Raw genomic sequence first — 114,764 nt, forward strand, 5'->3', positions numbered from 1 at the left:
TTCAGAGGCACAACGGCAGTTTCTTGAACTTTTCAGCGACACCGCCCCCCCGGCGCAAGACCGGGATGCAGCACCTTTGGGCCCGCTGGCCGCTGCACAAAAGCTGATCGCCCAAAGCGAGGCCGAACGCGCAGCCTTTGAAAAGCTGATGCAAGATATGAAGTAAGCCGCGCCTCCGCGCGCATAAAAAAGGGCCCGCTTGCGGGCCCTTTTTTCGTGTCTGTTGCGCTTTTCAGCCTGCGGCTTGAAGCGCCTGCGCCAAGCGGGTGAAGCTGCCCTGCACCGCATCGAGCGCGTCTTGGGCAATGAACCCATCCAGCGCGGGCCAAACCCGGATCGCAGAATCAATCAGCGGGTCGCTACCAGAGGTATAAAGCCCCGCCTGAATCATCATCTCGGCCCGGTCATAAGCCCCCAAGAGCTTGCGCGCCTTGGCGATCAACGCGTTTTCGGGCGGGGTCGCCGCATCGGGCAAAGACCGCGAAACCGAACGCAACAGGTCAATCGCCGGGAAGCGCCCCCGCTCGGCAATCGCCCGATCTAGCACCACGTGCCCATCAAGCGTCCCGCGCAAAATATCGGCCACAGGTTCCTCCATATCCGAGCCCGCGACCAGCACCGAAAAGACCGCCGTAATATCGCCCGTGCCCTCTAGGCCCGGGCCGGAGCGTTCCGCCAAAGACATGATCTGATGCGAGGTCGAGGGCGGATAGCCACGCAGGCTGGCGGGTTCGCCGCCCGCCAGTGCCACTTCGCGATGCGCCTCAGCAAAACGGGTGACGCTATCGGCCAGAAACAGCACATGCTTGCCTTGGTCACGGAAATGTTCGGCCACCGACATCGCCGCCCAACCACAGCGGCGGCGCACCAGCGGAGATTGGTCAGAGGTGGCAGCCACAATCACCGCGCGCGCCATGCCCTCGGGCCCCAGCGTCTTTTCAACGAATTCGCGCAGCTCGCGCCCGCGTTCGCCAATCAGCGCGATCACAACAACATCGGCTTCCACACCCTTGGCAAATTTCGCCAGCAGTGAGGATTTGCCAACGCCGGACCCGGCAAACAGGCCAATCCGTTGCCCACGCACCAGCGGCAAAAGCGTGTTGAAAACATCAAGCCCGGTTTCAACCCGACCGCCCAAGCGCCCACGCGCGGCAGCGGCAGGCGGCGTGGCGCGGACATTGCGGTCAACAGGGCCGCGCAAGAGCGGGCGGCCATCGAGCGGGCGGCCAAACGGGTCCACGATCCGACCCACCCAAGAATTATCAGGCGCAATACCGGCCTGACCGAGTAGTTCAACCCGGTCGCCAATCGCTACACCTTCCACGGCACCATCGGCCAAAAGCGTCACAGAGGTGCGCCGCAGCGAGATAACCTCGGCATCGAATCGCGCACCACCACGGGAATGGATCTGTGCGCGATCCCCTAGGGTCGCGCGCATCGTCAGGCCGCTGACTTCAATCGTGCCCTTGCCCACTTCGAAAACCCGGCCGACCGGATGCACCGCACCGACCTCGGCGATCTCCGCCTGCAACATCTCCAAGCCACCCAACGCCATTCTGGCCTCCATGGTTACCGAGCCGTATCGAGCTCGTCTTCTCGAAACTGTTTTTAAACGATTCTCCCTTAATCGTTGGTTGATAGCTCGGAGGAGAAACCCCGATGTTCGGTAAACTAGAAATGTTTCAGATGGCGCAAGGCATGGCCCGGCAGGCCGCGCTGCGCGAAAGTGCCATCGCCACAAATATCGCCAATGCCGATACGCCCGGCTACCAGGCGCGCGATGTTTCTGACTTTTCAGAAACCTATCGCAGTGAGCATGGCGAAGGGATGCGGGCCACACGATCCGGGCATCTTGGCGCGGATGGCGCGCATCGAGTCGAAGTCGCGCAGGTGCGTAACCCCGGCGCCAGTTCGCCCGATGGCAATGACGTCTCGCTTGAAGATGAGATGGTGAAAGCTGTCGAGGTTAAGCGCCAGCACGACCTTGCACTGGCGATCTACAAGTCTTCCCTCAACGTGCTGCGCGCCAGCCTTGGCCGGAGCTGACGATCATGGGCGACTTTTCCAATACCCTTTCCGTTTCCGCCTCGGGGCTCAAAGCGCAATCCATGCGCTTGCGCCACGTTTCGGAAAACATCGCGAACGTCGACACCCCCGGCTACCACCGCAAGGTGACCAGCTTCGAGGAAGTGGTGTCGCAAGACAACGGTGCCGCCGAGGTTCAACTCGGTCCCGTGCAACTCGACCCGAAGGAACTGGCCCGCATCTATGATCCGGGCAACCCGATGGCCGATGAGAACGGCTACTACGACGGCTCGAATGTCGATCTGGTGGTCGAAATCGCAGACGCGCGCGAAGCGCAACGCAGCTATGAGGCGAACCTCCGAATGTTCGATCAGACCCGGCAAATGTCGTCGGCTCTGCTTGATCTGCTGCGTCGTTGAAACCTGAAGGAGGTCCAGAATGGACATCAAATCTTCTGTTGCGACTCAGGGCTATGCACTGGCCCGATCCGCCGCGGCGCCGCAAGCCGGCAGCGGCAACTCCCAGAAAAGCACGCTTGGCAGCCTTGCCACGAGCTTCATGGAAACCATGCAAGAAAGCGAGCAAACGGCCAAAGCCGCAATGCTCGGCAGCGCCGATCCGCATGCCCTTGTGCAGGCGCTCGCACAAACCGAACTGGCGGTGGAAACCGCAGTGACGGTGCGCAACAAGGTCGTCGAGGCCTATCAGGAAATCCTGCGGATGCCGGTGTAACATGGAAGACCTCGTCTTCTTTGACACCATGCGCGAGGGACTGTGGGTCGCCGTGATGATCTCGGCGCCCATGCTGATCGTCGCGCTTGTGGCCGGGGTTTCCATCGGCCTGTTTCAAGCGCTGACCTCGGTGCAGGAAATGACGCTGACCTTCGTGCCGAAGGTCGGCGCCATGCTTGTGGTGTTCTGGGTCTCGATGTCCTTCATGTCGAAATCCTTGGTCGAGTTTTACACCGCCCGGATCATCCCCCTCATCATCGGAAGCTGAGCCATGGACAATTCGATCTACGCGGCCCTGTCGCGCCAATCGGGCCTGATGCGGGAAATGCAGGTGGTGGCCAACAACATGGCCAACATTACGACCACCGGCTTTCGGCGCGAAGGCGTGGTCTTTGCCGAATATGTCGATTCGCTTGATGGGCAAGAGCCGTCGCTCTCGATGGCCTATGCCCACGGCAAGCTGGTCGATTTCGAGCAGGGCCCCTTGGCAAATACCGGCAGCTCGCTCGATTTCGCGATCGAGGGTGAAGGCTTCTTCATGATCGAAACGCCCGAGGGCAACCAACTGACCCGTGCAGGCAGCTTTATGCGCTCACCGGCGGGCGAACTGGTCACCCCCGAAGGCTTCCGCGTGCTCGACAATGGCGGCTCGGCCATCTTCATCCCGGCCGATCAGGGCGAAATCGCAATGGCCGAAGATGGCACCATGTCCGTCAATGGCGCGCCGCTCGCCCAAATCGGGCTCTACCTGCCCGAAAACTCCACCACCATCAGCCTGCAAGCCGGCACCCGCTTTGCCGTGCCCGATGGCACCCTTGAGGCCGAGAATGCCCGCGTTTTGCAGGGCTTTGTCGAACAATCGAACGTCGATCCGGTGAAAGAAATCGCGCGGATGATCGAAGTGCAGCGGGCCTATGAGATGGGCCAGAACTTCCTCGACCGCGAGGACGAACGGATCCGTAGCGTCATCTCGACGCTCAAGTAAAGAATTAGGAGAGAGCCATGCGCGCCTTGCAGATCGCCGCCACCGGGATGAGCGCCCAGCAAATGCGGGTCGAGGTCATCTCGAACAACCTCGCCAACATGTCGACCACGGGCTACAACGCCCGGCGCGCCGAATTTGCCGATCTCATGTATCAGCAAGCCACCCGGCCCGGCACGGTCACGGCCAATGATGGCACCATTGTTCCCGCAGGCGTGCAGCTTGGTCTGGGCGTGCGCCCGACCGCGGTCAGCGTGAACCTTGCGCAAGGCTCACTTACCTCAACCGGCGGTGAGCTTGATCTGGCGATTGATGGCTATGGCTACCTTGAAGTGACCCTGCCCTCGGGCGTGTCGGGCTACACCCGCGATGGCGGGCTGAAACGCTCGGCCGATGGGCAAGTCGTCACCTCCGATGGCTATCCGCTGGTGCCCGGCATCACCATTCCCGATGATGCGCGCACCATCGCGATCAACGCCGATGGCGAGGTCTATGCCTATTTCACCAATCAGGTGCAGCCGCAGCTTCTGGGCCAAATCACGCTGGCCAGCTTTACCAACGAAAAGGGCCTCGAGGCGATTGGCTCGAACCTGTTTTTGGAAACCGAAGCCTCAGGCCCGCCCACCGTCTCTACCCCCGGCCTAGATGGGCTGGGCACGGTGCGCCAAGGCTATCTGGAAGAAAGCTCGGTCGATGCGGTGCGCGAAATCACCGAACTGATCAAAGCTCAGCGCGGCTATGAGATGAACGCCAAAGTCATCACCGCCGCCGATGAAATGCTGCAAGCCACCACGCAGGTGCGCTGATGAAACGAATCGCGCTTGCTCTTCTGGCCAGCTTCACCCTTGGCACAGTGGCCGAGGCGGGATCGGTCGTCGCTTTGCGCACCCTGCGCGCGCAAAGCGTCATTTCTCCCGAAGATGTCACCTTGGCGGAAGAGACTATTCCCGGCGCCATCGGCGATCTGGATCAGGTCATTGGCCTTGAAACCCGCGTGGCCATCTATCCCGGGCGCCCGATTCAAGCCGGGGATCTGACCCCGCCCGCGGTGGTCGAACGCAATCAGATGATCTCGCTCGCCTATCAACGCCGTGGGCTCAGTATCATGACCGAGGGGCGCACATTGGATCGCGGCGCCATCGGCGATTCGATCCGGGTGATGAACGTCACCTCCAAATCCACCGTTTTTGCCACGATCGGCGCCGATGGCGTCGCTTATGTCCAATCCCAATGAGAGCCTCGTTCATGCGCCCCCTGATGATTGCCCTCCTCGCCCTCTCGCTTGCCAACTGCGGGCGTATTGAGCAGGTCGGCAAAGCCCCAGAGTTCAACCCGGTGGAAGGCGGCAACGAATTTTTCGCCATGACCTCCACTCCCATGCCCGACAGCATCGAGGGCCAACCAGCGGCGAGTGAAGCCTCGCTCTGGTCGGGCAACCGTGGCTCGCTTTTGGGAGATCGGCGCGCCGCCAGCCGCGGCGACATTCTGACCGTGGTGATCGAAATTGACGACAGCGCCCAGATTTCAAACTCCACCGGGCGCAACCGCTCTAGCTCGGATACGATGGGCGTGCCGTCGATGATGGGCATTCCGCAGCGGCTTGATGCGCGCTTGCCCGAAGGGGCCACCACCGCCAACGCCTATGAAACCGGCTCTTCGTCCTCCTATTCGGGCGATGGCACGGTTGCGCGCAATGAAAAGCTGACGTTGCGCGTCGCCGCTACGGTGCTCGACCGCCTGCCCAATGGCGTGCTGCGCATTCAAGGCGTGCAAGAGGTGCGGGTGAACTTTGAGGTCCGCGAACTTGTCGTGACCGGCTTTGTCCGTCCCGAGGATGTCAGCCGCCAAAACGAAATCACTTATGACAAGATCGCCGGGGCACGCATTTCTTATGGCGGGCGCGGTCAGATCACCGATGTGCAGCAACCCCGCTATGGCCAACAAATCGCCGATATTCTGCTGCCGTTCTAAGGAGTCCGCCCGATGCTGATGAAAATCCTCCCCATCATCCTAGCCTTGATTGGCCTTCTGGGGGGCGGTGCGGCAGGCTATTTCCTGCGGCCGCCGCCACCCCCACCGGAAGAAGTCGCCACCGAAGGCGGAGGCGAGCATGGGGCAGGCGCCGATGCCGGACATGCGGCCCCGAAAGCCGACGCCCATGCCGCCGATACGCATGGCGAGGAAGGCGATGGGCACGAAGCCGAACCCACGACCGAATTCGTCAAGCTGAACAACCAATTCGTGGTGCCAGTGATCAACGGCGGCCAAGTCGCCTCGCTGGTGGTGCTGTCGCTGAGCTTGGAAGTGACACTGGGCAGTACCGAAAAGGTCTATGCCGCAGAACCGAAGATCCGCGATTCGCTTCTGCAAGTGCTGTTTGACCACGCCAATGCCGGCGGCTTCAACGGCGCTTTCACCGATACCGCCACAATGGCCGACTTGCGCCGCACCATGCTTGAAGCAGTCCGCATGGTGATCGGCGATGCCGCGCTGGGCGTGCTCGTCTCAGACATCGTGCGGCAAGATACGAAGTAAGATCCCGCGCCACGCAAAAGGAAAAGGCTGGAACCGTAACAGGTTCCAGCCTTTCCTGATTTCTGGTGCCGGTGAAGGGACTCGAACCCCCGACCCCATCATTACGAATTATCGACACTTAGATTTGCGCCGCTTTGTCAGACCGTGCTCAAGCTTGCGTGAAATGGTCAACATATTGATCTTCATAGCGTATTGTTCAGTGTGCGGAGTGGATCGAGTTTGCGAAGATATGCGTCGGCTTGTTCCGGCCTGGTTCCGCCGTGGTTCCGTGGATCGCAAGAACAGGATAACAGTTATGCCCAAGATCACCAAAACCGCCATCGATGCAATGTCTCCCGACGCCTCTCGCGAGACCTACCTTTGGGACAGTGCGCTCGCCGGATTCGGGGTCCGGATAATGCCCACTGGCAGGGCAAGTTTCATTCTCAAATATCGCACCCGCAGCGGAGCAGCCCGCAAAATGGTCATCGCCCGCGTCGGTACGGTCACTCCCGACGAAGCTCGTAAAGAAGCCATCAAGGCGCTGGCAGAAGTTGCCAAGGGTGGAGATCCGTCAAGCGATCGTAAGGCTGCGCGCAAGAACATGAAGCTGGCGGAACTGTCAGACCTATATGTCGCCGACATGAAAAACGGCTGGAAAGAGAACACTTATCTCGCCAACACTAGCCAGATTGAGACCCATATCAAGCCGCTCCTTGGGCAGCGTGACGCAGTCTCGATCAGCTATTCCGATGTGACTAAGATGCAGGCTGACATCGCTGCTGGGAAGACCGCCAAGAAACGCAAGGGACGCGGCGGCGTGACTACGGGAGGCAAGGGTGTGGCTAAGCGCCCGAAACAGCGCGATCTGCGGAAGCACTGCTCACGGCGTAAAGTCGCAGGTCAAGGCCACCGATATTGCGGCCCGGCATGAAAAGGGGCGTTAAGACGCCCCTTTTCTCAAACTTCAGTGCCGTTTGGCATGGCTCAGAGCCGCGGGCCGGTCCAGCCTTCGGCGAGTTTGCCCGCATAATCGAGCGCGGCAATCATATTGACGTGGTTCGCTTTGCCCGTGCCCGCAATGTCAAAAGCGGTGCCATGATCCACCGAGCAGCGGTCGATCGGAAGGCCAAGCGACACGTTCACCGCCGTATCAAAGGCGATCAGTTTGATCGGGATATGCCCTTGGTCGTGGTATTGCGCGATCACCAGATCGAAGGCCCCGTTATGGGCACGCACATAGCAAGTATCGGGCGGGATCGGGCCAACGACATTGATCCCCTCGGCTTGCGCCTGTTCCACGGCGGGCTGCAGGTAATCATCATCCTCGGTGCCAAAGAGGCCCCCTTCGCCGCAATGCGGGTTCACCCCGGCCACAGCGATGCGCCCATTATCTTGGCCCATCCGTTTGAAATGGGCGTGCCCCATGCGGATCGTTGCCAAAACACGTTCGGGCTTGGCGCGTTCAATCGCAGTGCGCAGCGAAACGTGGGTGGAGACATGCAGCACATTGAGCGTGGGCGAGGCGAGCAGCATGAACGAGGATTTCGCCTGCGTCAGATGCGCCAACATGCCGGTGTGGCCATCATAATGGTGGCCCGCCGCATTGAGCGCCGCTTTGTTGATCGGCGCGGTCACGATGCCCTTCGCCTCAGAGGCCATGCACAGTTTCACCGCATGGTCGATGTAGCGAAAGCTCGCTTCGCCACAAGCTTCTGACAGCACGCCAAATTCGCCCGGAAGACCCTCTACCGGGATATCAATCACCCGCAACGCGCCTGCCTTGTCGGTGTCTGACAGCGGAAGGTCCACGTCACAGACCTTGATCGCACGCGCGAGCGTATCGCTATCGCCAATCACCGCGTAACGGGCGCGGTCTTCAGGCGACAGCGCCGCCATAGCCCGGACTGTCACTTCGGCCCCGACGCCCGAGGGATCACCCATGGTGATGACTACCGGTGTCTCATTCATCGTCTCATTCCTTGTCATGTGACCGGGGCGCAGTGGCCGCGCCCCGAAGAAAGCTCAGGCCGCTTCGGCTTCCAAAAGACCGCGCGCGCGCAAAATCTCGCGGATCGCTTGGTCTTGGGCGGCATCGGGCAAAAGTGCGGGTTGGCGCGATTGCCCCACCGAGGCGTCGTTGATGTAAAGCGCGCGCTTCACCAGCGCGGGCGGGAAGCCAAGTGCGTAAAGGTCTTTGCGCAGACCGGCGAAGTTTTCCTGCGCCGCTTGCGCGGCCACCAGATCGCCCGCGTTAAAGCCGCGAATGATCGCCGCAAGCAGTTCAGGTGCCACATTGCCGAGCCCAGACACAACGCCAGTGCATCCCTCTTGCAGACCCCACAAAACAAGGTGATCGGGGGCGCAATAGACCTCAAACCCCTCCACTTCTTTTGCGACATCAAGATACTGCTTGATCGTTTCAGTCGAACCGCCGGAGTCTTTCACACCTTTGATATTGCCGTGACGGGCAAGCTTCAGGCAGGTTTCAGGCTCGATGTGGTTTTGCGTGCGCGCCGGGATATCATAAAGATACACAGGGGTGCTCAGGGCATCAGCGATGGTCGCGTAATGGCGCTCCAGCCCGTCTTGGGTGCAGGCGATGAAGTAAGGCGTGATCACCGCCGTGCCATGCAAGCCAAGCCCATCGACGGCGCGCGCAAGTTGCAGCGTTTCAAAAGTGGCGGGGCAGCCGACATTGGCAATCACCTTCACACGGCCCGCAACTTCGTCCACCACCTCTTCGATCAGGCGGATTTTCTCCCCCTGCGTCAGGGCAGAAAAATCGCCATTCGTGCCGCACACCATCAGGTCATTGCCTGCGGCCACTTGGCGGCGCACCTGCGCGCGCGTGGCCTGATAGTTGACCGTTTCATCGGCGTTGAAGCAGGTGACAACGGCGACATGGGCGTTCCGGGGCATTATTTCTCTCCGATCCGGGTTGCGGTCACGGCATCTGCCGGACCGAGGTAGAGGGTGGGTCGGAGCGCAAGGCTCCGACCCGGGGGACGTGCGAGAGGTGGCCGCAGGGAGGGCAAGCGGCTCACAGGGAGGCTCCCGCACAAATCATGATCTGCTGGCCGGTGAGGCTTTTCATCCCCGGCGAAAGCAGAAAACCAATGGTCGCCGCCACTTCACTGGGATCGACAAAGTTCCCCATCGGCGGCAGGTTCGGCGCAAGGCCCGCGCGCTCGGGCGCGTTGAGCATCGGCGTATCGGTGGCACCCGGTGCCACCACATTGACGCAAATCTGCGCGCCAATCAGTTCCTTGGCCCAAGAGCGCGCCATTGCCAAAAGAGCGGCTTTGCTAGCGGCATATTGGCTGCGTCCGGGCGAGCCTGCGGCGGTACGGCTGCCGATCAGCACGATCCGCCCGCCTTGCGGCAGTTGCGGGGCCATCCGCGCGACAATTTGCGTGGCCACATCAACATGCAGCCGCCACATCGCCCAACCATCTGCGCGCTCTAGCGTTTCAAGCGTGCCGGGCCGCAAGATGCCCGCCGCATGAACGATCGCATCCACTGGTCCCACCTGATCAAGCGCGGCATCTACGGCGTCTTCGGACACCAGATCCACCTCGACCCAGTGCAGGGCCGGGTCGCTGATGGCGGGGGCGCGGCGGCTTAGCCCGACCACCTCCCAGCCTTGAGAAAGCAGATATTTTGCCGCCGCTTCACCGATGCCGGAACTGACACCGGTTAGCAAAACGCGCCCCGGAAGGCGTGCGGGGGAACGTGAGGGATGGCTCATTTAGGCGGTCTCCTCTTGCAATTGGGCGACGGGGGTCAGCGCCCAGTGAAGTGCGCCAAGCCCGGCGATCTCGGCACTCAGGCTTTGGCCCGCATGGGCCAGATGCGCGCCCCCAAACGAGCCGGTGATGACGCGGTCGCCCTTGCGCAACCCGCGCCCCGCCTTGGCCAGCGCGTTGGCAAGCCAGATCATTGGATGCAGCGCCCCGCGCCCGCTCGGGTGCGGTAAAAAACCGTTCACAAGCGCGGTGCCGTCAATGCAAAGTCGCGCCTCGACCGGGGCCTCGTCTAAGAAAGGCGTCGGGTCCATGATGCGCGGGTCGGCCAACATCGCATGGTTGGTGAGGCTGTCTGCCCGCGCCAAAAGCGGATGGGCGGTGGTCAACTCCGGCACGCAGCGCGCGCCAAGCACCTCAACCCCAAGGAACGCCCCTTCAAGCGCATCAATCACTTCCGCGCGCGAAAAACCCTCTGGGCTTGGGACCTTGGTCAGGTCTTTTGCCAGCACAAAGCCGACCTCGACCTCAAACTTCAGACCGCGCGCAGGCACGGCAAGATTTTCGGGGGCGAGCAGAATATCACGGGCATGGATCGCCCCCCAAGCGCCCGGCCCATCGCCCACCCGTGCCACTTTGTAGCCGGTGACCGGGCCACGCGCCTGCGCGACCAGCCATTGAACCGCATCCGCCTCATTCTCAGAGGCCGGATAAAGCGCGTTTTCCAGATCGGTCAACTGGGTGCCATTGGCGCGCGCATTGCACAAAAGCGTTGCAAGGCGCGTCATATCCAAGGTGAGCATGGGAGGTCTTTCAGTCTTGTCGAAAAGGGCCGCGCCGTAGGTGGCACCGCCCGGTGTTTTGGGGCGGCTCAGGCCGGAAACGGCACCCGCACATGCTTGATCGCGCGGCGGAACCATGTGTAGGCGATGTGCAGATTTCCATCCGCGCCCTCGATGATCGACGGATAGGAAAGTTCGCGGTTCAACGCCTCTTTCGAATTGTTCGACAGGCAATAGCCATCGCCCAGTTCCACATCGACGCGCTGGGGCCAACTTGCCCCTTCATCGGCGGAAATCGACAGCGTCATCGGCGCGCGGGGGGCACCCCAAAACGCAGTCGGACGGTCGGTGATGGTGGTCGGATCGACCGAGACACCGGCCTCGTCATCCTCGATCTCGTCATAAAGCGACAGACGGCGTTCTTGTGCATCGTCGCGGCTAGAGAAGTTATGCACCATCGCCAAGCGGCCATCATGCAGCCGCGTCACTTGGATTGAGGAGTTGTTGTTGGGCAGGTCCAGATCCTGCACCGGCGACCATGTCTCGCCATGATCTTCCGAGCGTGACATCCGCACATGATCGGCCCAACGCGACCGGAAGAAGGCGGCGTAGCGCGCCCCCCCCAACGGCACGATATTCATATGCACCGCGCCAAGGCTGTCGGGAACGGCCACTTCGCGCCATGTTTTGCCTTGATCTTCGCTGATCCGCACGGCGGCCAAATCGTCATTGCCAACCCAGGCAATGCCCGGCTCGGTGCGGCACAAAAAGACAGGCAGCATCCACGCGCCATCTTCACGCACGATCACCGGCTGGCGCACAAAGGTGCCGGGGGTGTCGATCAGCACCTCAATCGGGCCCCAAGTCGCACCGTTATCCTCCGAAATGCGAAACCGCACAAACGAGGTGTCTTGGCGACCCGAGAATTGCGCGGTCCAGATCAGCCACAGCTTGCCATCGGGCGCGGTGAACAAAATCGGGTTTTGTTCAGACCGGGTCGGGTCATCAGACAGTTTGACAGGGTTGGTCCAGCACGTGGCACCGGGGGCGAGCCGCGAGAACCAAATCGAGATATCCGCGATCCCTTCTTGCGTGCCGCCAAACCAAACGCAGCCAATCGCGCCATCGGCCAACTGATGCAGGTTGGCGGCGTGGTTTTGAATGCACTCCGACGGGATCAGCGCCACGGTGGCACCGGGCAGATCCGGATGCGCGCGCAAAACGCCATCCAATGCGGGAGCGGGGTCAAGGGGCTGTTGGTCGGTCATAACATCACGTTCCGTCTGGTGTGCGGGGGGCGCAGGCCGCCCCCCGGAAGGGTGGGTCACTCGGCGTGCAGCGCGCTGGCTTTCGCCCTTTGCGCCATCAGCTCCTCGACATCCATCTTGGCGGTGACCCGCTCGGCTTTGGTGTCGGTGATGAAGCGCGGCCGGATCAGGAAACACCAAGCCATCATGGCCCAGAAGGCGATGAGCAGAATGCTCCAGACCGGGGTCAGGCTCTTGAAGAGCACGATGCCGACGCAGATCACCAAGAAGGCGAGCCGTTCAATCATCGACAGGTTCATGTGCATGTAGCCCTGAATGAAAGCGGCCCAAGCGGCGGTGGCGCACATCATGCCGAAGAAGGCGATCAAGATCCCCGAGATCGGGCCGCTCCACAAAATCACCGGGTCGGTGACAAAGCCAAACGGGATCAGGAAGCTGACCGCGCCCATTGCCGTGGCCAAAAGCGCCGTTTTCATCGTGTTCGATTGGGCAACCCCTGCGGCGGCGAAACTGGCCAAGGCCACGGGCGGTGTCACCATTGAGAGCACGCAGAAGAACATCACAAAGAAGTTCGCCGCCAGACGGTCAATGCCCATATCCACGAGCGCAGGCACAAACATCACCGAGCCGATGATATAGGCCGCAACCGTCGGCAGCCCCATGCCCATGATCAGACAGCCAATGACGATCAAGATCAGCGACAGATAGAGGTTGCCCCCACCCAAAGCTGTGAGGCCGGTGACGAATTTCAGCGCAAGGTTCGATTGCGTTGCCACCGCCATAATGATGCCAATGGCGCACAGCGGGATCGACAGCACCGCCATTTGGCGCGGCACATCAAGGGCGATCTCATAGAGCTTACGGAAGTTGTAGCGGGTTTTGGCGCGCAGCATCGGGGCGGCGAGCGCCACGATCGACGAGTAGAAAGCCGCAAACGGAGCCGAGAAGCCAGAGAACAGCATGATCAAAAGCAGCACCGGACCTGCAAGCAAGTGCAAACGCGGGCGCAGCGGCTCCATCATTTTGCGGGTGTCAATATCGACGGTGCCTGCACCGGTTTTGCGCGCCCGCAAATCCACGATCAAGAACAGCGCGCCATAGAAGGCCAGCGCCGGAATGATGCCCGCAAGCGCGATCCGGGTATAGGGAATGCCCATGAGATCGGCCATCACGAAGGCCGCAATCCCCATCACGGGCGGCATCAACTGCCCGCCGGTCGAGCCGATCGCTTCGGTCGCGGCGGCTTCTTCGCCGGTATAGCCCGAGCGGCGCATCAGCGGGATCGTTAGCACGCCGACAGCGGCCACGTTCGACACAGCGGACCCCGAGATCGTGCCAAAGAGCGCCGAGCCGATCAGCGCCGATTTTGCCGCGCCACCGGTCAAACGGCCAGCGGCAAGCATGGCGATGTCAATAAAGAGCTGCCCGCCCCCCGTGGCCGCAAAGATCGCGCCAAACATGATGAAGTAGAACACAAAGTTGACCGCTGTGGCCGAGGTCACCCCGAACAAGCCATCGGTGTTCATCGTCATGATATCGGTCAGTTCAATGAGCGAGAAGCCCGAGAAGCCGAGCGGTGAGGGCACCAAAAAGCCGAAGGCGGCGTAGGCCATGAACACCATGATCATGATCAGAAGGCTCCAGCCAACCGAGCGGCGGACCCCTTCAAACAAGATGACGGTGCCGACCACAAACACCACTTGGTCGATCCAGAACACCTCGTCGATATAGGGCAGACGGGTCTGCATCCGATCGAGGTTGAGCACAAAATGCCCGGCAAACCATAGGCACACGGCCACCATCGCCATTTCGGCAATGCGGCCCGCCCAGATCGCAGCGGGAGAGGTAAACTTGAACGGCATGATCAGCATGATCAGCGCCAAGGCGGTGAAGACATGCACCGGGATCGCCAACATCGGCGGATCGGGCCAGAAGAACTGCTTCACCAAGAAGACAAGGTAAAACAGCGAAAGGACCACCAAAACGGCACGGTGGAATTTCTCATAGGTGATCATGGTCGCGCTCTTGCAACTAAAGGACGTTTCGGGCGGTTAGGTCCCGAGGCGGCCCCAGTAACGCGCTGCGCTATGGGGCCGCCAGTGAGGGGAAGACGGCACGGCCTTAGGCCGTGCCAAAGGGGATCACTGGATCGCGCCGATTTCTTTGCAAAGACGCTCGGCACCCGGGTGCAGCGCCGGCGCACCGGCATCGACGTGGCAACCGGCGACCGGATCCCACGATTTCAGCGGCGCGTGGGTCGTGGCGATGTAGTCGCGTTGATCGACCAGCGTTTTCAGGAAGCCGTAAACAGCCTCTTCCGGCACGCTCTCGCCCGCAATCAGCATCGTGTAGCTCACCGGGGTGACATAATCGACCGTCGCATCGCTAAAGCTGCCAGCCGGCATGGTGCCAGTGGGCAGGCCCGCTGCGTTCAGCGCGGCGATATCATTGTCGGTCATCGGCACAAAGACCATATCATTGGTCAGCGTCATTTCGGTCACGGTCGCCTGACCCGCCGGGGCGCTTTCAATATACACGTCCAAACGGCCATCGGTGATCATCGAGGTGATCTGACCCGAGGAGGCTTGGGTGATCTGGCCTTCGTCGCGCAACTCATTGAGGCTGGTGCCTTCGGCCTTGAACAGGAAGTCCGCGATGATCGGCACTTGGCTGCCCGTCGGCTTCAGGCCGATGCGCGGTTTTGCGGCCAAAAGCTCTGCCACGTTGGTGATGTTATGGGCATCCACAAAGTCCTGACGCGCGATGACCATCGTGTAAGCGGTCTGCATCCCGTTCGTCACTTGGCGGATGTGCTCGGCTTTTTTGCCTTTATAGACCTCTTCAAGGCCCTGCATCGCCCAGACCGAGGTGTTCGACGTGGTGAAGCCAAAGTCGGCCAAGCCACGATCAACGGCGGTCGGGTTGCCGAAGGCACCGCCGCGCGGAATGATCTCGGCGGTCAGGTCCACCGCTTTGTTGTCTTCGAGCAGCTTCGCGAAGGTCGCAGCATAGGTGTAGAAGCTGCCACCGGGCTCTTGCGCACCGATTTTCACGGTCAGCGCCTGTGCGCCCACCGTGCCGAGCATGACACCAATAGCCGCAGCAATCGCGGTTTTATGGATCTGAATGGTCATCAATCTTCCTCCTCAGGGCGGGTGATGTCCCGCAAGTCATACAGGCGGCACACACGCGGATTGCGGCAGCCCCATCCCAAAAGAGATCTTACGTTCGCGCGGGCGTTTCCTCCGGTCCCGAGGTGACGTTTGGGCGCCACCCTTCGCGCGAGCTGTCAATTATTGATCGGATAGCGAACGTTTGATCTCATGCCGATGACGAAATCACGCATTCGCGATTCCGTCAAGAGAGCCCCAAACGCCCTTCAAGAGCGAATTGGCCATCGTGCTGCGCCGCAAAATGGCAACGCCCAAGACTCCAAATCGCATGGAAAATTTCACTATACGATTATTTTTTATGCCAAAAATTATGTTAACGGCGCCCCGTCAGGCGCGATGAGGACAAACCCTTGGAGGGGCTTGATCATCGCGACACCGAAAAAATGCTTGAAATATCGCGTTTAATGCGATCATTTGATCGCATAGCGAGCACCAAAAGGTCGTTTCTGCGATGCAGCCAGAAAAATCGAACGCCGCCAAAAACTCTGTGCAGTCCGTGGTGAAGGCCTTTCAGGTCATGCGTGCCTTTACCCCCGATCAAGCCGAGATGTCGATCTCGGAAGTCGCGCAAAAAGCGGGGCTTGATCGCGGCACGACCTATCGGCTGCTGCATACGCTGCGCGAAGAGGGCTATATCGCCCCAGTGCCCAAGACACGCCGGTTTCGTCTGACGCTGAAATGTCTCGAATTGGGCTTCACCACGCTGACCCACTACTCTTTGCGCGAGCTTGCGCGCCCAATGCTGACGCTGCTTTTGGAAGACGTCGCTGATGCCGCCTCCCTTGGCATGCTTGATGGCCCCGATGTGGTCTATGTGGAGCGCATGCAAGGAGATATGGGAGGCCGTTTGTTAGAACGCCGCATCGGCGCACGCACCCGGATTTATGCCGCAGCGCTTGGGCAAGCGATTTTGGCCTTTGAGCCGCTTGCCGTGCAACGCGCCACCCTTGAGATGAGCGACCGGATCAAGCTTTCCGAACGCACCGTGACGGACATTGACGAACTTTTGCGCCGCATGGCGCAAATCCGCGAACGCGGCTGGGCCTTTTCGGATGGCGAAAATGCCTATGGGCTGCGCACCGTTGCGGCACCAATTTTTGACGCCGAGGGGCGCGCGGTGGCAGCCATTTCCGCCACGGTCGCGGCGGAGCGTTGGGCGGTGGAAGAGTTCTTGCACAAAGCACCGCCACGCGTTCTCGCGATCACGCATGAATTGTCGGAGGGGCTGCGCATGTCGCGCGGCGCGATCCAGACGCAACGGCAAGACTAAGCGGCCAAGGGCCAGCGAAACAGCTTTCGGAGGGGAAGCGGCAATGAAAGCGGTGGTGATTGCAGATGATCTGACCGGGGCGCTTGATTCCTCGGTCGCTTTTGCCGAACGCGGTTTTCGCACGATCTGTGCGCTTTCGCTGTCGCATTTTGCGCAAGCACTAGAACGCGATGTCGATGTGGTGGCGCTCTCCACCGGCTCGCGCGAACTTCCCCCGCAACGGGCGGCGGCGCGGCTCGCCAAGGTCGCGGATCTGCTCAACGCACATCCCCTTGCGAAAGACGCCGTGCGGTTGAAAAAAATCGACAGCCGGCTGAAAGGCCATGTCGCGCTTGAAAGCCTTGCGCTGCGCCGTGGGGACGAACCGATTGTGCTGTGCCCCGCGATCCCGGTTTTAGGGCGCATCGTTTGCGATGGCGTGTTGCAAGGCGCGGGCGTCGCCACGCCGCTTGCGGTGCGCGATTGCGCCGGTTTGCCCCATGCTGTGGTGCTTGAGGCCCCAACCCAAGACAGCCTTGAACACGCACTGGCGGATCACCAAGGCCCCGCGCTTTACGTTGGGGCTGCGGGTCTCGCAACGGCGCTGGCACGGCGCCTTGCGCCAAGCCCCGGCCCCGCGCCCAGCATTCCCCTGCCGCGCCCGGCGCTTTATGCGATTGGTTCGCGCGACCCGGTGACCTTGGCGCAAATTGCTGATTTTGCGGAGATTGCAGCCCCAAACGGTGAACTTGCAGCCGCCCTGCCCGAAACGCCCAGCCAAGACCCCGAAGTGATCCGCATCGTGCCGGGGCCAACAACCATCAGCGGCACGCAAGCCAAAGCCACCTTTGCCCAGACGATTGCCGCGCGCATCAGCGCAACGCACCCCGCTACGCTGCTGGCCTGCGGTGGCGAAACCGGGGGGGCGATTCTTGGTCTTTTGGGCTGCGGCCTTGTCGAGGTCTTGGGCGAGGCGCTGCCGGGCCTGCCCGTCTCTCGCGCGCTTGATGGGCCAGAAGGGCTGGTGCTTGTGACCAAATCCGGCGGTTTTGGCACGCCCGACACCCTCAGCCGACTTGCCAACGACCGTCTCTGCCCCTGCTGAGCCATGCAATTTCTGCCCTGAACCACAGGGCCGCCCCTCCAGACCAACCGAAAGTGAAGACCCTCATGCTTGACCTGACCTCTCCTCTTGAGATGCAACGCCCTCCGGTTTTGCGTTTTGGCACCGGAACGATTGCCTCGCTCAAATCTTGGGTCGATGCGAAAGGCTTTCAAAAGCCCTTCGTGATCGCCGATGCGGTCAATGCCGGCCGGCTTGAGGTGCTGGGCCTTGGCGCGGTGGGGTGCTTTGGCGATGTGGTGCCCGAACCCGATCTGACCAATCTGATGGCCGCGGTTGAGGCCGCCGCAGATGCCGATCTGATCATTGGCTTTGGCGGTGGCTCTGCGATGGATCTTGCCAAATTGGTCGCCGTGATGGCGGGCACCGATCTGGCGCTGTCAGACATTTCTGGGCCGAACCGGGCCCCCGCCCGCAAGGTGGGTTTGGTGCAAATTCCGACCACGGCAGGCACCGGCTCGGAAGTGGGCACCCGTGCGCTGGTCACAGACCCCGAAACGCTCAACAAGGTCGCCACTGAGTCGATCAATATGCTTGCGGATATAGCGATTATCGACCCCGATCTGACGATGTCGGTGCCGAAATTCGTCACCGCCGCGACGGGCGTGGATGCGATGGCGCATTGCGTGGAGGCTTATACCTCCAAACGTGCGCATCCGATCATCGACGCTTACGCGCTGCAAGGGATTGAGCTTGTTGGCCGCTACCTCAAACGCGCGGTGGAAGATGGCACCGATGCCGAGGCCCGCGCCGGGTTGGCGCTGGCGGCCTTTTACGGCGGGGTCTGCCTTGGCCCGGTCAACACCACGGCGGGCCATGCGCTGGCTTATCCGCTGGGCACCCGTCACAAGCTTGCCCACGGCATTGCCAATGCGCTGATCTTCCCGCATGTTTTGGCGGCCAACCAACCCGCCGTGCCCGAGAAAACCGCGCGCATCTGTGCTGCGCTTGGCTTTGAGGGGGGCTCGGTCGAGGCGGTGCTCGCCGGCGCAACGGCCTTTTGTGCGGCGCTGGGGCTCGATATGCGCTTGCGCGCGCATGGGGTGCCTGAAGAAGATCTGCCGACCATGGCCAGCGATGCCCATGCGATCCGTCGTCTCCTTGACTGGAACCCGGTCGATCTGTCGGTCAGCGATATCGAGGCGCTCTACACGCGCGCTTGGTAATCCCACAGACGCAAGCCACACCAAGACCCGGCCTCGTCGGGTCTTGGTCCATCTTTGCGGTGCTTTGCCGATCTCTATTTGCTGAACGCGCCTCGCACCTGTTGCCTTGCGCGCGGTCGGCAAAAACGAACCAACCAAGACACCCACCGCCCGGATCAAGGGCATTTTACAGAAAAAATACCATATCTGAATCATATATTTGCTTATTTCGATGGCCTGAACGCGTTGCGTTCTTGCCAACATTTGCAAAGCTTTAGGAAAGCCGCCGCATTTTTTCTACGTGTTCTATTGCGGCTGGTAATGATGACCCGTGTTGATCTTCCCCTCACCTCCTTGCGTCGCGTCATGGCGGTATCGCTGGCCTTGCCAGCACTTCTGGCCTTGGTGTTCGGGTCTTTTCTGATCGTCGAACGGTGGACCATTTTGAACGATGCCCGCAAGGTGCAACAGTTGATGACCTTGGCCCAAGCCGCCGGTGCAGTCGCGCATGCGCAACAGCTTGAACGTGGTATGACAAGTCTGTTCCTGAATGGTCAGGAAGCCAGCCCGCCCGAGCGACTGGTCGCGCAGCGTGCGTCGAGCGATGCAGCGCGAGAAGCGCTTTTGGTGCAAGCCGATGTGATCGGCCTCGAAAGGCTTCCGAGCCAAATTTCTGCGCTCGTAAGCGAATTGGCCGGAGATTTTGATCGCTCGGCAGAAATACGCGGGGGGATTGATGCGCGCAGCCTGCCGCTGCCCGAGGCGCTCGGATACTTCACTGAGATGAACGCCGATGTGCTTCAACTCGTCAATGAATTGGCCGAGGCCAGTTCCGATGCGCAGATCAGTAATAGGATTGTCGCCTTCGCAGCATTCATGACAGCCAAAGAACGTGCCGGGCTAGAACGCGCTTTGGGGTCTGGCGCCTATCGCAAGGGCGTTTTCGACACGCCAATCCTTTTGGCCATGCGCACGATGGTGGCCCAACAGGATCAGGCCATGTTGTTCTTTGACGCGCTTGCCGCGCCGGAGGACCTAGCTGCAGCAGCGCCGGTTGAAACCTTGCCTGCCACAGCAGAGCTCTCGAAATTACGCAAAATCGCTTTCGCCTCGCCAGACACGCATGACCTAGCGGGCGTTACTGGGGAGACGTTTTTCGCAACGACGACGGCACGCATTGAAGCCATGAAAGAGGCCGAGCTGGCCATCGGTAACGGCATCAAGACGGCAGCGGCGCAAAAGGCCCAAGCGGCGCTGATCGGCTTCCTCGCCATGGGGGCTCTCATTGCTGGCGCGCTTTTGGTGTCACTTTTTATCGGTTTGCGCACGGTGCGCCGCACCGAAACCGATGTTCGGCAACTTGTGCAGGTCGCTAATAAGATGGCGCAAGGTAATCTCGATGTAGTGCTCCCAGTTTCCCAACTGCACGAGACGGCGCAGATTGGTACGGCGCTCGACAGCTTCCGGGACAGCATTATTGAGGGCCAGAAGATCGCGCGTGAGGCCGAAGCCGAAGCAGAGGCGCATCGCCAAGCGGAAGCGGAGCGCGAGGCAGCGCAACGCGCCGGCAGGGAAGCGCGATTGGCGCGTGAGGCAGAGGCCGCGCGTTTGGAGGCCGAGCGAGATCGTCAAATCGCCACCGAGATATCTTCCGTGGTAAGCGCTTGCGCGCGCGGGGATTTTTCGCAACGGATGGATTTGTCTGACAAAGAGGGAATTTTTGCCGAGATCTGCCGTGGGCTAAACCAGATTGGTGAAGCTACAGATGCCAGCATCTCCGAGATGAATGCTGCGCTGCGCCATCTCGCTAAGGGGGATCTAACCTATGTGATGCGTGACGGCTTCGTGGGCGTTTTCGCCGAAATGGCGCACTCGCTTCAGGCTGCGAACGATGCAATCACCGGAACTGTGCTCGCAATTGAGGCCACATCGCAGATTATCGACGGATCCAGCGCCGAGATCGGCTCTGCCACGAACGATCTGGCGCGCCGCAGCGAACACAATGCAGCGATGCTTGAAGAAACCGCTTCGGCGCTTGAGCAAATGTCCGGGACAATCGGCAGCATGACCGGCCTCGCCAATGAGGCCAAGGACCAGATGCGGGACATTTCTAGCCACGCAGAAAGTGGCAATTCCATCGCCCAGGAAGCACTTGCCGCAATGGAAAGCATCCGGCAATCCTCCGAGCGGATCGAGGGCGTGTTGCAGGTGATTGACGACATTGCGTTCCAGACCAATTTGCTCGCCCTGAACGCAGGCGTCGAGGCCGCACGAGCGGGCGAGAGCGGGCGCGGTTTCGCAGTGGTTGCTTCAGAAGTGCGCGCGCTTGCACAAAGGTCGTCAGAAGCCTCCCAAGAGATCGCGCAAATCATCGGGACCGCAACGCGCGACGTTGGGCGCGGCGTCGAAATGGTGGATAATACGGCTGGTGCGCTTGGCCAGATCGTTGGATCACTCCGTAGGGTGCAAGAACGCATTGAGCATATTGCGGGGGCCGTTGGCGAAAGCCAGGTCGGCATCGCCGAGATTTCCAAGGCGACGACAGAACTTGACCGCACTTCGCAGCAAAATGCCGCGATGATTGAGGAGACGAATGCGGCGCTCACCACACTGCGTGGCGAAGCAGATCAGCTTGTCTCCAATGTCGCACAATTCAACACAGGAGCACTTTCGCGGCGCGACACAGCCGCTTGATGCACCGCCAACGCCAGAAGCTAGTGATCTGTGAAGCTTGCGAGGTTGGCTGAAGGCTTTGGGGGATGAGCGCGCGCCATCGACTTAGATTGGTTCGGCACGATCCGAAAAATTTGTTGTTGCGGCGAGGACGCCTTATGACCGAGAGCGCTTAAAAATATCGCCCGGATAGAGGGGCTTCATTTTAATGCTTTTTTCGTGATTAAATTTCACGCATAAGATGCATTGAATAAGTACGAGTCATCCCTTGCGGGAATCCTGTAGCCATGCTCGATGACGCCCTGCACAACTTCCATGAGACCGGCACGGGCAATGTGCCGCTGATGCTGGCGCATGGTTATGGTTGTGACCAGACAGTTTGGCGTGCGGTGGTCCCGCAACTCGCACCGCATTATCGTGTGGTGCTTTTCGATCATGCTGGCTGCGGACAGGCCGCCGCTGATTTGTATGACCGTCAGCGCCACGCGAGCCTGCGCGGTTATGTCGATGACCTTGTGGCGCTGCTTGATCGGCTTGCGCTTGGCCCGGTGCGCTTCGTCGGCCATTCGGTTTCTTCGATGATCGGTGCGCTTGCGGCGATTGAGCGCCCCGATTTATTCGCGGAACTGGTGATGATCGGTCCCTCTGCGTGCTATATCGACAAAGAGAATTACACCGGCGGTTTCAGTCGAGAGACTGTCGAGGATCTGCTCGAAATGCTTGATCGTAATTTCGCAGACTGGGCCACAGGTTTCGCGCCAATCGCCACCGGCAACCCCGACCGCCCCGAGTTGGCGAGTGATTTTGCGCAACGGTTGCATCGAAACGACCCCGAGATCGCCTCTGCATTCGCCCGCGCCACTTTTTTCGTCGACGTTCGTGCCGCATTACCGCAATTGCGGGTGCCGACGCTGATTTTGCAATCGCAAGACGATCCAATCGCCCCCGATGCCGCGGTCGAATTCGTGCATCGCACCATTGCAGGCAGTCGTCTGATGCAGCTGCAAAGCCACGGCCATTGCCCGCATCTGAGCCATCCCGAGGTCGTTGCAAATGCGATCCTCGCTGGCCTAACGACCGGGGTCGAGGGGGCTGACCCATCGGACGAGAGCCAGTGAGCCTGCCTCCGAAGGAAGCGCGGCGTGGCTATGGCGCTGCCGCCGACAGCGCGCCATGTGGCCTTGTCGAGATCAACGACGCGGGACAGGTGCGCTCGGCCAATAAGGAATTCCTGCACTGGGTTGGACGCCCCCCTGAGGCGGTGCTGGGACGCGACCTAACGGACCTGCTTTCCTCAGCAGGGCGCGTGTTCTGGCTCACGCATTTGGCGCCGCAACTGCGATTGACGGGGCGGCTCGACGAAATCTCGCTGCCGCTGCCCGATGCCATGGGGGGTGTGCGCCGCTGCCTGCTAAGCGCAAGACGACTGTTGGACACAGAGGGAGCCACGCTGGTGCTGCTTGATGCTGGGCGGCGGCACCGCTCTGAAGATGGGGTAGCCCGCCTTGAGGCAGTGGCGGGAATGCGGGCGCACTGGCTGGGACAGGTCGAACGTATGGCCGAGGTCGGTGCTTGGTCTTGGGACCCGGTGCTGCGGGTGTTCGACGTGTCCGATCAAGTGCTGCGCCTGCTTGGCCTGCGCCCCAAGGCCCCGCTCGGCCTTGACGATGTGCTCGGCAGGCTGACCTCTGCGCCGCTGCGGGCACGTCTTGGGCGGCTTCTGACTACACCTGAGGTCTTGTGCGCCCCTCTCGATCTTGAGGCAGAAATCGTGATTGCGGACGAACAAACCCGCCAGATTCGCATTTACTGTGAGGCCCTTTGGGAGAAGGGCAAGGTGGCGCGCGTCCAAGGGGTTCTGGCGGATATCAGCCGAGCTCATCGCGACCGGCAGCGGCTTTGGCAATTGGCGCATTTGGACGAAGTGACCGGTTTGGCAAACCGGCAATGGTTTCGTTCGCAGCTTGCCAATGTCTGCGACGAGGAGAGGGAGTTGGCACTGTTGCTGATCGACCTTCCCGATTTTGCTGGGCTTATTGACGACTATGGCGAAGACCGAACCGACGCGATGCTGCGCGAGGTCGGGGAGCGACTAGCCGCGTTGCTCCCCGCCGAAGGCCTCGCCGCGCGGGTTGCCGGTGAGGAGTTCGCACTGCTCGCCCCATTAGAGCACGCTGTTGGAAATGCTTGCGGCGCAGATGCACTGGCACAGCGGCTTGCAGCAGATGTTCAGGCCACGCTCCGGGCACCACTCGCGCGGTCTGACGCAGCGGTGCAATTGCGCGCATCGATCGGCATGGCCGTGCGCCCGGTTGATGCGCGCGAACCTGAGGAACTTTGGGGGCGGGCGAAAGCAGCGCTGAGCGAGGTAAAGCGTGCAGGGCGTGGCGGCGCGGCCTTTCTGCGAGGGCCCACACTTTGCGCCGTCGAGGCACGGCGCGCCACTCTGGCAATGGTGCGCGAGGCCGAGCGTGAGGACCGGATCGAGGCGTGGTATCAGCCCAAGATCCGGCTTTCAGATGGCCGCGTCACGGGCCACGAGGCGCTTGCGCGGATACGCTGTCCCGATGGTGAAATTAGCACACCGGGCGATTGGTGGGATGCGTTCGATGATCCGGATTGCGCCGCATTGATTGATGCTGCGGTGTTGCGCCGCGTACTCTCTGACTTGGCGGAGGCGGGCGCGCACCTGGGCCGCGTGGCTGTGAATTTCTCCGATCATAGCTTGCACCGATCCAGTTTCGCGCCTGATCTTCTCGCGAAGATCGCAGCGGCAGGCCTAACACCAGAGCAGATCGAATTGGAGGTTGTCGAGACGGCGCTCTTGGGCCAGAACACCGAGAATCTGATTGCCGGATTTGCGCTCCTACGCGCAGCGGGGGTGACGATCGCGCTCGATGATTTCGGGACCGGCTTTGCCTCTCTTACGCATCTTCGCGATCTGCCCGTGGACCGAATAAAAATCGACAAGTCTTTCGTATTGGGGGCGGAGGCGAAAGGACGCAACGGGCCTATCTTGCGCGCGATCATGGATCTGGCCCAGGGGTTGGCTTTAGCGACAGTGGCCGAAGGAGTAGAAAGCGAACAGACGACGGACCTGCTTCGGGCCCTCGGTTGCAATGAAGTTCAGGGCTTCCATTTTTGCCGACCGCAGCCACTTGTTCATATCGATGGAGCGCGCAAGTACAATGTCGAAACTTCGCAGACAGCCTCCTATACCGCGTGCAGCCTCCAAGCTTGAGATCCAGCAATTTGCACAGCCATCCGCTCAGGGCCGCTTATCTCGTCGCTGCGGCGCGCTCGAACGGCTGGTTCGGAGCGAAGAACTCAATGATGCGACCGACGGCAAAGGGGCCGAGCACGTTGGTCAGTCCGTCGCCTTCGCAACGGGCGGGAAGCTGACATTCGCTGCTTCCTGAACGAACGGCAGCGATGCGCAGAGGAATATACGCTCGAAATGATGACGAGAACCGTCTTCCCGTTGCTGCATTGATTTTTAGATTTGCGGGCCCCATAGACTATAATCAGTACGGCGCAGGTGGCGTACGGTCACCTCGCCGCTTCGCACTCTTCCACTGATCGGCGATAATGCGAGGCATCAAATGGGGCGCTTCACCCCTCTATAGCTCGAAAATACGGAGAATTCTCGATGACCATCGAGTTGAACAACCCGCTTGCGGGAACGCAGGAGGCTTATCTGCCGCCCGCACTCAGGAGGCCGCGGCTGCGCCGTGATGCTGCGAGCCAATATTTGGAACTGGCGCACGGTATCACTATGGCTCCTTCGACGCTCGCAAGCCTCGCAACCCGCGGCGGCGGACCGCCCTTTCAGAAAGTCAACCGCACTCCGCTTTATCCTCGCGCATCGCTTGACGCTTGGGCGACCGAGAAGCTCGGGCCGCTGCGCGACTCGACCTCGGAGTGAATGAAAACCCATTCTGAACCACGCGTCGGCTTCGCAGGCGGCTTTGGCCTGAGGGACACTCATGTAGCTAACCTCGCTGAGGTATGGCAAGCAGACCCTCAGGATGGTCAAGGCTCCGCCAGCGACGGCAAAACTTGCTCCCGGCGTTCGCAAGTAAGAAGAAAACGACAAGTGTTTGTCGGTAGCTCAAATGTGACCAATTCTCGCCGCAGACATGCGCCCAACTCTGCCTTTAGTGACATCCAACAGACATCTCACAAGTCGCCGTGCGAATCGGGAGGATTTAGAACCTCCAATGCGAATCAGGTCATGCTGATAGGTCGCGCCCTAGAGCCCGACCCCATAGCTTCCCTATGGAAGCTCGGTTTCGATCACGGCGAGATATCACGCTTCCGTGACTGACGCCTGCCTCTTTCGCCTCTTTGACCTGGTTCCGCCATGGTTCCAAGCTATTAGCAAAGCAGAAGGCCGCCCCGAGGGGCGGCCTTCTTGTACTGGTTTTCCAGAGATTTAGTGGTGCCGGTGAAGGGACTCGAACCCCCGACCCCATCATTACGAATGACGTGCTCTACCAGCTGAGCTACACCGGCGTGATGGCGCGCAACTAGCACGCCATCGCAGGGATGTGTAGCCCTATTTTTCACCTTCCGCTGTGGCATCTGGCGTAATGTCAAAGGCTTCTTCCGCTTTCGGCTTGCCGGCGCCCACGATCAGCGGCAGCATTTCAGCCCCATTGGGCAGCGGAATGCCGCCCGAGGTCGGCTCACGCCAGCTCAGCGTATCGAAGCCGCCGCAATTGTCGCAGACCGGGCCCCATTCCGCTTGGATGTTTTGGCACTTGTCGCAGCACCATTGCTTGCCACGCGGCGCAGTGACGGCACGGGCCAGCCAGCCACGCACGACATCTTCGCTTTCGCCCTCGCCACGTTCGATCGCCGCCATCAAGGTCAGCGTGCGCGCGGTCGGGTTGGTTTCGGCCAAATTGCCCAGCGCACGGCGTGCCCCCGGGAAATCTTCTGCCGCGATGCACAGCTCAGCCCGCAGCAGCTTGGTTTCTTCGTGGTCGGGGCGCAGCGACAGCAGTTTTTCGAACCGCGCAAGCCGTTCAACCGCCGATTCCGAGGGCACGAGCGACGCAAAGACCCCCGCCAGATCGGGGTGCGGTTGCGCTTCCCACGCTTTAAGCAGCACACGCGTTGCCGATTTGACATTGCCTTGATCGGCATAGGCTTTCGCCGCCATCGCCGCCGCCGGAATCAGGTCAGGCGAAGATTTGTTGGCCGCAATCGCCGCCTCGCGCGCCTCGATCGACGCGTTTTGATCCAGCACCACTTTGGCTTCTTGCAGCGCCAGCACCGCGTCGCGGCGCTTGTGCACGTCTTTCGGGATCTCGCCCTGACGCATCTTGGCCAACAGCACGTCGCGCGCGCCTTTCCAGTCGCCCGATTCGGTTTGCAGTTTGAAAAGCGTGTTTTGCACTTCCGGGTGTTTCGGGTTCAGCGCAAACGCCTTTTGCGCCAGTTTCAGCGCGGTATCGGTATCCCCATCGCCCAGCTTTTGCGACAGAAGGCCGCGAATCCCCACAAAGCGGGTGCGCTGATCGTTCAGCATCCGACGGTAAACCTGTTCGGCCCGGCGCGTGTCGCCATTCATTTCCGCCGCCTGCGCGGTGAGCAGGTTGGTCAGATCGGGACGGCGCAGATAGCGTTCCGCCTTAGCGGCACGCGACATCGCAAGACGCGATTCCCCCGAAGCAATCGCCAACATCCCCTCGGCCAAGGCTTGGTAGCCTTTGCGCTCACGGCTGCGGTCGAAATAACGGCTGATCGCCGTTTCATCGCCGGTCACGAAGCGCAAGAACGCCACCACGAAGCCAACGATTTTGAACACAACCCACAGCACCACCACGATGATGGTGATCAAGATGGCGGCTTGCAGCGCACCAAGGTTGAACTCCTGCCCCAGCGCGACGATACGAATCGCCTCGCCCGAGTCAGACAGCATCGCCGCGCCAAAGGTGAGCCCGGCCACAGCGGCTAGGAACAGCGCGACTTTCAACAAAGACCAGAGCATCGCATTACCTCACTGAACGGATTGGGCCAGGTCAGAAAGCGCGGCCTGCGCCGCAACGCGACGCGCGACCATGTCTTTCCAAGATTGCATTTGGGCCTGCGCTGCCTCGGGCAGAGCCGCCAGTTCGGCCACGGCCGTCTCAAATTGCGCCGCATCCACGGCGGCTTGGGCGCGCGAAAGCACCGCATCAGGCGAATTGCCCTCGCGGGCGGTCAGCGACCGCGCTCCGGTTTGCGCAAGCAAGAAGGTGCCAAGCTTTTCGCCAAGGCTGTCCCCCGCATCGGTGGTGCGCGCCACGGCAAGCGCTTTGCGCGCCGCCTCCGGGAAAGCCTCTTGCAAGGCGCCCACGGTGGGCACTTCGGCCTTCAACGCGGCTGGGGCGGTCATGCCCGCCGCCTCAACTTCGGCCACCGGGCCAATAAGCGTGGCACCGGCATCAAAAGCCGCCGCCACACGGGCCACCGCCGCTTGCCGCACAGCGCGCTGCGCCGCCGCTTCGGTTTCAGCGCGCATCTTCGCCGCTTCGGCCTCAGCTTCGGCAATCCGTGCCTTCGCCTCTGCGGTCGCGGCATCAAGCTGCTGCTGCGTCGCATACATCGGCGATTTCTTCATTTCTTCTTTCATTGCGGCGATTTCGGCTTCAAGCGCCGCAACCTGATCGGCGGCTGCCGCCGCCGCACCACTTTCGAGCGAGGCCAATTTGGCGCTCATCTCTTCAAGCGACGCTTTCAACGCCTCCACTTCCGACGCCCCCGCCGCAGGTTGGGCGGTCGCCGCTTCAAGTGCAGCAATTTTCTTGGCCTGCGCATCCAGCGCGGCGTGCAATTCGGCAGCGCCACCACCTGCGGGCAGAATTTTCTCGCGCAAATCGGCGGGCATGTTCGGCAAAGCGGCGACGGTCGCCCCCGCGCCAATCGCCGCAGCGATCACACCGCCCAAGATCACCGAAAGACCTTTGCGTGGCGGCGGCGGCGGGGCTGCCGGTTTCGCCGCAACGGGGGCGGGCGTCTCTTCGACCTTTTCCGCTTCTTCCTGATCCGGCGCCGCTTCCATGGCTTCCGCAATCGCCTCGGCTTCGGTCTGTGATTCGGTCACAGTCTCGGTCTCGGCGACAACCTCCGCCTCTTCGATGCCGCCTTGCTCCGCCGCATCAAGCGCCTCGGCTGCCGGATCGGTTTCTTTCTCTGGCATTTCAAGGCCTTGAGCAGAGGTGGCTGCGTTGGGTTCAGTCTCGTCAGATTCCGGTTTCGCCATGGCCAATCCTCCAGTCCGCGCCGGTGCGCGCTTATTCTTCGATTGCGGGCAGTCTAGGGTCGGGCGTCGCGGGGCTCAACCGGAACTGTCTCGCATCAGTGCGACAAGTGCGTCTATTAGCCCCTCTGCCGAAGGCTTAGCCGCCACCCGCAACTCGGTATGCGCCAAACCGCTGCAAGCCTGCGCTGCCGCTTCGGAAATCGCCGCCACCCGCAGCCGCGCATGGGCGCCTTCGGCGGCGGCCGCAAAAAGCCGTCCGCTGTTGGGAGAAAAGACCGGGACCAGCAGGGGTTGCGCCCGATCCAGAAGCTCTTGCAGCTCCTTGCTCGGTGACTGCGGCACCTGTGCATAGACCACGGCTTCTTGCACGTTTCGCCCAGCAGCGTTGAGTTTTTGCGCCAAGGGAAAGGCGCTTTCATTGCCACGGGCATGCAGCATCGGCCCCGGATCGGGTTCCGCCGAAATCAGCGCAAAAAGCTGCTGCGCATTGGGCGCGGTGCCCAACACCTCAAACCCATTGCGACGCAAAACTTCCGAAGTGCGCGGCCCCACGCAATAGACTGGTTTGCCCGCCCAGCCGGGGGCGTTCACCACCGGCGCAATCGCCTGTTCCGAGGTAATGATGAGTACATTTGCCGCAGGCAATTCGACCTCAGTCGGCTCGATCTCGATCAAGGGCGCGATGGTGATCGGCCAATCCGCCCCAAATCGGGCCTGAAACTGGCGCGCAAATCGCTCTGATCCGGCGCGCGGGCGCGTCAGCAAAAGCCGGGGACGAAAGGCATTTCTATCGGTCATAAGGGCCTCGGGTTGTGCGATGCCTTCCCCGGTGTTACCTGCGAAGAAAGGCCTGTGCAACAAAACCCCATGACCAAAGTGCTTACCTTTCTCGGCATCGAATCGAGTTGCGACGATACCGCCGCCGCGGTTGTGCGCCATGGCCCTGCGGGGGCCGAAGTGCTGGCCTCGGTCGTGGCGGGGCAAGTGGCGCTGCATGCGCCTTTTGGCGGTGTGGTGCCCGAAATTGCCGCCCGCGCCCATGCCGAAAAGCTCGATGGCTGCGTGGAAGAGGCGCTGGCGCAATCCGGCCTTGGGCTCAGTGATCTGGATGGGATCGCCGTCACCGCCGGACCGGGGCTGATTGGTGGGGTGATGTCGGGCGTGATGTGCGCGCGGGGCATTGCGGCTGGCTCTGGCCTGCCGCTTGTCGGCGTGAACCATTTGGCGGGCCATGCGCTGACGCCGCGCCTCACCGATGGGCTGGCGTTTCCTTATTTGATGCTGCTGGTCTCCGGCGGGCATTGCCAATTCCTGATCGCGCGCGGGCCGGAAAGCTTCCAACGCCTTGGCGGTACGATTGATGATGCCCCGGGCGAGGCTTTCGATAAAACGGCGAAGCTTTTGGGCCTGCCGCAACCCGGTGGCCCGGTGGTCGAGGCGGAGGCAAAAAACGGCAACCCGAAGGCTTTCCCCTTCCCGCGCCCGCTCTTGGATCGACCCGGCTGCGATATGTCATTCTCGGGCCTGAAAACCGCGCTGCTGCGTGCCCGCGATGCAGAGGTGGCCGCGCATGGCGGGCTTTATCGGCAAACCCGCGCCGATATGTGTGCGAGCTTCCAGCAGGCCGTAGCCGACGTGCTGGCCGAAAAGACCCGCCGCGCGTTGAAAACCTATCTTGAAGACGTCCCCCCAGAGCCTGCGCTTGCCGTGGCGGGGGGCGTCGCGGCGAACCAAACCATCCGCGCGAAGCTGGAAAGCTTATGTGCCGAGATGGCTGTGCGCTTCACTGCGCCGCCTTTGAAACTTTGCACCGATAATGCTGCGATGATCGCCTATGCTGGGATCGAACGGTTCCGCGCAGGCACGGCGACCGCCGCCGATTTGGTGCCGCGGCCCCGCTGGCCGCTTGACGCAACCGCGCCCACAATGCTCGGATCGGGCAAAAAGGGGGCAAAGGCATGAGCATTGCGGTTTTAGGCGCGGGGGCCTTTGGCACGGCGCTGGCAATCACCCTCGCACAGATTGGCGAGGTGGTGCTTTGGGCGCGCGATACCGCGCATGCCGAAGACATGCAGCAAAGCCGCTGCAACGCCCGCCGCTTGCCCGATGCGCATTTTCCGCAGCGGCTTTCGGTCACCTCTGACATTGCCTGCGTGGACGGGGTGGATATCGTGCTGCTCGCCATGCCGATGCAGCAAATGGGCGGCTTTTTGGCCAGCCATGCCGCGCGGCTCGATGGCAAAACACTGATCTCTTGTTCGAAAGGCATCGACTTGGCCACCGGCAACGGCCCGATTGAGGTGATTGAGGCCGCCTGCCCCAAAGCCACCGCCGCCGTTCTGACGGGGCCGAGTTTCGCCGCCGATATTGCGCGCGGCCTGCCCACCGCACTAACGCTTGCCACGCGCGAAGATGCCAGCGCGCTGCAAGCACAGCTTTCCACCCCAACGCTGCGCATCTATCGCACCACCGATACGATTGGCGCCGAACTGGGCGGCGCGCTGAAAAACGTGATCGCCATTGCCGCAGGCGTGGTAATTGGCGCGCAACTGGGCGACTCGGCCCGCGCGGCGCTGATGACGCGCGGCTTTGCCGAAATGGGGCGGCTCGCGCTCAAGCTTGGCGCGCGCCCCGAAACGCTGGATGGTCTTTCGGGCTTTGGCGATCTGGTGCTCACTTGCACCTCGGCGCAATCACGCAATTTCCGTTTTGGTCTCGCGCTCGGCAAAGGCGAAGATTTTGACCCCGCCACCACGGTTGAAGGCGCGGCCACCGCGCGCGCTGCTGTGCAACTGGGCCAACGCCACGGAGTGGATTTGCCCATCACCGCCATGGTCGCCGCGCTGGTGGCCAAAGACCTTTCTGTTTCCGACGCCGCTGCGGCGTTGCTCTCGCGTCCGCTCAAGGAGGAATGACATGCTTTACGCCGTAATCTGCCGCGACAAAGCCGGTGCGCTGCAAACCCGGCTCGACACCCGCGCCGCGCATCTGGCCTATATCGAGGAAACCGGGATCGTGACGATGGCCGGGCCGTTCCTCGAAGGCGGGCAAATGTGCGGTTCGCTGGTGATTTTGGACTGCGAAAGCCTTGAAGCCGCGCAAAACTGGGCAGCGGGCGACCCCTATGCCGCCGCTGGCCTGTTTGACAGCGTCACCGTGCAAGAATGGAAAAAGGTGATCGGCTGATGGCGAAATGGCTCTTTAAATCCGAGCCCAACGTCTGGTCGTGGGACATGCAGGTCGCCAAGGGAGACGTGGGCGAAGAATGGAACGGCGTGCGCAACTACCTTGCTCGCAACAACATGCGCGCAATGCAGATCGGCGATCAGGGATTCTTCTACCATTCCAACATCGGCAAAGAGATCGTCGGCATTGTCGAGGTTTGCGCGCTGAGCCACCAAGATTCCACCACCGATGACCCGCGTTGGGATTGTGTGGATATTCGCGCGGTGCGCCCGCTCAAACGCCCGGTGACCTTGGCAGAGGTCAAGGGCGATCCGCGCCTGTCAGAAATGGCGCTGGTCACCTCGATGCGGCTGTCAGTGCAGCCGGTCACGGAAGAAGAGTGGAAGATCGTCTGCGAACTTGGGGAAATCGACCCCTAAATAAATAGGAGGGTCCCGGCACCCCTACCAGGACCCTCCTCACCCCACGTGCTCCCCTACGCACCACACGTGAAACTGTCTATTGGGTTCTGGCCGTCCTGGCCGGTAAGTCGTTTCTAGGGGAAAGCATGATTCTCCGCAACCAAACAGTGCAAACAATATGACGTAATTCCAATAGCTTGGCGTCATATTTCATTAACCAATTCGCCCAGCCCTTGCCGCACAGCCCCGCCGCGCTAGGCTTGCGCGCATGAGAAATGTGCTGATCGTCGCCCACGGCTTCCCCTCTGATCCTGAACCCGCGCAAGCCGCGCTGGAGACTTTGGCAACAAAGGTCGAAGCGCTTTTGCCTGATGCAAAGGTAGGCGCGGCCACTTTGGCCTGTACGGGTGCGCTGCGCGAAGCGGTGGCCGCCCAACCCGACGCGCTGATCTATCCGTTTTTCATGGCAGAGGGCTGGTTCACCAAGGTGCAATTGCCACGCCGCTTGGCCGAACTCGACCATAGCGCAGAGATTCTACCGCCTTTCGGGCGCGAACCCGCCTTGCCCGATTTGATTGGGCAAACGCTCAAAGACGCGGGGCCAGAGGTGATCTTGGTGGCGCATGGCTCGCAGGTTTCGCGCAGCTCGCATGATATGACCGTCGAACTGGCCCGCACACTTGCCCCCCGCCTGCCAAAGCAACATTTGCGACTCGCGTTCTTGGAAGAGATGCCCCACCTGCGTGAGGTCGCCGCACATTATCGCGCCGCCACCTGCCTGCCTTTGTTCGTGCTACGCGGCGGGCATGTTGCACAAGATGTTCCGCAAGCCCTTGAAGAAGCTGGCTTTAGCGGCACGCTTCTACCCGCATTAGGCGAGTTGGAGGATGTGCCTGCACTTATAGCGGAAAGCCTGCGGGCAAAGTGACACGCCCTGCCGTCAGGCTGTCATGTAACTGTCATACAACTTTTGCATAAGCGTCACGACCCGAGCCTAGGACGGGCGCCGAGGGCAAAAACGCCCGCAACGATTTTCAGGAGAGATCCATGAACACCGCGAAATTTGGCGTTTCGGCGCTGGCCATTCTGGCGGCTTCGACCTCGGGCGCTCTGGCCCGCGACCAGATCCAATCGGCCGGTTCTTCGACCGTTCTGCCCTACGCGACCATCGTCGCCGAAGCTTTCGGCGAAAACTTCGACTTCCCGACCCCGGTCGTGGAAGGCGGCGGCTCGGGCGCTGGCCGTAAGAAGCTTTGCGAAGGCGTGGGCGAAAACACCATCGACATCGCGAACTCCTCCTCGCGCATCAAGCAATCGGACATCGACACCTGCGCCGCCAACGGCGTGGAAGAAATCATGGAAGTCCGCATCGGCTACGACGGGATCGTTTTCGCCTCGAAAATCGACGGCCCGGAATTCGCCTTCACCCCCTCCGACTGGTACAATGCTCTGGCCGCCGAAGTGATGGTGGACGGTGCGCTCGTCGCCAACCCGAACAAAACCTGGCACGACGTGAACGCCGAACTGCCGGAACAAGACATCCTCGCCTTCATCCCGGGCACCAAACACGGCACCCGCGAAGTGTTCGACATCAAAGTGCTGGAAGCTGGCTGTGAAGCCACCGGCGCGATGGAAGCCTTCGTCGCCGCCAAAGGCGAAAAAGACGGTGAGAAAGCCTGCCTCGCGCTGCGCACCGACGGCGTTTCGGTCGACATCGACGGCGACTACACCGAGACCCTCTCGCGTCTCGACGCCAACCCGAACGCGATCGGCGTATTCGGCCTGTCGTTCTACCAAAACAACACCGACAAGCTGCGCGTCGCGACCATGTCGGGCGTGGTTCCCTCGACCGAATCGATCGCCACCGGCGAATATCCGGTCTCGCGTCCGCTGTTCTTCTACGTGAAGAAAGCGCACCTCGGCGTGATCCCGGGCCTGCAAGAATACATCGACTTCTTCGTCTCCGACGAAATGGCTGGCCCGGAAGGCCCGCTGGCCGCCTATGGCCTCGTGTCGGACCCGGAACTGGCCGCGACCCAAGAAATGGTCGCTGCTGGCACCCCGATGGGCCCGCTGAACTAAGCTAAAATCCTCCCGGGTGGTGCCTCAGGGCGCCACCCTTCCCATTTTGGATCGTCCCATGACTCTCGGCCTTCTTGCGGCGCTTGTGCTTGTTCTCGCCATCGGCGGCTTCATTCTCGGACGCCAGCGCGCGCTGAGCTCGGCCAAGGGCGATCTGCGCAAGCTTCATTCTCTTCCCGGCTACTACGGCCAGACGGTGGCGCTGTTCACCGCCGTGCCCGCCTTTGTGCTGATGGCGGTTTGGCTCTTTGCCCAGCCCGCGCTGATCGAAACCCGCGTGGCGAAACTGCTGCCCGGCGAAGAACACCTCGACCTTGTTATGACCGATGTGCGCAAGATCGCCGAAGGGCTCGATCTGATCGTCGCGCAAGGTTATCTGAGCAACAAAGCCATTTCCGACATGCGTGCTGATCTGAGCGATATCCGCTCGCGCATGGGCGATGTTGGCATCGCGCTCGGCTCCAACGTGAAGCCCACCGTTTTTGAAGCCGCAAAAAGCTATCGCAGCCTCAACCACATGGGCCGCATTGGCATGACGGTGGCGGTTTTGGCGGTGGCGCTCGCCGGTTTTGCGTCGGCGTTCTTACGCATCCAACCGGAATTCCGTGCCCGCAACGTCTCGGAATCCTTTGTCAAAGTGCTGCTGATCGCCGCCTCGCTCGTCGCTATCGCGACCACGGTGGGGATCGTTCTTTCGCTCGTCTTTGAGACGGTGCATTTCTTCAAAATCTACCCGGCGGCTGATTTCTTCCTGTCGCTGACATGGAACCCGCAATTTGGTGGTGGGTCTGATCTGGGCATCTGGCCGCTGATCTGGGGCACGCTTTATGTCTCGCTGATCGCGCTCGCCGTTGCGGTGCCGGTGGGCCTCTTTGCCGCGATCTATCTGGCAGAATATGCCTCCAAAAAGCTGCGTGCCATCGCCAAGCCGCTTTTGGAGATCCTCGCCGGGATCCCGACCATCGTTTACGGTCTTTTCGCGCTGATCACCGTCGGCCCGATGCTGCGCGACTACTTCGCGCAACCGCTTGGCCTTGGCACCTCTTCCTCCTCGGTGATGACGGCGGGTCTGGTGATGGGGATCATGATTATCCCCTTCGTCTCCTCGCTGTCGGATGACATCATCAACGCGGTGCCGCAGTCCTTGCGCGATGGCTCCTACGGCCTTGGGGCAACGCAATCGGAAACCGTCAAACAGGTGATCTTGCCCGCCGCCCTGCCCGGCATTGTCGGCGCGATCCTGCTCGCCGCTTCGCGCGCCATCGGGGAAACGATGATCGTGGTGCTGGGCGCGGGCGCTGCCGCCAAACTCTCGATGAACCCGTTTGAAGCGATGACCACGGTGACGGTGAAAATCGTCTCCCAGCTCACCGGCGATACAGAATTTGCCTCGCCCGAGACGCTGGTGGCCTTTGCCCTTGGCCTGACGCTCTTTGTCTTCACGCTGATCTTGAACATCGTCGCACTGGTGATCGTGCGCAAATATCGCGAGCAATACGAATGACGCTGGCCGACATGTCTCACCACCGCCCCTCGCTTTACACGCAAGACGCCCGCACCAAGGCGCGCAATGCCGCTGAAAAGCGCTTCCGTATCTATGGCATCACCGCTGTGACCCTTGGGGTTCTGGCGCTTATTGTGCTGCTCACCTCGGTTCTGGGCTCGGGTCTTGGGTCGTTCCGTCAAACGATGATGACGCTGCCCGTTACGCTTGATGCGGCGGTGCTCGATAAAAAGGGCAACCGCAATCCCGATGAAATGGCGAAAGCCACCACCATCACCTATGGCAAAGTTCTGGCCCAAGCGCTGGAAGCCGTGGTGGCCGAAAAAGGTCTGGCGCCGGAAGGCATGAAAGCCAAGGAAATCGGCGCGCTGATCTCCAAAGAGGCCCCCGCCGCGCTGCGTGACATGGTTCTGGCGAACCCCGATCTTGTTGGCACGACGATCGAGTTTAACGTGCTCGCCAATGGCCGGATCGACGGGTTTTTCAAAGGCCGCGTAACGATGGAAAGCGCCGCGCTTGATAGCAACGTCAGCCCCGCGCAACTTGAACTTGCCCAAGCGCTGCGCGATGCCGGGATGCTGCGGCTCGCCTTCAACTGGGCCTTCATCACCAACCCCGATGCCTCGGAACTGCGGCCCGAATCGGCGGGTCTTGGCGTGGCGATCTTGGGCTCGGCCTATATGATGCTGATCGTGCTGGCCTTGGCGCTGCCGATTGGCGTGGCCGCCTCGATCTATCTGGAAGAATTCGCGCCGCAAAACCGCTTCACCGACCTGATCGAGGTGAATATCGCGAACCTTGCCGCTGTGCCTTCGATCGTCTTCGGTATTCTGGGTCTTGCAGTCTTCATCAACTACGCGGGTCTGCCGCAATCCTCGCCGCTGGTCGGGGGCCTCGTGCTCACGCTGATGACCCTGCCGACGATCATCATTGCGACCCGTGCCGCGCTCAAAGCCGTACCGCCCTCGATCAAAGATGCCGCGCTTGGCGTGGGGGCCTCGAAGATGCAAACCATCTTCCACCATGTGCTGCCGCTTGCCCTCCCCGGCATTCTGACCGGCACGATCATCGGCTTGGCCCAAGCCTTGGGCGAAACTGCGCCGCTGTTGCTCATTGGCATGGTGGCCTTTGTGAAAGAATATCCGGCTGCGCCGCCCGAAGGGTTCCTTGACCCTGCCGCCGCGCTTCCGGTGCAGGTCTATAACTTCACGCAACGCTCCGACCCCGCATTTATCGAACGCGCGTCGGGAGCTATCATCGTGCTGCTGGTCTTCCTGCTGGCGATGAACATCCTCGCGGTGCTTCTACGTCGCCGCTTCGAACGGCGCTGGTAAGGATATGACGATGAACGACATGAGATTGACGGAGAGAACCGTGAACGCCAACGATATCAAGATTGCCGCCCGCAAGGTGCAGGTGTTCTACGGCACGACCCACGCGATCAAGGATGTCGATGTGGACATTCTCGACAAAACGGTCACCGCCTTCATCGGCCCCTCGGGCTGCGGGAAATCCACCTTCCTGCGCTGCATCAACCGGATGAACGACACGATCGACATCTGCCGGGTTGAGGGCGATATCCTTCTGGATGGCGAAGACATCTACAATAAAAAGGTCGACCCGGTGCAATTGCGCGCCCGCGTTGGCATGGTGTTCCAAAAGCCGAACCCGTTCCCGAAATCGATCTATGACAACGTGGCTTACGGCCCGAAAATCCACGGCCAAGTGAAAAACAAAGCCGAGCTGGATGAAGTCGTCGAAGCCTCGCTGCGCAAAGCGGCGCTTTGGAACGAGGTCAAAGACCGGCTCGATGCGCCGGGCACCGGCCTTTCGGGCGGCCAGCAACAGCGCCTTTGCATTGCGCGCGCCGTGGCCACCTCGCCCGAAGTTCTGCTCATGGACGAGCCCTGCTCGGCACTTGACCCGATTGCGACCGCTCAGGTCGAAGAACTGATCGACGAATTGCGCGAAAACTTCTCGGTCGTCATCGTGACCCACTCGATGCAGCAAGCCGCCCGCGTTTCGCAACGCACGGCGTTCTTCCACCTCGGAAACCTTGTCGAATTCGGCGAGACCGGGCAAATCTTCACCAATCCGCGCGATCCCCGCACGGAAAGCTATATTACCGGCCGCATCGGTTAAGGACTTCACAATGAGCCAGCATATCGTTTCATCCTTCGACCGCGACCTTGAGGCCGCGCAGGCGATGGTCGTCAAGATGGGGGGCCTTGTCGAAAGTCAGGTGCTCGACGCCGCGCAAGCGCTGGAAGACCGCGACGAGGAACTGGCCGAGCAGGTCCGGCAACGCGACAAGCAGGTCGATCAGCTTGAAGAGATGATCAACACCGAAGCCGCGCGGCTGATTGCTTTGCGCGCGCCCCATGCCACCGACCTGCGCGTGGCGCTGAGCGTGATCAAAATCGCCGGCAGCCTTGAGCGCGTGGGCGATTATGCCAAGAACATGGGCAAGCGCACCAAAGTCATTGCCGAAATGCCCACGATCAACGCCTCTTCCGGGGCGATCAAGCGGATGGCAGTGGAAGTGGAAGGCATGCTCAAAGATGCCATCGACAGCTTCATCCAGCGCGATGCCAATTTGGCCGCCGATGTGCGCGCCCGCGATGTGCAGATCGACCAAATGTATAACGCGCTCTTCCGCGAGTTTCTGACCTATATGATGGAAGATCCGCGCAACATCACGCCCTGCATGCATTTGCATTTCATCGCCAAAAACATCGAGCGGATGGGCGATCTGTGCACCTCGATTGCCGAGCAAGTGACCTATCTTGTGACCGGCGAAATGCCCGATGACGCGCGGCCCAAGGCCGATAGCGTGACTGATTTCGTTCCCGGGGAGAGTTAATTTATGAGTCCGGCGCAACAGCCCTGTGTTTTGGTGGTGGAAGATGAATCGGCCCAACGGGAGGTTTTGCAATATAACCTCGAAGCCGAAGGGTTCCGGGTGGCAATGGCCGTCAATGGCGATGAGGCGCTTTTGCTCGTGCGCGAGGAAAAGCCCGACCTGATCGTTCTCGATTGGATGTTGCCCAATGTCTCGGGCATCGAAATCTGCCGTCGCGTGAAGGCGAACCCCGATACTCGTGCGATCCCGATCATCATGCTGTCGGCGCGTTCGGAAGAAAGCGACCGGGTGCGGGGGCTGGAAACCGGGGCCGATGACTACGTCGTCAAACCCTATTCGGTCGTCGAGCTGATGGCGCGGCTGCGCACGCAATTGCGCCGCACCCGCCCTGCCACGATGGGCGAACGGCTTACCTATGATGACATCATCCTAGATGCCGCCGAGCACCGCGTGTTCCGAGATGGCGCCCCGCTCAAACTCGGCCCGACCGAGTTCCGGCTGCTGTCCACGCTGATGGAAAAACCCGGACGTGTCTGGACCCGCGACCAGCTTTTGGACCGGGTCTGGGGGCGCGACATCTATGTCGACACCCGCACGATTGACGTGCATGTGGGCCGGTTGCGCAAAGCGCTTATGGTCAACGGCGGCACAGATCCGGTGCGCACCGTGCGCGGCACTGGTTACTCCTTGGGCTGACTCTCAGCCCAAGGCATAGCCATAGCGCAGATTTTGCATCAGCCCTGCGCGGTCAAGAAAGCATCCACCTCACCGCGCTTCGGGATCGCGGCTGCCGTGCCCGCGCGCGTGACCTTCACCGCCGAGGCCGCCGCCGCAAGCCGCATCGCCTGCGCGGGCTTCAACCCATCGGCCAGCCCGGCCACAAGATAGCCCGCAAAAGTATCCCCCGCCGCCGTGGTATCGACCGGCTCCACCTTGAAGGCGGGCTGGTCATGCTTGGTGCCATCAATCAAATCGTGCCAAACCGCGCCTTTGGCGCCGTGGGTCACGCAAACGGCCTTCACCGGCAGCGCCTCAAGCCGCGTGTCCAATGCCTCGCACAACTGCGCCGCTTCGACTGCGTTTAGCAGCAGAAGGTCGAGTTTATCTAACACAGCGCTCACCGCTTTTGCCTCAAAGGGCGCGGCGGAATAGGCGACAAACACCCCCTTGTGGCGTGCCAGTTCCACGGCTTCCACCTGCAAGCAGGTCTCGTTTTGCATCAAGATATAATCGCCCGGCGCCGCATCCGAGAGCGCGGCCTCCAAAGCAGTAACCGGAATCGCCCGGTTCGCGCCCGCAAAGATTACGATGGTGTTTTCACCCGCCGCATCGACATTGATGATCGCATGGCCCGAGGCGGTTTCCACCTCGGCGACATGGGTGCAATCGACCCCATCAAGGCGCAATTCCTCGCGCATCCAGCGGCCATCGGCCCCAATCGCGCCGATATGGCGCACATCGGCCCCGGCGCGGGCAGCGGCCACCGATTGGTTGGCCCCCTTGCCGCCCAAGCCCCGGTCATAAGCGCTGGCAGCCAAGGTTTCCCCCGGGCTCAGCAAATGCGACAAACGATAGAAATGATCGGCGTTGATGGAGCCGAGGTTGAAGATGGTCATGGCACCCCCTCACGGAAATTCCGGGCCAAGGGGCGCCCTGACCCGGTAGCAATCTTAGCGCGTCTGGCCCAGACGGCTGGCCGACAGCGCGGCCATATGCAGAATATCGTTGACCGTCGCCCGGTTCGAGCAGATTTGCACCGAATGCGGGATGCCGGTCAAAATTGGGCCGATCACGGTCGCGCCCGCCATTTCCTGCATCAGCTTGACCGAGATCGAAGCAGAGTGCCGCGCGGGCACCACCAGCACGTTGGCCGGCCCGGTCAGGCGGCAGAACGGATAGTGCTTCATCATCTCGGGGTTCAGGGCGACATCGACAGCCATCTCGCCATCATATTCGAAATCGACCCCACGCTCATCGAGCACCTGCGGCGCAACGTGCATTTTCATCGCGCGCTCAGACACGGGGTAGCCAAAGGTCGAGAACGAGGCAAAGGCCACCCGCGGCTCAATCCCAAGGCCCCGCGCAACCCGCGCGCCCGCCGTGGCGATATCGGCCAGATCATGCTCATCGGGCCATTCATGCACCAGCGTATCGCCGATCAGCACGACCTTGCCCTTGTGCAACAGCGCCGTGATCCCCACCGCCCCATCGGAAGGTTTGGCGTCGATCACCTTGTTGATCAGCTCAAGCACATGCGCCGATTTGCGCGTGGCCCCGGTGATCATCCCATCCCCATGGCCATGCACCAGCATCAGCGCGGCAAAGACATGGCGATCACGCGTGGCCAGCTTATGCGCGTCTTCCCGGTCCATCCCTTGGCGTTGCAGGCGGCGGTAGAGGAAGTCTTTATAGGTCTCGATATGCTTGCAATTGGCCGAGTTGACGATTTGCAATTCGCGGTAGGCATCGCCGATACCGGCCGCTTCAAGCTGCTCTTTCACATGCGCCTCGCGGCCCACAACAAGCGCCGTGCCCATGCCACCGCGCTGGTAAGCCACCGCCGCACGCAGCACGCGCGGGTCATCGCCCTCGGCAAAGATCATCCGCGCCTGCGCCTGACGGGCGCGCGCGTTGATCCCTTGCAAGATGGCCGCCGTCGGGTCCATCCGTGCTTTCAGGCTTTCGGCATAGCCGTCCATATCAATGATCGGGCGGCGCGCCACGCCGGTATCCATCCCGGCTTTCGCCACAGCCGGCGGGATCACATGGATCAAACGCGGGTCAAACGGCGTCGGGATGATGTAATCGCGGCCAAAGGTCAGCTTGCGGCCATAAGCCATCGCCACCTCATCGGGCACGTCTTCGCGCGCCAGATTGGCCAACGCCTTGGCGCAGGCGATTTTCATATCGTCATTGATCGCGCGGGCATGAATATCCAGCGCACCCCGGAACAAGTAGGGGAAGCCCAAAACGTTGTTCACCTGGTTCGGGTAGTCCGAGCGGCCCGTGGCCACAATCGCATCGGGGCGCACCGCATGGGCATCTTCGGGGGTGATCTCCGGGTCCGGGTTCGCCATGGCGAAAATCACCGGATTGTCGGCCATGGTCGAAACCATATCGGGCGTCAGCGCGCCTTTGGCCGAAACGCCCAAGAACACGTCACAGCCCTTCATCGCATCTTCAAGCGTGCGCGCCTCGGTCTTGGCGGCATGGGCCGATTTCCATTGGTTCATGCCCTCGGTGCGGCCTTGGTAGATCACGCCCTTGGTGTCGCACATGATGCAGTTGTCATGCCGCGCGCCCATCGCCTTCACAAGCTCAAGGCAAGCAATCCCCGCCGCGCCCGCGCCGTTGAGCACGATTTTACAATCTTCGATCTTCTTGCCAGACAGTTCGAGCGCGTTGATCAGACCCGCCGCACAAATCACCGCCGTGCCGTGCTGGTCATCATGGAAGACCGGAATATCCATGATCTCTTTGAGCCGCTGCTCAATGATAAAACATTCAGGCGCCTTGATATCTTCAAGGTTGATCCCGCCAAAGGTCGGCCCCATCAGGCTCACCGCCTTGATGATTTCATCCGGGTCGGTGGTATCAAGTTCAATATCTATGGCGTTCACATCGGCAAAGCGCTTGAACAGCACCGCCTTGCCTTCCATCACCGGCTTGGAGGCCAGCGCGCCCAAATTGCCCAAGCCCAAAATGGCTGTGCCGTTTGAGATCACCGCCACCATGTTGCCTTTGACCGTGTAGTCATAGGCGGTTTCGGGCCGCTCTGCGATCGCTTCCACTGGTACCGCAACCCCGGGCGAATAAGCCAAGCTCAGATCCCGTTGGGTGGTCATCGGCTTAGAGGCGACGATCTCATATTTCCCCGGGGTCGGATCGAGGTGATAGGCCAGCGCCTCTTCAGGCGTGACGCGGTTCTTGGTGGACATGGGCCAAACTCCTCCAGTGGGCGCCCTTTCCTTAAACCCCTTGGCCCAGTGCCTCAATCGGTTTGCACGGGGGTGCGGCCTTTTATAATGTGCGCCGCGCAGGGGGATTTCATGGCCAAAGACACCGTCACGCCCATGATGGCGCAATATCTGTCCATCAAGGAAGAAAACGCTGGGGCGCTTTTGTTCTACCGGATGGGCGACTTCTACGAGATGTTCTTTGACGATGCGGTGGCCGCTGCGGCCGCGCTCGACATTGCGCTGACCAAACGCGGGCTGCATTTGGGCGAAGAGATTCCGATGTGCGGCGTGCCAGTTCACGCCGCCGAGGGTTATCTGCTCACGCTCATCCGCAAGGGCTTCCGCGTCGCCATTGCTGAACAACTCGAAGACCCGGCCGAAGCCAAGAAACGCGGCGCCAAATCGGTGGTGAAACGCGGCGTGGTGCGCCTTGTCACGCCGGGCACGCTCACCGAAGAAAGCCTGCTTGAGGCGCGCCGCCACAATTTCTTGGCCGCTTGGGCCGAGTTGCGCGACGAAGGCGCGCTGGCTTGGGTCGATATTTCGACCGGCGAGTTTCGGGTGATGCCCTGCCCGCTGCCGCGCCTTGGCCCGGAACTCGCCCGCCTTGCACCGCGCGAGGTGTTGGTGAGCGAGACAAAAGAGCAAGATTGCGCCGAAATAGTCTCTGATTTGCGCGCCGCACTCACCCCCTTGGCGCGGTCGAGCTTTGACAGCCAAGGGGCGGAAAAGCGGCTTTGTGATCTTTTTGCCGTCGGTTCACTTGATGCGTTTGGTGCATTTTCGCGGGCCGAGATTTCGGCGATGGGCGCTTTGGTCGATTATCTCGACCTCACCCAACGCGGCAAGCTCCCCCTTCTGCGCCGTCCGCTGCGCGAAGAGGCTGGCAGCCTTGTGCAGATTGATGCCGCGACCCGGCGCAACCTTGAACTGACGCAGGCGCTGTCGGGCGGGCGCGAGGGCTCGCTTTTGGCCACGATTGACCGCACCGTCACAGCGGGCGGCGCGCGGCTTTTGGAGCGGCGCCTTTCCGCCCCCTCGCGTGATCTGTCTCAGATCCATGCCCGCCACGATGCGGTGCGTTTTCTGCTGGAACAGGGTCGATTTGCAGAAGATTTGCGCGCCGATCTCAAGCGCTGCCCCGATATGGACCGCGCGCTGAGCCGCCTTGCGCTTGACCGCGGTGGCCCGCGCGATATGGCCGCCATTCGCAATGGGCTGGAACAAGCGGGCCGCATTGCCGAACGGTTGGGCGAGACCGAGGCCCCCCCGATTTTGGCCGAAGCGGCGCAGCGCCTTGTTGGTCATGATGATCTGGTCGCGCTTTTGGATGCTGCGCTGGTGGCCGAACCACCGCTTTTGGCGCGCGATGGCGGCTTTATTGCCTCCGGCTATGAGCCGGAACTCGACCAGACCCGGCAATTGCGCGACGAGGGGCGCGGCGTGATTGCCCGGATGCAGGCCGAATTTATCGAAGAAACCGGGATCGCCTCGCTCAAGATCAAGCACAACAACGTGCTGGGCTATTTCATCGAGACGACGGCGACACATGCCGAAAAGATGCTGGCCCCGCCGCTTTCGGCCCGCTTCATCCACCGCCAAACGACCGCCAACCAAGTCCGCTTTACCACGGTGGAACTGAGCGAATTGGAAACCCGGATTTTGAACGCGGGCAACCACGCGCTGGAGATTGAAAAGCGGCTCTATGACAGCCTAAAAGGCGCTATTCTCGCCGCCGCCGGGCCGATTTCGGAAGCCTCTCGCGCCTTGGCCGAGGTGGACCTTGCCGCGGCCTTTGCCGACCTTGCCGCCGCCGAAGATTGGGTCGAACCCACCGTCGATGACAGCCACGCCTTTGAGATTGAGGGCGGGCGGCACCCGGTGGTGGAAGCCGCGCTGAAACGCCAAGGCGAGCCCTTTGTGGCGAATGATTGCGCGCTGACCGCAGGCACCACGCCCGCGATTTGGCTGCTCACCGGGCCAAACATGGCCGGTAAATCGACCTTCCTGCGCCAAAACGCGCTGATCGCGCTTCTGGCCCAAACCGGCAGCTTTGTGCCCGCACGCCGCGCCCATGTGGGGCTGGTGAGCCAAATCTTTAGCCGCGTCGGCGCGGCGGATGATTTGGCCCGTGGCCGCTCCACCTTCATGGTGGAGATGGTCGAAACCGCAGCGATCTTGAACCAAGCCGATGCCTGCGCGCTGGTGATTTTGGATGAGATCGGGCGCGGCACCGCCACCTATGACGGCCTGTCCATCGCTTGGGCGGTGATGGAGCATTTGCACGGCGTGAACCGTTGCCGCGCGCTCTTTGCCACCCATTACCACGAAATGACCGCGCTTTCCGCCAAACTTGAGGGCGTCGAAAACGCGACCGTCTCGGTCAAGGAATGGCACGGCGAGGTGATCTTCCTGCACGAGGTCAAGAAAGGCGCGGCAGATCGGTCTTACGGGGTGCAAGTCGCCCGGCTTGCGGGCCTGCCTGAAAGCGTGGTGAGCCGCGCCCGTGTGGTGCTGGATGCGCTTGAAAAAGGTGAGCGAGAGGGCGGCAAGAAACAGGCGGTGATTGATGATCTGCCACTTTTCTCGGTCGCTGCAGCGCCGCCTGCACCCGCGCCGCAAGCGGCCGCCAAATCGGATGTGGAAGACCGTCTGCGCGATCTTCACCCCGATGAAATGACCCCCAAACAAGCGATGGACGCGCTTTACGAATTACGCGCCCTGCTCAAATAAGAAAGCGCGGCCCGATCAGGCCGCGCCTCAAAGCGCTCAGGCCTCGGGAACCTTACGCCTTCGGCATCGAGCTGACGCCCACTTTCGCCGGGCGCAGCAGGCGGTCATGAAGCATGAAGCCCGGCTCCATCACCTGAATGATGTCGCCCGCAACGGTGTTCGGCACCGGGGCCTCAAACATCGCCTCATGCTCTTGCGGGTCGAATTTGTCGCCCACCTGCGGGGCCACCGCTTTCACGCCGTGGCGCGCGAAGACATTGAGCAACTCGCGCTGGGTCAGCTCCACGCCTTCGATCAGCGCGGGCGCGGCCGCACGGACCTCTTCGCCCGCCGCATCCAGCGCACGTTTGAGCGCATCGAACACCGGCAGCATATCGCGCGCTAATTTCGAGCCGCCATAGTTCTCGGCCTCACGACGATCACGATCGGCCCGCTTGCGGGCGTTTTCGGCATCGGCCAGCGCGCGCATGAAACGGTCTTTCAACTCGTCGCGCTCGGCGCGCAGCATCTCGAGTTCGTCGAAATCTTCTTCCAGCGCTGCGGCCAGCGCCTCGTCGAGTTGCGCCTGGTCTTCTGCCATCTCGTCTTTCTTCTCGGTCATTCGTCTCACCCTTTGCCCCGGCCCGACAGCATCCGCCCGACCAGTTGCGCCGTATAATCCACGATCGGCACGATACGCCCGTAATTGAGCCGTGTGGGGCCAATAACACCGACCGCACCGATGATCTTCCGATCCGCGTTCATATAGGGAGAGACCACCAAAGAGGAACCCGAAAGTGAAAAGAGTTTGTTCTCTGAGCCGATAAAAATGCGCACACCTTCGCCAGTTTCGGCCAGATCAAGGAATTGGGCGATGTCGCGCTTGCGCTCTAGGTCATCAAAAAGGCTCCGAACCCGGTCCAGATCGTCTTCGCCATCGAGCAGATTGGAACTGCCACGCACAATCAGCCGCTCCCACGGCTCGCCGTGATCATCCCATTGGGCGAGCCCGCTTTCGACCATATCGGCGGCCAGCGCATCCAATTCTTGGCGACGCGCGGCAATATCGGCGGCGACAACGCGGCTGAGTTCGCTCAGCGTATGCCCCTCGGCCAAAGCATTGAGGAAATTCGCGGCCTCGCGCATCGACGAGGGCGTTTGCCCCGCAGGGGGCGTGAAGACGCGGTTTTCCACCTGACCATCAGCGGTGACCAGCACCACCAAGGCCCGGTCCGGGGCGAGCGAAACAAATTCAATATGCCGGATCGGCGCTTCGGCTTTGGGGGCCAGCACAAGGCTCGCCCCATGCGTGAGCCCCGAAAGGGCAGAGCCAACGCGGTCGAGCGCCGCGCCCATATCCGCCTCGCCGCCCAAGGTGGCCTCCAAAGCGGCGCGGTCGGTGGCCTGCACTTCGCTCACTTCCATGAAGCCATCGACAAACATCCGCAGGCCCAATTGCGTCGGCACCCGGCCTGCCGAAACATGCGGGCTTCCCAGCAGACCAAGGTATTCGAGATCTTGCATCACGTTGCGGATCGTCGCGGCAGAGAGCTTTTCACTCATCATCCGGGTGAGCGTGCGCGAACCCACCGGATCACCGGTTTCCAAATAGCCCTCGACCACCCGCCGAAACACCTCGCGCGAGCGGTCATTCAGTTCGGAGAAGAGTTCGTTTTGGTTCGTCATGGCTCTTATGCGGCATTAAAACGGGGTTTCGCGTCTCGTCAATCTTGCCTTCGGGGTTGCATCACTTCGCGCGGGGCCTCAAATGGGGCCCAAACGCACGGGAAAGGATCAATCATGCGCCCCTCTGGACGTAATCTTGGTGATATTCGCTCGATTTCAATTGAAACCGCTGTGACCAAACATGCCGAGGGCTCTTGCCTGATCAAAATGGGCGACACCCATGTGCTGTGCACCGCCACGATCGAAGATCGCGCGCCCTCGTTCCTCAAGGGCACGGGCCTTGGCTGGGTGACCGCCGAATACGGGATGCTGCCGCGCGCTACCAATTCGCGCAACCGTCGCGAGGCGGCGGCGGGCAAGCAATCGGGCCGCACGCAAGAAATTCAACGTCTGATTGGCCGGAGCTTGCGCGCGGGCGTGGACCGCTCGGCTTTGGGCGAGCGGCAGATTGTGGTCGATTGTGACGTGCTGCAAGCCGATGGCGGCACCCGCTGCGCCTCGATCACGGGCGGTTGGGTCGCGCTGCGTCTCGCCGTGAACAAGCTGCTGAAATCCGGCCTGATCGTCTCGGACCCGATTCTGGACCATGTCGCCGCGATTTCTTGCGGCATTTACGCTGGCCAGCCGGTGGCGGATCTTGATTACGCCGAAGACAGCGAAGCGGGTGTGGATGGCAACTTCATCATGACCGGCGCAGGCCGCTTGGTTGAGGTGCAAATGTCCGCTGAAGGCGCCACCTTCTCGCGCGAACAAATGAACCAACTCCTTGATCTGGCAGAAGCCGGCGTGGCGCAGCTTGTGGCGGCGCAAAAGGCTGCGGTGGCATGAGACGGTTCACCGAAAAGCGGCTTTTGGTCGCCACCCATAACAAGGGCAAGCTCGCCGAGATGCGCGATCTGATGGCCCCCTATGGGGTGGAGGTCGTGGGCGCGGCGGAAATGAACCTGCCCGAACCGGAAGAGACCGAAACCACCTTTGTCGGCAATGCGCGGATCAAAGCCCATGCCGCCGCCAAAGCGACCGGGCTGCCCGCGCTTTCCGATGATAGCGGGATCGAGGTCGATGCTTTGGATGGTGCGCCGGGGGTTTATACCGCCGATTGGGCCGAAACCCCGAATGGCCGCGATTTCGGGATGGCAATGGAGCGCACTTGGGCAGAATGCGAAAAGCTGGGCGCTCCCTTCCCGCGCACGGCCCGCTTCCGCTCCACCCTCGTGCTGGCCTGGCCTGACGGGCATGACGAAGTGTTTGAGGGCAAGGCCGAAGGTCAGCTAGTTTGGCCGATGCGCGGCGCCCAAGGCCACGGCTATGACCCGATGTTCCAGCCTGAAGGCTATGAGGTCACCTTTGCCGAGATGGACCCGGCGAAGAAAAACGAAATCTCGCATCGCGCCGATGCGTTCCGCAAGTTCGTCAAGGTCATGGAGGCCGAATGATGCGCCGTAACATTTCGGGCGGCTCGCCCTATGAACCCAAACTTGGCTATTCGCGCGCCGTGGTGCAGGGCGATTGGTGCTTTGTTGCGGGCACCACGGGCGTCGACCCGGAAACCAAAACCTTCCCCGATGCGGCGCTGGATCAGGCGCGCAATGCGCTCGCCACGATCAAGGCCGTTCTTGAGGAAGCGGGTTTTGGCTTGAGCGATGTGGTGCGGGCCAATTACATCATCACCGATGCGGCCTTCATGGAAGAGATCATCCCGGCACTGTCCGAGACCTTTGGCGAGATTCGTCCCGCCGCCACGATGATTGTGGCTGGCCTCGTGAACCCCGCGATGAAGGTCGAGATCGAAGTGACGGCCTATAAGGGATGAGCGATTGGCGGCAGGGGGGCTTTGGCCTTTACGTCCACTGGCCCTTTTGCGCCGCCAAATGCCCCTATTGTGACTTCAACAGCCATGTCGCCAGCACGATTGACCACGCGCGCTGGCGCCACGCCTATTTGGCCGAAATCGACCGGATCGGGGCGGAAACCCAAGGAAGGGTGCTCAACACCGTCTTCTTTGGCGGCGGCACGCCCTCGCTGATGGACCCAGAGACCGTGGCTAAGGTGATTGAGCGCATCCGCGCCACTTGGCCCACAGCGAATGATCTGGAAATCACGCTTGAGGCCAACCCCACAAGTGTCGAATCTGGCCGGTTTAGAGCCTTTTCAGAAGCCGGTGTGACCCGGCTTTCGATGGGCATGCAGGCGATGGAGGACGAAAGCCTGAAGCGCCTTGGCCGGATGCACAATGCTGCCGAGGGGCGCGCGGCGTTTGACATTGCGCGCGCGCATTTTGACCGCGTGAGCTTTGATCTCATCTATGCCCGCCAAGGTCAAAGCCTTGAGGCTTGGGCGCGGGAGTTGAACGAAGCGCTTTCGATGGCGGTGGATCACTTCTCGCTTTACCAACTCACCATCGAAGACGGCACCGCCTTTGGCCGCTTGTTCGCTGCCGGCAAGCTGCGCGAATTGCCCGAAGATGAGCTGGCCGCAGACATGTACTTACGCACGCAGGAAATCTGCGAGGCGGCAGGGCTTCCGGCCTATGAGGTCTCGAACCACGCCCGCCCCGGCGCGGAATGCCGCCACAACCTCGTTTACTGGCGCTATGGCGATTATGCGGGCATCGGCCCCGGCGCGCATGGGCGGCTCAGCTTCAACGGCACCCGCTACGCGACCGAGGCCCCCAAAGCCCCCGGCGAGTGGCTGGCCCGCGTCGAACGCGAGGGGAACGGCGAGACCCCGCGCGAAGCGTTGAGCCGTGATGAAGAGGCGACCGAGTTTTTGCTGTTTGGACTGCGGTTGACCGAAGGGATCGACCCCGCCCGTTATGAACAGCTTTCGGGGCGAAGCCTGCCAGAACAGGCTCTAAATAACCTCGAAAGCTGGGGCATGATCGCGCGCGACGCGCACCGCATCCGCGCCACCGGGGAAGGTCGCGCGGTGCTCAATGCCGTGATCCGGGAGTTGATGCCTTAAGCCGTCGGCAGATCGTCAAGCATCGCGCGCCACGTTTCGGCGGCGTCTTCGTCGCCCGCGCCCATCTGCACAATCAACCGCCCCTCGGCGTCAAACGCCTCAACGGTTTCGCGGTCGCGCCAAACAGCAGCCATGTGATCCATGCGCAGATGCAATTCGAGCCCCGGATCAAGCACATTGATCCACGGCCCGGCGGGCAACACGCGATGGATCGAGCCGCGATGGGTTTCCATGCATCCGTTGCTTTCCACCGTAAAGCGCACCGATAGGCCAAGCTCTCCGGCGCGATACATCAGCTTTTCAACCGCACCGCCCGCAAGCTGCACACCATGCGGCTCTGCGGCACGTGCGGCCGCTTTGGGCGCAAGGTTCAGCGCATCACTCTGATCGGGCAGCGCCAGATCGGCGACCAGCTTCGCCCAAGCCTCAGCATCGGAAGCCTCGCGCAAATGCACCTTATGCACCGCCTCGCCGCTGGCGTCATAAATCTGGATCGAGCGTTTCGGCCCTTTGTTCGTGGGCTCATCCCAAGCAAAGGCATGAATCCAACGCGCCGGGTCCAGCTGCAATTCAATGGTGCCATTCACCACCTGCGCACCTTCGGGCGTATAGGCGAAATTGTCATATTGGCCGACCTTTTCTAGCACGCAGCTGTCGTTGCGGGTCAGGGCCATCACCTCGCCCAGCGCCGTCACACGCGGCAACACGACCGACGGGTCGGCGATGATCCGCGTGGCATGGCTGCCCAAAAACGCCGCACAAAGCTCAGCCTCGGTGATGCCAAGGCCTTCGGCAAAATCACGGGCAAAGACGCGCGGTTTCTTGGCGCGCGCGGTGCGAATCTGGTCAGCGGTCAGTGCAGGCATTGGGTCTTCCGTTCATGCAAAACGCCCGGTCAAACCGGGCGCCCTTGTTTAGCATGCCTGAACCTAGGGTAAACCGCGCACCCCGCCGCAGGGGGCGTATGCCTCGTTTAGAGCAGAATCGAGAAGCTGGAGCCGCTGCCTTGCAACAATTGCAGTGCCACGCTTTGCGACGACATGGTGCTGCCGGCAGAAATTTGCGAGCGCACAAGATAATTGCGCACCAGCTTATCCATCGTTTCAGTCTCGTTGAAGGTCGAGAAATCCGACGTGCCAAAGACGTATTCAGCCTTGTCTTTATACATGCTCAGCTGCTGGTCGACGTCCAAAGAGCCAACACTTGTGGGCAGGCCCAGCGCAGTGCGCATTACCTCGCTCAAAGAGGTGGAGCCGATCACCGTATACCATTTCGCATCATTACTGCTGGTCTTCGCGGCAAGTTCGGGCAACTCGCGCTGCGCGGCCATTGCCAAACGCAGGCTATTGTCGGAATCGCCCACCGCGACTTCGAACTGACGAGTCTCGTATTTGGTCAGGATTTCGTCGGCAAAGCTGCTGAGGCTGGTGCGGGGCACCTCGTAATCGCCAAAGCCAAAGGCTTCCGACATCTTGAGATAAGTCTTGTCTGCCATTTTATTGGCGAGAGAAGAGGAATCAAGCGTTCCTTCTTCCAGCACTTTGCGGATGAAATACTTGTTGTCGATATCGTTCGACAGCCCGAAGGCGCCGAGCGCCACCTTCAGAAGGCGGCGATCAGCGACAAGGTCTTCAGCCGTGGTGATACTGCCAATCTTCTCCCGAAAATACTCTTCGTCCCGCTGAACTTCGGCAGAATTGACGAAAGCCGCCTTCTGCACATCCATCGTTCTGTTGAGCATTTTCCAGCCAGCGTAGCCGCTGGCGGGGATGATTGGCGTGTAACTCATGCGCTTTTGGCGGCGAGCAGCCGCTCCTCCCGTGGCAAAAGGGCACGCAAGCATTTAAGCGCTTGATAGTGCTGGTCTTCCAACACCGCAGCCGTCGCCTGATTGAGATAGGCGCGGCTGTCCGGGTCGGTCAGCACTTGGCTCAATTGCTCGATCCCGCGCAGAAGCTGCATCCGCGCTTCGGTCGGTTCGGCATCACCCGAAAGCACCAGCTGCGCAATGTAGCACACGCGGCGCACCGGGGTGTTGACCTCCTCGGGATGGATCGCATCGCGCAGCCGCAGGATATGCGCATTGGGCGTCATGATCGCGAGCCGCGAGCGACGGTCGCCGTTTTCAATGACCGCGCCATTGATCAGCACCCGTTCTTTGGGCGCCAGTTTGAGCACAAGACCGGTCATTCGGCACCGCCTTCGCGGCGCAGGCCCCGCATGATGGCGGTGTTGATATCAATCAGCACATCCACCGCACCGTCACCCTTGAGCACTTTGGCGCTGTGCTGTTGTGTGAATTCGTTGAGATAGAAGATCCGCGCCCGCAGCATTTCCGGCAGCTCGTTGTTAGGCTGCGCCACATCGACAGCCAAGGTCGTCCAAAGCTTGCGGTTGTCGTAGAGCGCCGAAACCAGCGCGGGGAAATTCGACTTCGCCATACCAGCCGTAACTTTGAGGCGATGCGTCACGCGCGCGAAGATTTCGTATTCGGTGCCGCGCAGGGTGCGGGTGGGCTGACCGGGGTTTGAATAGGCCGTTTTGGCCAAAATTGTAGCGTTCACGGGAATACCTTCCAGTGGCGATTGGGGTCAGACCGCGGCTTTGCCGCGGTGGGGGATTGGGGGCGCCTAAGCGGCGCCCCCGAAGGTCATTAGCGGAACAGCGACAGGATCGATTGCGGCTGTTGGTTGGCAATCGACAGCGCTTGGATGCCAAGCTGCTGCTGCGTTTGCAGCGCTTGCAAACGAGCCGAAGCTTCTTCCATGTCGGCATCGACCAGCGAGCCGATACCGGATTTCAGCGCGTCGCTCAGATCGCTCACGAAGGACGATTGGCTTTCGAGACGCGATTCAACAGCACCGAAAGCCGCCGCAGCGTCGATCGCCGAGTTGATCATCGTTTCGATATCCGCGAGCGCGGTGCCGCCGGTCACGCTAAAGCTGTTGAGAGCCGCAAGTTTGCCCGCGCCAGCCCCAGTGATCTCAACCGTCGCACTAAGGTTGGCACCCGTGCCGTTGTTGATGGTCAACTCACCCGCTTGGGTTTGGTCATACGACGCCGTCAGACCAGTGATACCAGCGTTGTTGATCTGATCGCGCAGGTTGTTCACCGCGATATCGTTCGGCGAGTTACCTGCGGCCGCATCAGCAGCGGTCACAGTGTAGCTGAAGGTCTGGTCACCCAAGGTCACCGAAATAACATCATTGGCGACGGCGCCGCCAAGGGTGAAATCAACGGTGCTACCCGTCGCAACAGCACCACCCGCCGATTGGTTGTCGGTCGAACGCGTCAGCCCGGTTGCGGCGGTCATGGTCGCGGTCGCAGTACCGCTCGAAGTGCTCATGTTTTGCGCTGACACAGCGATCGGGTTGGCCGACACGGTCGAGCCCGAACGGTCGAGAGAGCCAAGAATGCTCGTCCCGGTCGCACTGTTGATCAGGTTGACACCGTTGAACTGAGCACCGCTCACTTTCGCGTCGATCATCGAGATGATCTCGGCAACTTCGGCGTCCAGCTTACCAGTGTCTGCCGAAGCCTCTTGCGCGGCAACGACTTTTTCTTTGATCGACTTGAGGTCGTCAGTGATCGATTCCACGGCAGTACGCGCCACCGAGACCATCGATTGACCCGAGGCAAGGCTGGTTTGAACGGTTTCGAAGCCGCTCACATCCGATTCCATCACTTTCGAGATAGCCCAGATCGCCGAGTTGTCTTTGGCCGAACCGACGGTTTTACCGGTCGAGATTTCGGACTGGGTTTTCGCCAGGTTCGAGTTGATGCCTTTGAGGGTCTGAAGCGCGACCATCGCGCTGGAGTTCGTGAGAATGCTGGACATGGTTGGTCCCTTTAGTTTGGCGCTTTGCGCCGGGTTTCACATGCCGTCCATTAAACGGCGCCAATGGCTTTCTGACCCATGCGGCGGCTTCTGAGCCGGACCGCGCCACCCCTCGGGATGCAGGGGAACACTGGCACGTGAAGGGCTAACGAAATGCTAAGGCCGCCCTTTCGGACGGCCCTGAATGCATCAGAATTTAGAAGAATGGTTTACGCACGCCGTTCGATCGTGCCTTTGGCTGCGCCGATTGAGCGGCCTTTTCCGTTCTGATCGTAGCTCTTATAGCTGCGCGCCGCTTCGCGGATTTCGGCAAGCCGTTTGCGCACGGCTTGCACGCCTTTTAGCGCCGCATCCAGAAGCCGCTGATTTTCAAGCGCCATCGCCTGCGCTTGGGCCAGAAGCGGCGCGGGCGTGCCTTCCAGATCGGCCAGCACCGCTTCTTTGCGCGCGACCAAATCCGGCAGCACGCCGAATTCGGCATTTTTGATCACGTCTTTCTCAAGGCGAAGGATGTCGATCAGCTGTGCGATCCTGTCCTCGGTCTCATTAGGCATTCTGCGCTCCTTTCTGCAGCGACTGAAAGATCGATTCGGCCAGTCCGATGCCGCCTTTTTCGACCATGATTCGGGCATATTCGTCGGTCAGGAAGGAAGAGAACTGCTCTTCCCCCACGCCGCCGTTGAAGCTTTCTTGCGATTTGCCCACGCCCGAAAGCTTGAGCATCTCGGCCAGAAAGCTGGCTTCGAGTTCTTTTGCCTTCGCGCGCATCTGCTCTTCGCTCGCCGCCGCCTTGGTGGGCGGTTTGGGAAGGTCGCTTGCGGCGACAGGGGCCGTGATGGTGGCCGTGGCGGGGCGCATCTGCATGGGAATCGCTCCAATTGCATCGATTTCCCCTAGTCTGCGCAGAACGAGGTAAAGAAGCGGTAACCTCCTGCTGCCATGGTGGCCAAAGTCACAGGCAGAAGTCGTGAGGCCATGAAAACAACTGCTCCAGAACAGATCCAGCTCTTCGCCACCTTGCCCGCCGAGCGCGGGACACGGGGGCAAGCCTCCGATTCTGCGCAAAGCAAAGGTGATTCTGATGCCTTTGATGCGCTGGTCGCGGATACGCCCAAAACACCGGTGCCCGTGAAAGCTGCGGCCCAGACGGGCACGCCCGAGACTGCTTCCGCGCCCGTGCCGGAGCCGGTGCCCGAAGCGCAGGCCGAACCGGGAGCCGCGCGCCTGACCGGGCAAACCAGCCCCGCAGCGCTGGAAGTGTTCTGGCAAGACGCCTCTGCCACGCAAGATTGGGCTGCATCGGCGCCGAAAGCCGGCAAATCGGTTGTGGCGGAGAAAGCTGCAGATGCTGCACCGGATGCGGCTGGCCTTGTGCTGCCGGTTGCGCCCCAGATGCCGATGCCGCAAACCACGCCCGCCGATGCGCAAGAGGGGACGTTTGTCGCCCCGGAAATAGCCGAAAACGCTGAGACCAAACAGGTCTTCGCGCAAGGCAACGCTCCGCAGGGCGACATCAAGAAACACGCCGCGCAAGCGACTGACGCGATGCAAATGAGCCCTAAAGGGGCCCTTGCGGAACCCGCTGACGCGCCGACCGCAAAAGACGCGAGCAATGCGACGCGCGCGGTCGAAGAGACGCGTTTGGGCGAAAAACGCACTGAGAAGACAGAGCAACCGAAAGCGGATTTGACCTCGTCCGCGCAGGCCGCGCAAACCACCTCGGTTGCCACGCAGCCCCTTCGTGCGGCGATGGAGGTTCCCGCCACCGGGCCGCAAGAAGTGGCTTCCTCGGTTCAACGCGCGAGCACAGACGCAAGCCCCAAAGCCACCGCCGCCATGGCGGAGGCCGCCCCGCGCGACGTGGCTCCGCAAAAACCGGACCCAACCGCCGAGAAAACCGCCAAGCCCGAGGCCCCCTCTGCAGCGGCGCAAATCTTTACCGCAGCGCAGGCACAAGGCGCAAACGAATCGCAAGTCCCCACAACGCCATCGCCCACGATGCAAACGGCAGCTGCACAAGCTGCTGCGCCCATTACCAATGCCGAAGCGCGCACCGCCAAGACGACGCAAAACACTCTGCCCGCAACCGGGTCAGATGTTTCGGTGCGAACCGTCACGGCGCAACCCGCTCCGACCGCAGCGGCCTCCCCGCAACCCCAGCATCGCCCCTCGATGGCGGAAAGCCGGTTCGAGGCAGCTTTGGCCGAATCGACTCCCACGGCGGAGGCGTCCACAGAAACACCGCGCACAACGGCGGCAGCAGCCAACCCATCCGCAGCGCAGCAAACCGTGGCCAGCGCCAGCACAAATAGCGCGCAACAGGGCGTGCCCGCGCAAGCCGCCGGTGCCGCCTCGCCGCAAAGCGAAACACGGACGCAAAACCGGCTTCGCGGCGATGAAGGAGAGACTAAGGCCACTCCCGATGCGGCTGAGGCTCGAGCCGAGATCAACCGTAAAAAAGATGTGGGCGAGGCGCTGCAAACAACGCGCAGCACCGCCACGACCGCAACACCGGAGCAGACCACCGCGCAAACCACAACGGATTCGGTTGAGCCGTTTTCGCCGCTGGTGCAGGGGGAACGGAGCGATGCAACCACCCATAGCGGTGGTGTGCAAACCGCGAACCGAACCGTATCCGCCTCGCCGCAGCACATTGCACAGCAGCTTGCACAGGCAATGCCCAGCAGCCCAGATCAGCCGGTGGAAGTCTCCCTTTCGCCCGAGGAACTCGGCAAAGTGCGTATGACACTGCACAGCCATGACGGGTCGATCACCGTGAGCGTGCAGGCGGAACGGCCCGAAACGCTCGACCTGATGCGGCGCAATATTGATAGCCTCGCGCGCGACTTCCGCGAGATGGGCTATTCCAACATCAGCTTCGATTTTGGCCAACAGGCCGATCAACGCCAATCGGCGCAAGACCGTGCCGAAGCCGCACGGATGTTCGCACCGGAAACCAGCTCGGAAACCGAGCGCCCGATCCGCTTCGACAATGCCACGCTCGCCATGCAACGCAGCACCAATACCGCCGCCATCGGCGGGCTTGACCTGCGCATCTGAGGACTTGCCATGACCACCGTCACCTCCGCCACCGCTGCGACGACCACCTCCACGACCAGCAGCAGTTCCACCGCCTCAAGCGGGCTGAACACCGATTACGAGATGTTTCTGAAACTGCTCACCACGCAGATGACGAACCAAGACCCGACCGACCCAATGGACAGCGCCGATTATGCGGTGCAGTTGGCGACCTTCTCGCAGGTGGAACAACAAACCAAGACGAACGAGCTTTTGGAAAGCCTCACCGCGCAACTGGGCCTGATGGGGATGAGCGAATATGCGGGTTGGGTGGGCATGGATGCGCGCAGCGAATCGCCCGCCTATTTCAATGGCACCGATGCGGTGACAATCTCGCCGAACCCGGCGATTGGCGCGACGAATACCGTTCTGGTCGTCAGCGACGCCGCAGGCAACGAGGTCGCCCGCGAAACAATTCCGGTTTCGGCCGATGCGATGCAATGGGATGGGGTGGATTCCACGGGCAACCTGCTGCCCGCAGGTAATTACACCTTCAACCTTGAAAGCTATAACAACGGCACCTTGCTTTCGACCGACCCTGTCGAGACCTACAACCGCATTTTGGAAGCCCAAGGCACCGCAGAGGGTGCGGTGCTTGTGCTTGCAGGCGGTGCAACGGTCGGAACCGGGTCTATCTCGGCTTTGCGCGACGCGAATTAAAGCAACAGCCCCAACACGACGCCCACGGCCAAAAGCCCCACAGCCCCCGCCACATGCGTGCCCCGAACCACTTGCGGTTCGGGTGCCGGCTCGGCGGGTTTTGTGGCGTTTTCCAGCGCAGCGGTCAGCATATCGGGCAGTTGCGGCCCAAACCGTCCCAGCACCCGCGCCGTGCGCCCAAGGTTGCGCAACGCGGCCTTCGGCCCGACGTTTTCGCGGATGTAGCTTTCCACCACGGGTTTTGCCGTTTCCCACATGTTGATCGCCGGGTTGAGCGAACGCGCCACCCCCTCGACCACCACCATCGTGCGTTGCAGCAAAATCAGTTCCGTGCGCGTGGCCATGCCAAACCGCTCGGTCACCTCAAAGAGATAGGCCAGAAGCCGCGCCATCGAGATTTGCTTGGCATTCATGCCAAAGATCGGCTCGCCCACGGCGCGCAAGGCCAAAGCAAATTGCGTCACATCTTGATCTTTGGGCACATAGCCCGCCTCAAAGTGCACTTCGGCCACGCGGCGATAATCGCGCTGGATGAAGCCCATCAAGATCTCGGCGTAAACGTGGCGGGTGTATTCGTCGATCTGGCCCATGATGCCGAAATCAAACGCAATCACATCGCCGTTCGGCGCCACCTTCAGGTTGCCCTGATGCATGTCACCATGGAAGTAACCGTCGCGCAACGCATGGCTGAGGAACAGCTGCAAAACACGCGTGCCGATTTCGGTCACGTCATAGCCTGCGGCTTTCAGCCCCTCGGCATCGCCCATCGGCAGACCTTCGGCCCAATCCATCACCAACACCCGGCGGCTGGACAGCGACCAAACCGGCAGCGGCACACGGAACTTCTCGTCCCGCTCGGTATTGGCACCGAATTGCGAGGCAGAGGCGGCTTCAAGCCGCAAATCCAATTCGCCAACCACGATGCCTTCGAAGTGCTTGATCACATCAGTGGGGCGCAGACGCCGCGAGGCGGGCGAGAGCCGCTCGATCATCTCGGCCGCGAAATGGAACGCGTCGATATCGCGTTGGAAGGCTTTCTCGATGCCCGGCCGCAGGATTTTTACTGCGACCTTCTCGCCGGTTTCGGCAAGCCGCGCGGCATGGACCTGCGCGATGGAAGCCGCCGCGACGGGTTCGGAAAACTCTGAGAAAATCTCATCGACCGAATGGCCCAGTTCTTCGGCCAAAACCGCCTTGGCCACCGCTTGGTCAAAGGGCGGCAGACGGTCTTGCAGCATCCGCAACTGGTTCGCCAGTTCCTCGCCCACCACATCCGGGCGGGTCGACATGATCTGCCCAAATTTGATGTAAGACGGGCCCAGCGCGGTGATCGCACGGGTCACCGGCGGCAGATTCGGATCGCCCTTGTAGCCCAGCCATTTGAACGGCCAGCCCATGATCCGGGCGACGAGGCGCAGCCGGGGCGGCGCCTCCATTGCTTCCAGCGCCACCCGCATGGCCCCGGTCCGTTCGAAAGTCGCCCCGGTGCGGATCAGGCGCCAGATATTATGCGGGCCGCGCATTTTAGACCTTCCAGCCGGAGTGCAGTGCTGCAATGCCCATGGAAAGGTTGCGGTATTTCACCTGCTCAAACCCAGCTTCACGGATCATCGAGGCGAAGAGTTCTTGGTTCGGGAATTTGCGGATCGATTCCACCAAATACTGGTAGCTGGCGCGGTCATTCGCCACGATCTGCCCCATCACCGGGATCACATTGAACGAATAGGCGTCATAGACGGCCTGCATCAGATCGTTCGGGATCTGGTTGAATTCGAGCACCATCAACCGCCCACCGGGGCGCAGCACACGGTAAGCCTCGTTCAGCGCATCTTGGATGCGGGTCACGTTCCGAATGCCAAAGGAAATGGTGTAAACGTCAAAGGTATTGCTCTCAAAGGGCAGGTTCATCGCATCGCCCACCACCCAATTCAGGCGGTCGGCCATGTTGGAGGCCTCGGCGCGTTTTTGCCCCTCGATCAGCATCGATTCCGTCATATCGCAAACGGTGGCGGTCGCCCCCGGCGCGCGCTTGAGGAAGCGGAAGGCAATATCCCCAGTGCCACCGGCCACATCGAGCAGCTTTTGCTCGGGGCGCGGCGCGAGCCAATCCATCATCGCATCTTTCCAAATGCGGTGGATGCCCATGCTCATGAGGTCGTTCATGATGTCGTATTTCGAGGCCACCCGCGAAAACACGCCATGCACCATCCCGGCCTTCGCGTCTTCATCCACAGTCTGGTAGCCGAAATGCGTCGTTCTGGTCTGATCCGTGCTCATCTGCCCTTGCCGATCCTTGAAACGTTCCCCCTCTTATAGGGGCGGCAGCGGCCGTGACAATGCGACAGGAGCGAAAATGCCTGAACTGCCCGAGGTAGAAACGGTGCGCCGCGGCCTTGCCCCGGCGATGGAGGGGCGTGTGATCGAACGGGCCGAGGTGAACCGCCCCGATCTGCGCTGGCCCCTGCCCGAGGGCATGGCAGATCGGCTGACCGGCGCGCGGGTCGGGCTGTTGCGGCGACGCTCCAAATACATCCTGGCGGATCTTGATACCGGGGAAAGCCTGCTTATTCATTTGGGCATGTCGGGGCGGATGCTGGTCTCGGGCGTGATGCTGGGAGATTTCCACCTCGACCACCCCGCGCCGCAAAAGCACGACCATGTGGTGTTGCATATGGAAGGCGGGGCACGCGTCACCTTTAATGATGCGCGCCGCTTTGGGGCGATGGATCTGGTGCGCACCGACCGAGAGGCCGCGCATTGGCTGCTTGCGGGGCTGGGACCAGAGCCGTTCGGCAATGACTTTCACGAAAGCTATCTTGTGACGGCGCTCAAATCTCGCAAAAGCCCGATCAAGACCGCGCTTTTGGATCAGCGGTTGATTGCCGGGCTTGGCAATATCTATGTCTGCGAGGTGCTGCATCGTGCGGGCATCGACCCGCGCCGCGCCGCCAATAGAATCGCGGGCGCACGGATCGCGGCGCTGGTGCCGATCATCCGCGAGGTGCTGGCCGAGGCGATTGAAGCAGGCGGATCAAGCCTGCGCGACCACCGCCAAGCCGATGGCGAGCTTGGCTATTTCCAACATGCTTTTCGCGTTTATGACCGCGAAGACGCGCCCTGCACCACCTGCGCCACCCCAATCCGGCGCATCGTGCAAGGGGGGCGCTCAAGCTATTTCTGCCCAAGCTGTCAGCGCTAATGGCCGGGTTTTTTAGCACTTCGCCCTGCCCTTAGGTAACGCTGCGCTACAGTGCCGCAACAAGTCTTGAGTTTCGCGCCCCACCTGCTAGGACTTGCCCCGATAACAAGGAAAGGCACCCGCAATGGCCTACCAGACCCTGATCGTCGAAATCGAAGACAGCGTCGCTCTGATCCGCCTTAACCGTCCAGAAGCCCTCAATGCGCTCAATTCCGAGCTGTTGGGCGAGTTGGCCGATGCGCTCAAGCAACTTGATGACAATGACAAGGTGCGCTGCATCGTTCTGACGGGTTCGGAAAAAGCTTTCGCGGCTGGCGCTGACATCAAAGAGATGTCGGAGAAAAGCTTCGTTGAGATGTACACGAGCGATTTCTTCGGCTCTGAGGCCGACAGCCTTCTGCGCACCCGCAAACCGATCATCGCTGCCGTTGCTGGCTACGCTTTGGGCGGCGGTTGTGAACTCGCCATGATGTGCGATTTCATCATCTGCGCCGAAAACGCCAAATTCGGCCAACCCGAGATCAACCTCGGCGTGGTCGCGGGCATTGGCGGCACGCAGCGCCTGACCCGCTTTGTGGGCAAATCCAAATCGATGGACATGCACCTGACGGGCCGCTTCATGGATGCGACCGAGGCGGAACGTTCGGGGCTGGTGAGCCGCGTCGTTCCCGTGGCGCAACTGGTGCCCGAGGCGCTGGCGGCGGCGCGCAAAGTCGCCTCTAAATCTGCCGTGGCAACGATGGTGGTCAAGGAATGCGTCAACCGCGCCTATGAGACCACGTTGCGCGAAGGCGTTTTGTTTGAACGCCGGGTGTTCCATGCGCTCTTTGCGACGGAAGACCAAAAAGAAGGTATGTCGGCCTTCTTGGAAAAACGCGAACCGCAATTCCGCGACAAATAAGGGCGAAAAGGCAGGCCGGGGCCCGAAAGGGGCTTTTCTTTCCGGCCTGTTTCCCCTATTGGCACCCCTCACATGCGCGTGGAGCCCGCTCAGGCTAGAATCATCCGGTTCGCTGGGACGACCGGGCTTTGCGCTATATATTCGCTTTAGTTCGGGAACACGGTACAATGGCCAACACGCCCCAGTCCAAAAAACGCGCTCGTCAGGCCGAGCGTCGCAACGACATCAACAAAGCCCGTCGTTCGCGTATCCGCACCTTCATCCGCAAAGTCGAAGAAGCGATCGCCTCGGGCGACGCCGGCGCTGCGAAAGCCGCTCTGCAAGCCGCCCAGCCGGAAATGGCGCGTGGCGTGACCAAGGGCGTGATGCACAAAAACACGGTTTCGCGGAAAATCTCGCGCCTTTCGGCGCGCGTGAAAGCCCTCGCGAACTGATCTTTCGATCAGGCCAACTACGCCTTTAGGATAGGCGCTCCGATTCCGGGGCGCCTTTTCGTTTTTTATGCTTTTTCAAGTACTTAATCATGGGTGTGGCGCATTTGCGTGGGTGTCACAGATTCGTTTCATCAAAGTCGCCGTCAAGCATGAAGTTCGGTTGCACCTTCCCGTGAGGGCTTGCTAGCTTGGTTGAGCGATTCACGTCGCCTTGGGGGACATGACGCATTGCTGGTGTCGAGGCAGGGTAAGAATGCTGCCGTGACAAGAAGCCCACCGCTTCGACATCAAGATGCGATCCGACGAAAGAGGGGCGCAAGCCCTACTCGGCAGGTGATGCCGTGTCCGGTTTTTCCGGTCCATTCGTCGTGTCTGAAAACCTTTTCGCCAGCTGCGGCGAAAGGGCCATCGGAGACGTGGTTCATGATGTTGAGCTGAACAGCTGCGATGGAAGAAAAACATGACGAAAGAGCTCTGGGGGCAAGTGAGCAATGATCTGCGGAAAACGGTCGGCAAGACCAACCATGAAACTTGGATCGCGCCCCTTGAAATCATCGCGCTGAAAGACGGCATCGTTTCCTTTGAAGCGCCCACCAAATTCATGTGCGATTGGGTGTCGCGCAATTATGGCGAACCGATTCTGAGCGCGCTGCGCAAGACCGGTGCGCCCGTCGAACGCATCACCATTGGTCTGGGCGCGGCGCGTCCGGTTGCCCCGGCCAACACCCCTGCCCCGGCGCCCGCTGCGCGCAAATCCGCGCGCGCGACTGAGGACAGCGAATTGCCCGGCGCACCGCTGGATGCGCGGTTCACCTTTGACAGCTTCGTGGTCGGCAAACCGAACGAATTGGCCCATGCCGCCGCGCGGCGCGTGGCAGAGGGTGGCCCGGTGACCTTTAACCCGCTGTTCCTTTACGGCGGCGTTGGGCTTGGGAAAACGCACTTGATGCATGCGATCGCGCATGAGCTGCAAACCGGGCGCCCCGATCTGCGTGTGCTTTACCTTTCTGCCGAGCAATTCATGTATCGCTTCGTGCAAGCCCTGCGCGACCGCCAGATCATGGATTTCAAAGAGCTGTTCCGCTCCGTCGATGTGCTGATGGTGGATGATGTGCAATTCATCGCCGGCAAAGACAGCACGCAAGAAGAATTCTTCCACACCTTCAACGCGCTGGTGGATCAGGGCAAGCAGATCGTAATTTCTGCGGACCGCGCGCCCGGCGAGATCAAAGATCTGGAAGAGCGCATCCGTTCCCGCCTGCAATGCGGCCTTGTGGTGGACCTGCACCCGACCGATTACGAACTGCGCCTGGGTATTCTGCAATCCAAAGCCGATGCCTATTGTGCCCGCTATCCGGGCCTGAAAATGGCCGATGGCGTGCTGGAATTCCTCGCCCATCGTATCACCACCAACGTGCGTGTGCTGGAAGGCGCGCTGACCCGGCTCTTTGCCTTTGGTTCGCTTGTGGGGCGTGAGATCACGCTTGATCTGGCGCAGGAATGCTTGGCCGATATTCTGCGTGCCTCGGATCGTCGTGTCACGATCGAGGAGATTCAGCGCAAGGTGGCCGAGCATTACAACGTGCGCCTGTCGGATATGATCGGCCCGAAGCGGCTGCGCACCATTGCGCGCCCGCGTCAGGTGGCGATGTATCTGGCCAAACACCTCACCACGCGGAGCCTGCCCGAGATTGGGCGGCGCTTTGGCGGCCGCGATCACACCACCATTATGCACGGAATCCGCAAGATCGACGAGTTGATGGCGACCGATCAGCAACTTGCGGAAGATATTGGCCTTCTGAAACGGCTGATGGAATCCTGAACCCTTGACGCCCCGCACAAAGCAACGGAATGTCCGGAAAAATCTTGTTCCGGCGCGCTGGCATGTTACCTTGCCGCCCCCGGGAACCGGTGAGGTATGGATATGAAAATCAGCATCGAACGCGCCGCGCTTCTGAAGGCGGTGGCACAGGCTCAATCGGTTGTCGAACGTCGCAACACGATTCCGATCTTGGCAAACGTGCTGATCGAGGCGGAGGGTGACACGGTTTCCTTCCGCGCCACCGACCTTGATATTGAGGTGGTCGATAAAGCCCCCGCGCAGGTAGAACGCGCTGGCGCCACCACCGTTTCGGCGGTGATGCTGCATGAGATCGTGCGCAAGCTGCCCGATGGCGCGCTGGTGCAATTGGCCGATGACCCCTCCGCCGGGCGGCTTTCGGTGATGGCGGGGCGGTCGAACTTCAACTTGGCCACGCTACCGCGTGAAGATTTCCCGGTGATGGCCTCGTCCGAATATACCGCGAATTTCGCCGCCCAAGCGGGCGTGCTGAAACGGTTGTTTGATAAGTCGAAATTCGCAATCTCGACCGAAGAGACCCGCTATTATCTCAACGGCGTCTATATGCATGTCGCGACCGGCGAAGATGGCCAAGCGCTGCGCTGTGTGGCGACCGATGGCCACCGTCTGGCGCGCATTGATGCGACTTTGCCCGAGGGCGCGGCGGGCATGCCCGGTGTGATCGTGCCGCGCAAAACCGTGAACGAACTGCGCAAGCTTTTGGATGATGACGAGGCGCAAATCGCCGTTTCGGTCAGCGAAACCAAGGTGCGCTTCGCCACGCCTGCCATCACGCTGACCTCTAAGGTGATCGACGGCACCTTCCCCGATTACACCCGCGTTATTCCGATGGGGAATACGCGGCGGCTGGAAGTGGACGCGCAAGAATTCGCCAAAGCCGTGGACCGTGTGGCGACCGTGTCATCTGAACGCTCGCGCGCCGTGAAGCTGAGCCTTGATGAAGATCGGCTCGTTCTGTCGGTCAATGCCCCCGATGCAGGCGCTGCCGAAGAAGAACTGGCCGTGGCTTACGGCGATGAGCGGCTCGAAATTGGCTTTAACGCCAAGTACCTGCTGGAAATCGCCAGCCAAGTGGACCGGGAAAACGCCGTTTTCCTGTTCAACTCCTCGGGCGATCCGACGCTGATGCGCGAAGGCAATGACACTTCGGCGGTCTATGTCGTGATGCCGATGCGCGTGTGAGCCTGCGCAGCCTTACGCTTTTGCAATTCCGCTCGCATCGCCGGGCGGAATTTGCCTTTGATACCCGGCCTGTCGCGCTTTACGGGCCGAATGGCGCGGGCAAAACCTCTGTTTTGGAAGCGGTATCGCTGTTTTCACCGGGCCGTGGGCTGCGGCGCGCGACGGCCGAAGAACTGATCCGGCGGCAGGAATCTGTCGGCTGGAAGCTGCGCGCCAACCTCCCTGAGTATGAACTCGAGACCTCCGCCCGCCCCGGCCAAAGCCGCGATGTGCTGATTGATGGCAAATCCGCCTCGCAACTCGCCTTGGGGCGGCTGATGCGGGTGCTCTGGCTGGTGCCGGCGATGGACCGGCTCTGGATCGAGGGGGCCGAGGGGCGGCGGCGGTTTTTGGACCGGATGACGCTCAGCTTCTTCCCCACCCATGCCGATGCCACGCTCGCCTATGAAAAGGCGATGCGCGAACGCAACCGCTTGCTGAAAGACGAAGTCCGCGATCCGGCGTGGTATCACGCGCTCGAAAGCCAGATGGCAGAGGCAGGCGCGCAGATCGTGACGCAACGGCTGCAAGCTTTGGAAAAGCTCGCCGCTGCACAGGCAGGCGCGGCCACCGCTTTTCCAGCAGCAACATTGGCCGTGGTGAACCAAGGCCCCGATGATTTGGCCGCCGCGCTGGATGCCAACCGTCGCCGCGATATGGCGGCAGGTCGCACATTGGAGGGCCCGCACCGCGCTGACCTTACGGCCCTTTACGCGGAAAAAGACACGCCCGCCGATCAATGCTCCACCGGCGAGCAAAAAGCGCTTCTGATCTCGCTCCTCCTTGCCAATGCCCGCGCGCTGGCGGGGGAAAGCACGGTGCTTTTGCTTGATGAAGTCGCCGCGCATCTTGATGCCGGGCGCCGCGCCGCGCTTTATGACGAGATTTGCGCGCTTCCCGCGCAGGTGATGATGACCGGCACCGGGCTTGAGCTTTTTGACGCTTTGGGAAGCCGCGGCCAATATTGGCATGTGACCGAGGCACAAGGCACCTCGCAAGTGGCGGAAACCCCGTTTCAAAACCGCTAAATATTGTGGCGAAGGCGTGACAAGGCAGGCGCAAAACACTATAAATCCGCATCGAATTGCAGGATAGGCGCGGATGACCGACACCCCCAAGAAAAAGACCGAATACGGCGCGGATTCCATCAAGGTTCTCAAGGGCCTAGAGGCGGTGCGCAAGCGCCCCGGCATGTATATCGGCGACACGGATGACGGGTCTGGCCTGCATCACATGGTCTATGAGGTGGTCGATAACGGCATCGACGAGGCGCTGGCGGGCCATGCCAACTATGTGGCCGTGAAAATCCACGCCGATAATTCGGTTTCGGTGCGCGACAATGGTCGGGGCATTCCGGTCGATATGCACGCCGAAGAGGGGGTTTCGGCGGCCGAGGTCATCATGACCCAGCTGCATGCGGGCGGCAAATTCAACAACACCGATGACGATGGCAACGCCTATAAGGTTTCGGGCGGGTTGCACGGCGTGGGTGTGTCGGTGGTGAACGCGCTGTCAGACTGGCTGGAACTGCGCGTCTGGCGCAATGACAAGGTCTATTACGCCAAGTTCGAAAAGGGCGAATGCACCGTCCATGTGCATGAGGTCGGCGACGCACCGGGCGAAAAAGGCACCGAAGTGCGGTTTCTGGCCTCGTCCAAAGTGGTGGACCCGGACGGCACCTTTTCCAACCTCGAATACAATTTCAAAACGCTGGAAACGCGTCTGCGGGAACTGGCCTTCCTCAATTCCGGCGTGCGGATCATCTTGGAAGATGAACGCCCCGCCGAGCCGCTGAAGGTCGAACTGCACTACGAAGGCGGCGTGCGCGAGTTTGTAAAATACCTCGACCGGTCGAAAACAGCGGTGATGCCCGATCCGATCTATATGACCGGCGAAGTGCGCGGCATCGGCGTTGAGGTGGCGATGTGGTGGAACGACAGCTACCACGAAACCGTGCTGCCCTTTACCAACAACATTCCCCAGCGCGATGGCGGCACCCATTTGGCGGGCCTGCGTGGCGCGCTGACCCGCACGATCACGAAATACGCCCAAGACAGCGGCATCGCCAAGAAAGAGAAGGTCGATTTCACCGGCGATGATGCGCGCGAAGGGCTGACCTGCGTGCTTTCGGTGAAAGTGCCGGACCCGAAATTCTCCAGCCAAACGAAAGACAAGCTGGTCTCCTCTGAGGTGCGGCCTGCGGTCGAAAACCTTGTGAACGAGAAGTTGGGCGAGTGGTTTGAAGAACATCCCGCCGAGGCGAAAGGGATTGTTGGCAAGATCATCGAAGCGGCTTTGGCGCGCGAAGCGGCGCGCAAAGCGCGCGAACTCACCCGTCGCAAAACCGCGATGGATGTTGCTTCGCTGCCGGGCAAGCTCGCCGATTGCCAAGAAAAAGATCCGGCGCTCAGCGAATTGTTCCTCGTCGAAGGGGACTCGGCGGGTGGCTCCGCCAAGCAAGGGCGCGAACGGAAGAACCAAGCAGTTCTGCCGTTGCGCGGTAAAATCCTCAACGTGGAGCGCGCGCGCTTTGACCGGATGCTGTCGTCGGATCAAATCGGCACGCTGATCACGGCGCTCGGCACCGGCATTGGCCGCGATGAGTTTAACATCGCCAAGCTGCGCTACCACAAGATCGTCATCATGACCGATGCCGACGTGGACGGCGCGCACATCCGCACCCTTCTGCTGACCTTCTTCTTCCGGCAAATGCCGGAGCTGATCGAGCATGGCTATCTCTACATTGCCCAGCCGCCGCTTTACAAAGTGGCCCGCGGCAAGTCTGAGGTCTATCTGAAAGACCAACTCGCGCTGGAAGATTACTTGGTCGCCCAAGGGGTGGAAGGCGCGATCCTGCGGCTTGGTGATGGCACCGATATTGTCGGCGCGGACCTAGCGCGTTTGGTCGAGGAAGCCCGGCAAATCCGCCGCATTCTGCAAGCCTTCCCAACGCATTACCCGCAGCGCATTCTGGAGCAAACCGCCATCGCGGGCGCACTGGTTCCCGGCTATGTCGATGCCGATGCGCAGGGCGCGGCGAACCAAGTCGCGGCGCGGCTCGATCTTGTCGCGTTGGAATACGAGCGCGGCTGGAGCGGGCGGCCCACGCAAGACAAGGGTCTGCGGCTTGCGCGTGTGCTGCGCGGGGTGGAAGAGGTCCGCACGCTGGATGGCGCGGTGCTGCGCTCGGGCGAGGCGCGGCGGCTTGCCCAGTTCACCGCCAGCCTGCAAGAAACCTATGGCGCGCCCGCACGGTTGATGCGCAAGGATCGCGAGCAGTTGATCTATGGTCCGCTCGACCTTTTGGCAGCAATTCTGCAAGAAGGCGAAAAGGGTCTGACCCTGCAACGTTACAAAGGTTTGGGCGAAATGAACCCCGAACAGCTTTGGGAAACCACGCTTGACCCGGTTGCCCGCACGCTGTTGCAAGTGCGCGTGGATGATTTGGCCGAGGCGGAAGATATCTTCTCCAAGCTGATGGGCGATGTGGTGGAACCGCGCCGCGAATTCATTCAGCAAAACGCGCTGAGCGTAGAAAACCTCGATTTCTGATCCGGGACCATCCCGGCAGGAGGATAGATGAGCGAAAGCGACGATATCGACGCGAGCCTGAGCGCGGCCGAGGCGGCAAGCCTTGGCCATGTGCCCTCCCCCGATGACCCGCGCCTGTTGCGCGATGCTTTGGGGCGCTTTGCGACCGGGGTGACCGTGGTCACCGCGCGCGAAGAAGGTGGTGGCGAACCGATTGGAATCACGGTGAATTCTTTCGCCTCGGTCTCGCTCGACCCGGCCTTGGTCTTGTGGTCGGCGGCACGGTCATCGCTGCGGCATCGCCATTTTACCGCCGCGCCCGCCTTTGCCATTCACGTGCTGAGCGCCGATCAAGCGGAGATCGCGAAACGGTTTTCGTCTTCCTCGGGGCCGGGGTTTGAAGGGCTGGCTTACAAACTCAACGATCAAGCCGTGCCACTGCTCGACAAGTGCTTGGCGCGGTTTGAATGCACCACGGAAGCAATGCACGAAGGCGGTGATCACACGATCATCATCGGCCAAGTGGACCGCTTCACGCTGTGCACCGAAGGCGCACCGCTGTGCTTTTTTGGCGGCAAGTTCGGCGGCTTCACCCCCACGACTTAAGCCCATAACTGCGTTGAATTTTATCCGTTAAGCGTGGCTTAAGCCCGACCTGCTACCTCTTGTCTCGGGTGAAAATGAGGTGGTGGACATGGCGGCGCGTGACAACGCGGCTCCGGTTATCATCAAACGTAAGAAGGTCGTCGGCGGCGACGGGCACCACGGTGGGGCGTGGAAAGTGGCCTATGCTGACTTCGTGACCGCCATGATGGCCTTCTTTCTCTTGATGTGGCTGTTGAACGCAACAACAGAAAAGCAACGCAAAGGCATCGCGGATTACTTCAATCCGACGATTCCGATCAACCGGATTTCCGGCGGCGGCGAAGGTGCCTTTGGCGGCGATTCCGTCTTCTCAGAAGACCAGATCGCGCAAACCGGCACCGGCGCGGCGGGGCAACGCCCCACCGAAGAACGGCAGGCCCGCGGCGACAGTGGCCTTTCTGAAGACAAGGCCGCCGAAGACGAAAAGGCCGCCTTCGAGGAAATGGCGCGCAAGATCGAACAAGCGCTGCAAGGCGTGGGTGGCGAATCGATGGTGAGCGAGCAGATGGCGCGCCACATCTTGACCAAAGTCACCGATGAAGGGCTGATCGTCGAATTCTTCGATCTGGAAGAAGAGCCGCTCTTCGTGCCCGATACCGCACAGCCTGAACTGATTCTCGAAGAGATCGCGCAAATGCTGACCCGTGTGTTCAGCTATGCGACCAATGGTGTGGCGATCAACGGGCATACAAGGGCCTATCCGTCTATGCTGCGGCAAAACCCGGTGTGGGACCTGTCGACCGAGCGTGCGCAGACCATGCGGGGCTTGATGGAAGGTGATGGGTTTGAAGCGGCGCGCATTCACCGGGTCTCGGGTTTCGCGGACCGCAAACCGGCCATCGAATCCGCAATGTCGGTGCGCAACAACCGGCTCGAGGTGATTTTGCTGCGAAACGGGCGTTAATCCGCCCGTTTCACGTGCCGTGGGGGCAAAGAAATCCAACGCATTTTAGGTGTTAGGTCCATCTTAACGACGCCTGCGGCAGTCTGGCGGTCGATCAAGGGACCAGCAGCAGAAAGGCGCCCCCATGTCTATTTCTTCCTCGCTCAACGCCGGTGTGGCCGGTCTTGCCGCCAACGCCACGCGTCTTGCGACGATTTCTGACAACATCGCTAACTCCGCCACCTATGGCTATAAACGGGCCACGGCGGATTTCGAAAGCATGGTGCTGACGCAGACGCGCAACTCCGGCACCTATTCGGCAGGCGGCGTGCGCGCCACCACGGGCCGTCTGATTGACGAGCGTGGCTCGCTTGTCGGCACCTCGAACGCGATGGACATCGCCATTTCGGGCCGTGGCTTCCTGCCGGTCTCGACCACGGCGGGGCTGATCAACGGGCTGGGCTCGCAGCCGCTGATGATGACCACCACGGGCTCGTTCCACACCGATAAAGACGGCGTGCTGCGCACCGATTCGGGGCTTGTGCTTTTGGGCTGGGCCGCGAACGCCGATGGCTCGATCCCGCTGCAACCGCGCGACACCACCGCGGGTCTGGAGCCGGTCGTGATCAACGCCAACCAAACCGCGGGCGACCCGACGACGGTGATGAACCTCGGTATCAACCTGCCCGCCACCGAAACCATGGCCGGCGCCAGCGACCAAAACCTGACCTCGTCGATTGAATATTTCGGCAACCTTGGCACGTCGAACACGCTGCAAGTGACCTTTGACCCGACCGTTCCGGCCACCGGCGCTTCGAACAGCTGGACGATGACCATCACCGATTCGGCCACCACCACCGACCCGTTGGGTCTTGGTGTCGGCGTTTTGGGGCAGTATACGATCAACTTCGACAACACGAGCGCGAACGGCGGCACCCTTTCGGGCGTGACCCCGCTTTCGGGCAGCCCGGCTTGGTCGGCCACCACGGGTGCAATCGACCTTTCCGTTGGCGATGGTTTGCAAAACATCACCGCCACCATTGGCCGGATCGGCGACACCAACGGCCTGACCCAGCTTGCGACCGATTTCGCGCCGACCTCAATCACCAAAGACGGTTCGCCCGTTGGCAACCTGACCGCGGTAGAGATTGACGAAAACGGCTTCATCAAAGCGACCTATGACACCGGCTTCATTCGCACCGTTTATCAGGTGCCGCTGGCCGATGTGTCGAACGCGAACGGGCTGACCGCGCTGGACAACCAGACCTTCCAAGTCTCGTCGGGTTCGGGCTCGTTCTACCTGTGGGATGCCGGTGACGGCCCGACCGGTGCCGTCGAAGGCTATGCCCGTGAAGGGTCTGCCGTCGATGTGGCGCAGGAACTGACCAACCTGATCCAAACCCAACGCGCCTATTCGTCGAATGCGAAAGTCATCCAGACGGTGGACGAGATGCTGCAAGAGACGACGAATATCAAACGCTAAGGCAAAACGCCTGAGTGAGAGGAGCTGACAAATGGTAGGCATCACAGGTGCACTGAACAATGCCGTGACCGGGCTGACCGCAGCCTCCCGGGCCGCCGAGGTTGTCTCCTCGAACGTCGCAAATGCGATGACCGAAGGCTATGCACGCCGCGAAATCTCGCTCTCCTCCGACACGCTCGGGGGAGATGGCGGCGGCGTGCGGATCAACGGCATCAACCGCATGGTCAACGAAACACTGCTACAAGACAAACGGCTTGCCGATGCGGCGGCAGCCGATGCCACGGCCCGCACCACATTTTATGCGGACCTTGAAAACCAAATCGGCGATCCGACCACCGAAGGCTCGCTCAGCTGGACGATCAGCAAATTTGAGGATTCGCTTCTGACAGCCGCAAGCATGCCTGACAGCAGCGCGCGGCTTTCAAGCGCGGTGGATGCCGCGCGTCTGGTGACTGACAAACTCAATAGTGTTTCCGCAGACCTGCAGCAGACCCGGCTTGAGGCCGATCAATCGATCGCCAAACAGGTCAATACACTGAACGAAACGCTTGGCGAGATTGAACTGCTAAACCGCACCATCACCACGCAAATCGCCGTTGGGCGCGATGCCAATGGACTGATGGATCAACGCCAAATGCTGGTCGACAGCATTTCTGAAATCGTGCCGATCAAGGTCGTGCAGCGCGACAACAACCAGATCGCGCTGTTCACAAAAGGCGGCGGCATTTTGCTTGATGGCCACGCCTATGAGATCGGCTTTACCGGCGCTGGCGTGATGGCCGCAGATATGACGCTTGCGGGCGGTCAGCTTTCCGGCATCACCGTCAATGGCCAAGCGATGACCGTGGGCGAGGGCAGCCAGTTTGGCGGTGGGACACTTGGTGCAGCTTTTGCCGTGCGCGATACTCTGGGAACCGAGGCGCAGGCCAAACTTGATGCGGTGGCCCGCGATCTGATCTCCCGGTTTGAAAGCACCAGTGTCGATCCGACCCTGAACCCCGGCGATGCGGGGCTTTTCACCGATGGTGGTGGCCCGCTTGTGGTGGCGAATGAAGCCGGTCTTGCCGGACGCATCTCGATCAACGCGATTGTCGACCCGCTGCAGGGCGGTGCGGCTTGGCATATGCGCGATGGTCTGAACGCGGCAACGCCCGGCGTGGTAAGCGACGCAACGCTGCTCAATGCGATGTCGTCGGCCATGACCACCCAAAGCGTTCCGGCCTCGGGCAATTTTGGCGCGCTGCAACGCTCCATGGCGGGGCTGTCGGCGGATCTTTTGTCCTTTGCCTCGTCCTCGCGGCAATCCTCGGAACTGACCCAAGGCTACACAAATGCGCGCCAAGAAGCGTTGCATGAAATGGCGCTCGCTGATGGGGTCGACACCGATTACGAGATGCAAAACCTGCTTGTCGTCGAAAAGGCTTATGCGGCCAATGCCCGGGTGATCCAGACGATCGACGCCCTCATCCAGCAACTCCTGGAGCTCTGACATGAAGTATATGTCCGTCGGCGACATGGCCCAGACCTACATGATGCGCAATCATAATGTGCAACTCAAAAACACCATGACCAAGCTCTCGAATGAGCTGGTTACGGGTGTCACCAGCGATGTCGGCGCCGCTGTCGGGGGTGATTTCACCGCTCTGGCCGCAATCGAACGCTCCATTTCGCGCAGCGCAATCTTCGACCAAGTCGCCGTGGAAGCCAATCTTGTCGCCAGTACGCAGCAATCGGCCCTTGAAGTAATTCAGGGCCATGCTGAAGAGATCGGCAACACGCTTGCAGCGGCCACAACCGCAACAAGCCCGGCAATCGTGACCTCTGGCACCAAAGATGCCGAAATTCGCTTTGAATCGACGCTCGATGCGCTCAACTCCAACGTTGCCGGGCGTTATGTGATGTCGGGCAATACAACGGACACACGTCCGGTGGCCGACAGCACAACGATCATCACGGCGCTGAAAGCGGAAATCAGTGGTCTGACCGTACCCACCGATATCGCCAATGCGGTGGATGCTTGGTTTGATCAACCTGCGGGTGGCGGAGGTTTTCTTGATGTTGCCTATTTGGGCAGCGCAACCTCGCTTTCGCCGGTGCAAATCTCCGATACTGACCAAGCACAACTCAGCATGACCGCTGCGGATAACCGTATTCGCGATGTGCTGAAAGGCTTCGCTCTGGCCACCTTGGTCGCGCAAGATGCCGTTCCTAACGATGATTACACGCGCGCGACGATCGCTGGCCTTGCCGGAACACGAATCTTGACGGGCAGTTCAGAACTGACCACCGCCCGCGCAGAGATTGGCACGGTCGAAGGGATCATCGAAACCGCGAAAACCCGCAACGCCGCACAGCTTTCCGCGCTGGAAATCTCCAAAAAAGAGATGATCGGTGTCGATCCCTATGACGGGGCCACCGCGCTTGAGGCGGTGCAGTCCCAGCTTGAAACCCTCTACACGCTGACCACGCGCGTGGCACAACTGTCGCTGACGGATTACATGTGATGAAATCACTGATGAAGCTTCTTGTCCTCATATTGGCCCTTATCGTGCCGATGCTGACCGCCCCTGTTGCCGAGGCGGCGCCGATCCGGATCAAAGATCTGGTCGAATTCGATGGCGTCCGCGGCAACGATCTGGTGGGCTACGGCCTCGTGGTCGGCCTCAACGGCACCGGCGACGGGATGCGCAACGCACCCTTCACCGAAGACATTATGTCCAACATCCTCGAACGGCTCGGCGTTAACGTTACCGGCGAACAATTCCGCCCCAAAAACGTTGCCGCCGTCATGGTCACCGCCTCGCTGCCGCCGTTTGCGCGCGCGGGCGGCAAGATCGACGTCACCGTTTCGGCAATTGGTGATGCGAAAAGTCTCCTGGGCGGGACGCTGATCATGACGCCGCTCAATGCCGCCGATGGTGAGATTTACGCCGTCGCCCAAGGCGCGGTGATTGCGGGCGGTGTGACCGCGCAAGGCCAAGGCGCGGCAGTCACCCAAGGTGTGCCGACCTCGGGCCTGATCCCCTCGGGCGCGCATATCGAACGTGAAATTGGCTTTGAGTTGAACAGCCTGTCCTCAATCCGGCTGGCGCTGCGCACGCCCGATTTCACCACCGCGCTGCGGATCGAAAAGGTGATCAACGGCGAATTCGGCAAGCGCATCGCAACGATGGAAGATTCCGGCACCGTGACAGTGAACGTGCAAAATGCCGGCATGCGCTCGGCCGCGCATGTGCTGGGGCGGCTTGAGAACCTTGATGTCGAACCCGAACAACGCGCCCGCGTGGTGGTGGACCAACGCTCCGGCACCATCGTCATGGGCGAAGATGTCCGCATATCACGTGTTGCGGTGAGCCAAGGCAACCTGACCCTCCGCGTGCAAGAAACCCCGATTGTGGTGCAACCGAACCCGTTTGCCCGTGGCGAAACCGTGGTGGTGCCGCGCACTCAGGCAACGATCGAACAGGGGCCCGGCATCCAGATGGCTGAAGTGGCCGAGACCAGTTCGCTCTCTGATGTCGTGGCGGGGCTCAACGCCCTTGGCGTCAGCCCGCGCGACATGATCGACATTCTCAAAAGCATCAATGCCGCTGGGGCGCTGCATGCCGAATTTGTCGTGAACTAAGATTTAGGCCGGAATAGCATCTATTTTGATCCGATCCGGGGCAGCCCCGGATCGGGTTTTCTTTGCGTCATTGACTAATCAATCGTTTGATTGAATTCTATTCGCATGATTGAGCGAGTCGACACAAAATCCGTTTCCCTCTCTGATCCCGGAACAGCCGGGGCTTTGGTGCGCGCCGCCATCGCCATTTTCGGTCAAAAGGGGTTTGATGCCACCTCAACCCGAGAGATCGCCGCCGCAGCGCAAACCAATGTCGCCTCGATCGCATATCACTTCGGCGGCAAGGACGGGTTGCGCCGCGCCTGCGCTGCCGCCTTTGCCAGCCATATTGGTGGCCTTTTGAACCTCGACACCCTGCCCGAGCCCGAAACGCCACAGGCCGCCGAAGCCCTGATTTTGACGATTGTGGAGCGCTTTGCGGCGCATATGATCGCCGATCATGACATGCAGTCCCGCGTGGCCTTTATGCTGCGCGAGGTGGCAAGCGGGGGCAGCGGGCTCGATAGTTTCTATGAACAACTGGTGGTTCCCTCCCACACGCGGTTTTGCCGGCTGTGGGAAACCGCAACGGGCGAACCCGCCAATGCGGAAACAACAAAACTGCTGATCTTCACCGCGCTGGGCCAGATCCTTTACTTCCGCATTGGCGCGCCCGTGGTCACCCGCCGCATGGGGTGGACAGAGATCGGCCCCGAAGAAACCGCAAGCATCGTCGCGATTTTGAAATCAAACATCACCGCGCTGATCGCACAGCACCGAAGGAGCAGTCTATGAGCCTGTGTTCTTTGCCGATCATTGCCTCCTTTTTGGCCGCCTGCGCGGCACCAAGCGTTTTGGCGACGGGCTATGTCGAGGGGGAACATGTCGCTTTGGCGCCGGTCGCCTTGGCCGAATTGCGCCTGTTGGAGGTGGCGCGAGGCGATCAGGTCGTGGCGGGCCAAACCCTTGCGATGCAAGAGGACCGCGACGCCATGATCGCGCTTGAACAGGCCAAGGCAGCCCTTGCCCAAGCGCAAAGCCAGCTTGAAAACCTGCAACAGGGAAAACGGCCCGAGGAAATCCGGGTGATTGAAGCGTCGCTTACCTCTGCCCGCGCGCAATTGGTGGAAACGCGGCGCACCGCCGCGCGTTATGAAACGCTGGCCACCCGTGGTGCCGCCACAGAAGCCCAGCGCGAGGATGCGCAAACCGCGCTGAGCGTGGCAGAGGCAAAAGTGGCCGAAATAGAGGCTGATTTGGTCGTTGCCAAGCTGCCCGCCCGCGCCGCCGAGATCGCCGCCGCAGAGGCCGCGGTGCGCGCAGGCCAAGCCAGCGTCGATCAGGCGCAATGGCTTTTGGACAAGCGCAAAGTGCAAGCGCCCGCCGATGGGGTGATTTCCGATGTGCTGCGCCATCCCGGCGAAATGGTCGGCCCAACGGCACCCGTCTTGACGATGCTGCCCGAGGGCGCGGTGAAACTGCGCCTTTATGTGCCCGAAGGCGAGATTGCCGCGATCCATCCCGAAACGCGCCTGCGCATCAGTTGCGATGGCTGCGCGCCGGGGCTCACCGCGCGGGTGAGCTACATCGCGGACGGGCCAGAATTCACCCCCCCGGTGATCTACTCGCTGCAAAACCGCCAAAAGCTGGTCTATCTGGTGGAGGCGCGGCCCGAAGGGACGACCAGCCTCAAACCCGGCCAGATTGTCGATGCCACCTTGGCCGAGGGTGCGCATGAGTGACGCCCCCGCCATCACCGTCACCGATTTGGTCAAGACCTTTGGCACCCGGACCGTGGTGGACCATGTCTCGATGCAGGTGAACCGGGGCGAGATCGTCGGCTTTTTGGGGCCAAACGGCTCGGGCAAAACCACCACTATTCGGATGATGTGCGGCTTGCTCACGCCTGATGGCGGCACTGGCTCGGTGTTGGGCCATGACATCTTGCGCGACCAGCGCGCGATCAAGCGCGAGGTCGGCTACATGACCCAGCGCTTCAGCTTTTACGAAGACCTGACGATCGCGGAAAACCTTTCTTTCGTGGCCGGGGTTTACGGCCTGCCCAAAGGCGCTGTGGACGATACGCTCGAAGATTTGGGGCTGAGCAGCCGCAAGCGGCAATTGGCGGGCTCGCTTTCGGGTGGCTGGAAGCAACGCCTCGCGCTCGCCGCTTGCCTGATGCATAGGCCCCAGCTTTTGATGCTGGATGAGCCCACGGCGGGCGTAGACCCAAAGGCACGGCGCGAGTTTTGGGATGAAATCCACACCCGGGCGAGCGCCGGGCTCACCGTCCTCGTCTCCACCCATTACATGGATGAGGCAGAGCGCTGCCAGCGGATCAATTACATCTCTTATGGCAAGCTGATCTCTCAAGGCACAGTCGCAGAGGTGGTGCGCGATGCGGGGCTCACCACGGTAATTTTGCGCGGCGGCGATTTGAGCGCAGCGCAAACCCAGCTTTTGGGCCGAAATGGGGTCGATCAGGTGGCCCCCTACGGCACCGATTTGCATGTGATCGGGCGTGATGGCGCAGCGCTGCGCCAAGCCGCGCAAGCGGTGGCACAGGAAACCGGGGCCAGTGTGCATGAGGCCGACACCAGCCTTGAAGATGTGTTCATCCAGCTCATGGGCGCTTCAACGGACAATATGCAATGAAACGGCTTCTGTCCTTTCGCCGCTTGATCACCATCATCCGCAAAGAAGCGGTGCAGATGCGCCGTGACCGGATCACCTTTGCGATGATGCTGGGCGTGCCGCTGATGCAGCTTTTGCTCTTTGGCTTTGCGATCAACAATGACCCAAAGGGCCTGCCCGCCGCACTCGTGGCCACGGCGCAAGATCGGTTTAGCCGCTCAATGGTCAGCGCGCTCGAACTGACGGGCTATTACCGCTTCACCCACCCCTATGTCTCCGCCGCCGAGGCGGAGGAATTGATGGCCACGGGCAAGGTGAGCTTTGTTGTGACCGTGCCTTCAGATTTTGGCACCAAGGTTTTGCGCGGCGATCATCCGCAGATCTTGATCGAGGCCGATGCCACAGACCCTTCCGTCGCCTCGGGCGCAATCTCCACTTTGGGCACCGTGGCCGCGCAGGCGCTTTTGCGCGAAAGCGGCTCTAACACGGTCCAAAATACCACTTCTGCCAGCCAAGTCGATGTGGTGGTACACCGCCGCTACAACCCCGAGGGCGTCACCCAATACAACATCGTGCCCGGCCTTTTGGGCGTGATCTTGCAAATGACGATGGTGATGATGACAGCGATGGCGCTCACCCGCGAGGTGGAGCGCGGCACGATGGAAAACCTGCTGTCCATGCCCGTCACGCCGATTGAGGTGATGCTGGGCAAGGTGCTGCCTTATTTTATTGTCGGCGCGGTGCAGGTCTCGGTGGTGCTGATCGCGGCGCGGCTTTTGTTTGGCGTGCCGTTCTTTGGCAGCTTGTGGCTGCTCCTGCTGGGCGTCTTCATCTTTGTGATGGCGCTAGTGGTGCTCGGCTATGTCTTTTCCACGCTGGCGCGCACGCAAATGCAGGCGATGCAGCTCACCTTCTTTTACTTCCTGCCCTCGATCTTGCTGTCGGGGTTCATGTTCCCGTTTCGCGGCATGCCGATTTGGGCCCAATGGATTGGGGAAACACTGCCGCTCACCCATTTCCTCCGGCTGATCCGGGCAGTGATGCTGAAAGGGGCGAGCCTTGGCGAGGTGGCGCAGCCACTCCTAACGCTGACGGGCTTTGCCTTTGTGTTTTCGCTTTTGGCGCTCAGCCGGTTTCGCCAAACGCTGGATTGAAAAGGGCCGCCTTTGGGGCGGCCCTTTCGTGGCTCAAACGAACCGATTCCAAAGATTTTCGAGCCGTTCTTGGCGGCCCGAACGCGGTTCGGGGTTGATGCCCTTTTCGCGCACCAAAGCCTCGATACTGGCCAAATCCGTGTCCAGCATTGCTTTTGCTTCCGGCGTATCCCAGCCCGCGTAACGCGCAGCGCGGTTCGCCTCAAGACTGCCATCCTCCAAAAGCGCAGCAGCGGCCTTGAGCGCACGGGCACAAACATCCATCGCCCCGACATGGCCCAAGATGAGATCTTCCGCATCCAGCGATTGACGGCGGAGTTTGGCATCGAAGTTGGTCCCGCCGGTGACAAAGCCACCCGCCTTCAGCACCTCATAATAGGCGCGCGCCATTTCCGGCACCGAATCCGGGAACTGGTCGGTGTCCCAACCGGATTGATAGTCATTCCGGTTCATGTCGATCGAACCCAGAATGCCGAGCGAAGCCGCCAGTGCCAACTCATGCTCAAAGCTATGCCCTGCCAAAATCGCATGGCCCTGCTCGATGTTCACCTTCACCTCATTCTCAAGGCCGAAGCGCTTGAGGAAGCCGTAAACCGTGGCGACATCGTAATCATATTGATGCTTGGAGGGTTCTTGCGGCTTCGGCTCGATCAAGATCGTGCCTTTGAAGCCGATCTTGTGCTTATACTCGACCACCATCTGCAAGAACCGCCCGGCATGTTCGGCCTCGCGCGTGAGATCGGTGTTGAGCAGCGTTTCATAGCCTTCGCGCCCGCCCCAAAGCACATAGTTCTGCCCACCGAGCTTCAGGGTGGCATCCATGCAGGTTTTCACCGTCGCCGCCGACCAGGCAAACACATCCGGGTCCGGGTTGGTCGCCGCGCCTGCCATGAAGCGGCGGTGGCTAAACAGGTTCGCCGTGCCCCAAAGCAGCTTGGTCTTGGAGCTTTCCATCTTCTCGCCGATGTAATCGACGATGGTTTGCAGATTACGAGTGTTTTCAGCGAAATCCGCGCCCTCAGGGCGGATATCGGCATCGTGGAAGCAAAAGAACGGCGCTTGCAAGATGTCGAACATCTCAAAGGCCACATCGGCCTTCATCTTGGCTAGGTCCAGCGTGTCGCCAAACCACGGGCGTTGGAAGGTTTGCCCGCCAAACGGATCACCGCCCGGCCAAGCAAAGCTGTGCCACCACGCCACGGCAAAGCGCAGATGCTCTGCCATGGTTTTGCCCGCCACGACTTCCTCGGGGTTGTAGTGGCGGAAGGCGAATTCATTCGTCGACTCCGGCCCCTCGTAGCGAATTTGCGGGATACCCTTGAAGAAATCGGTCATGTCAGTCCTCGGATTGCGGCCTGCGCCGCACGGTAGCGGGCATGGCCTTCGTCAAATGCCGCACTCAAGTCTGAGACAGGCTCTATTACGGCAGAAATCGTGGGTTGGCGCGCCACTTCGGCACCTGCGCCCGTGGCCGCCATCAGCGCCAAACGGGCCGCGCCAAAGGCTCCGCCAAAATCCCCCGCCACAGGCAGGGAAACCGGCGTGCCCAAAGCGGTGGCAATCGCCTCGCACCAATAGCGTGATTTAGAACCACCACCGACGGCCAGCAGGCTTTCAATCTGCGTGCCCGTCGCCGCCAAGGCATCGCGGCAATCGCGGATCGCATAGGTCACACCTTCCAGAACCGCGCGGGTTGCGGCGGCGCGGTCGGTCGCATGTTCGAGCCCGATAAACGCACCACGAATGGCGGCATCATTCAGCGGTGTGCGCTCGCCCCCCAAATAGGGCAAGAACAGGGTCTTTCCGGGCGCTTCCAAAGCGTTCAGCCCCGCGGTCAGCGCCTGCGGTTCGGCCCCTACCAAACGCGCATACCAATTCAGCGCATCGGTCGCCGACAAGATCACCCCCATCTGGTGCCATGTGCCCGGAAGCGCGTGGCAAAAGGTATGCACGGCGGTCGCCGCATCGGGCTGATAGCCGTCATTTGCCGCAAACAGAACACCCGAGGTGCCAAGGCTGACAAAGGCTTGCCCCGCCTTCACAACCCCCACACCAATGCCAGAGGCGGCATTGTCGCCGCCACCACCAGCCACCACAACGCCAGCCGGAATCCCAAACCGTTGTGCCAATTCCGGGCGGAGTAGACCCGAAACTTCGGACCCTTCCACCAGTCGCGGCATCTGATCGCGGCGCATCCCGGAGGCGCTCAGCAACTCCTCCGACCAATCGCGCTTGCCAACATCCAGCCAAGCCGTGCCCGCCGCATCGGACATTTCCGCCACATGCTCGCCCGTCAGCCAAAGCCGGAGATAGTCTTTCGGCAAAAGCACCTTGGCGACGCGGGCGAAAATATCCGGCTCGTGTTTGGCAACCCAAACGAGCTTCGGCGCGGTGAAGCCCGGAAAGACGATATTGCCGGAAAGCGCGCGGAAGATCGGCTGCGCATCCAACGCGGCCGCCTCCACATGCGAGCGGGTATCGTTCCACAAGATGCAGGGCCGCAGCACGTCATCCGAGGCATCAAGCAGCGTTGCCCCGTGCATTTGCCCCGAAAGGCCAATGCCGCGCAAACTGCCCAAGCCAAACCCAGCCAGTTCTGCCAGCACCTTTTCTGCGGCCCCGATCCAATCTGCCGGGGCCTGTTCGGACCAGCCCTCATGCGGGCGCGAAACGCTCAGGGGCGCGGTTGCCTCGGCCAGAACCTTTTGATCCTCGTCGATCAAAATGCCCTTCAGGCCAGAGGTGCCCAGATCGAGACCCAGATACATCAGAGCACACTCCCGTCTGGTTTTTTGCCCAGAATGATCATGCCCAAAATGTCTTCATCGGTGACTTCGTTCACATTCACCGTGCCGACAAGTTGGCCGTTCTTCATGACCGAAGCGCGGTCGCACAGCTTCATGACGTTGTGGATGTCATGCTCAATCAAGAAGATGCCCAAGCCTTGTGCCTTTAGCTCCTGAATAAGCTCTGCCACCATCTGCGTTTCGTGGGGCCCAAGCGCCGCAGTCGGCTCATCCATGATCAGGATTTTGGCGTTGAAATAGACCGCGCGCGCAATCGCCACCGATTGCCGCTGCCCGCCCGAAAGCGCCTTCACCGGCTCTTTGAACTTGCGGAAATTGGGGTTGAGGCGACCCATGATCTTGCGCGTCTCAGCCTCCATCTGCGCATCGTCAACAAAGCCCAATGGCGTGACCAACTCGCGCCCCAAAAACAGGTTCGAGGCGGCATCGAGGTTATCGGCCAGCGCCAGCGTCTGGTAGATCGTCTCGATGTTATAGCGGCGCGCATCGCGCGGATTGCGGATCTCGGCCTTGTTACCGTTGATGTAGATCGCGCCGCTGTCCATTTGATAGGCGCCCGACAGACACTTGATCAGGGTCGATTTGCCCGCACCATTGTGCCCCAAAAGGCCCACCACCTCGCCCGGATAAAGGTCGATGGTCACATGATCGACCGCCTTGATCCCGCCAAAGGCAATAGAGATGTCGCGCAATTCGACAAGCGGGGTTTCTTGAGTGCTCATACCTTTTCCCCCGTGCGCTTGCGGTATTGAATGTCGATCCAGACGGCGAGAACCAGCACGCCGCCAACAACGATGTTTTGGAACGGCGCATCCACGCCCACCATCGCCATGCCCGATTGCAGCGATTGCATGATGATCGCGCCCAGAACCGCGCCATAGATCGTGCCGATGCCACCCGCCAAAGCGGTGCCGCCAATCACGGCTGCGGCAATCACGCGCAGCTCATCGAGCGTGCCGATATCATTGGTGTGGTTGGCCAAACGCGCCTGCGCCACCATCGCCGAGATCGCACAAAGAATGCCCATCAAGGTGAAGATCTTCACCGTCAGCATCCGCGTGTTGATGCCCGAAAGCTCTGCCGCATCAGGGTTGCCGCCCGCCGCGAAGATGTAGCGGCCAAGGCGCGTGCGTTGCGCCAAAAGCGTCATCGCCACCGCAATCACGATCAACAGCAGCACCGAAATCGGCAGGCCGTAGTAATCGACATAGCCCTCGGGCATCACTTCGCCCGCTTGCTGGAACTGCCGTTTGAGCCGCCCAACCGGAATTTCATAGCTGTTGAGGATCGCGATAAAGCCCATGATCGCAACGACAGCCGTGCCCATCAGCACGGCTTCGGCCCACATCGGTTTCACCGGGAACTCATGCTGGATTTTCGCTTGGCGCGCGCGCCACAGCACGAAAACCGCCGCAATCGAGAAGATCACGCCCAACACCCATGACACCATGGCGCCCACCGTGCCATCGACACCGCCAACAAGGCGGAAGGTCGGGTCAAGCGGGCCAAGCGTCTGACCATCGGTCAGATACCAGCCAACGTTGCGCCAAATGAGCAAGCCGCCCAGCGTGACGATAAAGGCCGGAATGCGCTGATAGCCGATCAGCCAGCCGTTGAAAGCGCCGATCAGACCGCCGGTCAGTAAGCCGCCGATCACGGTGATCGGCATGATCAACGGATGCCCGAGCCCAAAAACCTGCGGCAGCAATTGCACCTGCATCACGCCCATCACAGCGGAGCACATGGCCAAAACCGCGCCGACCGACAGGTCGATGTGGCGCGTAACGATAACGAAAACCATCCCCGTCGCCATGATCGCCACCGAGACGGTTTGGATCGACAGGTTGAAGATGTTGCGGGCGGTGAGAAAGCGCCCGTCGGTGAACACGTTGAAGACAAGGCAGATCACGACGAAAGCGCCGATCATGCCCAAAAGCCGTGTGTCCACTTCAAGCGATTGCAACAGCGACCGCTTCGGGGCCGCCTCTTGCGGAGCCGATTTGTTCATGGGGGTATCCGATTGCTGACGGGGCGCGCAGCGACGCCTGCGCGGCGTCGAAGGGGGCGGCCCAATCCGGGCCGCCCGCGGTTCAGATCAGTTGCAGGGCGCCGGGCCGTTGGTCACGCCTTGGCACAGGGTCTCTTGCGAGATCCAACCCGCATCCACGACAACGCTCAGATTGTCTTGCGTGATCGGGACAGGCGCCAAGAACTTCGCCGTCATCGTGGTGCCGGAGGGGGAGGTCCATTCCACCGCGCCATCAACATCGCTCATCGCGGCGCCGCCAGCCATCGCCACGGCAATTTCTGCCGCCGCTTTGCCCAATTCGCGCGAGTCTTTCCAAACCGAAACGGTTTGCGAACCCAGCGCGATGCGGTTCAGCGCAGCGTGGTCACCATCTTGGCCGGAAACCGGAACCACCATGCCCTGCGCCGAAAGCGCCGCCACAGCACCGCCGGCCGTGCCATCGTTCGAGGCCACAACCGCATCGACATTGTTGTCATTCGCGGTCAGGATTTGTTCCATGTTGCGCTGCGCGTTCGCGGGCAGCCAGCCGTCGGTATAGGCTTCGCCGACAATGGTGATATCACCCGCATCAATCGCGGCTTGCAGCACCTCTTGCTGACCGCCACGCAGGAAATCTGCGTTCGGGTCGGTGGGCGAGCCTTTGATCATCACGTAATTGCCGGTCGGCGCTTTTTCGAACACGGCACGCGCCTGCATCCGGCCCACTTCGACGTTGTCGAAGGTCAGATAGAACGCCCGCGGGTCTTCGATCAGACGGTCATAGGCAATGACCGGAATGCCTTCGTCGGCAGCCGCTTGCACCGCCGGGCCAATGGCCGCGGTATCTTGGGCGAGCACGATCAGCGCATCCACCCCTTGCGCCATCAGTGATTCAATATCGGAAAGTTGCTTGGCCGAAGACGATTGCGCATCGGCGGAAACGTAAGTCGCACCAGCGGCCTCAAGCGCAGCTTTGATCGCGCCCTCATCGGTCTTCCAACGCTCCTCTTGGAAGTTCGACCAGGACACGCCGACGGTCATCTCTGCATAGGCTGTGGTGGCAAGGCCTGCCGTCAGCGCGACGGCGGCCAAAAGGGGTTTATACATGTCTTCCTCCCGTTTGTGGCCCTTGCGGGCCGACCGACGGATTCGTCGGCATGAAGAAAGGATGGCGCTCATAATTTTAGTTGTCAAAATAAAAATGCGGCGCAAAGATGGATTTGGATGCAAAAAGCGCCCAATCCTGCCGCATCGCAGCATAAATTTGCGTGATTTTAGCGCTAAACCTGCTGAAGCTGCGTTGTTTAGTTTATCGAGCGAATGAAAGCTGCGCCATGAAACGAGTCTCCCCCATCGGAAAGGCCTCGATCGGATGTGGCCCGTTGATTCAACCGCTTAGCGAGACGAGCCGCCCGCTGCGGCAACAGATTTTTGAGCGCGTCCGCGCGGCTGGCCAGATGGCGCGGGTGCAATTGGCGCGCGAGCTGCAAATCTCCCCCGCCTCGGTGACCACGATCACCTCAGAACTGATCGAGGCCGGCTTGATCGAAGAGGTGCAAACGTTGCGGGAGGGTGAAACCGCGCGCGGCCGCCCCGCCGTGGCGCTGCGCGTGCCGCCAAACCGCCGCCTTGTCGTGGGCATCAAACTCTCGGACCGCGAACATACCGCCGTGCTGGTGGATTTCGCGGGCAATCTGATCGCGGGCGAAGCGATCCCCCGCAGCCCCGGCGCCATGGCGTTGGAGGGGATTCTGGATGCCGCCGAACGGCTGCTCGACCGCGTCTGCGCGAAGGGCGGCGTAAGCCGGGATAGGGTCGAAGCGCTGGGCCTTGGTGTGCCCGGCTTTGTCGATTGTGACAGCGGCGTGGTGCATTGGTCGCCGATCCTTTCCAGCCGCCATGTCCCCTTGCAAGATGCGTTGCGCGCCCGCCTCGGCCGCACCGTCTTTGTCGATAACGATGCCAATCTGGTGACTTTGGCCGAGCTATGGTTTGGCGCCGGGCGGCGGCTGTCTGACTTTGCCGTGGTCACAATTGAACACGGTTTGGGCATGGGTTTCGTGATCAACCATCGCATCTATCGCGGCGCGCGTGGCATGGGGATGGAGCTGGGCCACACCAAGGTGCAGCTTGATGGCGCTTTGTGCCGCTGCGGGCAACGCGGCTGCCTTGAGGCTTATGTGGCCGACTATGCGCTGGTGCGCGAGGCGCAGACCGCGCTGAACCTGCCTTTGGGCGAAATGCAATCGGTCGGCGTGATGCTGGAAAGCCTGTTTGACCATGCCAAGGCGGGCAACGCGGCGGCGCGGTCGATCTTTCGCCGCGCGGGGCGTTATTTGGCGGTGGGGCTGTCGAATATCGTCAACCTGTTTGACCCGGCGCTGATCATCTTGTCGGGCGAGCGGATGCGGTATGACTATCTCTATGCCTCCGAAACGCTCTCTGAAATGCATGCGATGATGCTCGATACCGGGCGCGACGCGCCGCAGATTGAAACCCATGCTTGGGGCGATTTGCTTTGGGCGCATGGCGCGGCGGCGCTGGCACTGCATGAATTGACCGAACAATTGCTGGGCCCCAGCCGGGAGATGGCCGCGCAATGAAACGCTTTGCCCTTTGCCTGATCGCCTTTCCGGCCTGTGCCGAGCCGATTTTTGTGGATGAGGCCGCGAGCCTACCGCATCCGCAAATCTACGCGGGCGGGTGGGAGCATTTTGTCGGCGGCGGGGTGGCGGTGCTCGATTGCAACGGTGATGCAAAGCCCGATCTTTTTGCGGCAGGCGGGGAAAATCCGGCTGCTTTATTTGTGAACCGCTCTGAAGTGGACGGGGCGTTTCATTTCACTTCAGGCGAGGTAGAGCCTTTTTTGGGTGTGACCGGGGCCTATCCGCTCGACATTGATTCCGATGGGGTGATGGATTTGGCGGTGCTGCGCGCGGGGCCAAACCAGCTTTGGCGCGGCTTGGGTGATTGCCGCTTTGAGGAGGCCACCGAGGCTTGGGGCCTGCCCACGCGTGACGATTGGACCACCTCTTTCACCGCCACATGGGAGAAGGGGCAAAGCTTGCCCACGCTTTTCTTTGGCAATTATGTGGACCGCACCAATCCCGACGGCCCGTTTGAAGCCTGTGACAGCAATGCGCTGCTACGCCCAAATGGGATGAGTTATGCTGAAATAGAGCCCATTTCACCGGGCTACTGCGCGCTCTCAGCCCTGATCACAGATTGGCAGCGCGTGGGCGAACCGGAACTGCGCATCTCCAACGATCGCCATTACTATGTGCGCGGCGGCTATGAGCAGATGTTCCGCCTGAACCCACTGCAAGAGCGCCAAGATTGGCCGCATGTCTCGCTGTGGGGCATGGGGATTGCGAGCCGGGACCTGACCGGCGATGGCCTGCCCGAGGTGATGATGACCTCGATGGGCGATCAGCTTTTGCAGATCAACCGCGGCGATCATTTTGAAAACGCACCCTACGCGCGCGGCACCTATGCGCAGCGGCCTTTTGTGGGCGATGACGGCCGCCCCTCCACCGGTTGGCACCCCGCCTTTGGCGATGTGGACAATGATGGCTTGGTTGATCTGTTCATCTCCAAGGGCAATGTGGACCAAATGCCCTCCAACGCGACGCATGACCCCAACAACCTGCTGATGCAGGCGCCAGATGGCACGTTTCACGAGGTTGCCGATCTCGCGGGCATCGCCACCACACACCGTTCGCGCGGCGCGGCTTTGGTGGATTTGAACGCCGATGGGCTGTTGGATTTGGTGGTGATGAACCGCCGCGCGCCGATGGAGCTTTGGCGAAATGCAACACAAAATACCGGCCATTGGGCCGAAATAGAGCCTATTCAGGCCGGCACCAACCCCCAAGCCGTGGGCGCTTGGGTCGAGTTGCGCGTGGGGGATAAGGTCGAGGCGCAAGAGGTCACGGTGGGGGGCGGCCATGCGGGTGGTATGGCCGGGCCGCTCCATTTTGGGCTTGGCAGCGCCACGCAAGCCAAGGTGCGCGTGATCTGGCCCGATGGTGCGGTGGGCGCATGGCAGCCAGTTACGCTGGATGCCCGGCAACAACTGACCCGCTAGCTACCGCTCCACCGGCAATCCGCTTGGCACGGCTTCGGGAATCCCAAGCCGCCCAGACAATGCGACCGGGTCCGAAAGTGTCTCTAAAAAGGCCAAAATCGCTTCAACCTCATCAGGCGACAGCACCACACCCGGCGCGGCAGCGGCAGCAATTTGCGCGACCTCGGCAGGTTGATCCATCTCCGCCCAATCGGGTTTGGTATCGGGCAAGGCGGGCAACACCGCCTGCGCGCGATCATACTGCCCGAGCGCTGCGCCACGTTGCGCATGATCGGCAATGAACGCGCCCAAATCACGATGGCTGCCCGCATGACCCCAAGGCCCGGTTTGCAGCACATTGCGCAGGCTTGGCGTGCGGAAGGCAAATAAATCCTCCGCCGCGCCGGTCACCCGAAAGCGGCCCTCGTCGCGCGAATGGCTTTCAAACCGCTCTGCCTTGCCGGGGCCAAGCTGCGGCGCGCCCATCGCATGAAAGCCTTGATCGGTCAGAAACGGGCCGGAATGGCAGCTGGCACAGCCCGCCGAACCGTAAAAAAGGTCTGCCCCCTTTGCCGCCTGAGGCGAAAATTCCGCCTCCCCGCGCAAGACCGCATCAAAGGGGCTGGAGTCAGAGCGCCACTCGAAGGCGATGAACTGCGCAATCGCGTTGGAAATATCGGTGAAATTGAGCGCGCGGCCCGCCGCGATTTCCGGATAAGCCGCCTCAAACGCGGTTTGATATTCGGGGATCGCGGCCACCCGCGCCGAAATCCGGCTCCAGGCGCCATTATCGCCCGTAATGAAGCCAGAGCGAACGGCCTTCGCCACCTCGTTTTCATTGTAATGCCCGGCCATTTCATCGGGCGACAGGACCGGGAACATGGTCTGCGCAGAAAGAACCGAGGCGAACCCCGCCACCATTTCCTCATCCATCGGCGTACGAATGCCCGAGGGGCGGGTTGGGTCCACCCCAATTCGGCCATCATGGAAAAGATGCGTGAAATCCTTGGCCCCAAGGTTGAACATCGCGGGGGAATTGCGCGGAATGCGTTGTTCGGGCGTGTTTTCGGCACTCACATGCCGGTCGGCCCCCAAACCCGTCGCCCCCTCGCCCAGCCCAAGGCTGAGCCCATCAGAAGTGCCAAAACGCGGATGGTGGCAGGACACACAGGCAATATTGCGGTTGCCCGACAAGATCGGATCATAAAACAACAACTGACCAAGCCGCACCTCTGCCATATTGACCGGGTCATAATCGGCATCGGTGAGCGGTGGCGGTAAAGCCTCTGCCTGCGCGGCAGAGGCCAAAATGACCCAGAATAGAGACTGTTTTAACGGTCTTCCGACGATCTTGCCCATAGGTTAATGGCCTCGTCCTGTGCGTGAAGATCAATCTCGGCCAGTTCTTCGGCAGTGAAGCCCAGGTTTTCCAACGCGCCGACGCAATCTGTCACTTGCTCGGGCTTAGAGGCCCCGATCAACGCCGTGGTGATGCCGCCGCGCAAAACCCAAGCAATTGCCATTTGCGCCAAGGTCTGGCCGCGCCGCTCGGCAATTGCGTTCAAGGCGCGGATCTTTTCCAACGCCTGATCGGTCAGCGTATCCGGGTTGAGCGATTTGCCCTGCGCCGCCCGCGTGCCTTGCGGGATGCCTTTGAGGTATTTGTTCGTCAACAGCCCCTGCGCCAGCGGGGTGAAAGCAATCGAACCCACGCCAAACTCGGCCAAAGTCTCCACCAGCCCGTCACGCTCCAGCCAACGGTTGAGCATATTGTAGCTGGGCTGATGAATGAGCAAAGGCACGCCAAGACCGCGCAAAATCTCTACGGCTTCACGGGTCCGCGCGGAATTGTAAGACGAAATGCCCACATAAAGCGCCTTGCCCGAGCGCCAGATTTGTTCCAGCGCGCCCATCGTTTCATCGAGCGGCGTCTCTGGGTCAAAGCGGTGCGAATAGAAGATATCGACGTAATCGAGCCCCATCCGCTTGAGCGATTGATCGCAAGAGGAAATCAGATACTTCCGGCTGCCCCATTCGCCATAGGGCCCCGGCCACATGTTGTAGCCCGCCTTGGACGAGATGATCAGCTCATCACGATAGCCGGCAAAATCAGTCTTCAAAATCTCGCCAAAGGCCTCTTCGGCAGACCCGGGCGGGGGGCCATAGTTGTTGGCCAGATCGAAATGGGTGATGCCAAGGTCAAAAGCCGTGCGGCAGATGGCGCGCTTGGTGGCATGGGGCGTATCATGCCCGAAGTTGTGCCAAAGCCCGAGCGAGATCGCCGGCAGCTTCAGCCCAGAGCGGCCGCATTTGCGATAGGTCATGCGGTCATAGCGGGTGGCGGCGGGGGTATAGGTCATGTCTTTCTCCAACTGCGCCAAGCAGAGCACAGCCCCCGATGTTGCGCAAGCGGCCCAGCGCGCTAGGTTAAACGCAGGCGCAACGAAAGGAGGGTCTATGCGGTTCCTCATCGGATTGATGCAAAGGCTTTCGCAAACCAACATTTTCCTGATCTCTGCCGGGGTCGCCTTTTATGCGATGCTGGCGGTCTTTCCGGGGCTAACGGCAACGATCTCAATTTGGAGCACCGTGGCCGACCCGATCGTGATCCGCGATTATTTGGGGGTCGCCGATAACTTCATCCCACCCGAAGCCTATGCGATTTTGGATGCGCAGGTGAGCGGGCTGGTGAACGGCCCCCGCGATGCGGTGGGGTGGGGCACGGTGATCTCGATCTTGTTTGCGCTTTGGTCCGCGCGCGCGGGCGTGGATGCGCTGATCAAAGGGTTGAACCTGATCCATGGCAGCGAAACCCGCACCACCTTCTTTGGCCTCGTCTTTGGCTACTTTATGACCGTGGCGCTGGTGGGGGTGATGCTGGCGGCGATGGCCACGATTGTCGCGGTGCCAGTGATTGTGAACTACCTGCCCTTCCACGCCACGATGAACTGGCTGCTGACATGGTTCCCGTGGCTGGCGATGGTGGGGCTGATGCTTTCGGTCCTTGGCGTGCTTTACCGCTTTGCCCCCTATAAGCCTGTGCGGCGCGATCCGTTCTTTTCCTGGGGGGCGGTGGTCGCCACGTTCCTTTGGGGCGCGGCCTCGCTGGGACTAACCTATTACCTTGCGAACTTTGGCAGCTACAACAAGGTCTATGGCTCGCTTGGCGCGGTGATCGCGCTTTTGATGTGGCTCTATCTTGGCGCATTTTCGGTATTGTTCGGCGCTGCGCTGAACGCCGAACAAGCTGAGCGGGTCAAGTCCGAGGCTTAGAAAAACGCCTGAAGCCCGGTGATGGCGCGGCCCAAAATCAGCGCATGCACATCATGCGTGCCCTCATAGGTGTTCACGGTTTCTAGGTTCACCATATGGCGGATCACCTGAAACTCTTGGCTGATGCCGTTGCCGCCATGCATGTCGCGCGCCATCCGCGCGACATCGAGCGCCTTGCCGCAATTGTTGCGTTTAATGACCGATATCATCTCGGGCGCGGCATTGGCTTCATCCATCAGCCGCCCCACCTGCAAGCAACCTTGCAGGCCAAGGCTGATCTCGGTCAGCATATTGGCGAGTTTGAGTTGGTAAAGCTGGGTCTGCGCCAGCGGTTTGTTAAATTGCTTGCGGTCGAGCCCGTAAGTCCGCGCGGCATTCATGCAAAACTCTGCCGCACCAAGCACGCCCCAAGCAATGCCATAGCGCGCGCGGTTGAGGCAGCCAAACGGCCCTTTCAGCCCCTCGACATTGGGCAAAAGCGCATCTTCGCCAACCTCAACGCCCTCCATCACAATCTCGCCGGTGATCGAAGCGCGGAGCGAAAGCTTGCCCGCGATCTTCGGCGCCGACAGCCCTTTTAGACCCTTTTCCAGCACAAAACCGCGGATTTTACCGCCATGAGCCTCGGACTTCGCCCAGACCACAAAGACATCGGCAATTGGCGCGTTGGAGATCCACATCTTCGTGCCGGACAGCACATAGCCAGTCGCCGTTTTCTTCGCCACGGTCTTCAGGCTGGCCGGGTCCGACCCCGCATCGGGTTCGGTCAGCCCAAAGCAGCCGATCCATTCGCCACTCGCAAGCTTGGGCAGATATTTCTGCCGCTGTTCTTCAGACCCATAGGCATAGATCGGATACATCACGAGGCTGGATTGCACCGACATCATCGAGCGATAGCCGCTGTCCACCCGCTCGATCTCGCGCGCAACCAGCCCATAGGCCACGTAAGAGGCACCAAGCCCGCCATATTCCTCTGGGATCGTGACCCCCAAAAGACCCATCGCACCCATTTCTCGAAAGATCGCCGGATCGGTCTCTTCCTCGGCAAAGGCTTTGATCACCCGTGGTTGCAGCTTTTCTTGCGCATAGGCGCGGGCCGCATCGCGCAGCATCCGCTCTTCTTCGGTGAGCTGGGTCTCAAGCCGAAACGGGTCTTCCCAATCGAACCGGGCGAGGTCGGGGGCATCTTTGGGTTTCAGCGCCATGGGCTCCTCCTTGCGTTTCATGCTTTATGCGCGATGATACGGCGCAAAACTACCGCCAATCTGGCCGTAAATCATGCATGGAACACATAGATGAGCCTGCCGCGCCGCTATATCCCCTCGGTCTCGCTGCTGTCCGCCTTTGAGGCGGTGGTGCGCACGGGCTCCACCGCTGCTGCCGCGCGGGAGCTATCGCTGACCCAAGGGGCGGTAAGCCGCTTGGTGCAAAACCTTGAGGGCCAATTGGGCGTGCAACTGTTCCGGCGCGAGGGGCGACGGCTGGTGCCAACCGAGGCCGCGCAATCTTACGCACGCGATGTGCGCAAGGCGCTCGAACTGATCGCGCGCGCCTCTTTGGGCTTGCGGGCGAACCCCGGCGGCGGGGTGTTGAACTTGGCGATTTTGCCAACCTTTGGTACCCGATGGCTTGCGCCGCGCTTGGCCGATTTTCTGGCAGAACATCCCGGCGTCACGCTCAACCTTGGCACGCGGATGCGGCCCTTTGATTTTGCGAGCGAAAGCTTCGATGCCGCCATTCACTTTGGCACGCGGCCTTGGCCCGATGCCGAACATCTGTTGCTGTTTGAAGAGCGGCTGATCGCCACCTGTTCGGCGGATTACGCACGCGAAAACGATCTGGAGCGGCCCGAAGATCTGCTCAATCAGTCTCTATTGCAGCTCGAATCGCGCCCAAATGCTTGGAATGCGTGGTGTGCGCATCATGGGCTTTCCGCCCCCATGCAGAGGGGGATCTTGTTTGATCAATTCGCGCCAATGATGCAGGCCGCCGCGCATGGGGTGGGGCTCGCGCTTTTGCCCGAATTCCTTGCCAAGCCCGAAATTGCCGAAGGCCGGTTGGTGGCGGCCCCCGGCGAAATTGTCTCGGGCGTGGGGGCCTATCACCTTGTTTGGCCGGTGGGCCTTACCCCCTCCCCGGCGCTGGTGGCGTTTCGCGACTGGATTACCCGCGCGGCGGCTCAGTAGTCTTTCTCAAAAAACAGCCCCAAGGCGCTCGCCCCATCCGAACCGACCGAGCCGCGCGCGGTTAGTTGCTTGGTGATATCAAGGTTCAGCGTCACCTCGGCCTGCCCGTTGCTATCAACAGACACGTCCGAATAGACGTTTTCGGAGATATATTTGCCCGCGCGCACCGTGGCATTGCCACTTGCATCGGTGCCAACATCAAGATCATCGAGCCCAAAGCCTTTACGCAGCTTAGACACGATCCCCTCCCCACCTTTGCCAGCCAGCGTCGCCACCGCCGTGGCAAGCTGTGCGGCTTGCAGCGCGGACAGGTTTGTCAGCCCCTTGTCAAACAAAAGCCGTGCCAGAACCTCTTCCTCCGGCAGTTCGGGCGAAGACGCGATGGAAAGACCGGGTTCAGAGGCTGCGCCTTCCAGCGTCAGCGTGATCGCCGTGTCATCTTGATCGGTGGTGGCGGCAAACTTCACCCAAGGGGTGAGCGCGCCTTGCAACGCCACCTGCCCCTCGGCCAAGGTGAAGCGCTTGCCCAGCACATCCAGCCGCCCGCGGATCAGGTTGAACTCGCCCACCGGCAAAATATTCGCCGTGGTCCCCGTGACGCGCAATTGCCCGCCCAGTTCGGCATCAAGGCCACGACCGCGGACAAAAATCTGATTTGGCGCCGAAACAGAGACATCCAGCGCGATGATCCGCCCCGGCCCGCTGCTTTCACCGCCGCCCGTATCAATCAAGCCAGCGCGGGTGCGGGTTTGGCGCACATCCGCAGGTTCATGCAGATGCGTGACCTCCGGGATCGCCGCCGCCCCACCAAGGCCCGAGGACGGGATGCGCAATTCGGTTTCCGCCAAGCTCAGCGCGCCAGAAATGCGCAAATTGCCTGTCAGCCCGCCATTGACGTTGAGGTTGCCCGAAAGCCGCGTGTCATAAAGCTGCGGGTCGCGCAGATGCGCCCGGTCAAGCACCAAAGACAGATCCGACGGGAAGGGGCTGGCCAGTTGCACCGGGCCAGAAACGCGCAAGGTGCCGCCGCCCTCAAACTCCGCCTGCCCGGAAAGGCTGGCACTTCCGCCCGCAAGCTGGGCCTGCAAAGTGACGTTTTGCAGCGCTTGGCCCAGCGTCGGCAGCGAAAGCCGCAGTCCTTGGCCGCGCAATTGCCCTGAAAGCGCCGAAAGCCCCGGCGCGCCTTGCAAGGCGAGGTCAAACGTCAGCGGCCCCTGCACAGAGCGCGGCTCGATCAGCCCATTCAAAAGCGCCGATTCCGTGCGCCCGGTAATCGACAGATCGGTGGTGGAGAAATCGCTGGCCACCGAGCCCTTCACCGTGGCCTCGGTCCCGCCCGGCCCGGTGCCGCGCAGATCAAGACCGTAACTGTCTTCGCGCTGATCCAAACTGCCCGAAAGCGTGACCGGACCGGGGAAACCCGGCGCTAAAAGCGCGGCATTCGAAAGCTTCAGCGCGATATCGAGCAGGCTTTCATTCCCTGCGCGCGCTGTGGCGCTGGCCGTCAGTTGCGATGTGTTGATGTCAAGATTAGCCAGCCGAAAGCCGCGCTCGCCCTCATCCACCGCCACAGAAAAGCGGCTCTGTCCTGCCAAAATTCGGTTCAACTGCGCTTGCGCGAGCGAAAGGTTCACCCCCTGCCCCGACAGCGTGATCTTGCGTGCCCCAAGCGGACCTTGCAGCACCAGTTTGGCATTGGCCGCCCCATTATAGCCGCCGCCAAGCTTGCCCAAATCGCGCAAATCAAGCGTCGCGGTCAGGTCATTGGCCGCGCTTGTCAGGCGGCCCTCGGCATTGAGCGAAAGCGCGTCAGATTTTGCCACAAGGCTGCGCAGGCTCAGCCCCGTTTCATCGCGCCGGGCAGAGGCGGTGATCGTGGCCCCGCCCGCCAAAAGCGCATCGGCCTGCGGTTGCGACAGCCGCAGATCAGGCGCGGTGATCGCGGCATCGGCATCAAAAGCGCCGCTCAGAACCGTGTAATCCCCACTGATTTGCGCCGAAATAGAGCCTGAAAGCGCGCGCCCCGCGAGTTGCGAGAGGCTTTGCAGATGCTTGTGATCGGCGCGGATCACAGCCGAGACCACCCCCTCGTTCAACGAAAGTCGTCCGGTCGCTTCAAAGTCGCGCGTGGTCAACCTGATTTGCGGCAGGTTGAGCGGCTTGCCCTCTTGCCAGAAAAACCGCAACGCGCCGGTGGCAAAGGCGCCCAAAGCCTCGGCCAGCGCGGGGTCGGAAAGTGCGATGCCCGTTGCGCCAAAATTCAAGGTGCCGCCCGCCGTTGCGCTGCCTTCGACCGGCTGACCAATGCGGCCAGACCCGGAAAGGTTGATCCGATCGATGACATCTTCCGCTTCGGCAGTGCCGCGCGTGAAACCCGTGATATCGCCTTGCAGCTTCCAACCATCGCCTTGCGCGCGGTTATAGCCCAGCGCCAAAGTGGCCGTGCGCAGACGCGTTTCGGGGCCAGAGAGGGGGAGCAAAACCGCCTCTCCCTCCAGCCCAACCTTGGCTTGCAGATCGAACCGATCCGGCAGGCCCGTGGGCAAAAGATCGACCGAACCCGTCACCTGCACCGCAGCGCCGTTCAGGGTCAGCTTCCGCAATTGCATCATGCCAGTTGCGGTGCGGCTGCCGGCGGCTTCAAGCTTCGCATCCTTGCCGAAGAAGTCTTGATATTCCGGCGGCAGAAGCGGCGAGACATCGCCCGCAAGCGCCACGTCAAACCCGCGTTCCGTTTCCCCCGCAACTTCGGTGCTGGTAAGCGCGATTTTACCCGAAAGGCGCTTTTGGCCCGCGGTGCTGAGCGCCACATCGGCGGCGAAGGTCTCAATCGGCCCCAACCCGCTCAGCGAAAGCGAGAGCGCCGGTTTGCCGGGCAGGTTCATCAGGGTCGCGGCAATACCATCGGCCCCCTCGCTTACAAGCAGATCAACCAGCGTTGCATGCGTGTCATTGGCGTAGCTGGCAGCAAGCGAAAGCTGGCCCTTTGGCCCATCAATCCGCGCCACCTCCAGCTTGGTTTCCCCCGCGCCCCCCGCAAGCCGCATTGAGCCGCTTAGCTTCAGCGCCACCGCTTGGCCCAAAACCGGGGCGCCCAGCGTCACCTTTTGCGCGTTGATTTTGCCGATTTGCACGGTAACCGGCAGATCGGGCAGAGCAAAGGGCGTAGCCTCGGGCGCGGTTGGGTCCGGCTCACTTTGCGGCAGGCGTGGCAGATCAATGCTCTCGGCAGACAGCTCATCAATCAAAATCTCGCCGCGCAAAATCGCGGCCCGGTCCCATTGCAGCGCACCGTTTTTGACCGTGATCCAGACACCCGTGTCATCGGCAATGGTCAGGCTGTCGAAGGTCGCGCGCGACGACAGCGCCCCGGCAAAGCCCTCCAGCCGGATCGACCGACCTGCACCGGAAAGATTATCTTCGATCAACCCGGTCAGATAGGATCGGTCGCGTTCGGTCTGATCGTCCTGTGCGAGCGCCTGAAACGGAAGGAAAAGAACAATAAGAAGCGCGAGAAACCGCATCAGAACGTCTGCCCTATGCCAAGGTAGATTTGCGGGCCATCGCCCGTGTCACCGCTGACCGGGGCGGCCACATCAAGCCGGATCGGGCCAATCGGCGTTTTATAGCGCAGGCCAAGACCGGCGCCCGATTGCCAATCCCCTTCGGTATCGGAAAAGCCGCCCGCGCCGACAAAGCCCGCATCATAAAAGGCCACAACGCCGATGGATTTGGTGACACCCACGCGGACCTCGCCAGAAAAGCCCAGGAAACGGTCCCCCCCGGTTTTGAGCGTTCCGCCATCCAAAACCGAAACGCCCAAAGATTGGTAAGGCTGGCCGCGCACGGTGCCGCCCCCGCCGGAATAAAACAGGTAATCGCGCGGCGTTTCCGCCAGATCAGAGCCGAAAACTCCGCCCAGCTGCGCGCGCCCAGCAAGCACCACACGTTCGCCAAAGGCACGATAGGCACGGAAATCGCCCGCCAGCCGTGCGCCTGACCCGGTGTTGGAAAGGCCATAAAACGGCATCAAATCAAGCCGCCCGTAATAGCCCTTTGTCGCATCAGAACTGTTGTCGCGGTTGTCCCATGTCAGCGCGAGTGGGAGCGTAACAGCGCGGTAGATCGTGCGCCCAGTGGCATCGGTGATTTGGGACCATTCATAGCCAATCCCCGCCTCGCCAGTGAGGCGCGGGTTAAAGATATGGCTCAACCCAAAGCCCAGCCCAAAGCCGCGCTGGGTATAATCTTCTTCATCCGACTTGCTCAGTTCCGTGGTCAGATAGGCGGCGGTATCGGGGGTGAAGGTCGCAGGCCGATCAATCCGCGCGGCCAAGCTGTAATCCGCCCCGCCGGTCGATCCGCCGATGCCCGAGACCTCGGCATCAAAGCGCAGCCGTTCGCCGCCACCAAACAGGTTACGATGAAGCCAATAGCCCGAAAGCGTCGCGCCATCTGTGCTGGAAAGCTCCGCCCCCACACCGATGCGGCGCGGTTTTGCCTCCACCACCGTCAGATCGGCATCCAGCAGATTGCCGTCGCGCAGTGTATCGGCCTCGGTCAGGGTGACCGAGGAAAAGATGCCAGTACGGCGCAGCCGATTGCGCACCGTTTCCAATTCCTCGGGCGAAAACCGCTTGCCGGAGGGAAAGCCCGCAATCGCGTAAAGCCGTTTCGCGCGCAGCCGCTTTTGCCCCTGCGCCTGCATTTGGCCAAACGTGGTCAGGGGCCCCGGCGCAAGGGTGATATCGGCGGCAATCGTGTTTGCGCGGTGATCGGCCACAATCGACTGATCTGACACGCGCGCTTTGGCGTGGCCAAAATCGCGCCAGCCGCTGACACCTGCCTGCGCCGCATCGACAATCACACTGGAGCTTGCCACTTCGGGCACCCGGTATCCCTCTGGCAGTTCGGTCTTTTCCGTCACCGGCGCAATGGCCGCTTTGGAAAACCGAAACACCGGGCCGGGCTCGACATGGATCGTGACGGCAGAGATTTGCGCGGGCGCATCCATTGGCGCGATCTGCGCCGCCTCGCGCCCATCAATACGAATGGAGACGCGGCCGCCATAATAGCCCGCATCATAGAGCGCGCCGACAAGGCGGGCATAATCGGCACGCGCCGAAGCAAAGATATCTTGGGCATTGCTCTCGGAACTGGTGGCGGCGCTGCGCGTGAGCGAAGCGGCCTCTAGGGCAGAGGTGAGCGCCTTATCGGCGCCGGACGCTTCAAGCTGAAACGCGGTTTCTGCGGCAACTGGGGCGGCCAAGCTCATCCCAAATGCCAAGGCGGCAGCAAAACGATAGCGCGTCACTCTTCCCTCTTCCGCAGCAGCTTCCCCTTGATAGATGCAGCTTTGAACCGGGAATACCAGTGCCACGGGCGGAAATCCGCCCGTGAGATGCCAACCGGCACCGATTTCCGTGCCGGTCCGCTTAGCTGCGCAGGATCGAGCCGAAGATCCGGTCGAGATGGCTCGACATATAAAGGATCATCCATTTCGAAAACCGCTCGGGGTGACGATTCACCTCTGCTGCCAGATCATAAAGCCCAACCCAGCGGAGGTCCGACACCTCTTCTGGATCCGGCGCAATCGGCATTTGCGGCTTGGCGTAAGCTAAGTAAATATCGACCACTTCGTGTTCGATCATACCGCCCCCAACATCGGCGCGGTATTCCAGCTTGTCGGCATGCGCGGGGTAGAGCCCCGTGATGCCCAGCTCTTCCCGCAGCCTGCGCACAGCGCAAACCTCGGGACGCTCATCCCAATTGGGATGCGTGCAGCAAGTGTTCGCCCACAGGCCGGCGGAGTGGTACTTCAGATCAGCCCGACGCTGAATAAGTACCTGCTCCCCGTCCATGACGAAGATCGACACCGCTTTGTGGCGGAGTCCCTTGCGATGCACTTCTGTTTTATCCACCGGAGTCAGCGTGTCGCCGACCCAGGCAGGAATATGCTCGCTCATTTTTTCGATTCCGACCCAATGGAAACGTCCCCAAAGCATGCGCTCGGGGACGTTCTTTGTCAGCATGTCACCTTGTCCCTGAGACAGGTTGACGCGCCGGGCCGGTTAACGTGTTAACCCTTTGTTAACGGATCGCGTTAGCGATCACGAAACCGGGGCGTCGGCAGGCTTTTCAGTTTCCGCGCGCCGCGCGAGTTCGGCACGGTAAAGCTGCACGAAATCAACCGGGTCAAGGTTGAAGGGCGGGAAGCCGCCGTCACGGGTCACATCCGACACGATGCGGCGCACAAACGGGAACAATTGGCGCGGGCATTCGATCAACAGGAACGGGTGCATCTGGTCTTCCGGCACGCCTTCGACGTGGAAGATCCCGCCGTAATCGACCTCAAGCAGGTAGAGCGGCGTTTCGGTCGCTTTGTTGGTGGCGGTGATCTTGAACTTGGTGATCACTTCATACTGGTTTTCGGCCGGGCGCTTGCGGGCATCGAGGCTCACTTGCACCTGCATCTCGGGCTGCACTTCGGCGCTTTGCAGGCCTTTGAGCGCAACAGCGTTTTCAAAAGACATGTCACGCACGAATTGCGCAAGGATGCTCATTTTGAGCTGTTGTTGCGGGGCGCCGTTCGGGGCATCGGTCATGGGTATCTCCCTATCGTTTGCGCTTGTTTAGCACCGGGGCAGGGTTGCCTCAATGGCGAGTCCAACCCGAATCCCCGCGCGACGACGGGTTTTTCGGATCAACTTCGAGGAATTCCCCCTCAATCACCGTGCCCGGCCCATCTTCATCGGCGCGACGCGGTTGGCGCATATTGTAGCCCTGCACCACCACTTTGTTTTTCAACCGTGCGATCGCCAGCGCCCGCACCGGCGGCAGCAACAGCAAAAGCCCCAGCGCATCGGTAAAGAAACCGGGCAGGATCAGCAAAAGCCCCGCGAACAAGATCAGCGCCTCATGCGCCAAAGGCACCGCCGGATCGCCAATGCCTTGCATCGCAGCGCGCAAATTTTGCGCGCGCTCCCCTTGCGAGCGCAGCACCGTGAGGCCGAGCGCAAAGGTCAGCAGCACCGCACCAATCGTGCCCCAAAGCCCCAAACGGCTGCCAATTTCAACAAACAGCCCAATCTCCAGGAGCGGCCAGGCCACGAATGCCAATATCACCCACATTGTTCTCTCCTATCGACGGTCTCGGGCATCGGTGGACTTGAATGCCCCGGTCCCTTACATAAGTGCGTAAGGTCGCCATACCACCACCCACGCGGAAAACCCATGAGCTCTGCCCTTCTTGAACTTGTCATCCTTGCGGCTATCGCGCTGTTTTTGATTTTCCGGCTCAAGAACGTGCTCGGCACGCGCGAGGGTTTTGAGAATGAAATCGAGCCCTTAGAGCGCCCAAGCCGCCGCGAAACCACGTCTTTCGAGGTGATCGAAGGCGGTCCGGACCGCGACATTGTGGATCATGTTCCCGAAGGCTCGGATGCCGCTGTGGCGCTGGCACAAATGAAGCGGGTGGAGCCTTCGTTTGAGGTTGCCACCTTCTTGCAAGGCTCCCGCGCGGCTTACGAAATGATCTTGATGGCCTTTGAAAAGGGCGATCTGGAGCCCGTGCGGCCATTTCTCGCACCAGAGGTGTTCGACGCGTTTGAAGCCGCCGTGCAAGACCGCGAAGACCGCGGCCTGACGGTCCAGGCCGAGTTCTTGGGCCTGCGCGAACTCACCCTGACTGACGCGAGCTTTGACACCAACACCCGCGAGGCCGAGGTAACGGTGCGCTTTGGCGGCGAGTTGATCTCGGTCGCGCGCGATGCCGCCGGTACAGTGGTCGAGGGCGACCCGAAAGTGCCGCGCAAGCAACGCGATAGCTGGACCTTTGCCCGCACCATGGGCAGCGCCGATCCGAACTGGCAGCTTGTCGCCACGGGCGGTTAAGCGATGCGCCGCCGCCAAGGTGGCCCAGCGCGCGGGAGGCGGCAATGAAACGACGGCGTCTGCTTTCGGCAGAAGAGCGCGAGGTTTGGGAAAAGGTCGCCGCGACCACCCATTCGATGCATAAGCGCGCGCCAATTTCCGCTGAAACAGAGCCTGAACCGGCTGAAAAGCACGGCCACCACCCGCCCAAGAAACCCCGGTTTGAGATGAAAGATTTTCAGATCGGCCCCTCTGCCCCAGACCTGGGGTGGCGGGTGGATATGGCGCCCTCGCTTTCCGAACAGCTGCACCGCCAGCCGGTGGTGATGGACCGCAAGACGCATCGCAACATGACGCGCGGCAAGCTGGAGCCGGAAGCCAAGATCGACCTACACGGTATGACGATGGCGCAAGCGCATCCCGCGCTGATCCGCTTTGTGATGCAATCGCGCGACCGCGATTGTCGGCTTATTTTGGTGATTACCGGCAAGGGCAAGCGCGGCTTGGATGATGGGCCGATTCCGCAGCGCCAAGGCGTGTTGCGCCATCAGGTGCCGCAATGGCTGCGCCTGCCGCCTTTGGGCACGGTGGTGATGCAGGTGACCGAGGCGCATCTGAAACACGGCGGCTCGGGCGCTTATTACGTATATTTGCGCCGCACGCGTTAACCGCCGCCCAGCGCGGTGATCGGCGACAGAATGATCTCGGTCGCATTTTCCACCGTCATCACCACTCCGCTCGCCAAATTGGTGCGCGTTGCCTGTTCGCCTTCCAAAATCTTTGCCACCTGACCGGTGTTTTGCAGCAGCTTGATCAGCGCCGGATTGTTGGCCACGTTGAAATGACCATCGCGGGTGTTGAAAGCACCGACATCAATCAACGTCACCTTTAAATCGGCCACCCGCGCCACGTCTTTCAGGTTGCCCAACCGCGCCGCTTCCCCCGCGATCTGCGAAGAGAGTTTGAGCGCCTTATCCCGTTTTGAGGTGAAAATCACGAAAGGCTGCGGCAGCTTGCCAACGCTGCGCGCCTGTTCGCGAAACACATCCACGTCAATATCGGGCGAAATCAGCACCACGCTCGAAATGGCTGCGAGCGTCTCACTATCATGCGAAAGGGCCATCTGGCGCAGCGTTTCCATGCTCAGCGCCGACCCCATCGAATGCGCGACCAGCAAGATTTTCCGCGCCCCGGACCGGCGCATTTGCTGCAGCAATTCCTGTAACCCATCACGGGCAAAAAGCGCAGAATCGCGGTCATAGGCATAACCCAGCATATGCCCGCGCGAAGGCCACGCATAATGCACCAAGGTCTCGGGCAGTTCAAAATCCTCGCCCATCTGCGCCAGCCTATAGATACCCTCGGCAAAATTGGTGTTGAACCCATGCACAAAGACCACCGCATCTCCGCCGCTTTGCCTCAGGCTGCGGCGCAGGTCTGCGCGAAACGCGGCTGAGGCCGGATAGGTTTGTGCTTTCGAAATCGCGAAATCCGTCATCGGATCGACGCGCCGCCCTTTGAGTGGGTAGCGCAGGTCGCCTATGGCGCGCTCGGGCGGGATCGACACATCGAACCGCGCGAGTTGCAGGGTTTCACTGCGTTCATAACCAAATTCAGCGCCGGTTTGCGGGTCCAAGCCGCGGGTCGAGCCGACAAACACCTTCATCTCTGCGCCGGGGGCTTGCTCAATAAAAGCCAGTTCCCCGCGAGGCGAACAGCCCAGCAGCACAATAAAAACGGCAAGAAAAATGCGGCGCATCAAAGCCTCCGGCCCGGTAGCTGGACGCAGGATAACAAAACCCGCGTCCTAAGCCAGAGGGTCAGAGCACGTAGCGGCTCAGGTCGGCCGATTGTGCGAGCGCACCAAGGTGTTTTTCCACGAAAGCGGCATCCACCGTCACGGTTTCGCCCGCACGGTCTGGCGCGGTGAAGGAAAGCTCTTCAAAGACCCGCTCCATCACCGTGTAAAGCCGCCGCGCACCGATGTTTTCGACCGAGCGGTTGACCTCTGCCGCAATCCGCGCGAGCGCGGCAATGCCATCTTCGGTGAATTCGACGGTCACCTCTTCGGTGCCCATCAGCGCGGTATATTGGCGGGTGAGCGCATTGTCCGTTTCGGTCAGGATGCGGACAAAATCTTCCTCGGTCAGCGGGCGCAACTCCACCCGGATCGGCAAGCGGCCCTGCAATTCGGGCAAAAGGTCCGAGGGTTTGGCAATATGGAACGCGCCCGAAGCGATGAAAAGGATATGATCGGTTTTCACCGGCCCGTGCTTGGTGGACACAGTCGTCCCTTCGATCAGCGGCAGCAAATCGCGCTGCACGCCTTCGCGGCTCACATCGGCGCCACGGGTTTCGGCCCGCGCGGCGACCTTGTCGATTTCATCCAAGAACACGATCCCCGATTGGCTCACCGCCTCCAGCGCCGCGTTCTTGACGGTTTCATCGTCCAAAAGCTTGTCGGCCTCTTCCGAGATCAGCACTTCATAGCTTTCGGCCACAGACATTTTGCGGCGCACCTTGCGGCCCCCGCCAAAGGCTTTGAACAGATCTTGCAGGCCCTGCATCTGCATTTCCATGCCCGGTGCGCCGCCCATCATCATTTGCGGGCCACCAGCGGGTTCGGCCACTTCAAGCTCGATCTGCTTATCGTCCAGCTCGCCATCGCGCAGCTTGCGGCGGAACATTTCGCGCGTGGCTTCGCGCGCATCGGTGCCTGCCAGCGCCTCGATCACGCGTTCTTCGGCGGCTTTATGCGCCTTGGCCTTCACCTCTTCGCGCATATGTTCGCGGGTTTCGACCATCGCAACATCGGTCAGATCGCGGATGATCTGTTCCACATCGCGCCCCACATAACCCACCTCGGTGAATTTCGTGGCCTCGACCTTGAGGAACGGCGCTTTCGCCAGTTTCGCCAAACGGCGCGAGATTTCGGTTTTGCCCACACCAGTCGGCCCGATCATCAAGATGTTCTTCGGGTAAACCTCATCGCGCATATCGTCAGACAGGCGCTGACGCCGCCAGCGGTTGCGCAAAGCCACGGCCACAGCGCGTTTGGCATCAGATTGGCCGATGATGAAACGGTCGAGTTCAGAAACGATCTCGCGGGGGGTCAGATTGGTCATTTGGAAAGGCTTTCCACCGTCAGGTTGCCGTTGGTGTAAACACAAATCTCGGCGGCAATCGCCATCGCCTTGCGGGCAATCGCTTCGGCATCGAGATCACTGTCAATAAGCGCGCGCGCGGCGGCGAGTGCATAGTTGCCGCCCGAACCAATAGCGGCAATGTCATGTTCGGGCTCCAGCACATCGCCCGCGCCGGTCAGCACATACAAATCGGCGCCATCGGTCACGATTAGCATCGCCTCCAAGTTGCGCAGATATTTATCGGTGCGCCAATCCTTGGCCAGCTCCACGCATGCGCGCGCCAATTGCCCCGGCGCGGCTTCGAGCTTTTTCTCAAGCCGTTCCAGCAGCGTGAAGGCATCTGCGGTGGAGCCTGCAAAGCCTGCCACCACCTCGCGCCCACCGGGGGTGAGGCGGCGCACCTTGCGCGCGGTGCCCTTGATCACGGTTTGGCCAAGGCTCACTTGCCCATCGCCCGCCACCACAACGCGGCCCCCTTTGCGCACGCCGATGATCGTCGTGCCATGCCAGCCGGGAAATTTTTCGTCGGTCATAAGATCCTCCGTTTGCGCCGATATGTGGGCCAATGGCGCGCCTTACAAGGTGACCGATTGCCCAGCGCCAAAGCAAAAGGGCGCCCGAAGGCGCCCCCGTGAAGCGAATGTGATCCGATCAGAGTTCGGATTCGATCCAAGATTTCAGCGCCGCTTTCGGGGCCGCACCGATTTTGTTGGACACAACCTGACCGTCTTTGAACATAAAGAGCGCCGGAATGCCGCGCACACCCAGTTGCGCCGGGCTGTCGGGGTTTTCGTCGACGTTCACTTTGACGATCTTCACCTTGCCATCCATTTCCGCCGAAAGCTCTTCCAGCGAGGGGCCGATTTGGCGGCAGGGGCCACACCATTCGGCCCAAAAATCGACGATCACGGGAATGTCGGATTGGCGCACTTCAGCGTCAAAGGTGGCGTCGGTAACGGCGACGGTAGCCATGGGGCATCTCCTGCATTTGCGGTTGCGCGGAAGGTAGGGTTCTGCCGCTGTTCCGTCAAGAACTTGCGGGCAGCGCTAACGCATCATCGATTTGTGTATCCGAAAGCGGCATAATCTCGCCCGTCGTCGTCCACAGCAAAAGGCACTCCACCGCGCGACCGGGGTAGATTTGGCGCAACGCACCGCGATAGGCCGCCATTTGGCGCACCAACCCCAAAGGCACCTGATCAACGGCTTGGGGCACCACGGCATTGGATTTGTAATCCAACACCCGAACCCGGTCGGGCAATATCTGCAACCGGTCCACAATGCCGTGGAGTTTTGGCCCCCCCAGTTCGGGCAAATCGGCGGTGAGTTCCACTTCGGCCAGTGACGTGCCCGCAAGGAACCCCGCCGCTTCCACCGCTTTCAAAACCTTGCGGGCCTCGCACAAAAGCGTCTCTGTTTCGGCATGATCGGCGAAATCTTCGCCAAAGGCCAAAAGATCTTGGGCAATCTCATCCCAGCGCTCTTCAGGCCATTGCGGCAGGTGTTCCAAAAGCAAGTGCAATTGCCGCCCGCGCCGCAAAGCGTCTTCTTGCGAAAGCAGCGCCCCTTCGCCGGGCAGCGCCTTGCCCCCCCCAAGGTCAGAGGCAGAGAGCGGCCGCTCTGCCGCCTCCGGTGCGCTCACACGTTCGCCCGCCCATGCGGGCAAAGCCACGGTTTGCGCCGCCGCCTTTTGCGCGGGCGTGCCGTTTGCGGGCCACTCCCCATGCGCGAAACGGCGAATTTCGCCCAAAGCCTGCACCTCGGGTGAAAGCGCCGAAACAGTCTCTGTTCCGGCAGAATTCATCCCCGCTTCCATCAGCGCATACCAGCTTTCGCCGCTCTCATCCTCATCGCCCGCCTGCGCGATGATCAGCCATTTCTCGGCCCGGGTCATCGCCACATATAACAGCCGCAACCGCTCTTGCCGCTCGCGCGCGGCTTTGGCTTCTTGCGCCTCGGCCAAGGCGTAAGGCTGGGGTTTAAAACTGCCCTTCCAAAGCGCCGTACCATCCTCCGCGCGCAAAATCTCCCCGCGATTGGAGGCTTTGCGCGGCGCGGTATCGGGCAAAATCACGATCGGCGCTTCCAGCCCCTTGGAGCCATGCACCGTCATCACCCGAAGCGCGCTGCCGGCCCCCTCAAGCTGGCGCTTGATGTCCACCTCTTCCGCGCCAAGCCAAGCCAAAAAGCCCGTCAGGCTCGGCACTTCGCTGCGCTCATAGGCCAAGGCCTGCGCAATAAGCGCATCAATCCCCTCTTCCGCCTCAGACCCAAGCCGGGCGAGCAATTTACGCCGCCCATCATGGCGAATAAGCAGCCGCTCAATCAAATCATGCGGGCGCAAGAAATCTGCCTGATCGCGTAGGTCATGCAACACGGCCAAAACGTCTTCTTGCGTGCTTTCGCGTAGCGCCTGCCACAAAAACCCTTTGCGGCCATGCGCGAGCCGGAAGAGCGCATCTTCCCCCAAACCAAAAAGCGGCGAGCGCAGCGCGCCCGCCAGCGCCAAATCATCCTCTGGCGTGGCCAAAAACGCCAAAACAGAGAGGATATCCTTCACCGCCAATTCGCCGCCAAGGCGCAACCGGTCGGCCCCCGCCACCTCGATCCCGCGGGCTTTGCAGGCGCGGATAATCTCAAAGAACAACCCCTGCCGCCCCTGAACCAGCACCAAAAAATCCCCCGCATGCACCGGGCGGGGCCCATCTTTATCGGGGATTTGCACACCTGCCGCGATCATTGCCGCAATTTCCGCCGCCACCGCGCGCGCCAGCACAACAGGCGCAGTTTCCGCGCCGGGCAGGTCCACCGGGTCTTCCCAATCGCTGGGCTCGACCTTTTCGGGCTTGGGCACCACGGGCCAAAGGTCCACCCGGCCGGGGAGGTCTTCGTGAAAGGCCAAATGCTCTGGGACACCGCCCACACCCTCAGATGCCGGGCCTTGGAAGGTCAGGTCCACCAGCCGCAAAATCGCCAGCGACGAGCGGAAAGAATGCAGCAAAGCCGCATCTTGCAAGGGGCGCTGCACCGCTTGGAATTTTTCTGAAAAGCGGGTCTTTACCGCCTCAAAATGCTCCAAATCCGCACCTTGGAAGGAATAGATCGACTGCTTGCGATCCCCCACCACAAAGATCGTGCGCGCCTCGCTGCGCGCGCCTTCGCCGGCGGTAAACTCATCGGCCAAGCGTTCAATCACCCGCCATTGCCCGGGGGAGGTATCTTGCGCTTCATCCACCAAAATATGGTCGATCCCGCCATCGAGCTTGAACAAAACCCATTGCGCGGTGGCGGGGTTTTCAAGCAATGCGCCCGCGCGTTCGATCAAATCATCGAAATCCAGCCAGCCGCCTTGCGCCTTTTTCGCAGCCAAGCGGGGCAGCAGCACTTTGGCAAAGCGGTGCAACACTTGGGTCCGCTCAAGCGCTTGCAGGGCAATGGCTTGCTGGCGCGCTTCCAGCACTTGCTCTGCCAAATCCAAAAACGCCTCGGCCAGCGCGTCGCCCGCCGCTGCCGTAGCCCCTTTGGTCAAAAGGCCTTTGCGGACATGCGTGCCCTCTTTCACCAGAACCAGATCGGCCAAAGCCTCCAATTCCGGTAGCCCCGGGTCGGCAAAATCAATCGCCGCAAGCCCCGCGACGAGCTTTTGCATCGTCTTGCCCTTGTCGGTCTTTGCGGCGGCCATCACCTCAGAAATCAGCGCTGGCGTGCCCGTATCAAACACCCGCGCGGGCAGGGTTTGCAGCGTCAGGCCTGCGGGGATTTGAAGCGCTTGCCGCAAGGCGGCTTCATCTAATGCACCGGTAAAAGCGTCTCTGTTCTGGCTGATTTCGGAAATTATGCTGCCCAAACTCGCGCCGCTAAAGGCGCGCAAAAAGGCGTCAAATACCGCGCGGTCAGGGCTGGTGGCGAGTTCCTCCAGCACCTCTTCGCGCATCCGCTCGCCAGAGCGGTCATCAAGCTCGGCAAACCCATGCGAAACACCGGCTTCTAGCGGAAAGCGGCGCAAAAGCGCGCCACAAAAGGCGTGGATGGTTTGGATCTTCAACCCGCCCGGCGCCTCGATCGCTTGGGCAAAAAGCCGCCGCGCGCGTGCAAGGCTTTCGGCATCCAGCGCGCCTTCCACACCCAGCACCTGAAGTTCGGCACGCAGGCGCGCGTCATCCAGCATCGCCCAACCGCCAAGGCGCTTGAGCAGACGGTTTTGCATCTCGGCCGCCGCCGCCTTGGTATAGGTCAGGCACAGCACCTTTTGCGGCTCTGTTCCTGCAAAAAGTAGCCGGGCGACGCGGTCTGTCAGCACCCGGGTTTTGCCAGAACCGGCATTGGCCGAAAGCCACGTAGAGCTGCCGGGGTCAGCGGCGCGCACCTGCCGCTCTGTCGCCTCGTTGCGCTGGCTCATCCCACATCCTCCGGCACCGAAAGATCGGTGATATCCCATTCGCCGAAGCGCGAGATCTGGTCATAATCGCTGCGCTCGCGCGTGGTCTCGAGCGCGCGGCGCGGCACAAAGCCCTGATCGCGGCGCAGATAGCGCGCCAAGAGCGCCTCCAACTTGGCCCAAGTTTCTTCAACATCTTCGGGCGCGAGCTTCAGCGTGCGACACTCCCCCGTGCCGCCGAGCCGAATGTAGCGCATCGCCGCAACCGGGCGCGGGCCAAGCTCAGAAAAAGCGCCCCGCGTGATCATTGCCGCTTCGAGCGGAAGCTGTTTGTCAAACAAAGCCACCTGAGCATCACTCGGCACGGTGCCGGATTTATAATCGTAGACCACCGCACTGCCATCTTGCAGCACGTCAATCCGGTCGGGCTTGGCGGTCAGGCGGAAGTTCAGTTTTGACAGATCAACGCCGCCTTTGGTTTCAATCAACGCGGGGCTGCCCTCGGCCCGGCGACCAAATTCCTGCGCCACCAAATTGGGGGCGATCCGCGAAATCCGCGCCAGCCACAACCGTTGCGCAGAGGGCCAAGAGATCATCTCTGTCAGCGCGTCTTCGGCGATCTGCATCAAAAGCGCTTGCGCGTCTTCGGCTGTCATTTGCGGGTCAAAGGCATCGACAAATCGCTCCACCACCAAATGCAGCGCCTCGCCGCGCAGGCGCGGGTCTGGCTCCGGCGTCAGCGGATCAAGCGGGTTGAGCCGCAGAACATTGCGGGCGTAAATCGCATAAGGGTCGCGGATCAGCGTTTTGACTGCGGTGACTGAAAGCTGCCTTGGCCGCGCATCCTCAGGCGGGCGCGGGGCGGGGCGCGGGGCCGGGGGCACGGTCGCGGTGGGCGCTTCAAGAACCTGCGCCATCGCCATCCATTTGCCGCCCCGCGCGCGCATCGCTTTCAGCGCCTCGGGGCCCTGCGCATGGGGCAGACCTTCCATCAAGTTCAAAAGCCGATTGAGCCAGCGCGAGGGCACAGTTTCTGCCTCCGCATCGCGGCGCGCGCGGCTCAGCACCACTTTCGGCGCGCCAATCGCTTGCTGAAAGTCATGTGCGGAAAGACCAATTTGCCGTTCGGGCACCAATAGACCCGCTTCAAGCCGCATTTGGCGGCTCAGCCACGGGTCCGGCGCAGGAGCCTCGGGCCAGCTTTTTTCATTCAGCCCCGCCAAAATGGCAAGGTCAGCGCCATGCACCCGCGCCTCTAGCGTACCTAGGAAAATCACCTTGGGATGCGCGGCAAGCGGGTTGCGCACTTGGCCTTTATCAAGCAGCGAGTCGATCAGATCGGCGTAGTTTCCGGCGCTGACCTCAAGCGCCTCTTCCGCCGCGCCGCGCAGTTCAGCAACCACACGCCACGCCGCCCGGCCAGCCTCGGCCTGCCACAATTCGCTCGCTTCGACCGTGCCAGCGGGGCCGGCGGCAAAACCGCTGAGCAGCGCCAAATGTGTCTCTAACCAAGCTGAAACGGGCTGCTTGGTTGGCGGCGCAATTTGCGCCAAAACCCCAGCAAGCCACTCGCCCCAAAGCGCACAATCGCCGCCCACAGCCCCAGCCCAATTCTGGATGGCTTGCGGGGTTGGAAAGGCCGGGCCATCGCGGCGCAGCTTCAACTCCAAGTCACGGGTAAAGCGCAGATGGTCGCCGCGGCCCGCGCCCCCGGTCGCCACCAGCGGGTGTTTGAGCACGACCAAAAGCGCATCCAACGTGAGCGGCGCACAGGGCAACCGCGCCAAATGCCGGATCAACCGCCCCGGCGCAGACAGCGCCAGCGGAAGCCCGGCTGAATCATCAGGCACAATCCCCCAACGGTCGAGTGCTGCGGTGACGCGGCGAGTCAGCATCCGGTCGGGCGTGATCAGCGCTGCGCTTTGCCCCCGCTCTACCGCATCGCGCAGCACCAGCGCCAAAGACAGTGCCTCTTGCCGAGGATCGGCGGCCTCGATCAGCGTGATGTCTTGGCAAGCCTTTGGCAGATCGGAAAGCCCCTGCCCCTCTTGCATCCATTGATCGGTGACCGGAGAGGGGCGAAGGGCAAGCGAAACAAGCGCATTGCGCGCGGGCGCAGGCGGCGTGGCCGTTGTCCAAGGTTGGACCTGATCGGTGCTCATGGACAAAGCATCAAGCAAGGCGCGGAAACGAAACTGCGGATGATCCTCAATCGGGAATGGGCCAGAATAGAGACTGTTCCAAGCCATTTTCGGCATATCAAAATCATAGCCGGGCAGCACCAGCGCGCCTTCGGGCAAGGTGGCGACGGCCTGCATCAAAAGCCGCGTTGCCCCGCGCGAGCCGGTGGAGCCTGCGACAATCACCCGCGGCGGGTTCGGCATCTCGGCCCAAGAGTGTGCCAAATGCTCAATTACACGGCGCTGGCGCATTTCCGGGTGCGGGTCGCTGTCGGCGGCAAAAAACTGGCTGACGATGCGAATGAACTGCAGGCTTTGGCGCCAATGCTCGGCATGGCTGTCGCGAATATCAAGGCGCTCCAACGCCTCCGGCGCGACCCCCTCGCTGTGCATTTCATCCATCAAGGCGGCAAGGCTATCGGTCAGGGTAAAAATACCACTGCCGGTTTCAAACGCGGGCAGACCCCGGGCGAGCTGGTCCACCAAGCGCGCGAGTTCCAGTTTGCGGCGCAGGGGCGGCGCGGCAGGCGGCAGGCCCGGCACCGGAAAGCGCGACAGATCGGTGACCAAATGCAGGCGCGGCAGAAACCGGGTGCCGAGCCTGTCAAATTCCTCCCGCACCCTGCGCTGCATCCGGCCCGAGTTCAAAAACAACAGCGTTTGCGCCATTTCCTCGGGCGGGGCGTCGCCCAAACGGTCCACCAGACCGCGCACCAATTCGCGGGCGAAATCGACCCCACAAGGCAAGGCGAAGACTTTGGGCAGTTCAACCGGCATCGCTCAGCATCCCTTCGGCAAGTGCAATGCAGTCGGGGCGGCCCACATCGCACCAGCCACCTTGATGCACCACCCCATAGGCGCGGCCCTCGGCAATGAAGCGATCCCAAAGAAGGTTAAGCGAGAAAACGGGCTCCAAAATCGTCTCTATTCCAGCAGGATTGAGGATTTGCGCGCCAGTGTAAACGTAACCCTTGCCGCGCGTGACGCGGCCTTCCTCATCAAGAGAAAAATCGCCCGCGCCCGCATAGCCAAGCGCGGCCTCGGTCGGCACAAGAGCGAAGAGAACCTTCATACGCGCGCCATCCCATGCGTCGCGCAAGGTGGTGAGCACATTTGGCCCAGTCCACGCCGCGTCGGTGTTGAGCGTATAAACCGGCCCCGACCCCAAAAGCGGCAACGCTTTGCGCAGGCCGCCGCCGGTTTCCAAGACCTTGCCGCTTTCATCGGAAATTTGCACCCCCGTGCCCGCCAGATGCGCTTGCACCTGATCCCCAAGGTAATGGGTGTTGGCGACCACGGTGCCGATTTTGGCACCCCAGACCAGATCCAGCGCATGGTCGATGAGCGGCTTGCCCGCCACCGCGATCAACGGCTTGGGCCGGTTTGCGGTGAGCGTCTTCATCCGGGTGCCAAGCCCGGCGGCAAAAAGCATCAGCGCGTCGGGGGCGTTCGGCATGCGCGGGTCATCCTTTCGATCAAGGCGGCGTCTGGGGGGAAAAGCGCGGCCTCCACAACTTGGCTCAGGGGGGCAAGCGCCTCATGTGCGAGGTTGCGCTGAAGGTTGGCCCAAACCCGCGGCATCAACGGCAGATAACCGGGCTTGCCCGCCACCAAACAAAGCCGCGCAAAAATCCCCAAAATCCGCAAGGCGCGCTGCGCGCCCAAAAGCGCATAGCTTTGGCGGAAACGGTTCCCATCAAACCCGCGCGCGGCGGCATAGCGAGCAACCTCGGTGGCCTCAATCGCGGCGGGAACATCGCGGCGGGCATCTTGCAAGGCGGAAACCAGATCATAGGCCGGATGGGTCGCCACCGCGTCTTGAAAATCCAAAAGGCCAAGTTGGGCTGCACCCATGCGCTTTGGCAGCCAAATCACGTTTTCCGCGTGGAAATCCCGCAAGGAAAGCACAGGCAAAACAGGCTCTATTTCGGCATAAAACTGAGTGATGAGTGGTGCGATGTCCTGCGCCGCCCAACTGTCGCGCAGCGGATACCATTCGGGCAAGATCGCAACCAAATCGCCAAGGCCGGGGCCATCAAGCGCAGGCAAAAAGGTGGGTGCGGGGCGGCGATGCAGGTCCAGAAGAAAATCGGTGATCGCGGCGTAATAGCCCGCTTCCCGTTCCGGGTGGCGCGCAAGCAACCGCGCCAAAAGATCATCGCCGAAATCTTCGAGCAGCATCAGGCCCAGATCAGGATCGGCGGCCAGAATGCGCGGGGCGGAAAAGCCTTGCTCTAAAAGCCATGCATCAATGCGGCAAAAGCGGGCGAATTCATCACCGGGCGGGGCGATCATCAGCACCGCAGTTTCGGCCCCATGCGTCAGCCGTTCATAGCGGCGTGCGGACGCATCGCCCGCAAGTGCTGCGCGCGCGGTCGCCCCCCAACCCGAGCGGGCCAGAAATGCGCTGATCTCATCCTCTTGCGCCATCACAGCCCCTCAAGCCGCTTGGCCCATTCGGCACCGCAATGAAAAGCGACTTGGCGCGCGGCACCACCATCGGTAAGCGAAAACCGCAAGGTTAGAGCCTTTTCAGGCTGAAAACTGCCCAAACGCTCGGGCCATTCGATGAGGCAAATGGCGGTTTCAAACGCCTCATCCAACCCCAGCTCAATCACCTCATCCGGGTGGGTAAGGCGGTAAAGATCGGCATGCCAAATCTCGGGCGCCTCGCCATAGGTTTGCACCAAGGTGAAGGTCGGCGAGGGCACATCTTCCATCCGCCCCAGAAAAGCGCGGATCAGGCTGCGGGCGAAATGGGTCTTGCCCGCGCCAATTGGGCCGTCGAGCAGCAGCACATCGCCCGGCTGCACCAGCGCGGCAAACTGCACGCCAAGCTGTTCAGTGGCGTCGGCATCAGGCAGATTAAGGGTGCGGACTTTGGGTTGTGCGGACATGCGCGCACTCTAGCGGCACCGCTTGGCACGGCAAGCCCCCTCGGCACCCGGTCAGCGCAGCAAAAGCGCGGTGGACTCCGCCTGAGGCACTGGCTTTGGTTGCTCTGGCGCGATCAGCGCGCGGTGACGCGGCCTGAAACTGGCCAGCATCGCACCACCGGTCAGGGGCACAAACCGGCAATCGATCGGCTCGCCATCGATCCGGCGGATCACCTCCCCCTCGACCAAGCGGCGCACACCCAGCGTGGTGTTGAAACTGCGCGCCTCGGCCCAAAGCGAGGTTTGCTCGCATTGCGCCTGCCAAAGCCGGACCGCATCGGCAATCGTGCTGCGGGAAACAGAATGGGCGACGCCGGTCCCCCAAAGCCGATCATAGGCAGCATTGGAAGCGGTCATTTCCCCCGAAGACTGAAACACCGCCACCGCTTCGCCCATTTGGTCGAGCACTTCTTGACCCTGTTCCAATTCAGCGCGCATCCGCCGGGCCATCGCGCTTTCAGCGGAAATATCTTCGAACAAAAACGCCACCGCGCCATCGGGATGCGGGCGCCCGGTCACGCGATAGGTTTGACCGGAAGGAAGGTTCCACGTTTCACAATGATAGCCCGAGGCCGCCGCCCGCTCCAGTTCGGTCATTTGCAGCCGCCAGGTGCGGTAATCTTTCGGCTCGGGCATCATCCGCGCCTCGCGCAGACGATCCAAGAAGGCATAGAGCGTGGGGCGCGTGGACAGAAATTCCGCCCCAAGCTGGGTGAGGTCAATCAGCGAGGGGTTGAAAATCTGCAGGCGCCGTGACCGGTCAAA

At 61.1% G+C, this 114,764-nt stretch carries 106 protein-coding genes and 1 tRNA gene (2 of these 107 only partly in view); 59 read left to right on the forward strand and 48 right to left on the reverse strand.

What is annotated here, in order from left to right:
• Window positions 1-166, forward strand: the end of a protein-coding gene (locus tag CRO18_RS09730; RefSeq protein ID WP_097081986.1) for a hypothetical protein. Its footprint begins 2,156 nt before the window's first position; the window shows 166 of its 2,322 coding nt (coding positions 2,157-2,322); its start codon lies off the left edge, out of view; the stop codon is at window positions 164-166.
• Between the two features lie 66 nt (window positions 167-232).
• Here the strand turns inward: CRO18_RS09730 and CRO18_RS09735 are convergent, their stop codons facing one another.
• The gene (locus tag CRO18_RS09735) at window positions 233-1,555 is read right to left on the reverse strand and encodes a FliI/YscN family ATPase (protein ID WP_097081987.1); all 1,323 of its coding nucleotides are present in this window, start codon (window positions 1,553-1,555) and stop codon (window positions 233-235) included.
• A gap of 104 nt (window positions 1,556-1,659) precedes the next feature.
• Here CRO18_RS09735 and CRO18_RS09740 point away from each other — a divergent pair, with 104 nt between their 5' ends.
• From CRO18_RS09740 to CRO18_RS18815, 10 genes are all read left to right on the forward strand, one after another.
• A complete protein-coding gene (locus CRO18_RS09740) occupies window positions 1,660-2,046 on the forward strand; it encodes a FlgB family protein (RefSeq protein WP_076484421.1) in 387 nt (128 codons plus the stop codon).
• Between the two features lie 5 nt (window positions 2,047-2,051).
• Window positions 2,052-2,444: a flagellar basal body rod protein FlgC gene (flgC, locus tag CRO18_RS09745; RefSeq protein WP_076484420.1), complete on the forward strand. Its 393-nt coding sequence runs from the start codon at window positions 2,052-2,054 to the stop codon at window positions 2,442-2,444.
• A 19-nt stretch (window positions 2,445-2,463) separates the two neighbouring features.
• A complete protein-coding gene (gene fliE / locus CRO18_RS09750) occupies window positions 2,464-2,757 on the forward strand; it encodes a flagellar hook-basal body complex protein FliE (RefSeq protein ID WP_097081988.1) in 294 nt (97 codons plus the stop codon).
• A gap of 1 nt (window position 2,758) precedes the next feature.
• On the forward strand, window positions 2,759-3,025 hold the full coding sequence (locus tag CRO18_RS09755; RefSeq protein WP_076484418.1) for a flagellar biosynthetic protein FliQ: 267 nt from the start codon (window positions 2,759-2,761) through the stop codon (window positions 3,023-3,025).
• A 3-nt stretch (window positions 3,026-3,028) separates the two neighbouring features.
• Complete coding sequence (locus CRO18_RS09760) at window positions 3,029-3,742, forward strand: flagellar hook-basal body complex protein (RefSeq protein ID WP_076484417.1); 714 nt, start codon at window positions 3,029-3,031, stop codon at window positions 3,740-3,742.
• A 17-nt stretch (window positions 3,743-3,759) separates the two neighbouring features.
• Window positions 3,760-4,545 carry a flagellar basal-body rod protein FlgG gene (gene flgG / locus CRO18_RS09765; RefSeq protein ID WP_076484416.1) on the forward strand — a complete coding sequence of 262 codons (786 nt, stop codon included), beginning with the start codon at window positions 3,760-3,762 and terminating at the stop codon, window positions 4,543-4,545.
• Window positions 4,545-4,973, forward strand: coding sequence for a flagellar basal body P-ring formation chaperone FlgA (gene flgA / locus CRO18_RS09770; protein ID WP_076484415.1), 429 nt, complete (start codon window positions 4,545-4,547; stop codon window positions 4,971-4,973). Before flgG ends, flgA begins: the two co-directional genes overlap by 1 nt.
• Before the next feature lie 11 nt (window positions 4,974-4,984).
• Window positions 4,985-5,710, forward strand: a complete 726-nt coding sequence (gene flgH / locus CRO18_RS09775) for a flagellar basal body L-ring protein FlgH (protein ID WP_076484414.1) — start codon at window positions 4,985-4,987, stop codon at window positions 5,708-5,710.
• Between the two features lie 12 nt (window positions 5,711-5,722).
• Window positions 5,723-6,274 carry a flagellar basal body-associated FliL family protein gene (locus CRO18_RS09780; RefSeq protein WP_097081989.1) on the forward strand — a complete coding sequence of 184 codons (552 nt, stop codon included), beginning with the start codon at window positions 5,723-5,725 and terminating at the stop codon, window positions 6,272-6,274.
• A gap of 295 nt (window positions 6,275-6,569) precedes the next feature.
• Window positions 6,570-7,187 (forward strand): integrase arm-type DNA-binding domain-containing protein, encoded by a 618-nt coding sequence (locus CRO18_RS18815; RefSeq protein ID WP_170952622.1) that lies wholly within the window; start codon window positions 6,570-6,572, stop codon window positions 7,185-7,187.
• A gap of 53 nt (window positions 7,188-7,240) precedes the next feature.
• Here CRO18_RS18815 and pdxA read toward each other — a convergent pair whose 3' ends face one another.
• From pdxA to CRO18_RS09820, 7 genes are all read right to left on the reverse strand, one after another.
• Window positions 7,241-8,197: a 4-hydroxythreonine-4-phosphate dehydrogenase PdxA gene (gene pdxA, locus CRO18_RS09790; RefSeq protein WP_249276035.1), complete on the reverse strand. Its 957-nt coding sequence runs from the start codon at window positions 8,195-8,197 to the stop codon at window positions 7,241-7,243.
• A gap of 81 nt (window positions 8,198-8,278) precedes the next feature.
• Window positions 8,279-9,175, reverse strand: a complete 897-nt coding sequence (locus tag CRO18_RS09795) for a dihydrodipicolinate synthase family protein (protein ID WP_097081992.1) — start codon at window positions 9,173-9,175, stop codon at window positions 8,279-8,281.
• A gap of 121 nt (window positions 9,176-9,296) precedes the next feature.
• Window positions 9,297-10,004 carry an SDR family NAD(P)-dependent oxidoreductase gene (locus CRO18_RS09800; protein ID WP_097081993.1) on the reverse strand — a complete coding sequence of 236 codons (708 nt, stop codon included), beginning with the start codon at window positions 10,002-10,004 and terminating at the stop codon, window positions 9,297-9,299.
• On the reverse strand, window positions 10,005-10,802 hold the full coding sequence (locus CRO18_RS09805) for a fumarylacetoacetate hydrolase family protein (protein WP_097081994.1): 798 nt from the start codon (window positions 10,800-10,802) through the stop codon (window positions 10,005-10,007).
• A gap of 68 nt (window positions 10,803-10,870) precedes the next feature.
• Entirely contained in the window at window positions 10,871-12,049 is a 1,179-nt protein-coding gene (locus CRO18_RS09810) for an exo-alpha-sialidase (RefSeq protein WP_097081995.1), read from the reverse strand.
• 56 nt (window positions 12,050-12,105) lie between these two features.
• Window positions 12,106-14,064 carry a TRAP transporter fused permease subunit gene (locus CRO18_RS09815; RefSeq protein WP_097081996.1) on the reverse strand — a complete coding sequence of 653 codons (1,959 nt, stop codon included), beginning with the start codon at window positions 14,062-14,064 and terminating at the stop codon, window positions 12,106-12,108.
• 126 nt (window positions 14,065-14,190) lie between these two features.
• On the reverse strand, window positions 14,191-15,183 hold the full coding sequence (locus CRO18_RS09820) for a TAXI family TRAP transporter solute-binding subunit (protein ID WP_097081997.1): 993 nt from the start codon (window positions 15,181-15,183) through the stop codon (window positions 14,191-14,193).
• Between the two features lie 490 nt (window positions 15,184-15,673).
• Here CRO18_RS09820 and CRO18_RS09825 point away from each other — a divergent pair, with 490 nt between their 5' ends.
• The 7 genes from CRO18_RS09825 (at window position 15,674) to CRO18_RS09855 (ending at window position 25,337) form a co-directional block, all read left to right on the forward strand.
• Entirely contained in the window at window positions 15,674-16,492 is an 819-nt protein-coding gene (locus tag CRO18_RS09825) for an IclR family transcriptional regulator (protein ID WP_097081998.1), read from the forward strand.
• 43 nt (window positions 16,493-16,535) lie between these two features.
• A complete protein-coding gene (locus CRO18_RS09830; protein WP_097081999.1) occupies window positions 16,536-17,576 on the forward strand; it encodes a four-carbon acid sugar kinase family protein in 1,041 nt (346 codons plus the stop codon).
• 92 nt (window positions 17,577-17,668) lie between these two features.
• On the forward strand, window positions 17,669-18,760 hold the full coding sequence (locus tag CRO18_RS09835) for an iron-containing alcohol dehydrogenase family protein (RefSeq protein ID WP_249276036.1): 1,092 nt from the start codon (window positions 17,669-17,671) through the stop codon (window positions 18,758-18,760).
• 345 nt (window positions 18,761-19,105) lie between these two features.
• On the forward strand, window positions 19,106-21,433 hold the full coding sequence (locus CRO18_RS09840; RefSeq protein WP_170952623.1) for a methyl-accepting chemotaxis protein: 2,328 nt from the start codon (window positions 19,106-19,108) through the stop codon (window positions 21,431-21,433).
• Window positions 21,434-21,699: 266 nt separating this feature from the next.
• Window positions 21,700-22,530: an alpha/beta fold hydrolase gene (locus CRO18_RS09845; protein ID WP_097082002.1), complete on the forward strand. Its 831-nt coding sequence runs from the start codon at window positions 21,700-21,702 to the stop codon at window positions 22,528-22,530.
• On the forward strand, window positions 22,527-24,653 hold the full coding sequence (locus CRO18_RS09850) for an EAL domain-containing protein (RefSeq protein ID WP_097082003.1): 2,127 nt from the start codon (window positions 22,527-22,529) through the stop codon (window positions 24,651-24,653). Before CRO18_RS09845 ends, CRO18_RS09850 begins: the two co-directional genes overlap by 4 nt.
• A gap of 408 nt (window positions 24,654-25,061) precedes the next feature.
• Entirely contained in the window at window positions 25,062-25,337 is a 276-nt protein-coding gene (locus tag CRO18_RS09855; protein WP_097082004.1) for a hypothetical protein, read from the forward strand.
• A gap of 514 nt (window positions 25,338-25,851) precedes the next feature.
• Here the strand turns inward: CRO18_RS09855 and CRO18_RS09860 are convergent.
• From CRO18_RS09860 to CRO18_RS09875, 4 genes are all read right to left on the reverse strand, one after another.
• Window positions 25,852-25,927 (reverse strand) — tRNA-Thr (locus CRO18_RS09860).
• 43 nt (window positions 25,928-25,970) lie between these two features.
• On the reverse strand, window positions 25,971-27,410 hold the full coding sequence (locus CRO18_RS09865; RefSeq protein WP_076484412.1) for a heme biosynthesis protein HemY: 1,440 nt from the start codon (window positions 27,408-27,410) through the stop codon (window positions 25,971-25,973).
• Window positions 27,411-27,419: 9 nt separating this feature from the next.
• Entirely contained in the window at window positions 27,420-28,664 is a 1,245-nt protein-coding gene (locus tag CRO18_RS09870) for a hypothetical protein (protein WP_097082005.1), read from the reverse strand.
• 75 nt (window positions 28,665-28,739) lie between these two features.
• On the reverse strand, window positions 28,740-29,462 hold the full coding sequence (locus CRO18_RS09875) for a uroporphyrinogen-III synthase (protein WP_170952624.1): 723 nt from the start codon (window positions 29,460-29,462) through the stop codon (window positions 28,740-28,742).
• 69 nt (window positions 29,463-29,531) lie between these two features.
• On the opposite strand from CRO18_RS09875, the gene tsaD reads away from it, so the two are divergent.
• The 11 genes from tsaD to phoB all read left to right on the forward strand — a co-directional run bounded on the left by tsaD (window position 29,532) and on the right by phoB (window position 39,396).
• Window positions 29,532-30,626 carry a tRNA (adenosine(37)-N6)-threonylcarbamoyltransferase complex transferase subunit TsaD gene (tsaD, locus tag CRO18_RS09880; protein WP_097082006.1) on the forward strand — a complete coding sequence of 365 codons (1,095 nt, stop codon included), beginning with the start codon at window positions 29,532-29,534 and terminating at the stop codon, window positions 30,624-30,626.
• On the forward strand, window positions 30,623-31,579 hold the full coding sequence (locus CRO18_RS09885; RefSeq protein ID WP_076484408.1) for an NAD(P)H-dependent glycerol-3-phosphate dehydrogenase: 957 nt from the start codon (window positions 30,623-30,625) through the stop codon (window positions 31,577-31,579). Before tsaD ends, CRO18_RS09885 begins: the two co-directional genes overlap by 4 nt.
• Before the next feature lies 1 nt (window position 31,580).
• Window positions 31,581-31,850: a YciI family protein gene (locus CRO18_RS09890; RefSeq protein WP_097082007.1), complete on the forward strand. Its 270-nt coding sequence runs from the start codon at window positions 31,581-31,583 to the stop codon at window positions 31,848-31,850.
• Complete coding sequence (locus tag CRO18_RS09895; protein WP_076484406.1) at window positions 31,850-32,269, forward strand: EVE domain-containing protein; 420 nt, start codon at window positions 31,850-31,852, stop codon at window positions 32,267-32,269. Before CRO18_RS09890 ends, CRO18_RS09895 begins: the two co-directional genes overlap by 1 nt.
• 250 nt (window positions 32,270-32,519) lie before the next feature.
• The gene (locus CRO18_RS09900; RefSeq protein ID WP_097082008.1) at window positions 32,520-33,179 is read left to right on the forward strand and encodes a sirohydrochlorin chelatase; all 660 of its coding nucleotides are present in this window, start codon (window positions 32,520-32,522) and stop codon (window positions 33,177-33,179) included.
• 119 nt (window positions 33,180-33,298) lie between these two features.
• Window positions 33,299-34,333, forward strand: a complete 1,035-nt coding sequence (locus tag CRO18_RS09905) for a substrate-binding domain-containing protein (protein WP_076484404.1) — start codon at window positions 33,299-33,301, stop codon at window positions 34,331-34,333.
• A gap of 58 nt (window positions 34,334-34,391) precedes the next feature.
• The gene (pstC, locus tag CRO18_RS09910; RefSeq protein WP_097082009.1) at window positions 34,392-35,837 is read left to right on the forward strand and encodes a phosphate ABC transporter permease subunit PstC; all 1,446 of its coding nucleotides are present in this window, start codon (window positions 34,392-34,394) and stop codon (window positions 35,835-35,837) included.
• Window positions 35,834-37,171 carry a phosphate ABC transporter permease PstA gene (pstA, locus tag CRO18_RS09915; RefSeq protein WP_097082010.1) on the forward strand — a complete coding sequence of 446 codons (1,338 nt, stop codon included), beginning with the start codon at window positions 35,834-35,836 and terminating at the stop codon, window positions 37,169-37,171. Before pstC ends, pstA begins: the two co-directional genes overlap by 4 nt.
• 10 nt (window positions 37,172-37,181) lie before the next feature.
• Entirely contained in the window at window positions 37,182-37,979 is a 798-nt protein-coding gene (gene pstB / locus CRO18_RS09920) for a phosphate ABC transporter ATP-binding protein PstB (RefSeq protein ID WP_076484401.1), read from the forward strand.
• A gap of 10 nt (window positions 37,980-37,989) precedes the next feature.
• Complete coding sequence (gene phoU / locus CRO18_RS09925; protein WP_097082011.1) at window positions 37,990-38,700, forward strand: phosphate signaling complex protein PhoU; 711 nt, start codon at window positions 37,990-37,992, stop codon at window positions 38,698-38,700.
• A gap of 3 nt (window positions 38,701-38,703) precedes the next feature.
• Complete coding sequence (phoB, locus tag CRO18_RS09930; RefSeq protein ID WP_076484399.1) at window positions 38,704-39,396, forward strand: phosphate regulon transcriptional regulator PhoB; 693 nt, start codon at window positions 38,704-38,706, stop codon at window positions 39,394-39,396.
• A 38-nt stretch (window positions 39,397-39,434) separates the two neighbouring features.
• On the opposite strand, the gene CRO18_RS09935 is transcribed toward phoB, so the two are convergent.
• A complete protein-coding gene (locus CRO18_RS09935) occupies window positions 39,435-40,316 on the reverse strand; it encodes a ribokinase (protein ID WP_076484398.1) in 882 nt (293 codons plus the stop codon).
• A gap of 54 nt (window positions 40,317-40,370) precedes the next feature.
• Window positions 40,371-42,638 (reverse strand): NADP-dependent malic enzyme, encoded by a 2,268-nt coding sequence (locus tag CRO18_RS09940; protein ID WP_076484397.1) that lies wholly within the window; start codon window positions 42,636-42,638, stop codon window positions 40,371-40,373.
• Between the two features lie 111 nt (window positions 42,639-42,749).
• Here CRO18_RS09940 and mutS point away from each other — a divergent pair, with 111 nt between their 5' ends.
• Complete coding sequence (gene mutS / locus CRO18_RS09945; RefSeq protein ID WP_097082012.1) at window positions 42,750-45,392, forward strand: DNA mismatch repair protein MutS; 2,643 nt, start codon at window positions 42,750-42,752, stop codon at window positions 45,390-45,392.
• 52 nt (window positions 45,393-45,444) lie between these two features.
• Here the strand turns inward: mutS and CRO18_RS09950 are convergent, their stop codons facing one another.
• Entirely contained in the window at window positions 45,445-45,993 is a 549-nt protein-coding gene (locus CRO18_RS09950; protein WP_076484395.1) for a nucleotide exchange factor GrpE, read from the reverse strand.
• Window positions 45,994-45,998: 5 nt separating this feature from the next.
• A complete protein-coding gene (gene hrcA / locus CRO18_RS09955) occupies window positions 45,999-47,057 on the reverse strand; it encodes a heat-inducible transcriptional repressor HrcA (protein WP_076484394.1) in 1,059 nt (352 codons plus the stop codon).
• A 114-nt stretch (window positions 47,058-47,171) separates the two neighbouring features.
• On the opposite strand from hrcA, the gene rph reads away from it, so the two are divergent.
• From rph to hemW, 4 genes are read left to right on the forward strand one after another with little or no spacing between them, the layout of a single operon-like run.
• Window positions 47,172-47,885 carry a ribonuclease PH gene (rph, locus tag CRO18_RS09960; RefSeq protein WP_076484393.1) on the forward strand — a complete coding sequence of 238 codons (714 nt, stop codon included), beginning with the start codon at window positions 47,172-47,174 and terminating at the stop codon, window positions 47,883-47,885.
• Entirely contained in the window at window positions 47,882-48,493 is a 612-nt protein-coding gene (gene rdgB, locus CRO18_RS09965) for an RdgB/HAM1 family non-canonical purine NTP pyrophosphatase (RefSeq protein WP_076484392.1), read from the forward strand. Before rph ends, rdgB begins: the two co-directional genes overlap by 4 nt.
• Entirely contained in the window at window positions 48,490-48,870 is a 381-nt protein-coding gene (locus CRO18_RS09970; protein ID WP_076484391.1) for a RidA family protein, read from the forward strand. Before rdgB ends, CRO18_RS09970 begins: the two co-directional genes overlap by 4 nt.
• Window positions 48,867-50,021, forward strand: coding sequence for a radical SAM family heme chaperone HemW (hemW, locus tag CRO18_RS09975; protein WP_097082013.1), 1,155 nt, complete (start codon window positions 48,867-48,869; stop codon window positions 50,019-50,021). Before CRO18_RS09970 ends, hemW begins: the two co-directional genes overlap by 4 nt.
• On the opposite strand, the gene CRO18_RS09980 is transcribed toward hemW, so the two are convergent.
• From CRO18_RS09980 to CRO18_RS10010, 7 genes are all read right to left on the reverse strand, one after another.
• Window positions 50,018-50,887 (reverse strand): ChuX/HutX family heme-like substrate-binding protein, encoded by an 870-nt coding sequence (locus CRO18_RS09980; protein ID WP_076484389.1) that lies wholly within the window; start codon window positions 50,885-50,887, stop codon window positions 50,018-50,020. The two genes, hemW and CRO18_RS09980, sit on opposite strands and share 4 nt — an antisense overlap.
• A 107-nt stretch (window positions 50,888-50,994) precedes the next feature.
• Complete coding sequence (locus CRO18_RS09985; RefSeq protein ID WP_097082014.1) at window positions 50,995-51,810, reverse strand: DUF1217 domain-containing protein; 816 nt, start codon at window positions 51,808-51,810, stop codon at window positions 50,995-50,997.
• Window positions 51,807-52,211, reverse strand: a complete 405-nt coding sequence (gene flbT / locus CRO18_RS09990) for a flagellar biosynthesis repressor FlbT (RefSeq protein ID WP_076484387.1) — start codon at window positions 52,209-52,211, stop codon at window positions 51,807-51,809. The genes CRO18_RS09985 and flbT overlap by 4 nt, the downstream gene beginning before the upstream one ends.
• Window positions 52,208-52,585 (reverse strand): flagellar biosynthesis regulator FlaF, encoded by a 378-nt coding sequence (gene flaF / locus CRO18_RS09995; protein ID WP_097082015.1) that lies wholly within the window; start codon window positions 52,583-52,585, stop codon window positions 52,208-52,210. Before flaF ends, flbT begins: the two co-directional genes overlap by 4 nt.
• Window positions 52,586-52,674: 89 nt before the next feature.
• Entirely contained in the window at window positions 52,675-53,859 is a 1,185-nt protein-coding gene (locus CRO18_RS10000) for a flagellin (protein WP_097082016.1), read from the reverse strand.
• Window positions 53,860-54,068: 209 nt separating this feature from the next.
• The gene (locus tag CRO18_RS10005) at window positions 54,069-54,413 is read right to left on the reverse strand and encodes a hypothetical protein (protein WP_076484384.1); all 345 of its coding nucleotides are present in this window, start codon (window positions 54,411-54,413) and stop codon (window positions 54,069-54,071) included.
• A complete protein-coding gene (locus tag CRO18_RS10010; RefSeq protein ID WP_373455188.1) occupies window positions 54,406-54,723 on the reverse strand; it encodes a rod-binding protein in 318 nt (105 codons plus the stop codon). The genes CRO18_RS10005 and CRO18_RS10010 overlap by 8 nt, the downstream gene beginning before the upstream one ends.
• A 111-nt stretch (window positions 54,724-54,834) precedes the next feature.
• Here CRO18_RS10010 and CRO18_RS10015 point away from each other — a divergent pair, with 111 nt between their 5' ends.
• Complete coding sequence (locus tag CRO18_RS10015) at window positions 54,835-56,919, forward strand: flagellar hook-length control protein FliK (RefSeq protein WP_170952625.1); 2,085 nt, start codon at window positions 54,835-54,837, stop codon at window positions 56,917-56,919.
• Window positions 56,920-56,928: 9 nt separating this feature from the next.
• Entirely contained in the window at window positions 56,929-57,597 is a 669-nt protein-coding gene (locus CRO18_RS10020; RefSeq protein ID WP_097082018.1) for a flagellar hook capping FlgD N-terminal domain-containing protein, read from the forward strand.
• On the opposite strand, the gene ubiB is transcribed toward CRO18_RS10020, so the two are convergent.
• The gene (ubiB, locus tag CRO18_RS10025) at window positions 57,594-59,120 is read right to left on the reverse strand and encodes a 2-polyprenylphenol 6-hydroxylase (RefSeq protein ID WP_076484381.1); all 1,527 of its coding nucleotides are present in this window, start codon (window positions 59,118-59,120) and stop codon (window positions 57,594-57,596) included. The genes CRO18_RS10020 and ubiB overlap by 4 nt on opposite strands.
• A gap of 1 nt (window position 59,121) precedes the next feature.
• Window positions 59,122-59,874, reverse strand: a complete 753-nt coding sequence (gene ubiE, locus CRO18_RS10030) for a bifunctional demethylmenaquinone methyltransferase/2-methoxy-6-polyprenyl-1,4-benzoquinol methylase UbiE (RefSeq protein ID WP_076484380.1) — start codon at window positions 59,872-59,874, stop codon at window positions 59,122-59,124.
• Between the two features lie 76 nt (window positions 59,875-59,950).
• Between ubiE and mutM the strand changes: the two genes are divergently transcribed.
• The 17 genes from mutM to CRO18_RS10115 all read left to right on the forward strand — a co-directional run bounded on the left by mutM (window position 59,951) and on the right by CRO18_RS10115 (window position 79,147).
• Window positions 59,951-60,796 carry a bifunctional DNA-formamidopyrimidine glycosylase/DNA-(apurinic or apyrimidinic site) lyase gene (gene mutM / locus CRO18_RS10035; protein ID WP_097082019.1) on the forward strand — a complete coding sequence of 282 codons (846 nt, stop codon included), beginning with the start codon at window positions 59,951-59,953 and terminating at the stop codon, window positions 60,794-60,796.
• 124 nt (window positions 60,797-60,920) lie between these two features.
• On the forward strand, window positions 60,921-61,697 hold the full coding sequence (locus tag CRO18_RS10040; protein ID WP_076484378.1) for an enoyl-CoA hydratase: 777 nt from the start codon (window positions 60,921-60,923) through the stop codon (window positions 61,695-61,697).
• 167 nt (window positions 61,698-61,864) lie between these two features.
• Window positions 61,865-62,131 carry a 30S ribosomal protein S20 gene (gene rpsT / locus CRO18_RS10045; RefSeq protein ID WP_097082020.1) on the forward strand — a complete coding sequence of 89 codons (267 nt, stop codon included), beginning with the start codon at window positions 61,865-61,867 and terminating at the stop codon, window positions 62,129-62,131.
• Window positions 62,132-62,591: 460 nt separating this feature from the next.
• A complete protein-coding gene (dnaA, locus tag CRO18_RS10050) occupies window positions 62,592-63,953 on the forward strand; it encodes a chromosomal replication initiator protein DnaA (RefSeq protein WP_097082021.1) in 1,362 nt (453 codons plus the stop codon).
• 102 nt (window positions 63,954-64,055) lie between these two features.
• Window positions 64,056-65,174 (forward strand): DNA polymerase III subunit beta, encoded by a 1,119-nt coding sequence (dnaN, locus tag CRO18_RS10055; protein ID WP_076484534.1) that lies wholly within the window; start codon window positions 64,056-64,058, stop codon window positions 65,172-65,174.
• A complete protein-coding gene (gene recF / locus CRO18_RS10060) occupies window positions 65,171-66,241 on the forward strand; it encodes a DNA replication/repair protein RecF (RefSeq protein WP_097082022.1) in 1,071 nt (356 codons plus the stop codon). Before dnaN ends, recF begins: the two co-directional genes overlap by 4 nt.
• 73 nt (window positions 66,242-66,314) lie before the next feature.
• Window positions 66,315-68,765 (forward strand): DNA topoisomerase (ATP-hydrolyzing) subunit B, encoded by a 2,451-nt coding sequence (gene gyrB / locus CRO18_RS10065; protein WP_097082023.1) that lies wholly within the window; start codon window positions 66,315-66,317, stop codon window positions 68,763-68,765.
• Between the two features lie 27 nt (window positions 68,766-68,792).
• The gene (locus CRO18_RS10070; protein ID WP_097082024.1) at window positions 68,793-69,350 is read left to right on the forward strand and encodes a flavin reductase family protein; all 558 of its coding nucleotides are present in this window, start codon (window positions 68,793-68,795) and stop codon (window positions 69,348-69,350) included.
• An 88-nt stretch (window positions 69,351-69,438) separates the two neighbouring features.
• The gene (locus CRO18_RS10075) at window positions 69,439-70,293 is read left to right on the forward strand and encodes a flagellar motor protein MotB (RefSeq protein ID WP_076484373.1); all 855 of its coding nucleotides are present in this window, start codon (window positions 69,439-69,441) and stop codon (window positions 70,291-70,293) included.
• Window positions 70,294-70,417: 124 nt separating this feature from the next.
• Window positions 70,418-71,755, forward strand: a complete 1,338-nt coding sequence (locus tag CRO18_RS10080; RefSeq protein WP_076484372.1) for a flagellar hook protein FlgE — start codon at window positions 70,418-70,420, stop codon at window positions 71,753-71,755.
• Window positions 71,756-71,786: 31 nt separating this feature from the next.
• Window positions 71,787-73,244 (forward strand): flagellar hook-associated protein FlgK, encoded by a 1,458-nt coding sequence (flgK, locus tag CRO18_RS10085; RefSeq protein ID WP_076484371.1) that lies wholly within the window; start codon window positions 71,787-71,789, stop codon window positions 73,242-73,244.
• Between the two features lies 1 nt (window position 73,245).
• Window positions 73,246-74,259: a flagellin gene (locus CRO18_RS10090; RefSeq protein WP_097082025.1), complete on the forward strand. Its 1,014-nt coding sequence runs from the start codon at window positions 73,246-73,248 to the stop codon at window positions 74,257-74,259.
• Between the two features lie 11 nt (window positions 74,260-74,270).
• Entirely contained in the window at window positions 74,271-75,380 is a 1,110-nt protein-coding gene (locus CRO18_RS10095; RefSeq protein WP_170952626.1) for a flagellar basal body P-ring protein FlgI, read from the forward strand.
• A gap of 105 nt (window positions 75,381-75,485) precedes the next feature.
• Window positions 75,486-76,154: a CerR family C-terminal domain-containing protein gene (locus tag CRO18_RS10100; protein WP_097082026.1), complete on the forward strand. Its 669-nt coding sequence runs from the start codon at window positions 75,486-75,488 to the stop codon at window positions 76,152-76,154.
• A complete protein-coding gene (locus CRO18_RS10105; RefSeq protein WP_097082027.1) occupies window positions 76,151-77,101 on the forward strand; it encodes an HlyD family secretion protein in 951 nt (316 codons plus the stop codon). Before CRO18_RS10100 ends, CRO18_RS10105 begins: the two co-directional genes overlap by 4 nt.
• Complete coding sequence (locus CRO18_RS10110; RefSeq protein ID WP_097082028.1) at window positions 77,094-78,014, forward strand: ABC transporter ATP-binding protein; 921 nt, start codon at window positions 77,094-77,096, stop codon at window positions 78,012-78,014. Before CRO18_RS10105 ends, CRO18_RS10110 begins: the two co-directional genes overlap by 8 nt.
• Complete coding sequence (locus CRO18_RS10115; protein ID WP_097082029.1) at window positions 78,011-79,147, forward strand: ABC transporter permease; 1,137 nt, start codon at window positions 78,011-78,013, stop codon at window positions 79,145-79,147. The genes CRO18_RS10110 and CRO18_RS10115 overlap by 4 nt, the downstream gene beginning before the upstream one ends.
• Before the next feature lie 33 nt (window positions 79,148-79,180).
• Here CRO18_RS10115 and xylA read toward each other — a convergent pair whose 3' ends face one another.
• From xylA to xylF, 5 genes are all read right to left on the reverse strand, one after another.
• The gene (gene xylA, locus CRO18_RS10120; protein ID WP_097082030.1) at window positions 79,181-80,482 is read right to left on the reverse strand and encodes a xylose isomerase; all 1,302 of its coding nucleotides are present in this window, start codon (window positions 80,480-80,482) and stop codon (window positions 79,181-79,183) included.
• Window positions 80,479-81,915: a xylulokinase gene (xylB, locus tag CRO18_RS10125; protein WP_097082031.1), complete on the reverse strand. Its 1,437-nt coding sequence runs from the start codon at window positions 81,913-81,915 to the stop codon at window positions 80,479-80,481. Before xylB ends, xylA begins: the two co-directional genes overlap by 4 nt.
• Window positions 81,915-82,676: an ATP-binding cassette domain-containing protein gene (locus tag CRO18_RS10130; RefSeq protein ID WP_076484363.1), complete on the reverse strand. Its 762-nt coding sequence runs from the start codon at window positions 82,674-82,676 to the stop codon at window positions 81,915-81,917. The genes xylB and CRO18_RS10130 overlap by 1 nt, the downstream gene beginning before the upstream one ends.
• On the reverse strand, window positions 82,673-83,962 hold the full coding sequence (locus tag CRO18_RS10135) for a sugar ABC transporter permease (protein WP_097082032.1): 1,290 nt from the start codon (window positions 83,960-83,962) through the stop codon (window positions 82,673-82,675). Before CRO18_RS10135 ends, CRO18_RS10130 begins: the two co-directional genes overlap by 4 nt.
• A gap of 87 nt (window positions 83,963-84,049) precedes the next feature.
• Window positions 84,050-85,069 carry a D-xylose ABC transporter substrate-binding protein gene (gene xylF, locus CRO18_RS10140; protein ID WP_076484361.1) on the reverse strand — a complete coding sequence of 340 codons (1,020 nt, stop codon included), beginning with the start codon at window positions 85,067-85,069 and terminating at the stop codon, window positions 84,050-84,052.
• A gap of 227 nt (window positions 85,070-85,296) precedes the next feature.
• Between xylF and CRO18_RS10145 the strand changes: the two genes are divergently transcribed.
• Window positions 85,297-86,565: an ROK family transcriptional regulator gene (locus CRO18_RS10145; protein ID WP_097082033.1), complete on the forward strand. Its 1,269-nt coding sequence runs from the start codon at window positions 85,297-85,299 to the stop codon at window positions 86,563-86,565.
• Window positions 86,562-88,049, forward strand: coding sequence for a CRTAC1 family protein (locus tag CRO18_RS10150; RefSeq protein ID WP_097082034.1), 1,488 nt, complete (start codon window positions 86,562-86,564; stop codon window positions 88,047-88,049). Before CRO18_RS10145 ends, CRO18_RS10150 begins: the two co-directional genes overlap by 4 nt.
• Here CRO18_RS10150 and CRO18_RS10155 read toward each other — a convergent pair whose 3' ends face one another.
• Both CRO18_RS10155 and mgrA read right to left on the reverse strand, forming a co-directional pair.
• The gene (locus CRO18_RS10155) at window positions 88,050-89,387 is read right to left on the reverse strand and encodes a cytochrome-c peroxidase (RefSeq protein WP_097082035.1); all 1,338 of its coding nucleotides are present in this window, start codon (window positions 89,385-89,387) and stop codon (window positions 88,050-88,052) included. It abuts the gene before it with no gap.
• On the reverse strand, window positions 89,360-90,388 hold the full coding sequence (gene mgrA, locus CRO18_RS10160; RefSeq protein WP_097082036.1) for an L-glyceraldehyde 3-phosphate reductase: 1,029 nt from the start codon (window positions 90,386-90,388) through the stop codon (window positions 89,360-89,362). Before mgrA ends, CRO18_RS10155 begins: the two co-directional genes overlap by 28 nt.
• A gap of 97 nt (window positions 90,389-90,485) precedes the next feature.
• Here mgrA and CRO18_RS10165 point away from each other — a divergent pair, with 97 nt between their 5' ends.
• Entirely contained in the window at window positions 90,486-91,301 is an 816-nt protein-coding gene (locus tag CRO18_RS10165; RefSeq protein ID WP_170952627.1) for a YihY/virulence factor BrkB family protein, read from the forward strand.
• Here the strand turns inward: CRO18_RS10165 and CRO18_RS10170 are convergent.
• Window positions 91,298-92,506, reverse strand: a complete 1,209-nt coding sequence (locus CRO18_RS10170; RefSeq protein WP_097082038.1) for an acyl-CoA dehydrogenase — start codon at window positions 92,504-92,506, stop codon at window positions 91,298-91,300. The genes CRO18_RS10165 and CRO18_RS10170 overlap by 4 nt on opposite strands.
• A 90-nt stretch (window positions 92,507-92,596) precedes the next feature.
• Between CRO18_RS10170 and CRO18_RS10175 the strand changes: the two genes are divergently transcribed.
• Entirely contained in the window at window positions 92,597-93,487 is an 891-nt protein-coding gene (locus CRO18_RS10175) for a LysR family transcriptional regulator (protein ID WP_097082039.1), read from the forward strand.
• Here the strand turns inward: CRO18_RS10175 and CRO18_RS10180 are convergent.
• The 5 genes from CRO18_RS10180 to CRO18_RS10200 all read right to left on the reverse strand — a co-directional run bounded on the left by CRO18_RS10180 (window position 93,481) and on the right by CRO18_RS10200 (window position 100,597).
• Window positions 93,481-97,011, reverse strand: a complete 3,531-nt coding sequence (locus CRO18_RS10180; protein WP_097082040.1) for a translocation/assembly module TamB domain-containing protein — start codon at window positions 97,009-97,011, stop codon at window positions 93,481-93,483. The two genes, CRO18_RS10175 and CRO18_RS10180, sit on opposite strands and share 7 nt — an antisense overlap.
• Window positions 97,011-98,801 (reverse strand): autotransporter assembly complex family protein, encoded by a 1,791-nt coding sequence (locus CRO18_RS10185; RefSeq protein ID WP_249276037.1) that lies wholly within the window; start codon window positions 98,799-98,801, stop codon window positions 97,011-97,013. The genes CRO18_RS10180 and CRO18_RS10185 overlap by 1 nt, the downstream gene beginning before the upstream one ends.
• Before the next feature lie 121 nt (window positions 98,802-98,922).
• Window positions 98,923-99,453, reverse strand: coding sequence for an isopentenyl-diphosphate delta-isomerase (locus tag CRO18_RS10190; protein ID WP_076484530.1), 531 nt, complete (start codon window positions 99,451-99,453; stop codon window positions 98,923-98,925).
• A 144-nt stretch (window positions 99,454-99,597) separates the two neighbouring features.
• Window positions 99,598-100,092, reverse strand: a complete 495-nt coding sequence (gene secB, locus CRO18_RS10195) for a protein-export chaperone SecB (RefSeq protein WP_076484352.1) — start codon at window positions 100,090-100,092, stop codon at window positions 99,598-99,600.
• A 49-nt stretch (window positions 100,093-100,141) separates the two neighbouring features.
• On the reverse strand, window positions 100,142-100,597 hold the full coding sequence (locus CRO18_RS10200) for an FxsA family protein (RefSeq protein ID WP_249276038.1): 456 nt from the start codon (window positions 100,595-100,597) through the stop codon (window positions 100,142-100,144).
• Between the two features lie 123 nt (window positions 100,598-100,720).
• On the opposite strand from CRO18_RS10200, the gene CRO18_RS10205 reads away from it, so the two are divergent.
• Both CRO18_RS10205 and CRO18_RS10210 read left to right on the forward strand, forming a co-directional pair.
• Window positions 100,721-101,380: a Tim44/TimA family putative adaptor protein gene (locus tag CRO18_RS10205; protein ID WP_097082042.1), complete on the forward strand. Its 660-nt coding sequence runs from the start codon at window positions 100,721-100,723 to the stop codon at window positions 101,378-101,380.
• A 44-nt stretch (window positions 101,381-101,424) separates the two neighbouring features.
• Entirely contained in the window at window positions 101,425-102,027 is a 603-nt protein-coding gene (locus CRO18_RS10210; RefSeq protein ID WP_076484349.1) for a Smr/MutS family protein, read from the forward strand.
• Here CRO18_RS10210 and CRO18_RS10215 read toward each other — a convergent pair.
• The 10 genes from CRO18_RS10215 to CRO18_RS10260 all read right to left on the reverse strand — a co-directional run.
• Window positions 102,024-103,118, reverse strand: a complete 1,095-nt coding sequence (locus tag CRO18_RS10215) for an alpha/beta hydrolase (protein ID WP_097082043.1) — start codon at window positions 103,116-103,118, stop codon at window positions 102,024-102,026. The genes CRO18_RS10210 and CRO18_RS10215 overlap by 4 nt on opposite strands.
• A gap of 61 nt (window positions 103,119-103,179) precedes the next feature.
• Window positions 103,180-104,484: an ATP-dependent protease ATPase subunit HslU gene (gene hslU, locus CRO18_RS10220; protein ID WP_097082044.1), complete on the reverse strand. Its 1,305-nt coding sequence runs from the start codon at window positions 104,482-104,484 to the stop codon at window positions 103,180-103,182.
• Complete coding sequence (gene hslV / locus CRO18_RS10225; protein WP_097082045.1) at window positions 104,481-105,038, reverse strand: ATP-dependent protease subunit HslV; 558 nt, start codon at window positions 105,036-105,038, stop codon at window positions 104,481-104,483. Before hslV ends, hslU begins: the two co-directional genes overlap by 4 nt.
• A 118-nt stretch (window positions 105,039-105,156) precedes the next feature.
• Entirely contained in the window at window positions 105,157-105,477 is a 321-nt protein-coding gene (gene trxA, locus CRO18_RS10230) for a thioredoxin (RefSeq protein ID WP_076484345.1), read from the reverse strand.
• 55 nt (window positions 105,478-105,532) lie between these two features.
• Window positions 105,533-108,904 (reverse strand): double-strand break repair helicase AddA, encoded by a 3,372-nt coding sequence (gene addA, locus CRO18_RS10235; RefSeq protein ID WP_097082046.1) that lies wholly within the window; start codon window positions 108,902-108,904, stop codon window positions 105,533-105,535.
• Window positions 108,901-111,840 carry a PD-(D/E)XK nuclease family protein gene (locus CRO18_RS10240; protein WP_097082047.1) on the reverse strand — a complete coding sequence of 980 codons (2,940 nt, stop codon included), beginning with the start codon at window positions 111,838-111,840 and terminating at the stop codon, window positions 108,901-108,903. Before CRO18_RS10240 ends, addA begins: the two co-directional genes overlap by 4 nt.
• Entirely contained in the window at window positions 111,830-112,519 is a 690-nt protein-coding gene (locus CRO18_RS10245) for a nucleotidyltransferase family protein (RefSeq protein ID WP_097082048.1), read from the reverse strand. Before CRO18_RS10245 ends, CRO18_RS10240 begins: the two co-directional genes overlap by 11 nt.
• Entirely contained in the window at window positions 112,495-113,493 is a 999-nt protein-coding gene (locus CRO18_RS10250; RefSeq protein WP_097082049.1) for an aminoglycoside phosphotransferase family protein, read from the reverse strand. The genes CRO18_RS10245 and CRO18_RS10250 overlap by 25 nt, the downstream gene beginning before the upstream one ends.
• A complete protein-coding gene (gene tsaE, locus CRO18_RS10255; RefSeq protein WP_097082050.1) occupies window positions 113,493-113,960 on the reverse strand; it encodes a tRNA (adenosine(37)-N6)-threonylcarbamoyltransferase complex ATPase subunit type 1 TsaE in 468 nt (155 codons plus the stop codon). Before tsaE ends, CRO18_RS10250 begins: the two co-directional genes overlap by 1 nt.
• A 51-nt stretch (window positions 113,961-114,011) precedes the next feature.
• Window positions 114,012-114,764, reverse strand: the end of a protein-coding gene (locus tag CRO18_RS10260) for a PAS-domain containing protein (RefSeq protein WP_097082051.1). The gene runs 855 nt beyond the window's last position; only the last 753 of its 1,608 coding nucleotides appear in the window; its start codon lies off the right edge, out of view; the stop codon is at window positions 114,012-114,014.

The sequence above is a fragment of the Rhodobacter sp. JA431 genome, assembly GCF_900217725.1.
In the GTDB taxonomy this organism is placed as follows: Bacteria; Pseudomonadota; Alphaproteobacteria; order Rhodobacterales; family Rhodobacteraceae; genus Rhodobacter; species Rhodobacter aestuarii.

Coding starts and splice junctions, on each gene's coding strand:
- CRO18_RS10110 (WP_097082028.1), top strand. CDS start 77,094: ATGAGTGACGCCCCCGCCATCACCGTCACCGATTTGGTCAAGACCTTT.
- hslU (WP_097082044.1), bottom strand. CDS start 104,484: ATGACCAATCTGACCCCCCGCGAGATCGTTTCTGAACTCGACCGTTTC.
- CRO18_RS09855 (WP_097082004.1), top strand. CDS start 25,062: ATGACCATCGAGTTGAACAACCCGCTTGCGGGAACGCAGGAGGCTTAT.
- CRO18_RS10020 (WP_097082018.1), top strand. CDS start 56,929: ATGACCACCGTCACCTCCGCCACCGCTGCGACGACCACCTCCACGACC.
- hemW (WP_097082013.1), top strand. CDS start 48,867: ATGAGCGATTGGCGGCAGGGGGGCTTTGGCCTTTACGTCCACTGGCCC.
- CRO18_RS09845 (WP_097082002.1), top strand. CDS start 21,700: ATGCTCGATGACGCCCTGCACAACTTCCATGAGACCGGCACGGGCAAT.
- CRO18_RS09950 (WP_076484395.1), bottom strand. CDS start 45,993: ATGACCGAGAAGAAAGACGAGATGGCAGAAGACCAGGCGCAACTCGAC.
- mutS (WP_097082012.1), top strand. CDS start 42,750: ATGGCCAAAGACACCGTCACGCCCATGATGGCGCAATATCTGTCCATC.
- hslV (WP_097082045.1), bottom strand. CDS start 105,038: ATGACCGACGAAAAATTTCCCGGCTGGCATGGCACGACGATCATCGGC.
- mgrA (WP_097082036.1), bottom strand. CDS start 90,388: ATGACCTATACCCCCGCCGCCACCCGCTATGACCGCATGACCTATCGC.
- CRO18_RS10240 (WP_097082047.1), bottom strand. CDS start 111,840: ATGCCGGTTGAACTGCCCAAAGTCTTCGCCTTGCCTTGTGGGGTCGAT.
- CRO18_RS09900 (WP_097082008.1), top strand. CDS start 32,520: ATGAGAAATGTGCTGATCGTCGCCCACGGCTTCCCCTCTGATCCTGAA.
- gyrB (WP_097082023.1), top strand. CDS start 66,315: ATGACCGACACCCCCAAGAAAAAGACCGAATACGGCGCGGATTCCATC.
- CRO18_RS09875 (WP_170952624.1), bottom strand. CDS start 29,462: ATGACCGATAGAAATGCCTTTCGTCCCCGGCTTTTGCTGACGCGCCCG.
- CRO18_RS09780 (WP_097081989.1), top strand. CDS start 5,723: ATGCTGATGAAAATCCTCCCCATCATCCTAGCCTTGATTGGCCTTCTG.
- flgH (WP_076484414.1), top strand. CDS start 4,985: ATGCGCCCCCTGATGATTGCCCTCCTCGCCCTCTCGCTTGCCAACTGC.
- CRO18_RS10210 (WP_076484349.1), top strand. CDS start 101,425: ATGAAACGACGGCGTCTGCTTTCGGCAGAAGAGCGCGAGGTTTGGGAA.
- mutM (WP_097082019.1), top strand. CDS start 59,951: ATGCCTGAACTGCCCGAGGTAGAAACGGTGCGCCGCGGCCTTGCCCCG.
- secB (WP_076484352.1), bottom strand. CDS start 100,092: ATGACCGATGCCCCGAACGGCGCCCCGCAACAACAGCTCAAAATGAGC.
- CRO18_RS10130 (WP_076484363.1), bottom strand. CDS start 82,676: ATGAGCACTCAAGAAACCCCGCTTGTCGAATTGCGCGACATCTCTATT.
- CRO18_RS09805 (WP_097081994.1), bottom strand. CDS start 10,802: ATGCTCACCTTGGATATGACGCGCCTTGCAACGCTTTTGTGCAATGCG.
- CRO18_RS10165 (WP_170952627.1), top strand. CDS start 90,486: ATGCGGTTCCTCATCGGATTGATGCAAAGGCTTTCGCAAACCAACATT.
- CRO18_RS10105 (WP_097082027.1), top strand. CDS start 76,151: ATGAGCCTGTGTTCTTTGCCGATCATTGCCTCCTTTTTGGCCGCCTGC.
- xylF (WP_076484361.1), bottom strand. CDS start 85,069: ATGTATAAACCCCTTTTGGCCGCCGTCGCGCTGACGGCAGGCCTTGCC.
- CRO18_RS09895 (WP_076484406.1), top strand. CDS start 31,850: ATGGCGAAATGGCTCTTTAAATCCGAGCCCAACGTCTGGTCGTGGGAC.
- CRO18_RS10100 (WP_097082026.1), top strand. CDS start 75,486: ATGATTGAGCGAGTCGACACAAAATCCGTTTCCCTCTCTGATCCCGGA.
- CRO18_RS09735 (WP_097081987.1), bottom strand. CDS start 1,555: ATGGCGTTGGGTGGCTTGGAGATGTTGCAGGCGGAGATCGCCGAGGTC.
- CRO18_RS09740 (WP_076484421.1), top strand. CDS start 1,660: ATGTTCGGTAAACTAGAAATGTTTCAGATGGCGCAAGGCATGGCCCGG.
- CRO18_RS10250 (WP_097082049.1), bottom strand. CDS start 113,493: ATGGCGCAAGAGGATGAGATCAGCGCATTTCTGGCCCGCTCGGGTTGG.
- CRO18_RS09810 (WP_097081995.1), bottom strand. CDS start 12,049: ATGACCGACCAACAGCCCCTTGACCCCGCTCCCGCATTGGATGGCGTT.
- ubiB (WP_076484381.1), bottom strand. CDS start 59,120: ATGCGCGGCCCGCATAATATCTGGCGCCTGATCCGCACCGGGGCGACT.
- addA (WP_097082046.1), bottom strand. CDS start 108,904: ATGAGCCAGCGCAACGAGGCGACAGAGCGGCAGGTGCGCGCCGCTGAC.
- CRO18_RS09760 (WP_076484417.1), top strand. CDS start 3,029: ATGGACAATTCGATCTACGCGGCCCTGTCGCGCCAATCGGGCCTGATG.
- CRO18_RS10205 (WP_097082042.1), top strand. CDS start 100,721: ATGAGCTCTGCCCTTCTTGAACTTGTCATCCTTGCGGCTATCGCGCTG.
- CRO18_RS09755 (WP_076484418.1), top strand. CDS start 2,759: ATGGAAGACCTCGTCTTCTTTGACACCATGCGCGAGGGACTGTGGGTC.
- dnaN (WP_076484534.1), top strand. CDS start 64,056: ATGAAAATCAGCATCGAACGCGCCGCGCTTCTGAAGGCGGTGGCACAG.
- CRO18_RS10245 (WP_097082048.1), bottom strand. CDS start 112,519: ATGCCGAACGCCCCCGACGCGCTGATGCTTTTTGCCGCCGGGCTTGGC.
- CRO18_RS10015 (WP_170952625.1), top strand. CDS start 54,835: ATGAAAACAACTGCTCCAGAACAGATCCAGCTCTTCGCCACCTTGCCC.
- CRO18_RS09820 (WP_097081997.1), bottom strand. CDS start 15,183: ATGACCATTCAGATCCATAAAACCGCGATTGCTGCGGCTATTGGTGTC.
- CRO18_RS10175 (WP_097082039.1), top strand. CDS start 92,597: ATGAGCCTGCCGCGCCGCTATATCCCCTCGGTCTCGCTGCTGTCCGCC.
- CRO18_RS09890 (WP_097082007.1), top strand. CDS start 31,581: ATGCTTTACGCCGTAATCTGCCGCGACAAAGCCGGTGCGCTGCAAACC.
- CRO18_RS10090 (WP_097082025.1), top strand. CDS start 73,246: ATGAAGTATATGTCCGTCGGCGACATGGCCCAGACCTACATGATGCGC.
- pdxA (WP_249276035.1), bottom strand. CDS start 8,197: ATGGGTGATCCCTCGGGCGTCGGGGCCGAAGTGACAGTCCGGGCTATG.
- CRO18_RS09795 (WP_097081992.1), bottom strand. CDS start 9,175: ATGCCCCGGAACGCCCATGTCGCCGTTGTCACCTGCTTCAACGCCGAT.
- CRO18_RS10215 (WP_097082043.1), bottom strand. CDS start 103,118: ATGCGCCGCATTTTTCTTGCCGTTTTTATTGTGCTGCTGGGCTGTTCG.
- flgA (WP_076484415.1), top strand. CDS start 4,545: ATGAAACGAATCGCGCTTGCTCTTCTGGCCAGCTTCACCCTTGGCACA.
- CRO18_RS10135 (WP_097082032.1), bottom strand. CDS start 83,962: ATGAACAAATCGGCTCCGCAAGAGGCGGCCCCGAAGCGGTCGCTGTTG.
- CRO18_RS09970 (WP_076484391.1), top strand. CDS start 48,490: ATGATGCGCCGTAACATTTCGGGCGGCTCGCCCTATGAACCCAAACTT.
- flgC (WP_076484420.1), top strand. CDS start 2,052: ATGGGCGACTTTTCCAATACCCTTTCCGTTTCCGCCTCGGGGCTCAAA.
- hrcA (WP_076484394.1), bottom strand. CDS start 47,057: ATGACGAACCAAAACGAACTCTTCTCCGAACTGAATGACCGCTCGCGC.
- xylB (WP_097082031.1), bottom strand. CDS start 81,915: ATGTATCTGGGTCTCGATCTGGGCACCTCTGGCCTGAAGGGCATTTTG.
- tsaE (WP_097082050.1), bottom strand. CDS start 113,960: ATGTCCGCACAACCCAAAGTCCGCACCCTTAATCTGCCTGATGCCGAC.
- CRO18_RS09935 (WP_076484398.1), bottom strand. CDS start 40,316: ATGACCATCTTCAACCTCGGCTCCATCAACGCCGATCATTTCTATCGT.
- CRO18_RS09830 (WP_097081999.1), top strand. CDS start 16,536: ATGAAAGCGGTGGTGATTGCAGATGATCTGACCGGGGCGCTTGATTCC.
- CRO18_RS09815 (WP_097081996.1), bottom strand. CDS start 14,064: ATGATCACCTATGAGAAATTCCACCGTGCCGTTTTGGTGGTCCTTTCG.
- flgG (WP_076484416.1), top strand. CDS start 3,760: ATGCGCGCCTTGCAGATCGCCGCCACCGGGATGAGCGCCCAGCAAATG.
- rph (WP_076484393.1), top strand. CDS start 47,172: ATGCGCCCCTCTGGACGTAATCTTGGTGATATTCGCTCGATTTCAATT.
- CRO18_RS10070 (WP_097082024.1), top strand. CDS start 68,793: ATGAGCGAAAGCGACGATATCGACGCGAGCCTGAGCGCGGCCGAGGCG.
- CRO18_RS09800 (WP_097081993.1), bottom strand. CDS start 10,004: ATGAGCCATCCCTCACGTTCCCCCGCACGCCTTCCGGGGCGCGTTTTG.
- CRO18_RS10180 (WP_097082040.1), bottom strand. CDS start 97,011: ATGCGGTTTCTCGCGCTTCTTATTGTTCTTTTCCTTCCGTTTCAGGCG.
- CRO18_RS09985 (WP_097082014.1), bottom strand. CDS start 51,810: ATGAGTTACACGCCAATCATCCCCGCCAGCGGCTACGCTGGCTGGAAA.
- CRO18_RS09980 (WP_076484389.1), bottom strand. CDS start 50,887: ATGCCTGCACTGACCGCTGACCAGATTCGCACCGCGCGCGCCAAGAAA.
- xylA (WP_097082030.1), bottom strand. CDS start 80,482: ATGACCGATTTCTTCAAGGGTATCCCGCAAATTCGCTACGAGGGGCCG.
- CRO18_RS10145 (WP_097082033.1), top strand. CDS start 85,297: ATGAAACGAGTCTCCCCCATCGGAAAGGCCTCGATCGGATGTGGCCCG.
- CRO18_RS10005 (WP_076484384.1), bottom strand. CDS start 54,413: ATGCCTAATGAGACCGAGGACAGGATCGCACAGCTGATCGACATCCTT.
- dnaA (WP_097082021.1), top strand. CDS start 62,592: ATGACGAAAGAGCTCTGGGGGCAAGTGAGCAATGATCTGCGGAAAACG.
- CRO18_RS09835 (WP_249276036.1), top strand. CDS start 17,669: ATGCAACGCCCTCCGGTTTTGCGTTTTGGCACCGGAACGATTGCCTCG.
- CRO18_RS10190 (WP_076484530.1), bottom strand. CDS start 99,453: ATGAGCGAGCATATTCCTGCCTGGGTCGGCGACACGCTGACTCCGGTG.
- CRO18_RS10095 (WP_170952626.1), top strand. CDS start 74,271: ATGAAGCTTCTTGTCCTCATATTGGCCCTTATCGTGCCGATGCTGACC.
- CRO18_RS09825 (WP_097081998.1), top strand. CDS start 15,674: ATGCAGCCAGAAAAATCGAACGCCGCCAAAAACTCTGTGCAGTCCGTG.
- CRO18_RS09940 (WP_076484397.1), bottom strand. CDS start 42,638: ATGTCCACCAAGAACCGCGTCACGCCTGAAGAGGCGCTGGCCTATCAC.
- trxA (WP_076484345.1), bottom strand. CDS start 105,477: ATGGCTACCGTCGCCGTTACCGACGCCACCTTTGACGCTGAAGTGCGC.
- CRO18_RS09865 (WP_076484412.1), bottom strand. CDS start 27,410: ATGCTCTGGTCTTTGTTGAAAGTCGCGCTGTTCCTAGCCGCTGTGGCC.
- CRO18_RS10080 (WP_076484372.1), top strand. CDS start 70,418: ATGTCTATTTCTTCCTCGCTCAACGCCGGTGTGGCCGGTCTTGCCGCC.
- flgK (WP_076484371.1), top strand. CDS start 71,787: ATGGTAGGCATCACAGGTGCACTGAACAATGCCGTGACCGGGCTGACC.
- CRO18_RS09840 (WP_170952623.1), top strand. CDS start 19,106: ATGGCGGTATCGCTGGCCTTGCCAGCACTTCTGGCCTTGGTGTTCGGG.
- tsaD (WP_097082006.1), top strand. CDS start 29,532: ATGACCAAAGTGCTTACCTTTCTCGGCATCGAATCGAGTTGCGACGAT.
- CRO18_RS10010 (WP_373455188.1), bottom strand. CDS start 54,723: ATGCAGATGCGCCCCGCCACGGCCACCATCACGGCCCCTGTCGCCGCA.
- CRO18_RS10115 (WP_097082029.1), top strand. CDS start 78,011: ATGAAACGGCTTCTGTCCTTTCGCCGCTTGATCACCATCATCCGCAAA.
- CRO18_RS10000 (WP_097082016.1), bottom strand. CDS start 53,859: ATGTCCAGCATTCTCACGAACTCCAGCGCGATGGTCGCGCTTCAGACC.
- CRO18_RS10040 (WP_076484378.1), top strand. CDS start 60,921: ATGGCCTACCAGACCCTGATCGTCGAAATCGAAGACAGCGTCGCTCTG.
- CRO18_RS10170 (WP_097082038.1), bottom strand. CDS start 92,506: ATGGCGCTGAAACCCAAAGATGCCCCCGACCTCGCCCGGTTCGATTGG.
- fliE (WP_097081988.1), top strand. CDS start 2,464: ATGGACATCAAATCTTCTGTTGCGACTCAGGGCTATGCACTGGCCCGA.
- pstB (WP_076484401.1), top strand. CDS start 37,182: ATGAACGACATGAGATTGACGGAGAGAACCGTGAACGCCAACGATATC.
- flbT (WP_076484387.1), bottom strand. CDS start 52,211: ATGACCGGTCTTGTGCTCAAACTGGCGCCCAAAGAACGGGTGCTGATC.
- CRO18_RS09885 (WP_076484408.1), top strand. CDS start 30,623: ATGAGCATTGCGGTTTTAGGCGCGGGGGCCTTTGGCACGGCGCTGGCA.
- pstC (WP_097082009.1), top strand. CDS start 34,392: ATGACTCTCGGCCTTCTTGCGGCGCTTGTGCTTGTTCTCGCCATCGGC.
- CRO18_RS10155 (WP_097082035.1), bottom strand. CDS start 89,387: ATGGGCAAGATCGTCGGAAGACCGTTAAAACAGTCTCTATTCTGGGTC.
- rdgB (WP_076484392.1), top strand. CDS start 47,882: ATGAGACGGTTCACCGAAAAGCGGCTTTTGGTCGCCACCCATAACAAG.
- CRO18_RS09870 (WP_097082005.1), bottom strand. CDS start 28,664: ATGGCGAAACCGGAATCTGACGAGACTGAACCCAACGCAGCCACCTCT.
- phoU (WP_097082011.1), top strand. CDS start 37,990: ATGAGCCAGCATATCGTTTCATCCTTCGACCGCGACCTTGAGGCCGCG.
- CRO18_RS18815 (WP_170952622.1), top strand. CDS start 6,570: ATGCCCAAGATCACCAAAACCGCCATCGATGCAATGTCTCCCGACGCC.
- ubiE (WP_076484380.1), bottom strand. CDS start 59,874: ATGAGCACGGATCAGACCAGAACGACGCATTTCGGCTACCAGACTGTG.
- CRO18_RS10075 (WP_076484373.1), top strand. CDS start 69,439: ATGGCGGCGCGTGACAACGCGGCTCCGGTTATCATCAAACGTAAGAAG.
- rpsT (WP_097082020.1), top strand. CDS start 61,865: ATGGCCAACACGCCCCAGTCCAAAAAACGCGCTCGTCAGGCCGAGCGT.
- CRO18_RS09905 (WP_076484404.1), top strand. CDS start 33,299: ATGAACACCGCGAAATTTGGCGTTTCGGCGCTGGCCATTCTGGCGGCT.
- phoB (WP_076484399.1), top strand. CDS start 38,704: ATGAGTCCGGCGCAACAGCCCTGTGTTTTGGTGGTGGAAGATGAATCG.
- pstA (WP_097082010.1), top strand. CDS start 35,834: ATGACGCTGGCCGACATGTCTCACCACCGCCCCTCGCTTTACACGCAA.
- CRO18_RS10150 (WP_097082034.1), top strand. CDS start 86,562: ATGAAACGCTTTGCCCTTTGCCTGATCGCCTTTCCGGCCTGTGCCGAG.